Origin of the sequence: Thermalbibacter longus (genome assembly GCF_023806485.1) — a bacterium.
Lineage (GTDB): Bacteria > Chloroflexota > Chloroflexia > Thermomicrobiales > Thermomicrobiaceae > Thermalbibacter > Thermalbibacter longus.
The window spans coordinates 57,672-173,014 of sequence record NZ_JAMSLR010000002.1 but is presented as its reverse complement, the minus strand read 5'-3'; the positions used below and the strand labels follow the sequence as shown (position 1 = coordinate 173,014).

General features: G+C 68.0%; 99 protein-coding genes, 2 tRNA genes, 1 other RNA gene and 2 pseudogenes (2 of these 104 cut by a window edge). 37 read left to right on the top strand and 67 right to left on the bottom strand.

The window, feature by feature from the left end; translation table 11 throughout:
• The 5 genes from NET02_RS03890 to NET02_RS03870 all read right to left on the bottom strand — a co-directional run.
• A protein-coding gene (locus NET02_RS03890) for an ABC transporter ATP-binding protein (protein ID WP_284056061.1) crosses the window boundary here: on the bottom strand, positions 1-944 show its 5' portion. It extends 133 nt beyond the left edge of the window; only the first 944 of its 1,077 coding nucleotides appear in the window; it begins with the start codon at positions 942-944; its stop codon lies off the left edge, out of view.
• Positions 941-1,981: an ABC transporter ATP-binding protein gene (locus NET02_RS03885; protein WP_284056060.1), complete on the bottom strand. Its 1,041-nt coding sequence runs from the start codon at positions 1,979-1,981 to the stop codon at positions 941-943. Before NET02_RS03885 ends, NET02_RS03890 begins: the two co-directional genes overlap by 4 nt.
• Positions 1,978-2,859, bottom strand: a complete 882-nt coding sequence (locus NET02_RS03880) for an ABC transporter permease (RefSeq protein ID WP_284056263.1) — start codon at positions 2,857-2,859, stop codon at positions 1,978-1,980. The genes NET02_RS03885 and NET02_RS03880 overlap by 4 nt, the downstream gene beginning before the upstream one ends.
• An 18-nt stretch (positions 2,860-2,877) precedes the next feature.
• Positions 2,878-3,882: an ABC transporter permease gene (locus NET02_RS03875; protein ID WP_284056059.1), complete on the bottom strand. Its 1,005-nt coding sequence runs from the start codon at positions 3,880-3,882 to the stop codon at positions 2,878-2,880.
• 91 nt (positions 3,883-3,973) lie between these two features.
• The gene (locus NET02_RS03870; RefSeq protein ID WP_284056058.1) at positions 3,974-5,890 is read right to left on the bottom strand and encodes an ABC transporter substrate-binding protein; all 1,917 of its coding nucleotides are present in this window, start codon (positions 5,888-5,890) and stop codon (positions 3,974-3,976) included.
• A gap of 347 nt (positions 5,891-6,237) precedes the next feature.
• Here NET02_RS03870 and NET02_RS03865 point away from each other — a divergent pair, with 347 nt between their 5' ends.
• A complete protein-coding gene (locus NET02_RS03865; RefSeq protein ID WP_284056057.1) occupies positions 6,238-6,927 on the top strand; it encodes an iron-sulfur cluster assembly protein in 690 nt (229 codons plus the stop codon).
• An 18-nt stretch (positions 6,928-6,945) separates the two neighbouring features.
• On the top strand, positions 6,946-7,944 hold the full coding sequence (locus tag NET02_RS03860) for an amidohydrolase family protein (protein WP_284056056.1): 999 nt from the start codon (positions 6,946-6,948) through the stop codon (positions 7,942-7,944).
• A gap of 35 nt (positions 7,945-7,979) precedes the next feature.
• Here the strand turns inward: NET02_RS03860 and NET02_RS03855 are convergent, their stop codons facing one another.
• Genes NET02_RS03855 through NET02_RS03845 form a run of 3 tightly spaced genes read right to left on the bottom strand, consistent with a single transcriptional unit; the run spans position 7,980 to position 10,226 of the window.
• A complete protein-coding gene (locus NET02_RS03855; RefSeq protein ID WP_284056055.1) occupies positions 7,980-8,363 on the bottom strand; it encodes a hypothetical protein in 384 nt (127 codons plus the stop codon).
• Positions 8,329-9,576 (bottom strand): bifunctional phosphopantothenoylcysteine decarboxylase/phosphopantothenate--cysteine ligase CoaBC, encoded by a 1,248-nt coding sequence (gene coaBC, locus NET02_RS03850; protein WP_284056054.1) that lies wholly within the window; start codon positions 9,574-9,576, stop codon positions 8,329-8,331. The genes NET02_RS03855 and coaBC overlap by 35 nt, the downstream gene beginning before the upstream one ends.
• 5 nt (positions 9,577-9,581) lie before the next feature.
• Entirely contained in the window at positions 9,582-10,226 is a 645-nt protein-coding gene (locus tag NET02_RS03845; RefSeq protein ID WP_284056053.1) for a DUF2085 domain-containing protein, read from the bottom strand.
• Between the two features lie 181 nt (positions 10,227-10,407).
• Here NET02_RS03845 and NET02_RS03840 point away from each other — a divergent pair.
• Positions 10,408-10,481: transfer RNA gene (locus tag NET02_RS03840), tRNA-Glu, on the top strand.
• A gap of 243 nt (positions 10,482-10,724) precedes the next feature.
• Here NET02_RS03840 and NET02_RS03835 read toward each other — a convergent pair.
• Complete coding sequence (locus NET02_RS03835) at positions 10,725-11,315, bottom strand: DUF305 domain-containing protein (protein WP_284056052.1); 591 nt, start codon at positions 11,313-11,315, stop codon at positions 10,725-10,727.
• 61 nt (positions 11,316-11,376) lie between these two features.
• Positions 11,377-11,778, bottom strand: a complete 402-nt coding sequence (locus NET02_RS03830; protein WP_284056051.1) for a hypothetical protein — start codon at positions 11,776-11,778, stop codon at positions 11,377-11,379.
• Between the two features lie 186 nt (positions 11,779-11,964).
• On the opposite strand from NET02_RS03830, the gene NET02_RS03825 reads away from it, so the two are divergent.
• From NET02_RS03825 to NET02_RS03815, 3 genes are read left to right on the top strand one after another with little or no spacing between them, the layout of a single operon-like run.
• Complete coding sequence (locus NET02_RS03825; protein WP_284056050.1) at positions 11,965-12,957, top strand: sugar phosphate nucleotidyltransferase; 993 nt, start codon at positions 11,965-11,967, stop codon at positions 12,955-12,957.
• A 7-nt stretch (positions 12,958-12,964) separates the two neighbouring features.
• Positions 12,965-13,918, top strand: a complete 954-nt coding sequence (prmA, locus tag NET02_RS03820) for a 50S ribosomal protein L11 methyltransferase (protein WP_284056049.1) — start codon at positions 12,965-12,967, stop codon at positions 13,916-13,918.
• On the top strand, positions 13,915-14,724 hold the full coding sequence (locus tag NET02_RS03815) for a 16S rRNA (uracil(1498)-N(3))-methyltransferase (RefSeq protein WP_284056048.1): 810 nt from the start codon (positions 13,915-13,917) through the stop codon (positions 14,722-14,724). The genes prmA and NET02_RS03815 overlap by 4 nt, the downstream gene beginning before the upstream one ends.
• On the opposite strand, the gene NET02_RS03810 is transcribed toward NET02_RS03815, so the two are convergent.
• The 11 genes from NET02_RS03810 to NET02_RS03760 all read right to left on the bottom strand — a co-directional run bounded on the left by NET02_RS03810 (position 14,702) and on the right by NET02_RS03760 (position 29,651).
• Positions 14,702-16,432 (bottom strand): ABC-ATPase domain-containing protein, encoded by a 1,731-nt coding sequence (locus NET02_RS03810; RefSeq protein ID WP_284056047.1) that lies wholly within the window; start codon positions 16,430-16,432, stop codon positions 14,702-14,704. The two genes, NET02_RS03815 and NET02_RS03810, sit on opposite strands and share 23 nt — an antisense overlap.
• A 153-nt stretch (positions 16,433-16,585) precedes the next feature.
• Positions 16,586-17,455 carry a carbohydrate ABC transporter permease gene (locus NET02_RS03805; protein WP_284056046.1) on the bottom strand — a complete coding sequence of 290 codons (870 nt, stop codon included), beginning with the start codon at positions 17,453-17,455 and terminating at the stop codon, positions 16,586-16,588.
• The gene (locus NET02_RS03800; protein WP_347710998.1) at positions 17,452-18,330 is read right to left on the bottom strand and encodes a carbohydrate ABC transporter permease; all 879 of its coding nucleotides are present in this window, start codon (positions 18,328-18,330) and stop codon (positions 17,452-17,454) included. Before NET02_RS03800 ends, NET02_RS03805 begins: the two co-directional genes overlap by 4 nt.
• Positions 18,331-18,524: 194 nt before the next feature.
• Entirely contained in the window at positions 18,525-20,027 is a 1,503-nt protein-coding gene (locus NET02_RS03795) for an ABC transporter substrate-binding protein (RefSeq protein WP_284056044.1), read from the bottom strand.
• 345 nt (positions 20,028-20,372) lie between these two features.
• A complete protein-coding gene (locus NET02_RS03790; RefSeq protein WP_284056043.1) occupies positions 20,373-21,971 on the bottom strand; it encodes an alpha-amylase family glycosyl hydrolase in 1,599 nt (532 codons plus the stop codon).
• Between the two features lie 137 nt (positions 21,972-22,108).
• Positions 22,109-22,363: a hypothetical protein gene (locus NET02_RS03785; RefSeq protein WP_284056042.1), complete on the bottom strand. Its 255-nt coding sequence runs from the start codon at positions 22,361-22,363 to the stop codon at positions 22,109-22,111.
• Positions 22,364-22,424: 61 nt separating this feature from the next.
• On the bottom strand, positions 22,425-23,651 hold the full coding sequence (gene larC, locus NET02_RS03780; protein ID WP_284056041.1) for a nickel pincer cofactor biosynthesis protein LarC: 1,227 nt from the start codon (positions 23,649-23,651) through the stop codon (positions 22,425-22,427).
• A 249-nt stretch (positions 23,652-23,900) separates the two neighbouring features.
• Positions 23,901-25,043: a dual-specificity RNA methyltransferase RlmN gene (gene rlmN, locus NET02_RS03775; protein WP_284056040.1), complete on the bottom strand. Its 1,143-nt coding sequence runs from the start codon at positions 25,041-25,043 to the stop codon at positions 23,901-23,903.
• Positions 25,044-25,098: 55 nt separating this feature from the next.
• On the bottom strand, positions 25,099-26,307 hold the full coding sequence (locus NET02_RS03770) for a PrsW family intramembrane metalloprotease (protein ID WP_284056039.1): 1,209 nt from the start codon (positions 26,305-26,307) through the stop codon (positions 25,099-25,101).
• Positions 26,308-26,378: 71 nt separating this feature from the next.
• The gene (locus NET02_RS03765) at positions 26,379-28,913 is read right to left on the bottom strand and encodes a heavy metal translocating P-type ATPase (protein WP_284056038.1); all 2,535 of its coding nucleotides are present in this window, start codon (positions 28,911-28,913) and stop codon (positions 26,379-26,381) included.
• Positions 28,914-29,171: 258 nt separating this feature from the next.
• Entirely contained in the window at positions 29,172-29,651 is a 480-nt protein-coding gene (locus NET02_RS03760) for a heavy metal-responsive transcriptional regulator (RefSeq protein ID WP_284056037.1), read from the bottom strand.
• Between the two features lie 119 nt (positions 29,652-29,770).
• Between NET02_RS03760 and NET02_RS03755 the strand changes: the two genes are divergently transcribed.
• Positions 29,771-30,268: an OsmC family protein gene (locus tag NET02_RS03755; protein WP_284056036.1), complete on the top strand. Its 498-nt coding sequence runs from the start codon at positions 29,771-29,773 to the stop codon at positions 30,266-30,268.
• Between the two features lie 7 nt (positions 30,269-30,275).
• On the opposite strand, the gene NET02_RS03750 is transcribed toward NET02_RS03755, so the two are convergent.
• Entirely contained in the window at positions 30,276-30,956 is a 681-nt protein-coding gene (locus NET02_RS03750) for an RraA family protein (protein WP_284056035.1), read from the bottom strand.
• 413 nt (positions 30,957-31,369) lie between these two features.
• Between NET02_RS03750 and NET02_RS03745 the strand changes: the two genes are divergently transcribed.
• From NET02_RS03745 to hisD, 6 genes are all read left to right on the top strand, one after another.
• Complete coding sequence (locus tag NET02_RS03745) at positions 31,370-33,010, top strand: amidase (protein ID WP_284056034.1); 1,641 nt, start codon at positions 31,370-31,372, stop codon at positions 33,008-33,010.
• A 284-nt stretch (positions 33,011-33,294) separates the two neighbouring features.
• The gene (gene pheS / locus NET02_RS03740) at positions 33,295-34,338 is read left to right on the top strand and encodes a phenylalanine--tRNA ligase subunit alpha (protein ID WP_347710997.1); all 1,044 of its coding nucleotides are present in this window, start codon (positions 33,295-33,297) and stop codon (positions 34,336-34,338) included.
• A 79-nt stretch (positions 34,339-34,417) separates the two neighbouring features.
• A complete protein-coding gene (gene pheT / locus NET02_RS03735; RefSeq protein ID WP_284056032.1) occupies positions 34,418-36,871 on the top strand; it encodes a phenylalanine--tRNA ligase subunit beta in 2,454 nt (817 codons plus the stop codon).
• Positions 36,868-38,340 (top strand): histidine--tRNA ligase, encoded by a 1,473-nt coding sequence (locus tag NET02_RS03730; RefSeq protein ID WP_284056031.1) that lies wholly within the window; start codon positions 36,868-36,870, stop codon positions 38,338-38,340. The genes pheT and NET02_RS03730 overlap by 4 nt, the downstream gene beginning before the upstream one ends.
• Positions 38,333-39,352 (top strand): ATP phosphoribosyltransferase, encoded by a 1,020-nt coding sequence (gene hisG, locus NET02_RS03725; protein ID WP_284056030.1) that lies wholly within the window; start codon positions 38,333-38,335, stop codon positions 39,350-39,352. The genes NET02_RS03730 and hisG overlap by 8 nt, the downstream gene beginning before the upstream one ends.
• Positions 39,349-40,704 carry a histidinol dehydrogenase gene (gene hisD, locus NET02_RS03720; RefSeq protein WP_284056029.1) on the top strand — a complete coding sequence of 452 codons (1,356 nt, stop codon included), beginning with the start codon at positions 39,349-39,351 and terminating at the stop codon, positions 40,702-40,704. Before hisG ends, hisD begins: the two co-directional genes overlap by 4 nt.
• 6 nt (positions 40,705-40,710) lie before the next feature.
• On the opposite strand, the gene NET02_RS03715 is transcribed toward hisD, so the two are convergent.
• The 4 genes from NET02_RS03715 to NET02_RS03700 all read right to left on the bottom strand — a co-directional run bounded on the left by NET02_RS03715 (position 40,711) and on the right by NET02_RS03700 (position 45,154).
• A complete protein-coding gene (locus NET02_RS03715) occupies positions 40,711-42,555 on the bottom strand; it encodes a LysM peptidoglycan-binding domain-containing protein (protein WP_284056028.1) in 1,845 nt (614 codons plus the stop codon).
• Between the two features lie 253 nt (positions 42,556-42,808).
• Positions 42,809-43,393 carry a Holliday junction branch migration protein RuvA gene (gene ruvA / locus NET02_RS03710; protein ID WP_284056027.1) on the bottom strand — a complete coding sequence of 195 codons (585 nt, stop codon included), beginning with the start codon at positions 43,391-43,393 and terminating at the stop codon, positions 42,809-42,811.
• Positions 43,390-44,247, bottom strand: a complete 858-nt coding sequence (locus NET02_RS03705) for an amidohydrolase family protein (protein WP_284056026.1) — start codon at positions 44,245-44,247, stop codon at positions 43,390-43,392. The genes ruvA and NET02_RS03705 overlap by 4 nt, the downstream gene beginning before the upstream one ends.
• A gap of 4 nt (positions 44,248-44,251) precedes the next feature.
• Entirely contained in the window at positions 44,252-45,154 is a 903-nt protein-coding gene (locus NET02_RS03700; RefSeq protein WP_284056025.1) for a PP2C family protein-serine/threonine phosphatase, read from the bottom strand.
• Between the two features lie 150 nt (positions 45,155-45,304).
• On the opposite strand from NET02_RS03700, the gene NET02_RS03695 reads away from it, so the two are divergent.
• Both NET02_RS03695 and NET02_RS03690 read left to right on the top strand, forming a co-directional pair.
• On the top strand, positions 45,305-46,048 hold the full coding sequence (locus NET02_RS03695; protein WP_284056024.1) for an LppX_LprAFG lipoprotein: 744 nt from the start codon (positions 45,305-45,307) through the stop codon (positions 46,046-46,048).
• A gap of 18 nt (positions 46,049-46,066) precedes the next feature.
• Entirely contained in the window at positions 46,067-47,632 is a 1,566-nt protein-coding gene (locus NET02_RS03690; protein ID WP_284056023.1) for an MFS transporter, read from the top strand.
• Positions 47,633-47,648: 16 nt separating this feature from the next.
• On the opposite strand, the gene rpe is transcribed toward NET02_RS03690, so the two are convergent.
• Complete coding sequence (rpe, locus tag NET02_RS03685; RefSeq protein WP_284056022.1) at positions 47,649-48,332, bottom strand: ribulose-phosphate 3-epimerase; 684 nt, start codon at positions 48,330-48,332, stop codon at positions 47,649-47,651.
• 230 nt (positions 48,333-48,562) lie between these two features.
• On the opposite strand from rpe, the gene NET02_RS03680 reads away from it, so the two are divergent.
• Positions 48,563-49,642: a molybdopterin-binding domain-containing protein gene (locus tag NET02_RS03680; protein ID WP_284056021.1), complete on the top strand. Its 1,080-nt coding sequence runs from the start codon at positions 48,563-48,565 to the stop codon at positions 49,640-49,642.
• Between the two features lie 93 nt (positions 49,643-49,735).
• Entirely contained in the window at positions 49,736-50,917 is a 1,182-nt protein-coding gene (locus tag NET02_RS03675; protein WP_284056020.1) for a universal stress protein, read from the top strand.
• Between the two features lie 20 nt (positions 50,918-50,937).
• Here NET02_RS03675 and NET02_RS03670 read toward each other — a convergent pair whose 3' ends face one another.
• A complete protein-coding gene (locus NET02_RS03670) occupies positions 50,938-52,674 on the bottom strand; it encodes an ArnT family glycosyltransferase (RefSeq protein WP_284056019.1) in 1,737 nt (578 codons plus the stop codon).
• A 240-nt stretch (positions 52,675-52,914) separates the two neighbouring features.
• On the opposite strand from NET02_RS03670, the gene NET02_RS03665 reads away from it, so the two are divergent.
• The 5 genes from NET02_RS03665 to NET02_RS03645 all read left to right on the top strand — a co-directional run bounded on the left by NET02_RS03665 (position 52,915) and on the right by NET02_RS03645 (position 59,234).
• On the top strand, positions 52,915-54,051 hold the full coding sequence (locus tag NET02_RS03665; protein ID WP_284056018.1) for an FHA domain-containing protein: 1,137 nt from the start codon (positions 52,915-52,917) through the stop codon (positions 54,049-54,051).
• Positions 54,048-54,494 (top strand): FHA domain-containing protein, encoded by a 447-nt coding sequence (locus NET02_RS03660; protein WP_284056017.1) that lies wholly within the window; start codon positions 54,048-54,050, stop codon positions 54,492-54,494. Before NET02_RS03665 ends, NET02_RS03660 begins: the two co-directional genes overlap by 4 nt.
• Before the next feature lie 80 nt (positions 54,495-54,574).
• On the top strand, positions 54,575-56,524 hold the full coding sequence (locus NET02_RS03655; protein ID WP_284056016.1) for a VanW family protein: 1,950 nt from the start codon (positions 54,575-54,577) through the stop codon (positions 56,522-56,524).
• A 36-nt stretch (positions 56,525-56,560) separates the two neighbouring features.
• Entirely contained in the window at positions 56,561-58,300 is a 1,740-nt protein-coding gene (locus NET02_RS03650; protein WP_284056015.1) for a cellulase family glycosylhydrolase, read from the top strand.
• A gap of 100 nt (positions 58,301-58,400) precedes the next feature.
• A complete protein-coding gene (locus tag NET02_RS03645; RefSeq protein WP_284056014.1) occupies positions 58,401-59,234 on the top strand; it encodes a glycosyltransferase family 2 protein in 834 nt (277 codons plus the stop codon).
• Positions 59,235-59,270: 36 nt separating this feature from the next.
• Here the strand turns inward: NET02_RS03645 and NET02_RS03640 are convergent, their stop codons facing one another.
• Together NET02_RS03640 and larE are read right to left on the bottom strand one after the other, a co-directional pair.
• The gene (locus NET02_RS03640) at positions 59,271-59,618 is read right to left on the bottom strand and encodes a DUF167 domain-containing protein (protein ID WP_284056013.1); all 348 of its coding nucleotides are present in this window, start codon (positions 59,616-59,618) and stop codon (positions 59,271-59,273) included.
• A 45-nt stretch (positions 59,619-59,663) separates the two neighbouring features.
• The gene (larE, locus tag NET02_RS03635; RefSeq protein ID WP_284056012.1) at positions 59,664-60,509 is read right to left on the bottom strand and encodes an ATP-dependent sacrificial sulfur transferase LarE; all 846 of its coding nucleotides are present in this window, start codon (positions 60,507-60,509) and stop codon (positions 59,664-59,666) included.
• 196 nt (positions 60,510-60,705) lie between these two features.
• On the opposite strand from larE, the gene NET02_RS03630 reads away from it, so the two are divergent.
• On the top strand, positions 60,706-61,764 hold the full coding sequence (locus tag NET02_RS03630) for a lysylphosphatidylglycerol synthase transmembrane domain-containing protein (RefSeq protein WP_284056011.1): 1,059 nt from the start codon (positions 60,706-60,708) through the stop codon (positions 61,762-61,764).
• Positions 61,765-61,879: 115 nt separating this feature from the next.
• Here NET02_RS03630 and pnp read toward each other — a convergent pair whose 3' ends face one another.
• From pnp to NET02_RS03580, 10 genes and pseudogenes are all read right to left on the bottom strand, one after another.
• Positions 61,880-64,246: a polyribonucleotide nucleotidyltransferase gene (gene pnp, locus NET02_RS03625; RefSeq protein ID WP_284056010.1), complete on the bottom strand. Its 2,367-nt coding sequence runs from the start codon at positions 64,244-64,246 to the stop codon at positions 61,880-61,882.
• 262 nt (positions 64,247-64,508) lie between these two features.
• Positions 64,509-64,778, bottom strand: coding sequence for a 30S ribosomal protein S15 (gene rpsO / locus NET02_RS03620; protein ID WP_284056009.1), 270 nt, complete (start codon positions 64,776-64,778; stop codon positions 64,509-64,511).
• Positions 64,779-65,034: 256 nt separating this feature from the next.
• Positions 65,035-66,051 (bottom strand): annotated as a pseudogene (gene ilvC, locus NET02_RS03615) (ketol-acid reductoisomerase); the annotation flags it as partial.
• A 61-nt stretch (positions 66,052-66,112) separates the two neighbouring features.
• The gene (gene ilvN / locus NET02_RS03610; RefSeq protein ID WP_430981068.1) at positions 66,113-66,646 is read right to left on the bottom strand and encodes an acetolactate synthase small subunit; all 534 of its coding nucleotides are present in this window, start codon (positions 66,644-66,646) and stop codon (positions 66,113-66,115) included.
• Complete coding sequence (gene ilvB / locus NET02_RS03605) at positions 66,633-68,372, bottom strand: biosynthetic-type acetolactate synthase large subunit (protein WP_284056006.1); 1,740 nt, start codon at positions 68,370-68,372, stop codon at positions 66,633-66,635. The genes ilvN and ilvB overlap by 14 nt, the downstream gene beginning before the upstream one ends.
• Before the next feature lie 443 nt (positions 68,373-68,815).
• On the bottom strand, positions 68,816-69,316 hold the full coding sequence (locus NET02_RS03600; protein WP_284056005.1) for a hypothetical protein: 501 nt from the start codon (positions 69,314-69,316) through the stop codon (positions 68,816-68,818).
• Between the two features lie 274 nt (positions 69,317-69,590).
• Positions 69,591-70,931 carry an amidohydrolase family protein gene (locus NET02_RS03595; protein ID WP_284056004.1) on the bottom strand — a complete coding sequence of 447 codons (1,341 nt, stop codon included), beginning with the start codon at positions 70,929-70,931 and terminating at the stop codon, positions 69,591-69,593.
• Entirely contained in the window at positions 70,928-72,208 is a 1,281-nt protein-coding gene (gene hutI, locus NET02_RS03590; RefSeq protein WP_284056003.1) for an imidazolonepropionase, read from the bottom strand. Before hutI ends, NET02_RS03595 begins: the two co-directional genes overlap by 4 nt.
• Positions 72,209-72,211: 3 nt before the next feature.
• Positions 72,212-73,912 carry a urocanate hydratase gene (gene hutU / locus NET02_RS03585; protein WP_284056002.1) on the bottom strand — a complete coding sequence of 567 codons (1,701 nt, stop codon included), beginning with the start codon at positions 73,910-73,912 and terminating at the stop codon, positions 72,212-72,214.
• Entirely contained in the window at positions 73,909-74,091 is a 183-nt protein-coding gene (locus NET02_RS03580; RefSeq protein WP_284056001.1) for a hypothetical protein, read from the bottom strand. Before NET02_RS03580 ends, hutU begins: the two co-directional genes overlap by 4 nt.
• 309 nt (positions 74,092-74,400) lie before the next feature.
• On the opposite strand from NET02_RS03580, the gene alaXM reads away from it, so the two are divergent.
• The 3 genes from alaXM (at position 74,401) to NET02_RS03565 (ending at position 77,068) form a co-directional block, all read left to right on the top strand.
• On the top strand, positions 74,401-75,153 hold the full coding sequence (alaXM, locus tag NET02_RS03575) for an alanyl-tRNA editing protein AlaXM (protein WP_284056000.1): 753 nt from the start codon (positions 74,401-74,403) through the stop codon (positions 75,151-75,153).
• Positions 75,150-76,349 (top strand): aminotransferase-like domain-containing protein, encoded by a 1,200-nt coding sequence (locus tag NET02_RS03570; protein ID WP_284055999.1) that lies wholly within the window; start codon positions 75,150-75,152, stop codon positions 76,347-76,349. Before alaXM ends, NET02_RS03570 begins: the two co-directional genes overlap by 4 nt.
• Before the next feature lie 251 nt (positions 76,350-76,600).
• The gene (locus tag NET02_RS03565) at positions 76,601-77,068 is read left to right on the top strand and encodes an EVE domain-containing protein (protein ID WP_284055998.1); all 468 of its coding nucleotides are present in this window, start codon (positions 76,601-76,603) and stop codon (positions 77,066-77,068) included.
• Between the two features lie 307 nt (positions 77,069-77,375).
• Here the strand turns inward: NET02_RS03565 and NET02_RS03560 are convergent, their stop codons facing one another.
• A complete protein-coding gene (locus tag NET02_RS03560; protein WP_284055997.1) occupies positions 77,376-77,831 on the bottom strand; it encodes a MarR family winged helix-turn-helix transcriptional regulator in 456 nt (151 codons plus the stop codon).
• A gap of 84 nt (positions 77,832-77,915) precedes the next feature.
• On the opposite strand from NET02_RS03560, the gene NET02_RS03555 reads away from it, so the two are divergent.
• Positions 77,916-78,296, top strand: coding sequence for a hypothetical protein (locus tag NET02_RS03555; protein WP_284055996.1), 381 nt, complete (start codon positions 77,916-77,918; stop codon positions 78,294-78,296).
• Between the two features lie 85 nt (positions 78,297-78,381).
• Positions 78,382-78,600, top strand: coding sequence for a P-loop NTPase family protein (locus tag NET02_RS03550; RefSeq protein ID WP_284055995.1), 219 nt, complete (start codon positions 78,382-78,384; stop codon positions 78,598-78,600).
• 56 nt (positions 78,601-78,656) lie between these two features.
• Here NET02_RS03550 and ssrA read toward each other — a convergent pair.
• Together ssrA and NET02_RS03540 are read right to left on the bottom strand one after the other, a co-directional pair.
• Positions 78,657-79,012: a transfer-messenger RNA gene (gene ssrA / locus NET02_RS03545) on the bottom strand.
• 74 nt (positions 79,013-79,086) lie between these two features.
• The gene (locus NET02_RS03540; RefSeq protein ID WP_284055994.1) at positions 79,087-79,434 is read right to left on the bottom strand and encodes a histidine triad nucleotide-binding protein; all 348 of its coding nucleotides are present in this window, start codon (positions 79,432-79,434) and stop codon (positions 79,087-79,089) included.
• 42 nt (positions 79,435-79,476) lie between these two features.
• Between NET02_RS03540 and mutM the strand changes: the two genes are divergently transcribed.
• Positions 79,477-80,364, top strand: coding sequence for a bifunctional DNA-formamidopyrimidine glycosylase/DNA-(apurinic or apyrimidinic site) lyase (mutM, locus tag NET02_RS03535; RefSeq protein ID WP_284055993.1), 888 nt, complete (start codon positions 79,477-79,479; stop codon positions 80,362-80,364).
• On the opposite strand, the gene NET02_RS03530 is transcribed toward mutM, so the two are convergent.
• A complete protein-coding gene (locus NET02_RS03530) occupies positions 80,292-81,551 on the bottom strand; it encodes a threonine synthase (protein WP_284055992.1) in 1,260 nt (419 codons plus the stop codon). The two genes, mutM and NET02_RS03530, sit on opposite strands and share 73 nt — an antisense overlap.
• A gap of 227 nt (positions 81,552-81,778) precedes the next feature.
• Between NET02_RS03530 and NET02_RS03525 the strand changes: the two genes are divergently transcribed.
• Entirely contained in the window at positions 81,779-82,855 is a 1,077-nt protein-coding gene (locus NET02_RS03525) for a M23 family metallopeptidase (RefSeq protein ID WP_284055991.1), read from the top strand.
• A gap of 38 nt (positions 82,856-82,893) precedes the next feature.
• Here NET02_RS03525 and NET02_RS03520 read toward each other — a convergent pair.
• From NET02_RS03520 to NET02_RS03505, 4 genes and pseudogenes are all read right to left on the bottom strand, one after another.
• Positions 82,894-82,966, bottom strand: a tRNA-Gly gene (locus NET02_RS03520).
• A gap of 112 nt (positions 82,967-83,078) precedes the next feature.
• Positions 83,079-84,464, bottom strand: coding sequence for a multidrug effflux MFS transporter (locus tag NET02_RS03515; RefSeq protein WP_284055990.1), 1,386 nt, complete (start codon positions 84,462-84,464; stop codon positions 83,079-83,081).
• A 434-nt stretch (positions 84,465-84,898) separates the two neighbouring features.
• Positions 84,899-85,156: pseudogene (locus NET02_RS03510) on the bottom strand (transketolase C-terminal domain-containing protein); the annotation flags it as partial.
• 121 nt (positions 85,157-85,277) lie between these two features.
• Positions 85,278-85,556, bottom strand: coding sequence for a hypothetical protein (locus NET02_RS03505; protein WP_284055989.1), 279 nt, complete (start codon positions 85,554-85,556; stop codon positions 85,278-85,280).
• A gap of 625 nt (positions 85,557-86,181) precedes the next feature.
• Between NET02_RS03505 and NET02_RS03500 the strand changes: the two genes are divergently transcribed.
• Entirely contained in the window at positions 86,182-87,351 is a 1,170-nt protein-coding gene (locus tag NET02_RS03500; protein WP_284055988.1) for an NAD(P)/FAD-dependent oxidoreductase, read from the top strand.
• Positions 87,352-87,357: 6 nt separating this feature from the next.
• On the opposite strand, the gene NET02_RS03495 is transcribed toward NET02_RS03500, so the two are convergent.
• Entirely contained in the window at positions 87,358-88,143 is a 786-nt protein-coding gene (locus tag NET02_RS03495; RefSeq protein ID WP_284055987.1) for an HpcH/HpaI aldolase family protein, read from the bottom strand.
• A 206-nt stretch (positions 88,144-88,349) separates the two neighbouring features.
• Positions 88,350-89,786, bottom strand: coding sequence for a cryptochrome/photolyase family protein (locus tag NET02_RS03490; protein ID WP_284055986.1), 1,437 nt, complete (start codon positions 89,784-89,786; stop codon positions 88,350-88,352).
• 164 nt (positions 89,787-89,950) lie between these two features.
• Here NET02_RS03490 and NET02_RS03485 point away from each other — a divergent pair, with 164 nt between their 5' ends.
• Positions 89,951-90,496 carry a cob(I)yrinic acid a,c-diamide adenosyltransferase gene (locus NET02_RS03485; RefSeq protein WP_284055985.1) on the top strand — a complete coding sequence of 182 codons (546 nt, stop codon included), beginning with the start codon at positions 89,951-89,953 and terminating at the stop codon, positions 90,494-90,496.
• 10 nt (positions 90,497-90,506) lie between these two features.
• Here NET02_RS03485 and NET02_RS03480 read toward each other — a convergent pair whose 3' ends face one another.
• The 3 genes from NET02_RS03480 to dcd all read right to left on the bottom strand — a co-directional run bounded on the left by NET02_RS03480 (position 90,507) and on the right by dcd (position 95,059).
• Positions 90,507-91,181 (bottom strand): type II toxin-antitoxin system HicB family antitoxin, encoded by a 675-nt coding sequence (locus tag NET02_RS03480; protein WP_284055984.1) that lies wholly within the window; start codon positions 91,179-91,181, stop codon positions 90,507-90,509.
• A gap of 160 nt (positions 91,182-91,341) precedes the next feature.
• Positions 91,342-94,167, bottom strand: a complete 2,826-nt coding sequence (locus NET02_RS03475; RefSeq protein WP_284055983.1) for an ATP-binding protein — start codon at positions 94,165-94,167, stop codon at positions 91,342-91,344.
• Between the two features lie 301 nt (positions 94,168-94,468).
• On the bottom strand, positions 94,469-95,059 hold the full coding sequence (dcd, locus tag NET02_RS03470) for a dCTP deaminase (RefSeq protein ID WP_284055982.1): 591 nt from the start codon (positions 95,057-95,059) through the stop codon (positions 94,469-94,471).
• 237 nt (positions 95,060-95,296) lie between these two features.
• On the opposite strand from dcd, the gene NET02_RS03465 reads away from it, so the two are divergent.
• Positions 95,297-97,000 (top strand): LCP family protein, encoded by a 1,704-nt coding sequence (locus NET02_RS03465; protein WP_284055981.1) that lies wholly within the window; start codon positions 95,297-95,299, stop codon positions 96,998-97,000.
• 67 nt (positions 97,001-97,067) lie between these two features.
• Positions 97,068-98,198 (top strand): WD40/YVTN/BNR-like repeat-containing protein, encoded by a 1,131-nt coding sequence (locus NET02_RS03460; protein WP_284055980.1) that lies wholly within the window; start codon positions 97,068-97,070, stop codon positions 98,196-98,198.
• A gap of 50 nt (positions 98,199-98,248) precedes the next feature.
• Here NET02_RS03460 and argS read toward each other — a convergent pair whose 3' ends face one another.
• The 14 genes from argS to NET02_RS03390 all read right to left on the bottom strand — a co-directional run bounded on the left by argS (position 98,249) and on the right by NET02_RS03390 (position 113,285).
• Complete coding sequence (gene argS, locus NET02_RS03455) at positions 98,249-100,408, bottom strand: arginine--tRNA ligase (RefSeq protein WP_284055979.1); 2,160 nt, start codon at positions 100,406-100,408, stop codon at positions 98,249-98,251.
• The gene (locus NET02_RS03450) at positions 100,395-101,207 is read right to left on the bottom strand and encodes a sugar phosphate nucleotidyltransferase (protein ID WP_284055978.1); all 813 of its coding nucleotides are present in this window, start codon (positions 101,205-101,207) and stop codon (positions 100,395-100,397) included. Before NET02_RS03450 ends, argS begins: the two co-directional genes overlap by 14 nt.
• 237 nt (positions 101,208-101,444) lie before the next feature.
• Positions 101,445-101,750, bottom strand: coding sequence for a hypothetical protein (locus NET02_RS03445; RefSeq protein WP_284055977.1), 306 nt, complete (start codon positions 101,748-101,750; stop codon positions 101,445-101,447).
• Positions 101,747-102,388, bottom strand: coding sequence for a hypothetical protein (locus tag NET02_RS03440; protein ID WP_284055976.1), 642 nt, complete (start codon positions 102,386-102,388; stop codon positions 101,747-101,749). Before NET02_RS03440 ends, NET02_RS03445 begins: the two co-directional genes overlap by 4 nt.
• A 132-nt stretch (positions 102,389-102,520) precedes the next feature.
• Positions 102,521-103,417 carry a glycosyltransferase gene (locus tag NET02_RS03435; RefSeq protein ID WP_284055975.1) on the bottom strand — a complete coding sequence of 299 codons (897 nt, stop codon included), beginning with the start codon at positions 103,415-103,417 and terminating at the stop codon, positions 102,521-102,523.
• A gap of 74 nt (positions 103,418-103,491) precedes the next feature.
• The gene (locus NET02_RS03430; protein WP_284055974.1) at positions 103,492-104,604 is read right to left on the bottom strand and encodes a hypothetical protein; all 1,113 of its coding nucleotides are present in this window, start codon (positions 104,602-104,604) and stop codon (positions 103,492-103,494) included.
• Positions 104,598-105,494, bottom strand: a complete 897-nt coding sequence (locus NET02_RS03425) for a glycosyltransferase (RefSeq protein WP_284055973.1) — start codon at positions 105,492-105,494, stop codon at positions 104,598-104,600. Before NET02_RS03425 ends, NET02_RS03430 begins: the two co-directional genes overlap by 7 nt.
• Positions 105,491-106,540, bottom strand: coding sequence for a hypothetical protein (locus NET02_RS03420; RefSeq protein ID WP_284055972.1), 1,050 nt, complete (start codon positions 106,538-106,540; stop codon positions 105,491-105,493). Before NET02_RS03420 ends, NET02_RS03425 begins: the two co-directional genes overlap by 4 nt.
• Positions 106,521-107,882, bottom strand: coding sequence for a hypothetical protein (locus NET02_RS03415; protein ID WP_284055971.1), 1,362 nt, complete (start codon positions 107,880-107,882; stop codon positions 106,521-106,523). Before NET02_RS03415 ends, NET02_RS03420 begins: the two co-directional genes overlap by 20 nt.
• Complete coding sequence (locus NET02_RS03410) at positions 107,879-109,741, bottom strand: glycosyltransferase family 39 protein (RefSeq protein WP_284055970.1); 1,863 nt, start codon at positions 109,739-109,741, stop codon at positions 107,879-107,881. Before NET02_RS03410 ends, NET02_RS03415 begins: the two co-directional genes overlap by 4 nt.
• A 242-nt stretch (positions 109,742-109,983) precedes the next feature.
• Positions 109,984-110,847 (bottom strand): glycosyltransferase family 2 protein, encoded by an 864-nt coding sequence (locus NET02_RS03405; protein ID WP_284055969.1) that lies wholly within the window; start codon positions 110,845-110,847, stop codon positions 109,984-109,986.
• Between the two features lie 256 nt (positions 110,848-111,103).
• Positions 111,104-111,760, bottom strand: coding sequence for an APC family permease (locus NET02_RS03400; protein ID WP_284055968.1), 657 nt, complete (start codon positions 111,758-111,760; stop codon positions 111,104-111,106).
• Between the two features lie 98 nt (positions 111,761-111,858).
• Positions 111,859-112,677 carry an anti-sigma factor family protein gene (locus NET02_RS03395; RefSeq protein ID WP_284055967.1) on the bottom strand — a complete coding sequence of 273 codons (819 nt, stop codon included), beginning with the start codon at positions 112,675-112,677 and terminating at the stop codon, positions 111,859-111,861.
• Positions 112,678-112,682: 5 nt separating this feature from the next.
• A complete protein-coding gene (locus NET02_RS03390; protein ID WP_284055966.1) occupies positions 112,683-113,285 on the bottom strand; it encodes an RNA polymerase sigma factor in 603 nt (200 codons plus the stop codon).
• Between the two features lie 198 nt (positions 113,286-113,483).
• On the opposite strand from NET02_RS03390, the gene NET02_RS03385 reads away from it, so the two are divergent.
• The 3 genes in view from NET02_RS03385 to NET02_RS03375 are tightly spaced (at most 27 nt apart) and all read left to right on the top strand, a layout consistent with a single transcriptional unit that may run on beyond the window.
• Entirely contained in the window at positions 113,484-114,299 is an 816-nt protein-coding gene (locus NET02_RS03385; RefSeq protein WP_284055965.1) for a hypothetical protein, read from the top strand.
• A gap of 27 nt (positions 114,300-114,326) precedes the next feature.
• Entirely contained in the window at positions 114,327-114,980 is a 654-nt protein-coding gene (locus NET02_RS03380) for a hypothetical protein (RefSeq protein ID WP_284055964.1), read from the top strand.
• A 24-nt stretch (positions 114,981-115,004) separates the two neighbouring features.
• Positions 115,005-115,343: the 5' end (the start) of a hypothetical protein gene (locus NET02_RS03375; RefSeq protein ID WP_284055963.1), read on the top strand. The gene runs 495 nt beyond the window's last position; 339 of the gene's 834 nt are visible here — the first part of the coding sequence; the start codon lies at positions 115,005-115,007; the stop codon falls past the right edge of the window.

Here is a 115,343-nt window from a genome sequence, read left to right as displayed (position 1 = left end):
GTCACGCGATACCGCTCGGTCTGATATAGCGGCGGGTGCCGCTCCAGGCACATCTCCATCGCGTACGGGCACCGGTTCGCAAACGTGCAGCCGGTGCTCGCATCGGCCAGGCGACCGATCTCGGACGGCTCCTGCTCCTCGCTCCAGGCGCGATCGGGGTCGGGCAACGGGATCGAGCCGATCAGCAGGCGCGTATACGGGTGCTGTGGCTCCTGCACCACCGGCTCGGCGTGGCCGGCCTCTGCCACCGAGCCGCGGTACAGCACGATGATATTGTCGCTGATCTGGTAGGCGGTGATCAGGTCGTGCGTGATGTAGATCAGCGAGACGCCGAAGTCTCGCGTCAACGCGCGCAGGCTGTCGAGGATCGTCGCCCGCAACGAGGCGTCCACCATCGAGACCGGCTCGTCGGCGATGATCAGCCGGGGCCGCACCAGGAGTGCCCGCGCCACCATGACGCGCTGGCGCTGGCCGCCGCTGAGCTGGTGCGGGTAGCGGCCTAGCGTCTCCTCGGGGCGCAGGCCGACTGCCTGCAGCGCCTCCACGATGCGCTGCTGGGCCTCCCGCTCCGACTTCACCAGGCCGAACTTCTTCAGCGGCGTGTGCAGCACGTGGTCGATCCGGTAGAAGGGGTTGTAGACCTCGTACGGGTCCTGGAAGATGGCCTGCACATCTCGCCGGAACGCGCGCCACTCGCGGCGCGAGAGCGTGCGGAGGTCTTTGCCCTGATAGAGGATGGCCCCAGCGGTCGGCATCGTCATGCCCAGCAGCAGCCGGGCCAGCGTCGTCTTGCCACTGCCGCTCTCACCGACGATAGCAGTGATCGAGGGCGGCTCGGGCTCGATCCTGAGCGAGAAGTCTTCGAGCGCCACCGTGCGATCGCGCCGGAACAGTCCCCCGCCGTAGACCTTGGTCACTTTGCGGGCTTCGAGCAGCGTGGTCATGCCTGCTCCTCGTCCCTCTCGTAGAGATGGCATGCGACCAGCCGGTTCGGGCGCTTCAGCTCCAGCAGCGGCACCGCGACCCGGCAGCGGTCCATCACGAACGGGCAGCGGGGGTGGAACGGGCAGCCCGGTGGCGGGCTCAGGAGCGACGGCGGCAGCCCGGGGATACCCTGGAGCTGGCCCTTCCTGGCCAGCGACGGCAGGCTAGCGATCAGGAGCTGGGTGTACGGGTGCAGCGGGTCCTTGAAGATGTCGCGAACCGGCGACACCTCGACCACCTTGCCGGCGTACATCACGCCCAGCCGGTCGACGAACTGGGCCATCAGGCCCATGTCGTGGCCGATCAGGATGACCGCGGCGCCGAGCTCGCGCTGGATGCGCCGCAGGGTCTGCATGATCTGGCGCTGCACGACGACGTCGAGCGCGCTGGTCGGCTCGTCGGCGATGATCACCTTCGGTCGCATGCTGATAGCGATCGCGATCACCGCGCGCTGCTTCATCCCCCCGCTGAGCTCGTGGGGATACATCCGGGCGACCTCCGGACGGAGCCCCACCCAGCGCAGCAGATCGCGGATCCGGTCCTCTGCCTCCCGGCAGTTGACGGGCTCGCCATGGTCTCTCCAGGCATCGATGATCTGGTCACGGATGCGCATCACCGGGTTCAGCGAGTTCATCGCTCCCTGGGTGATCAGCGCGATCTCGGCCAGCCGCAACCGCCGCATCTCTTCCTCGGACAGCGACAGGATGTCTTTGCCGTCGAGCAGTGCCTGCCCGCCCTCGATCCGCCCGGGCGGCTTGATGAGCTGCAGCAGTGAGAGGGCGATGGTCGACTTGCCCGAGCCGGACTCGCCGACCAGGCCGAACGCCTCACCCCGTCTCAGCGTGAAGGAGACCCCGTTCACCGCGCGGACCGGTCCTCGCGGCGTGTAGTACGAGACACGGAGGTCACGGACACCGAGGACGATCTCGGCACCCTCCCACGGCCGCGCAGCGGGTTCCGGGCGCGTCTGGCCCATGCGAAGGCTCGTATCGCTCACGCTGCTCTCCTCAAGCGCGGGTTCGCGACCTGATCGAGCCCGGCCGAGATCAGGAACAGGCCGACGAAGATGATCACGATCATGACGATCGGTGGCGCCCACCACCACCATAGGTTCCGCAACACCGAGGTGTAGTACAGGCTCCAGTAGATCGTCATCCCGAGCGTCGGCTCGTTCTGTGGCCCCAGTCCCAGCGCCTCCAGTCCGATCGAGGCCAGGATAGCCGCCGAGACGGCGCTGACGAAGCTCGCCGCCAGATACGGCAGCAGGTTGGGCATGAGTTCCCGCACGATGATCTCCGGGCCACTCATGCCCGACAGCTTGGCGAGCTGGACATACCCCCGCTCGCGCATGCTGAGCACCTGCGAGCGGATGGTCCGCGTCGGGTACATCCAGGCCAGCGCCGAGACGACCAGTGCCTGGGTCATGACGCTGACGGCTCCCTTGAAGGTAGTCGCGATCACGACCAGGATCAGCAGCCCTGGGACGGTGAGAAAGACGTCGGCCGCACCGCGGAAGAGATGATCCAGCGCTCCACCATAGTAGCCAGCCACGAAGCCGAAGACCATGCCCACCCCGAGCCCGATCGCACCGGCGATCAGGCCGATCTGGAGCGTGAGCGGCGTGCCGTAGATGATGATGGCCAGGATCTGCCGGCCGACCGTGTCGGTACCGAGGAGGTATTCGCGCGACGGCCGCTGATCGGGCGGCGCCGACCCGACCTGAACCCCTTCCCGGGGCACGAAGAGCGGCCCGATCAGGCTGATCAAGAGCACGAGCAGGAGCAGGAGCAGGCCTGCGGTAAGCATCGGATACGTCCGCAGCCCTCTCAGCACCTGTCCCATCCGGTCCTGCGTTCGCTCCAGGCGAGCAGGCATCGCGATCACTGCAGCCCCCTAGCTTCGCTGGTAGGTGATACGCGGATCGAGCACCGGCAAGAGCAGGTCGAGGATCAAGGTCGCCAGGCCGATCGCGACGATCACCATGAACGTGACGCCGTAGATGATCGGGTAGTCGAAGGTGCGGATGGCCTGGTAGAGGAGGTTGCCGACGCCCGGGTACCCGAACACGATCTCGACCAGCACAGCGCCCGATACCACGTGGCCGAGCGCCAGCGCCAGGGCCGTGGTCTGGGGCAGGATCGCGTTCCGCAGCGCGTAGCGCAGGAAGATGCGCCGGGGTCGCAGCCCTTTCGCCTCGGCAAAGGTCACGTAGTCTTCGCCCTGCGTCGTGATCATCATGCCACGCATGCTGAGCGCCCAGAACCCGATGCCGGACAGGATGATCGAGAGCGCAGGCAAGATCGAATGGTAGGCTGCGTCCTGGATGAAGGACCAGCTCCAGGAGGGCTCGCTCCCCACCTTGTAGCCACCGCCGAGCGGGAAGAGGCGCCAGGTAAAGGCCAGAAAGTATACGAGGATCAGCCCGAGCAGGTAGTACGGGATGGCCGAGAGCGTCAAGAGCGGAGGCGCGAGGGCATGAATGAACCGGGGAGCCCGTGGCCAGGCGACCAGCGCCCCGAACAGGCTACCGATAGCGAAGGCCATCAGCGTGGCAATGGTGACCAGCACCAGCGTCCAGGGAAGGGCATCGAGAATCATGCCAGAGACGCTGTTCGGGAAGCGTGTGATCGAGACGCCGAAGTCGAAGCGAGCCATGTCCCAGAGATAGAAGAGGTATTGCTGCCAGAGCGGCTTATCCAGGCCGAACTTCGCCTGGTAGCTCTTGATTACCTCCTCGACCGTGCCAGTGCCGGTCCCGCCGACAGCGGCCATCTGGAGCAACCGCTCTCGCACCGGATCGGCACCGGAGAGCCGGGGAATGAAGAAGTTGACTGTCGCCGCCACCCAGACGATGAGCAGGAAGACGGCGAGCCGCCGCAGCAGATACCCTAGCGGCATCGAGCGCTCAACCCCTCTCGCGTCTCATTTCCTAGCGAGGGGGATCCACATGGTTCCCCCTCGCTCATCTCTCGCTCTCCTCAGCCGCCCCCTACTTGGCGGGCTTGAGCCGGAGGATCGTCTTGAGGAACTCCTGCTGCCACGAGTGCGGGAACCCGTAGGGGTCCTCCTGCGTGGGCCAGCCGGTCCAGTACTCCGTGCTCATCGGGTAGCGGATGATGAGCTGCGCCACGAACACGTCCGGCATCTCGCGGAACCAGATATCCATGGCCTGCACGAACAGCTCGAGCGTCTTCGGGTCCTCCGGCTGGAGCGTGTCCATCTGGGCCACGATCTGATCGTACTCCTCGTTGCGCCAGCGGGACGTGGCCCACCAGATGGGGGCAGGTTGACCGGTTGGCCGGTAGTACTGCGAGGTATAGATCGAGAGCATAAAGTACGGGTCCATGCCCTTCACACCTGCCGGGCCCTTGCAACCGAAGCCGAGCGCTTGCTCGCCGGTCTGCACCTGGGTACCGAGACCGGGCGAGGGGTCGAACTGCGCCTTGAAGCCGGCGTCGTTGAGCTGCTGGGTCAGCGGCGGGCCATAGGCCTTGAGCCAGTCCGGGACGTAGATCGTCATGTCCAGCACTTGGCCGTCCTTGGCCCAGAACCCATCCGCGTTCTTCTGGTAGCCCAGTTCGGTCATAAGCTGCTCGACCTTGTCCGGGTGCGCCTTGGTATCGAGGCCGTACTTCTGATAAAGCGGCTGCAGCGCCTCCTCGAACGGCTTGAACCAGTCGTAGGGCGTGAACTGGTGCAGCGCGGTCACGCCGGCACCGGCCTCGGCCAGCGACACGAGCTTCTCGCGGTCGAGCGCGTAGTTGACCGCCCAGCGCAGCTTGGGATTGTTCCACGGTTCGACATCGCAGTTGAAGTTGAGGTCGATCGGGCACCAGTCGAGGTAGCCATAGGGTGGATTTTGCCCGCTGAAGGTGATGATCTTCGGGTTCTGCGCGATGGCACTCTGGATCGTGGGTACCGAGAGGATCTTCGACATGTCGATCTCGCCGGTGATGAGCATCTGGGCGGATTGCGACTCATCCCGGATCGGGATATAGATCACCCGCTCAACTTGAGGCAACTGCTTGAAGCCGGTCTTGGCCGCCCACCAGTCGTCCCGGCGGTCGAAGATCTTCTGCTCCGGCGAGGTGGAGACCAGCTTGAAGGGACCGGTCGCGATTGGCCAGCCCTTCTGGGGATCGTAGAAGCTGAAGGTGGTAATATCCTGGCCCTCCCAGATGTGCTTGGGCAGGATCTGCTCGGCCACGCCGTGGTTGCTGGTCAGTGTCGTCGCCCACCAGCGCGGGTTCGCCTTATTGAGCACGAACCGGACGGTCAGCTCGTCCTCAGCGATGGCCTCCTCGAGGAAGGAGATTTCGGCGGTGTTGATCAACTCGTCTTGGTGGTCGCGCAGCAGATTGAATGTAAAGGCGACGTCCTCGGCCGTGAACGGGGTGCCATCGCTCCACTCGATTCCCTGGCGGAGTTTGAGCAGGATCTCAGTGAAATCGTCGTTATACTCCCAGGATTCCGCCAGCCAGTTCTCGTACTCGCCGGTCAGCACGTTGAACATGATCAGCGGCTCGTTCATGGTCTGCAGTGGCCCGGCGTGCCAGCCGTTCTGCGAGCCGGTCACGTAGAGGTTGAAGTTGGCGTAGTCGGGGTTCTGACCAGCATCACCTCCCTGCATGACGATCAGCGTCCGCTCGCGTGGCACCTGCCGCACCTGCCCGGGAGCCGGCGTGACAGCCCCAGCGGGCGAAGGGGTCATTCCTGGCGCTGGGGTCTGAGCCGCCGGCGCGGTCGGTGCAGCTTCCTCGGCCCGGCGGCAGGCAGCGAGCAGGGTCGAGATGAAGGACGCGCTCAGCCCGAGGGCACTGGCCCGCTTGAGCACGTCACGACGTGACAGCCGCCCGCTCAGCGCATCCGCGAGCAACCGAGCCTCGAGACCCTGGTCTCGTCTCATGGCATCCCTCCTCCTCACGGAGCCCCACTACGCCTGGAGAGGGCGAGAGCTTACGCGCCACGCCGGAGGAAAGGCGAGCCTGAGCCCCGCGTGCTGGTTTTCACCAAGCCATTTGTGGGTTCATTGTAACAGGGCTGATGAAGGCCGGTCAAGCGCCCACTTGTACAAGCCACAAGCATATTTCACCAGATGCAATACAAAGGACGTCAAGGCAGGCACGGCCCCGTGCGGTCGCCTCGTCGATACCCACTCCCCGGCTGTTGACGGCGAAGCATGAGCTCGAGTATGATCTTGCTAGCTAATCCCCTACAGGCTTGCCGGTGAGGCGGTGGCTCGTGAGGTGAGCCATGGCGGCCGAGCACGTCACCGCGATCTGGCGTGAGATCGCCGAGACTGTCCGCGACCCCGCAGTCAACCGGACAATCGGCGAGCTCGGTATCATCCGCACCGTCGAGCTTAACGACAGGCAGCTTCGGGTACGACTCCGCCCCTGCACGCCGGAGTGCTGGCCACTGGCCATGGCCGGGATCGTCCGCAGCATTCGCCGCTACGCCGAGGCGCGGGGCTGGGGTGCCGAGGTCCAGGTCGAGCCCGCTATGCTCATTTCCCCAGAGAGCATGGATGCCGTCATCCAGGAGGTAGAGCAGCACCCGGAGCGCCTGCGCGAGTTCTGGGAGCGCAGCTACACTGTCAGCTTGGTCCACCTGATCGCCGCGCTACAACTGGCCGGGGTCGACGAGTCCCGCCTGGTGAGCCTCACCGTTGCCGAGGTCGAGCAGCTCATCTCCGAGCCCGGCCGGGGAGCGCTGGAAGCCTGGCGAACCTGGCGGCGACACCTGGGGCTGCCCGACGATGGGCTGTTCCTGCTCACCGCCGATGGCCGCCCGATCACCGATCTGGCCGCCTGGGCCAGGCGGGCGCGGCTGGCCCAGGTGACCCAGCGTACGTATGCAGCGATCTGCCGTGACACCTCGGATGCCTTCCACGGATCGGAGCGAGATAGACCATCCGGTACCGAGCGGGCAACGGAAACCTGAGCAGAGAGGAGGGCAGCGATGCGGCGGGGCTATATCGTTATCGACAATCACATTCATTACTGGGATGCGAGCCCGGAGAACTGCAACGAGTACGGGCATCGCTGGATCAAGTGCTTCCATGCGTACCACAAGGCGATGACCCCATCAGACGAGTACCTCTGGGATCTCGACCTCTTCCGCAAGGCGCCGGAGGACTGGTGGATGCGGACGCTCTTCGACGAGAGCGGAGTCGACGTCGGCATTCTCCAGCCCACCCACCTGATGGACTTCTTCCACCGGGGCTTCAACACCGTCGAGCAGAACGCCGAGGTCTGGCGGAAGGCACCTGATCGGCTCATCCTCAACGGCCGGGTCGATCCGCATGACGGCGACGCGGCGATCGAGGAGTTGCACCGCCAGAAGGAGCAGTACGGCATCCAGGGGCTCAAGCTCTACACCGCCGAGTGGCACCAGGGCTCACCGCAGGGCTGGCGCGCCGATAGCCCCGAGGCGATGCGCCTCTACGAGGAGTGCGAGAAGCTCGGGATCAAGAACCTGCACTTCCACAAAGGGCCGGGGATCGATCCACTGACGCTCGACGGGTTCGACGTCGGGGACATCGACGGCGCGGCCGTCGCATTCCCGCGCCTCAACTTCATCGTCGACCACGTCGGGCTGCCCAATCTCGATAAGTTCTGCTGGATCGCGGTGAAGCAGCCGAACGTCTACGCCGGCCTCTCGGTGGCGGTCGCGTTCGGCGGCAAGCGCAAGCGCTACTTCGCTGAGACGCTGGCGAACCTGCTCTACTGGCTGGGCGAAGACCGGATCATGTTCGGCTCCGACTTCTACATCTGGCACCCGAAGTGGGAGATCGACGTGATCATCGACTTCCAGATGCCGGAGGACCTCGCCCAGGAATACGGTGTCACCGTGACCGAGACGACCAAGCGCAAGATCCTGGCCGAGAACTCGGCCCGGCTCTACGGCATCGACCTGGAGCCCATCCGCCAGCGGGCTGCCGAGACGCTCGCGGCTTGACCATCCGGCAACAGGGGCAAGCTCAGCGCCTGGGGCTAGCTGCTGCCTGGTCTCTCACGCCGCCACCCGATCGGGCGGCGGAACCAGCGTGCCTCTTCCTGCCAACCGGCCAGCACGCCCAGCGCCATCGCGGCCACGATGCCGCTCAGCAGGAGCGCCAGCGGCTCCGCGAGCGTGAGCTCACCGAGCAGTCGCGCGCGCAGCGGGGGCAGCCACGACAGCCAGAGCACAGCCGGCTCAGTCGCGCGGCGAACCAGGGAAGCCCAGTCGAGCCGATCGCCGGCCGGAACCAGAAGCAAGACCCCGCGCGCAAGCAGCACGGTCCAGTACAGGGCGATCGCGTTGATGACCAGCATCGTGAGGAACGGGCTGAGCGGCCGGCGTCTAGCTCGCCGGCGGCGTGGCCGTGGCGGCTCCATCGGATACCTCCGACGTCGCCCGGCGCGCGCGGACGAGCCTCGCCACCCGGTCGACGATGATCTCCGCCAGCACCGTCTTGGGTAACCGCGGCAACGCTTCCGGCTCGCGCTCAGCGGTCAGGAGATACGCTTGCGATTCCTCGCGCCCCATCGTCTCGCGCGCGTCGTTCGCGACCAGGAGGTCGAGACGCTTGGCTTCCAGCTTGGCCCGCCCATGCTCGAGCAACCGCTCGGTCTCGGCCGCGAAGCCGACTTTGACCAGCCCGGGGCGCTGCACGCTAGCCAGGATATCGATCGTTCGCTCCAGGGGCAGGCTGAGCTGCTCCTCCGTCTTCTTGATCTTCTCGGGCGCTACCCGGCTAGGGCGGTAGTCGGCCACCGCGGCACACATGATCAGCGCATCGGCAGTCTCAACGGCTGCCTGGACAGCCTCCGCCATCTCGGCGGCCGTCTGCACATGGACCACCTCGACCTCGAAGGGCAGCTGCCGCTCGGTCGGGCCGGTGATGAGCGTGACCTGGGCCCCGGCATCGCGAGCGGCCTCGGCCAGCGCGTAGCCCATGCGGCCACTCGAGTGATTGCTGATGAAGCGGATCGGGTCGATCGGCTCGCGGGTGGGGCCCGCAGTGACCACGACGCGGGCACCAGCCAGCGGGCCGTGTCGCCCCAGCATGGCCCGGATGACCGCCAGCAGGCGCTCCGGCTCCACCAGCCGCCCCTCGCCGACCATCCCCGAGGCCAGCGGGCCGGACTCAGGGCCTACGATTACTGCGCCGCGCTCGCGCAGCGTGCGCAGGTTCGCCTGGGTCGCCGGGTGGTGATACATGTGGTGATCCATCGCCGGGGCGACGATCAGCGGCGCCGGGCAGGCCAGCGCCGTCACCGTAAGGGCGTCATCGGCCAGCCCGTACGCCAGCTTGGCGATGACGTTGGCAGTTGCCGGCGCGACCACGATCAGGTCGGCCTCGGCCCCCAGCGTGACGTGCCCGGCCGAGCGGGCATCCCAGGCTTCGAAGACCGTCGTGTGCACCGGACGGCGGGTCAGGGCCTGGAAGGTGAGCGGCGTGACGAATTGTAGCGCCGCCTCGGTGAGAATGACGTCCACCAGCGCGCCGCCCTGGGTGAGCGCGCGCGCCAGCTCGATGCACTTATAGGCAGCGATGCCCCCGGAGACTCCCAGGACGATGCGGCGGTCGCGCAGCACTCTGATCATCGGCCTCACTGCTGGGAGACGAGCGGCCGGGCGCGGCCCTCGCGCGCGAGCCGGTCGAACCGCTCCTCGAGGACAGCTCGGATCTCGGCGAAGCCCTGCTCTAGCCGCGGGAAGACGACCCAGACCACCGCGAGGGCGAACAGAGAGCCGGTGACGACGCGCAGCTCCCAGGTGCTCTCGCGCAGGCCGAAGAGCTGGGTGAAGCCATCGATCGCCATCGGCAGGGCGAGGAGCGCCGCCCAACGCAGGCGCAGCGGGCTGACACACCGGCGGACGAGGCCATAGAGCAGCCCGAGGGCGAGCACCCCGCCGTAGATCGCCAGGTCGCGCTGGCAGTAGGCCATCTGGTAGCCGAAGAGGAAGAAGCTGCGCTCCGGCATCTGGTGGCACACGAGGCTGAAGACGCGGTAGATCACGCCAGCCAGCGCCTGGTGGCCGGTCGCCATCAGGAGCGGGGCGAGGAGCGGCAGGATCACCATGGCTGCCCCGGCAGCGTTGGCGATCCAGAGCCAGCGCCGGGCGACCCGGTAGATGAAGCGGTCGACCGCCAGGATCAGGCGTGCCTCGCGGGTGAGCGGGGCCGGGGCAGCGCCGGAACGGAGCTCAGGCGCCGCAGGCACATCGAAGGCTGGCGTCACCGGTCGATCCACGGGTGTACTCTCCTGGAGTCGCGCGGCATGATTCCCGTCGTGCTCAATAGTACCGTACCTGTGCATGCTGCACGAGGTCAGGCAAGAGACAAGGGAACTGGTGTCGGCAGCATTTGACGGCGAGGGCCCGGAACGCGTAGACTTGGAGGGATTTCGCGCGCACCGCGCGGTGCGCGCGCTTGCCCCCATCGTCTAGAGGCCTAGGACACCACCCTTTCAAGGTGGAGATCGCGGGTTCGAATCCCGCTGGGGGCACTTCCTCCTCTCTACCCTCGAGCTGATCGACGAGTAACCGATGGCTGTCACCGATCTCCGTGGTCACTGCCGAGGAGCGGTCGATGGTTCACGCGCTTGCCGCGGGGAAGAGCCTCTCGCCAGAGCAGCCTTCGCGGCTGTCTCCAGCGAGAGGCCACGCTATGCCCCGAATCGGCAGGCGACGCAACTCGCCCGCGCGGGCTCGACCTCGCCTGCCCTATGCGAGATCTTCCCGGCTGCGCCTCACTGCCCGTACCAGTCGGCGAGCCAGGCGCGCATCTGCTCGATCTCCCGTTGCTGGGTCGCGATGATGTCGTCGGCCAGCTCCCGCAGCTCGGGGCGCTTGGTGCTCGAGCGGATCTGCTCGGCCATGCGGACGGCGCCCTCGTGGTGCCGGATCATCGCCTCCAGGAAGGCCCGGTCGAACGGCTCGGCGCGACGCAGCTCTTCCAAGTCCACATCCATCCCCATCTCCTCATCGGACATGCCGTGGCCCGCATGCCCGCCGGGAGTCGCCTCCGCGCCGAACCACTCGCGCTGCCAGGCGCGCATCTGCTCGATCTCAGCCTGCTGGGCCGCGATGATCTCCTCGGAGAGCTGGCGTACCTCGGGATGCTCAGCCCGGTCGAGGGCGATCTCCGCCATATCGATCGCTCCCTGATGGTGCTCGATCATCGCGGCCAGGAACTGCTCGTCGCTCAGCGCCGCGCTGGCCGGCGTCGGCTCGCCGGGCGAGGGAGCACCCGCCGGCGTCGGACTCGTGCCTGCTTCGCCGCAGGCGACCAGGAGAACGGCCAGCGCGCCAAGCGCCGGCATCAACCAGGCTCGCTTCATCGCTCGTTACCTCCTTCGAGCTGCCATCTCGGCGACGTCGTCAGTCAGGCTCGGAGGAGGCTCATAGCAGAAAGCGCTGGAGCACGACTCGCGGCGGTCGCTCGGGGAGAGCCCTCCAGGGCGAGCACCGGATCGCCGGCTCGGCAGCGAGGGCTGCATCGGCAAGGGCGACCGGGCCCGCGAGACCGAGGGGAATTACCGGCGACATGATGAGATCCGGCGCCGGGCAACGTTCGGATTTCTCAGCCAACGAGGCCACATGGTACGTCGCTGGCGTGCGGTGGTGGTGAAGCGCCGCCGGGCCAGATTCCATGCTGGCTGGCACCGCGGCCGCTACCATCGTCTCCGCCCCAGGATGACCGGTGTGGTACAGGGCGGCGTGCAGGAGAATCGAGACGACGAGAGTGGCCAGGAGTGACCCGGCGATACTGGAGACTCGAGCCAGGGCGCTTCTCCTTGTCATGGTCTGAAGTGTACTCGCCTGGGCAACGTGGTGCCGCCTGACGACACCGGAGCTCGGCGTGCATACTGTTGACCGGACTGCTCTTCGCTCTCGCTCGGGGGCCGCCTCCTCGCTCGCTGGGAGGTGCCCGCGGGAGTAGGCAGGAACCAGGCCAGAGCCTGAGAACGAGAGACTGAAGGAGGACACATGCACGTCATCATTCCGGTCGCCGGGCTCGGCACCCGGCTGCGTCCTCACACCTGGAGCAAGCCCAAGCCGCTGGTCACCGTCGCCGGTAAACCCATTCTCGGCCATGTGCTCGACCGGCTGATCCGGCTGCCTCTCGAGACCGTCGTCTTCGTCACCGGCTATCTCGGCGAGCAGATCGAAGAGTATGTCCGCTCGCACTACCGCTTCGACGCGCGCTTCGTCGAGCAGCCGGAGCCGCTCGGCCAGTCCCACGCGGTGATCCAGGCGAAGGGGTTGATGACCGGCCCGGCACTGATCGTGTTCCCCGACCTGATCTTCGAAGCCGATCTCGATGCGGTGGTCTCCCTCGACGCCGACGGCGCGATCTTCGTCAAGGAGGTCGAAGATCCACGTCGCTTCGGCGTCGTCGTCACTCGTGACGGCCAGATCACGCAGCTCGTCGAGAAGCCAGCGACTCCGGTCTCGAACCTGGCCGTCGTCGGGCTGTACTATTTCCGCGAGATCACCGATCTCTTCGAGGCCATCGAGTACCAGATGGAGCACGACCTGCGCAAGGGCGGCGAGTTCTACCTGGCTGACGCGATCCAGCACATGATCGATACCGGCAGTCGGCTCGTCTCGCTGCCCGTCTCCGTCTGGGAAGACTGCGGCACGGTCGAGGCACTGCTTCAGACGAACCGCTACCTGCTCGAGCGCCAGCCAGAGGCTCCGCCCTCGTGCTCCACCGCCGTCATCGTGCCGCCAGTGGTCATCGACCCGAGCGCGCGCGTCGAGCACGCGGTCATCGGCCCTTACGTCAGCATCGGGAGCGGCGCCTGCGTCTCCCACTCGATCGTCGCCGACTCGATCATCGACGAGGGCGCGACGATCGCCAGCGCGATCCTGACGCGCTCGATCGTCGGGCGGCGTGCCCGGGTGCAGGGCGATCCCCTGCGCGTGAACGTAGGGGACTCCTCGGAAATCGTCTTCTCGCGGGCCGATGGAGCGTGAGCTAGCCATGAACCGGCGTGACCCTCCCGCAGCGGCGCGAGGCGGCCACTGGCTCGAGGTGAGCGTGGAGGCCGACGCCGAGTCGGTCGACGCGGTGGCGGAGCTGTTGAGCCGCTACGGCTACGGCCAGGGCGTGGCGATCGAGTACCCGGTACGACAGGGGCTGGACGGTGAGGACGCTGAGATCGACCTTACTGGGCCGCTCCTGGTCAGCACCTACCTGCCGGCCGACGAGGCGGGCCAGGCCATCCTGTCCCGTCTTCGCGAGGGGCTGTGGCACCTCGGCCAGCTCGGCGCGGTCGGAGAGCTGAGGGTGCGCGAGCTGGCGGAGCAGGATTGGGCTGAGGCCTGGAAGCAGCACTTCCCGGTGACTCGGATCGGCCGGCGGCTCGTGATCCGCCCGAGCTGGCTCGAGTACCAGGCAGCGCACGACGACATCGTGATCCACCTCGACCCCGGCATGGCCTTCGGCACCGGGCTGCACCCGACCACCCGCCACTGCCTGGAGTGGCTGGAGGAGCTGCCGGTCGCTGGCGCCCGCGTCCTCGACGCCGGAGCCGGCTCGGGCATCCTCTCCATCGCCGCCGTCCACCTGGGAGCGGCGATCGTCGACGCCGTCGAGCTCGACCCGGTCGCGGTCGAGGTGCTACGGCAGAACGTGGCGCATAACCAGGTCGCTGATCGTGTCCGTGTCATCCCCGGAGACGTGCAGGCGGCGATCCCCCTCGGAGTGGAATATGACCTGGTGCTCGCCAACATCATCTCCCGGGTGCTGATCGAGGCGGGCGAGCGGCTGGTCGAAGCCGCCCGGCCAGGCGGTCTGCTCGTCCTCAGCGGGATCATCGAGCCGTACGAGGCGGCAGTGCGTGAGCGCTACGAGGAGCTCGGGGCCAGGCTGGCCGGCCGCCGCGTCGACGGTGATTGGGTGACCCTACTCTACGAGAAGCTGGAACGCCGATGAGCCGGCATGGACACCGCTTCTATGTCGCGGAGCTACCACCGCCCGGAGCCGCGCTGGCACTGCCGCGGGAGACGGCGCGCCAGGTCGCCCGGGTGCTCCGGCTGCGCCCCGGCGACGCCGTCACGCTGTTCACGGGAGATGGCTTCGACGTCCCCGCGACGATCGAGAGCATGCAGGGCGAATCGATCACCGTCAGGCTCGGGCAACCGGTGCCGGGCCGGCCGCTGCCCTGCCCGCCGATCGCGCTCGCGCAGTCGCTCCTCAAGCACGACCACTTCGAGCTGGTGATACAGAAGGCGACCGAACTCGGCGTGCAGTGGATCGTGCCGCTGCTTGCCCAGCGCTGCGTGGTGGCCGTGAAGCCCGAGGCGGTGAGCGGGCGCCTCGACCGCTGGCGGCGGATCGCGATCGAGGCTGCCGAGCAGTGCGGGCGAGCGAGCCTCCCGGCGATCGAGCCGCCGCGGAGGTTGGACGAGATCGAGGCGACGATCGGCTCGTACCGGGCGATCCTGCTGTGGGAGGGGGCGGAAGCACAGCCGCTGGCCGCGCTGGAGCTAGAGCCGGAGACGCCGGTGCTGCTGCTCGTTGGGCCGGAGGGTGGCTGGACGCCGGGTGAGGTCGAGCGGCTCAGGGCCGCTGGCGCGGAGCTGGCCTCGCTGGGGCCGCTGGTCCTGCGCAGCGAGACGGCGGCACTGGCGGCGATCGCCCAGGCGCAGGCGCTGGCCACCCGGCACGGCCCTGTCGCCGTGCCGCCGGCGGAGGAACCGCGGCCAGCCAGACCAGTCAGTTCCGGCGAGCGCCGGTAGCGACCTGGCGCACTGAGAGCGTCCGCAGCCGGTTGAGCGCCGCCGCCAGCTCGTAGCGCCGCGGCCGGGCGTAGTCCCCCGGATGCCCCCGGTGCGGCGAGAGCACGTCCAGCCCGTGCTGGTCGAGCACCGCGTCGAGCGCGTCGAGCACCTCGCGCAGCGTCCGCCGGCCATCGATCAGCCCCTGCTCGAGCGCATAGACGAGCGCATCCCCGATCGCCCGCGTCTGGCTCGGGTCGACGATCTGCTCCACGTGGCGCAGGTCGATCGACTCGTAGCCGAAGCCGACCTCGTCCGTCCCCCGCGCCCGCACCCGCGTGCGGTCGCGCCGGCGGGGGTCGATGCTCTCCGGAATCGGAACGCGGGCCACTACCCCCGGCCAGGGATCCGGTGGCCCGAAGCCTCCCTCTCCGTAGCGCGCCGCGAGCTCGTGCGCGCGCCCCGTCACGTGCTCCGGCACGTAGGCGTGCATCCAGATCACGGTGTCGGCCACACTCAGGTAGTCGCCGGCCCCGCCCATCACCAGGATCGTCGAGACGCCGGCCTCGCGGTGCAACTGGCGTACCCGGTCGATCAAGGGGACGATCGGCTCGGCCTCTGCCGGCACTAACTCACGCATCAGGTGGTCGCGGATCATAAAGTTGGTGGCGCAGGTGTCCTCGTCCATCAGCAGCAGCCGGCAGCCGACCTCCAGCGCCTCGAGGATGTTGGCTGCCTGTGAGGTCGACCCGCTCGCGTTGTCGCTGGTGAAGTCGGCCGTCGACTGTCCCAGCGGCAGGTTACGGATGAAGGAGCGGAGATCGACGCCCACCACTCGCCGGCCGTCCTCGGCTCGGATCTTCACCGCGTCGGCGCGCGTGACCACCCGCTCGCGGCCGTCGCCCGGGATGTGGTTGTAGACACCGCGCGCGAGCGCCTCCAGCAGCGTCGACTTGCCGTGGAAGCCACCGCCGACGATCAGCGTGACGCCTTCGGGGATCCCCATCCCTCGCACCCGTCCGCTGTGGGGCGTCTCCAACTCGACCGTGAGATCAGGCGGCGGCTGGAAGCGGATCACGCGGCCGGTCAGCGGCTCCTGGCTGACGCCGCTACGGCGCGGCAGCACGCCCCCCTCGCCGACGAAGGCGACCAGCCCGTGCTCCGGCAGCGCGGCGCGCAGTGCCTCGGCATCCTCGACGGTGGCGATAAAACGCTCGGCCTGCTCCAGGTCGGGCGGCCGCAGCCAGAGGGTGGCCCGAGCCACGGCTGGCACGGTCTCCACCAGGAGCTCGATCGCCTCGTCGCCGAGGATCGTGCGCCCGGCAGCCGGCAGCCCGACGGAGAGGCGAAGCTCGACCCGGTCAGGGAACACTCGACAGGCGGTACGTTCCAGCACTTCCTGCCCGCCAGCGTCGATCAGGATGAGGCCAGACTTGCCCGTGCCCCGCCGTCGCTGCCCCAGCGACGCGATGGCCCGCCGGGCACGGCGCGCCAGGAAGTCCTCCAGAGCGACCCGGCGGATACGGCCGGCGCACTCCGGCAGGACCAGATGTCGCCGCTCGACGATCAGCCGGACGCGCGAGGGCGAGGCGAAGGGATCGCCCTGAACATGATCGATCGCGAGCGCCACCTCGCCGTCCTGGTAGACACCACGGATCTCTTCGTAGGCCTTGTAGCCACGGCGGTCGATCCGCTGGAGGATCGACCGCAACACGCGAATGTCCCGCATGCCTCCTCCGCCCCATGTCGCTCTCGCTCTGCCTAGTATAGGCGGCGGGCGGGTCGTGGGCGATCGGTCGCGAACTTGCATGCAGGAGCACCGCGCGGCTGCTCGAGCGGCCGCGCGCAGCAACCGCGATCCGAACTGCGGAGCGCGAGCGCGTTACCCCTTCACCGCGCCGGCGGTCAGCCCAGCGATGATGCGCCGCTGGAAGATCAAGGTCAGCACGATCAGCGGCAGCGTCACGATCACCGTCGCGGCCATCATCTGGCCCCAGGGGATCTCGAAGCCTCCGCCGGTTTGCGGCGAGAAATAGAAGATAGCGAGCGTGATCGTCCGCTTATCCGGCGTCTGGGTGAAGGAGAGCGCATAGAGAAACTCGTTCCAGGCGGCGATGAAGGCCAGCAGTCCCGTCGTCACCAGCCCCGGCGCCGAGAGCGGTAGCATGATGCGCCAGAAGGTCTGGAAGGGGCTGGCTCCGTCCACGTAGGCGGCCTCCTCCAGGTCCCGCGGGAGCTGCCGGAAGAACGTCATCAGCACCCAGACGGTGAAGGGCAGCGTGAAGATGAGGTAGCTGTAGACCAGTGCTCCTAGCTTGTTGTACAGGCCGAACTGCGTGATCAGCGTGTAGAGCCCTCCGAGCACCGAGATCGATGGGAACATGGTCATCGAGAGGATGATGTAGCGCACCGGCGTGCTGCCGCGGAAGCGGAAGCGGCCCAGGGCATACGCACCCATCGCCCCGACCGCCAGCGAGAGCAGGGTCACCGTGCCGGCCACGATCGCGGAATTCAAGAGCGCCCGGCGGAATTGGCCGGTCGCCAGGACCTGCCGGAAGTTCTCCAGGGATGGATTCTCCGGCCAGTACACGACCGGCGTCGCGAACTGCACGGCATCGGGCACAATGGCCGAGCGGATAGCCCAGTAGAAGGGGAAGACGAGATAGATCGCGATGACAGCAAGGACCACGTAGAACAGGACACGCGAGAGGCGCCGTCGCGTGTCTTTCCGCTGCGCGCTGCCCAGCTTCATGTCTGCACCTCCACCTTCAGGGTGGTGACATAGGCGACCACGAAGATCGCGATGACGAGGAAGATCGCCACGCTGATAGCCGAGCCGTAGCCCACGTCGCTGAACGCGACGATGTAGTTCTGGGCGTACACGGCCATGGTCTGCATATCCGGGCGAGCGCCGAAGAGCACATAGAAGACGTCGAAGACACGGAGCGCGTCGAGCGTGCGGAAGATCAACGCCACCACGATGGCCGGCCGGAGCAGCGGCAAGGTGATCGTGAAGAACTGTCGGATTCTATTCGCGCCATCTACCGTCGCCGCCTCGTAGAGCTCGTCCGGGATGACCTGAAGCCCTGCCAGGAGCAGGAGCGCTACGAACGGCGTCGTCTTCCAGATATCGATCGAGGCTACTGCGATCAGCGAGGTATCGGGCCGGGCCAACCAGGCGATGTTCTGCTCGATCAGGCCGACCCGTTTCAGCAGGTCGTTGATGACACCGAAGATATCGTTGTACATCCACTTCCACATCTGGGCCGAGAGGACCGTCGGGATAGCCCAGGGCACCAGCATGGCGGCGCGCATCGGGCCGCGACCCGGAAACCGCGAATTCACGACGAGCGCGATCAGGAGCCCGAGCAGAAATTCGAGTGCGACCGTGATAACCGTGAATTGGACGGTGACTTTGACCGCCGTCCACCACAGGGAGTCACTAAGCAAGAAGCGATAGTTTTCGAGACCGACCCACTGTTCCGGCTCCAGCGCTCCGAGTCGCTTGTCGGTAAAGCTGAAGTACAGCGTCTGGGCGAGGGGGATCATGGCGACGGCGATCACGACGAGGAGTGCGGGTAACAGGAAGAGCCAGGCGAGCCAGGCCTGCCGCTCGGCAAGCGTCATCGTCCGCCAGCGGCGCAGCGGAAGCGCAGCTCGCCTCGGCTCAGCGATCGCGGGTCGACTCATCGCGACCTCCTTCCGTGGACTCGAGACGCATCAGGAGTTGCGGCTGCGGGTAAGGAGCGCGCGTGCTCCCCACCCGCTCATGCCCGCTCGGTGTTCTCAGGCTCGTATGAGCCCGGCGATGTCCACCCCCTCTAGCCGACGATCCGCTGCAAGCGCTGGGCCACTCCGGGCAACACCTGCGCCGCGTCCTGCCCGGTGAGGATCTGGTTTACGCCCTGGAAGACGATGGTCGAGACCTCGTTGTACCGCTCGCCCGTCTCCCGTGAGGGCCGGGTGACCCGTTCGACAGCCTCCATCGGCTCCAGGAACGGCATAGCCTGAAGAACTTCGGGTCTCGACGCCACATCCGGGATCGTCGGGACGAAACTCCCGAGCACCGCTCGCCAGGTCTGCACCTCGGGGCTCGTCATGTAGCGCACGAACTCGATTGCAGCCTCCGGCGCGCGCGAGTACATCGAGACGGCGAGCTGCCATCCACCGACTGTGCCGACGTGGGGATTCCCAGGTTGAGCCGGCAGCGGCGCGACGCCGACCATGTCTCGCACCGGGGAATCCTCGCCGGTCGCCAATGAGTAGACATACGGCCAGTTGCGCAGGAAGGCGGCGTTGCCGCCCTGGAACACCTGGCGCGAGTCCTCTTCCTGGTACGTGGTGACGCCCTGCGGAGCGATGGTACCGACCCAGCCACGCACCTTGTTGAGCATCTCCACAGCCTGCGGGTTGTTGATCGTGACCTGGCCATTTTCGATGAAGCGGCCGCCGCCGCTCGATGCCAGCCATTCCAGCGCGTTACAGGTCAACCCCTCGTAGGCGTTGCCCTGGAAGACGAAGCCGGCAAAGTTCGGGTTGGCTCCTCGCTCCCCCTCTAGGATCGTCTGGGCCATCTCTTCCAGCTCGTCCCAGGTCTCCGGAGGATTGCTGAAGCCGTACTTCTCCAGCAGATCGGTCCGGTAGTAGAGCATCCCGAAGTCGCCGAACCAGGGCATACCCACGAGCTTGCCGTCGACGGTGTTGTTCTCGATGATCGTCTCGTAATGCGCCTTCGCCTCCTCGCCCAGCGCCTGGCTCAGGTCAACCAGGTGCGGTGCAAAAGCGCCGGGCCAGATGACATCGATCATCATCACGTCGACGTCCGGCGACTGGGCGGAGAAGAACCGCTGGTAGGCCGCGTAGTTCTCGGTGGCGCTCTCGGGTTTGGGCACCACGTTGATGGTTATCCCCGTCGCCTCGCTGAAGGCGCCGGCCAGAGCCTGATCCATCTCCGCGCCGATGCCAACGGAGTCACCATAGTATGTCAACGTGGCTCCACTGTACTGGCTCGCCTGGTCGGCGTTGAACACCTCAGGCGGGTTGTCCATGGAGTAGGTCGTCTCAGGCGTCGTGATGACGGTGGGAGTCCCGGCCGGGGTTTCCGCGGCGGTCGGAGTCTCAGCCGCAGCTTCAGTGGGGGTTGCCGTCGGCTGTACTGCCGGAGCCTGCGTCGGCGTCGCCTCTTCGCCCGCGCAGGCAGCTAGTAGGGCCGAAAGAGCGGGCACCGAAAGGCCGAGCGCCGCGGCTCGCCGGAGCACTTGCCGGCGAGAGAATCGCACGGCAAGTAGATCCGGGGCCAGCCGATCAGGTCGCATATCGCGCATTGCTCTGCTCCTCACGTTCGTACGGACAGATCTCCGAGTCCAGTACCCCTCCAACACCCTCACAGCACCGCTGTACCGGCTGAGTGGACTGGTCTCGTGTCCGGATCAGCACCTCCCTTCTCCCCGTGTGTAGAGGAAATACGTTGAGGCAACAGTCAGGGTCACAGGGTACTCGGGCTACGATTCACTGCTCTTCACCGGCTATCCTGAGCGCGCTCCGTGTCCAACCGAGCACGCCGCCTGGCGACGCGCGCCCTCCAACAAACCGTGTTCTCTTCGTGATCGTCCTGATTTCATCGCCTGGACGGTAACACGCGGAGGTGCAACTGTCAAGTCTCGGCATGCTCATCCCGTAAGGCCGATGATCACTCCCTCGTCCGGGCGCAGCAGGAGATCTCGATCGACCATCTCACCCTCGCGATCCAGATAGGTCGAGAGGACGACCGAGCCGCGCAGATCGATCTGGCCACAGGCGTAGCGGCGAACCCAGTGGCCGAAATTCAGCACGATCAGGAAGCGCCGCTCGCCGTCCTCGCGAAGGTAGGCGATTAGCTCGCCCTCAGCCGGCAGCGACCGGTAGCTGCCGATCGACAGCGCCGGCTCAGCGCGGCGGAGCGCGAGTAGCCGGCGGTGCAGCGTCAGGATCGATCGGGGATCGTCGCGCTGGGCCTCGACATTGCAGGTGGGATAGTCAGGAGACAGCGGGAGCCAGGGCTGGCCAAGGGTAAAGCCGGCGTTGGGCACGCTGTCCCACTGCATCGGCGTGCGCTCGGGGTCCCGGCCGAAGCCACGCCCCGCGGTCCTCTCGACGGGGTCCTGAATCGCCTCCGGCGGGATCTCGACGTTGACCATGCCGATCTCGTCGCCGTAGTAGATCGTCGGCGTGCCACGGAGCGTCAGGAGCAGCATGGTCGCGACGCGCGCCTGCGCCCTCCCCACGCGGCTGGCGATCCGCGGGCGATCATGATTGCCGAGGACCCAGTTGGGCCAGGCGCCACTAGGCAGCAAGGCCTCGTAGACATCGATCGTAGCCTGGATGCGCCGGGCATCCCAGGGCAGCAGCAGGAGCTGGAAGTTGTACGGCAGGTGAAGTTCAGGTTCGGAGAGGCCATAGTACGTGACCAGCCGTTCGACCGGGAGATAGATCTCTCCGATCAGCACGCGCTCGTCGTATTCGTCGGCCAGCCGTCGCATCATCGCCAGCACGGGATGGATCTCAGGACGGTCGGTGGTGAAGACGGGAAGCAGCCGGTGGTAGGGTGAATCTGTGGGCTTATAGTCGGGATTAGGCGGGTTATCCCGGAACTGGCCGTCCTTGATCAGGTGCCAGATGGCGTCCAGCCGGAATCCATCGACTCCGCGGTCGAACCAGAAGCGCATCGCATCGAGCATGGCGCGCTGGACGTCGGGATTACGCCAGTTGAGATCCGGCTGCTCTTTGAGGAATGCATGGAAGTAGTACTGGCCCGTCTCCGCGTCCCACTCCCAGGCGCTGCCCCCGAAGGCACTCAGCCAGTTATTCGGCGGTCCGCCGCCTGGCGCCGCATCGCGCCAGATGTACCAGTCGCGCTTCGGGCTCTGGCGCGACGAGCGTGACTCGAGGAACCAGGGATGCTGGTCGGAGGTGTGGTTGGCGACGAAGTCGAGGAGCACGCGGATGCCGCGCGCGTGGGCCTCACGCACGAGCCGGTCGAAGTCTTCCATCGTCCCGAAGACCGGGTCGATCCCGACATAATCCGAGACGTCGTAGCCGAAGTCGGCCATGGGCGAGGGGAAGATAGGAGAGAGCCAGATCGCGTCGACCCCGAGCCACTCAAGGTAATCGAGCCGGCTGAGGATGCCCGGCAAGTCGCCGATACCGTCATCATTGCCGTCCATGAAGGAGCGGGGATAAATCTGGTAGATCACCCCGCGCTGCCACCAGAGGTATTGCTCAGCACTCATCGGGACCTACTCACCTATCGGCCTCGCCAGCCAGACATTCCTAACACCAGGCCCGCTGGCGTCGTTTCGCCAGCGGGCCCATTCTCTACTCGTCCGTGAGCTCTCAGCGAGCCCGCGTGCTGCTTGTGCTCGCGGGCCTAATGGCTGGCCTCTCGCGCGCTGCGCACCCGGTTCACGACCAGGACCGTGGCCGTGGCCGCGAGGAAGACCAGCGGGATGTCGATCAGCAAGAACCCCCAGCTCAACGCGAGCTCCCCGCTGATGGCGCTTGCCGCAAAGCCGAAGAGCACGCTCAAAACGACTAGCGCGAGCACACGCACGCGGGGCTGAGCGATCCGGAAGGTGAGCAAGCCCAGCAGCACACCCGCTGCGATCGGGAAAAGCTCGTTCACTGCCTCCTCCCTTCAACTGGCTACAAACCCGGCAGTACCATCGCACGGGCGGACTCTCCTGTCAAGACGGCGTTGGTCGGTCGATTCCGGCCTCGACCTTGCGGCCGATCCAGGCCTCAGCGATGCGCGCCGCCTCGTTGTAGACGAGGCGGATCGGCATGCCGGTCCGCTCGTGGATGGCCAGGCAGTCGCGGTACTCCGGCACGGCATCGATCACCCGGCCACGCCAGAGCTTGAGCTTGATCCGCACATCTCCCCAGCGGGTCGCAATCTGCTCGGTGCGCCGCCCGGCCTTGACCCGATCGATCGGCAGCGCCCGCACGCCGAAGGTGGTCGAGTGCTCGATGAAGATACGCTCCAGCTCGGCCCGGTCGGTCGTCCGGCAGATGGCGCTCACCTTCGTCCCCGGGCGGCCGCGCTTCATGGTGATCGGCTCCAGCCAGGCATCGAGCGCGCCGGCCTCGAAGAGTCGATCCACCAGCGGCTCGAAGAACTCCGGGTTCATGTCGTCGATATTGGTCTCGAGCAGCAGCTCCTCCGGCCCCTCGTCGAACGGGCCGGCCGCTGCGCCGGCCGCCTCGCCGACCCACAGCCGGAGCGCGTTGGGCCAGGGGAGCTCGCGAGTCCCGAACCCGTAGCCGACCGCCTCCACGCGCATCGGCGGCTGCTCGAAGCGGGCCAGCGTGGCCAAGACCGCAGCCCCGGTCGGCGTCACCAGCTCGGCCTCCACCTCGAGCGGCCGCGTGGGAGCACGTGCTCCCGCCAGCAACGCGGCGGTCGCCGGAGCCGGGATCGGCAGCAGGCCGTGCTGGGTCTGGACGAAGCCGCGGCCGAGCGGCAGCGGCCCCGAATACAGCGCCTCGATGCCCAGCAACTCCAGGCCGAGCGCGATCCCGACAATGTCTACGATCGAGTCGACCGCACCCAGTTCATGGAAATGCACCTCGGCCGGTGGCACCCCGTGCACCTGCGCTTCGGCCTCGGCCAGCGCCTGGAAGACTGCCAGGGCCTGCCCGCGGGCGCGCTCGGGGAGCACGGCTCGCTCCAGCAGCGAGCGGATCTCTTGCCAGGCGCGGGCCGGCTGAGCTTCGGTGACGCTGACCGTTACGCGCGTACCGGTCAGCCCGTGCTGCTGGGCGCGATCCGCGGAGATCTCGTAGCCGCTGAGCTCCAACCCGGCGGCCAGCAGCTCGCGGAGCCGGTCGAGCGACAGGCCGGCGTCGACCAACGCGCCGAGCAGCATATCGCCGCTCGCTCCGGAGAAGGGATCGACGTAGCCGATACGCACGCCGTGCCTCCTCGTCGACGGTCCTTTACCACAGGTCGATCCGCGCCAGCAGAGCCCGAGCCTGCCCGCGGCCCTGGACATCCCGACACGCGCGGCGAACCCGAAACGCGCCGGAGCCCGGCAGCCTCTCGGTCAGGGACATGAACAGCCCCGGCAGAGCGCCCCGTTGCATCGCGAGGGCGACCGGCTGGTCGCTCTACGGACGGGCAGCCTCACCGTCCCCCAGCCCCCGCACCGCACGCGGATACCCTACTCGGCTTCACCCGGAGGGCCTGCGTCGAACGCCTGCCGCTCTTGGTCGGCGCGGAGCTGGCCACAGGCGGCCGCGATCTCGACGCCGCGGGAGTAGCGCACGGTGGTCGAGATCCCGTGCCGGCGCAGGATCTCGGCGAAGCGCTCGATCCGCTCGGGGGAAGGCCGCTCGAACGAGGGCTCGGCCGGCGTGGGGTTGAGCGGGATCAGGTTCACGTGGCAGAGCAGGCCGCGCAGCAGCCGTGCCAGCTCCTCGGCCGTCTCATCCTGATCATTGACCCCCTTGATCAGCGTGTATTCGAAGGACAACCTCCGGCCGGTCCTGGCGACGTAGCGCCGGCAGGCGGCCAGCAGCTCAGCGACCGGGTAGCGGCGATTGAGCGGGACTAGCCGCGAGCGCAGCTCGTCGTTCGGCGCGTGGAGCGAGACCGCCAGCTTGACCTGGTACGGCTCCTCGGCTAGCCGGTCGATGAACGGCACGAGGCCGGAGGTGGAGAGCGTGATCCGCCGCGCGCCGAAGTTCATCCCGGCGGGCTCGTGGAGGATGGCCACCATCTTCCTGGTCGCGTCGTAGTTCTGGAACGGCTCGCCCATGCCCATCACGACCACGTTCGTCAGCGGCCGTCCACGCTCGCGTGCCCAGCGGGCGGCGAACACGACCTGGCTGACCATTTCGCCGGCGCTCAGGTTGCGGATCAACCCGGTCATGCCAGTAGCGCAGAAGGCACAGCCGACCGCACAGCCGATCTGGCAGGAGACGCAGACGGTCGTGCGGTCAGGGTAGAACATCAGGACGGTCTCGACGTGCTGCCCGTCGAAGGTGCGGAACAGGAACTTCTGCGTCTCGCCGTCGTCCGTGCTGACCTCGCGCACCAGGGTCAGGGTGGTCAGCGGCAGCGTCTGGGCCAGCTCGGCGCGCAGCGGCTTGGGCAGCACGGTCATAGCCTGGTAATCGAGCGCGAGTTGCTGATACGCCCAGTGGAAGAGCTGCCGCGCCCGGTAGCGCGGCTGGCCGCGCTCGACTAGCCACCCCTCGAGCTCGGCCAGCGTGAAGTCGTGCAGGGTCGAGGGGCGCCGGCTGCGCGGCAGCGCTGGCCGTGCGCGCAGAAGATGGGTTGTAGATCGTGTCGCCGCCGCCATCGGTAGGCTCACCTATCTAGACTGCATCGGAGCAGAAGTGTACCACCAGGGTTGCTCAGGCCGGATGCCGGCCTGCCGCCGCGTCGTGCTGCCCGAGCCGGGCCCGGAGCGCGGCGATGCGCTCGCGGTAGTGCCCTTCGCTGTACGCCTGCAGGAAGCGCGGGAGGCGTTCCCCTCTGCTGAGGTGCCACTGGCGAAACGCCAGGTCGACCAGAAGTTCGTCGAGCTGGCGCTGGAGCAGCCACGCCCGCAGCCCGCCGCGTCTCAGCGCCCGCCACAGACGGCGTCGCCGTGCCCAGGGACGGGCCAGTATTTCGAGATCTTCGGGCAATGCCGTGCCCTGCTCCACCTCATCGGCGAGCTGCTGGCGGATAATGCGGGCCGCCCGCCGCCCGCCGACCACCGAGAGGACGATCAGGGTGAGCAGTCCGGGTACCGTCAGCGCGAGCGGCAAGCCGAGCACGAGTCCCAGTGTGAGGAGCGGGTTCTCCTGAGCCAGGTTCGTGATCTGCAGCAGCGTCGAGGCGCCATTCCACAGCGCATGGAGCAGGATAGCGATGGCGAAGCCGGCAATCGGCCACAGCAGGCGGCGCTTACCGACGGCGGCCTGGCGGTAGAGCCCCAGCCCGATGCCAGTCGCGCTGGTGAACAGGGAGTGCGCCAACCCACCCAGCACGCTGCGCAGGAAGAACAGCACGCCGACACCGACCAGCCCGCCTTCCAGATATGCGCCTGAGAAGTAGAGGACGTTTTCGACCATGGCGAAGCCGAGCCCGACCAGCGCCCCGTAGACGATCCCGTCGACAATGTCATCGAACTCGTGGCGCGCCAGCAGGAACAGCAGGGCCAGCGCGCTGCCCTTCGCAGTCTCCTCGACGATCGGCGCCACAACGGATGCGCCGAGGAGATCCGCGACGCCGCCTCCCAGCACTGCCGCCAGGGCGGCTCCGGTGAGTACCTCGATGAGCGCTGAGACGAGGACGGCGACGAACGCACCCCAGAAGAAGGCGGCACCCAGGAGCACCGCCGGCTCCGGCTCGCGCGGGTCCAGAGCGAGGATCAGGGCAGCATAGGCCGGGACCAGCAGAACAGCAGCGAGGCCAGCCACCACCAGGGCGACCAGCGGGATGGCGAGCAGGAGAAAGCCGGCGACGACGACGGCGCTCAGCAGGATGATCCAACCGGCACACCCTAGGAGCAGCCAGCGCAGGCTGCGATCCAGCACGCTCAGCCGCGGGGCAGCGGCCCCTGCTCCCTCCGCCATCGTCTGCGCTCCGATCCCCACCCCGTGGATACCGGGATCGCCGCCAAGCGTACCCGCAGACCCATCGCCGCTCAATACCGCTCGCCAACCGGCTCGAGCACTTCGACGCTGGCTACCTCCTGGCCGAGCCGCTCCAGCTCAGCGCGCAGTTCCTCCTTACGCGCTCGCCCTCGCTCGACGATGACCACCACGCGCCGCTCGGGAATCTCCCCTTCGACCTCGAGCACGCCGGTACAGCGACGGAGCTTCCTCTGGATTCTCCGGTAGCACCCTTCACAGTGGATCGTCGGGACCGTGAACACGTAGGCCATGCGCGGTGGCGGAGCGGGCTGAGTCGAAGGCCTGGGCCGGGGCAGAAGCCGGCCGGCGAAGGAGTGTCCCAGCACCAGGCTGACGCTAACTGCCATCGCCCCCATCGCCCAGACCGGCGTGACGAGCCCAGTCACGGCGACCGCGATGCCCGCTCCATTGAAGACCAGAGCCAGCGCGACGTTCGCGGCCGTCAGCCGATAGCTCCGGCGGGCCAGCTCATAGGCGTCGACGAGCGCCGAGAGGCGGTCGCCGATGAGCACGATGTCGGCCGCTTCGATGGCGATGTCGGTCCCAGCGCCGATCGCGATGCCGACGTCGGCCTGCATGAGCGCGGGGGCATCGTTGATGCCGTCGCCGACCATCGCGACGCGCACACCCCCGTGCTGGAGCTCGCGGATGGCTGCCGCCTTGTCCGCAGGCAGCATCTCGGCCCTCACCACCTCGATCCCAGCGGCGGCCGCCACCGCGTTCACCACGCGACGATGATCCCCCGACAGCAGGATCGGCTCGATCCCTCGCCGCCGGAACGCCTCGATCGTCGCGCGAGCATCAGCCTTCACCCGGTCCGCGAGCCCGAGCACACCGGCAGCCTGGCCATCGATCGCCACCAGGACGGCAGTCTGGCCCTCGCGCTGGACGCGCTCGACCAGGGGATGCAAGGGAGTGAGGTCGATCCCCTGCTCTGCCAGGAAGCGCGATGTACCGACGAGGACGTCATGCCCTTCGACCCTTGCCCGGACTCCTCGCCCGGGTTCGGCTACGAACCCTTCAGGCTCGCTGAGCCGGATGCCCTGCTGGCGGGCAGCGCTCACGATCGCTCGAGCCAGCGGGTGTTCGGACGGGTGCTCCGCGCTCGCGGCCAGCTTCAGGAGATCGCTCGGCGTGCCGGCCAGGGCGTGGCAACCGGCGAGCGCAGGCTTCCCCTCCGTGAGCGTACCGGTCTTGTCGAAGGCAATGGCGCGCACGTTGCGGAACACCTGGAATGCCTCCCCTGAGCGCATCAGGATGCCGCGCGCCGCCGCCTCGCCCGAGGCGCGGATGAGCGCGAGCGGTGTCGCCATGCCCAGCGCGCAGGGGTACCCCATGATCAGCGCGCCGAGCGCGGCGAAGCTCGCCCGGAGGAGGTCGACGTCGCCGGAGACCAGCCAGCTCCCGGCCGCCCAGAGGAGCAAGCCGAGCACGCTCGCGCCGAACACGGTGGGCACGTAGACCAGGAGCACCTGATCGACGAGCCGCAAGATCCCTGGCTTCATCGCCCGCGCCTCGGCGACCTGCCGGGCCACGCTCTGGAGGAACGTGTCGGGCCCGACGCGCGTCACCTGAACGACCAGTGCCCCAGTCAGGTTGAGCGCGCCGCCGATGACCTCGCTGCCGGGCAGCTTGTCCACCGGCACCGACTCGCCCGTCACCAGGCTCTCATCGACCGACGAGGCTCCCTCCACGACGCGGCCGTCGACCGGGATCCGCTCGCCGGGGCGGATCCGCACGAGATCGCCGACGGCCAGCCGGTCGACCGGCACGGTGACCTCGCTGCCGTCCGCCGCGACCCGACGGGCGACCGGTGGAACGAGCGCGAGCAGCCGGCGTACCGACTGGGACGCCCGCAGATGGACGAGGACCGATGTATACCCGCCGATCAGGTGGAACGCCAGGACGAACACCGTCGCGCCGAAGAACTCGCCCGCCGGGAGAGCCGGCAGCGCCAGCCCGACGAGCCCGCCGCCGAGCCCGGCGAGCGCCGAGGCCGACGCGAGCACGTCCTGGTTGAGGATACCGCGGCGGACCGACTGCCACCCGTTGCGGGCCACGATGAACCGTGCCGGCCCGCCGACCGCATACAGCGCGAGAGCCGCCATGATGAGCATGCGAGTCCGGCTCGGCCCGAAGAGCGCGCTCGCCAGCATCAGCGCCGACGCTGCCGCGAGAAGGATCGCCGCCTGCAGCGCCTTGCGCCGCGCGATCGCAAGCTCCCGCTCCTCTTCGAGTAGCGCCAGCCTCTCATCAGGCGCCCGGACTGAGAAGCCGATCGCCTCGAGCGCGGCTTCGATGGTCGCCGGGGCGACTCGCTCCGGGTCGTACTCCACGAGCACCTCCTCGTGGGCGATGCTCGCATGGACCGAGCGCACGCCGTCGAGTCGCCCGACCGCCCGCTCGATCGAGGCGGTGCACAGCGAGCAGTGCATCCCACCGACCTTGAGGTGGAGCTTCTTCGTGCGCCGGCCGTTCGCCAGCAGCGCTGCGTCCGCTGCCGACGCCTGCGAATCGACCGGCTGGGGCGAGAATCCCGCGTTCATGGCCCGTATCTCCGTGGATCAAACCCACTCGAGCAAAGAGCAGCCTGCTCGGTCGAGCGAGGAACCGGTGCCTGAATCCGACTCGCTCGCTCTCCCTCACCTGGCCAGCCTACACCTTCCAGTGCACTGGAAGGTCAAGTCCCTTGAGCTCGTGGGGTACGCGGGATCAGCCGCGGGCGCGGCCCGGCCGTCGCGCCGGAGTGGGCGCCCCTCGCTTCGATGAGCCGCTGGTCATCCTGGTGTTCGAACGTGGTCGCGTCAGCGCTGGGGGCGAGGGGCGACCGGCGCACGGGCCGTCGTCACGTGGAGTTCCGGCCTCGCGTCTTCGATCGCCGGACAGACGCCGTCACCGGCCTCCGACTGTGGCGTCCGCGCCGCGCGCTCGACCAGCGCCGCCAGCTCGGAGCGCAGCCGCTGCAGCTCGCGGATCTGGCGGTCGATCTCGGCGAGCCGCTGCTCAGCCAGCTCGCGGACTCGGCAGCAAGGCCGGCTCCCCGCGCTGTGGAGCGCCAGGATATCGCGAATGGCGTCGAGCGGCAGGCCGAGGGACTGCGCCCGCCGGATGAAGCGCAGCCGCTCGAGGTCGCGCGCTCCGTAGACACGGTAGCCGTTCGGCAACCGCGCTGGCTCAGGCAGCAGGCCGATGGCCTCGTAGAACCGGATGGTCCTGGAGTTGACGCCGGCTCGCCTGGCTAGCTCGCCGATCCGAAGATGGGTCGTCTCGCGTCGTTTACTCATCGTGAGCCCGCCTCGCGCTGTGATGTGAACCTGGCGTGGCGCCCGGCATTCGATCCACGGCATGATTGTTCCACTGGGAGGTGCACGCGTCACGGCAGATCATGACCGGAGGGAGTCGGATGGATCTCCGCTCGATCCAGCGGCCGCTCAAAGAGCGGTATCGTAGCGACCCGGAGGCAGCCAGGATCACGCTGCGGGCGACCGGCAGCCAAGTCGATACCCCGCTGAGCTGCTCGGTCGACATCGGCCGCGCGATCTACCAGGCCGAAGCCCACGCCGGGGTGGGCGGCTCGGGGACGGCCGCGTGCTCGGGAGACCTGCTGCTCGGGGCGCTGGCAGCCTGCGCACAGCTCACCTGCCAGATGGTCGCCACCGCCATGGGCATCCCCTTCGAGCGCATCGAGGTGACCGTCGAGGGCGATCTCGACCTGCGCGGCACGCTCGGCATTGCCCAGGACGTGCCGGTCGGCTTCCAGGCGATCCGGGTCCGCTTCGATGTCGAGGCACCCCAGGCCACTCCCGAGCAGCTCGAGGCGCTGCGCGAGAAGACCGAGCAGTACTGCGTGGTCATGCAGACGCTGCTGAATCCGCCGCCGGTGGAGACCCGCTGGAGCTGAGCGGGGCTCACCCGTACAGCTCGCTCAGCTTCTCGATGCTGAAGTCGGGCGACTGGCAGACCTCGATGATGCGTCGCTCGCGCGCCTCGACCTCCTTGGCCGCTCGGAAGAGGTCCGGCGCGATCTCGAGCGGGATCTGGATCACGCCGTGCTTGTCGCCGTGCAGGAGGTCGCCGGGATGGACCGTCAGCCCGCCGACCTCCACCGGCGTGCCGATCTCGACCACGTGGACGTAGGCGTGCGAGACGTGCACCTGGGAGGCGAACAGGTGGAAGCCGAGCTGCTCCACCTCGTCCAGGTCGCGCACGCCGCCGTTGGTCACCGTGCCGACACAGCCGAGCGCGCGGTGGATGTTGGCGTTCACCTCACCCCAGAAGGAGCCGACCGGCGGGTCGTCGAGGTCTTGAATCACGACGACGCGTGGTTCCGGGATCGAGAGGATGTACTCCCACATCCGGCGACGCGGGATGGCCGCCCCAGGGGCCGGCGGCTCGGCTGCCCGGATCTTGGCCGTCACAGCATAGCCCACCATCACGCCCAGGCCGGGCAGCATGCAGCGCACGCTGGCGTCCATGAACCCCTGGTTCCGCGGCCGGAGGTTGAACGTCTCGATCGCGTTCGCGACGGTTGGTGTGTTGAGCGTCTGGAGCGCCCGGAGCACCGCCGGGCTGAGCGGTCCCTGCGCCACCCTGTCCCCCTCTCGATTTTGCCGTCACGCCAGCCACCGCGCGAGCGGCCGGTCGTCCCTGCACCCTAAACGCGCCGTCTGTCTCGCGCATCGATTTCGGCGAGGCCGGCAAGAAACCCAACATCCCAAGGCCTCGCTGCTCAACCGGCCAGGAACCATTTCCTGGCCTGAGCTGCTGACGGGTAGAATGCGGGTTGAGCTCTTGGCGATCACCTGGTTCGCTCGCATGGCCGCGCCGTCCTCGTCGAGCCAGGCACAAGCGGGCTCGTGGCCCATCCTACCAGGCTGCATGCGTCTCGGAGAAGGGTCGAGCGGTCTTGTCGGCGGTCGCGGTCTTATCGCTGGTCTGGAGAGGTCGAGGATAGACAGGGAAGCGCGTGGCGAGCGGTCTTCTTCCGGGAAGGGGGTGAGCTATGACCGCACCTGAGGACGTTGCCGGGTTGCTGGACCGAATGCGCGTCAACCTGCGCCAGGCCGGTATCCAGGTCGCTGACGAGACGCTGGAGCTGGTGGCCCAGCGCGGGTTCCTCTCGACACCCCTGGCATTCCAGCAGATCGTCGAGGAGGCCCCGGCGGATATTACTCCGGACTATCTGGATCTGGCAGGCCAGAGCCTCGGCGACGCAGCCCAGCCAGCACGCACGACCGGGGAGCAACCCGTCGCACCCCCGGCGACTGCGGCAGCCCGCGAGCCTGGCTATCCGACCCTCGCGGAGCTGGCGGCCCGGCTCCGCCGGCGCGAGGTCTCCTCGGTCGAGCTGACCGAGCAGGCACTGGCCCGGATCCAGGAGCGCGACCCGGTCCTGAACGCCTTCCAGCTCGTGCTGGCCGAGGAGGCGCTGGCTGCCGCCCGGCAGGCCGACCGCGAACTCGGGGCAGGCCAGGATCGCGGGCCGCTCCACGGCATCCCGATCGCGGTCAAGGATCTCCTGGCCGTGGCCGGCACGGCCACGACCGCCGGCTCGAAGATCCTTGCCGGTTGGCGGACCGACTTCGACGCGGCGGCCGTCGAGCGGCTGCGCGCAGCCGGCGCGGTGATCGTGGGCAAGACGCGCCTCTCGGAGTTCGCCTACTCCGGGGCCTCGAACAACGCCCACTACGGCCCCACGCGCAACCCGTGGAACCTCGACCACGATACCGGCGGGTCGAGCAGTGGTTCGGCCGCGGCGGTCGCGGACGGGATGGCGGTCGCGGCGCTCGGTTCCGACACCGGCGGCTCGATCCGGATCCCGGCCGCGTTCTGCGGGCTGGTCGGGCTCAAGCCGACCTTCGGCCGGGTCAGCCTGCACGGGGCGATCCCCCTCGCCTGGTCGCTCGACCACCTGGGACCGATGACACGGAGCGTCGCCGACGCCGCGATGCTCTTCCAGATCCTGGCCGGGCCCGACCCGCGGGACGGCCGGACACGATCGGTTCCCGTACCCGATGTCGAGGCCGCCTTGCGCGGAGGCGTCGAGGGGCTACGCGTCGGCGTGCTGCGCGACGACGGCAGCGGTGAACCGCTGGGCACGCCGGAGGCGCTGGATGCCTGGCGGGCCGGGCTAGCGGCCCTGGAGCGGGCAGGCGTGACCCTCGTCGAGCTGGATCTCCCCGAGCTGAGCCGGCTGCGGGTGCTCAACACAGCCCTCATCGCTCAAGAGGCGGTCGCCTTCCACCTGCCCTGGCTGCGCGAGCGGCTGGAGGACTATGGCGAGTTCATGCGCCTGCGCATCCTCTCGTCCTTCGCCTACGGGCCAGCCGATTTCGTCCGCGCCCAGCAGCTCCGCCACGAGCTCCGCCGGCGCTGCGAGCAGGTCTTCGACCAGGTCGACCTGCTGAGCACGCCGACCGCGCCGTACGGCGCCCCGGAACTCGGCGATCCGGCCCGCAACTCCTGGTTCACCGCTCCCTTCAACGCGCTCGGCTGGCCAGCGGTCACGGTACCAGTCGGGCTGACGGGCAGGCGACTACCGCTGGGTCTGCAGCTCGCCGGGCGTCCCTGGGACGAGGCAACCGTCCTGCGGGCAGCCGCAGCGGTCGAGGCGGCAGGACTCTGGCCGGGTGGGATCCCCTGAGGGGGGGCCGAGTCCGCCCGCGCCTTGACAGCGCCAGAAGCCGTCGCTTATGCTGGTGTCGCTATGGGCGCGAGGCGTGGCCAGTACCAGTGCACCGTGTGCATCAGCCACCACGTTCACTTTAGCCCGCCGGCGTTGCCGGTGGGGCACGCGGTGCTGGCCCGGTAAGCGTGTAGCCCTCAACCGGCGACGTCGGCGAGCAGAGGTGTATGCCTCTGCTCGTTTGTTTGCTCGATAAGCTCCCCTGGAGCGAGGAGACACAGCAGGGCAGGGAGGTGACGGTCTTGAGCGGTGAGGTCGAGCGGATCAGGCAGCAGGCGCTGGCCGAGCTCCAGCAGGCTAGCTCAACAACAGCGCTGGCCGAGTGGCACGGTCGTTACCTGGGACGGCGAGGCGAACTGACCCAGCTCATGCGCCGGATCAGCCAGGTTCCGCCGGAGGAGCGGCCGGCCTACGGGCAGGCGGTCAACGCCCTCAAAGAGGAGCTCACAGCCCGGTTCGAGCAGCGCGAAGCGGAGGTCAAGCGAAGCGAGCTCAGCCAGCGGCTCGCAGCCGAAGCGGTCGATGTCACCCTGCCCGGCCGCCCGGCGGACGTAGCCGGGCTACACCCGGTCACCCAGATGATCCGCGAGGTGACGACCATCTTCAACCACCTCGGCTTCCAGACGGTCGAGGGGCCGGAGGTCGAGTACGGCTACTACGCCTTCGACGCGCTCAACATCCCGCAGGACCACCCGGCGCGCGATGTCTGGGATACGATCTTCATCGTCTCCGATCAGAAGGAGATCGTGCTGCGGCCGCACACGTCGCCCATGCAGATCCGTACGATGGAGCGACGCCAGCCACCGGTACGCGTCGTCGTGCCCGGCCGCTGCTACCGCTTCGAGGCGGTCGACGCGACCCACGAGTGGCACTTCCACCAGATCGAGGGCCTGGCCGTCGACGAGCACATCACGATGGCCGACCTCAAGGGGACGCTGGCCGAGTTCGCGCGCCAGCTCTTCGGCCAGGAGCGCAAGGTGCGCTTCCGCTGTGACTACTTCCCGTTCGTCGAGCCGGGGGTCGACTTCGCGATCGACTGCATGTTCTGCCGCGGCGAGGGCTGCCGGGTCTGCAAGGGGACGGGGTGGATCGAGATCTTGGGCGCCGGCATGGTTCACCCGCAGGTGCTGCGCAACGTGGGCTACGATCCGGAGCGCTACACCGGCTGGGCCTTCGGCATGGGCGTCGAGCGACTGGTGATGCTGAAGTACGGGGTGCCCGACATCCGGCTGTTCTACCAGGGCGACCTCCGCTTCCTGGCCCAGTTCAACCGGGCACTCGCCTGAGGGTCGCCGGAGCACGGGGTAGCTTGCAGGACACCCGGACAGGACTCTTAGCAGTTCGCGAGAGGATGGCACGCGCACGATGAAGGTACCGGTCAGGTGGCTCAAGGAGCTGGTTCCCACCGACCTGAGCGCCCGCGAGATCGCCGAGCGGCTGACCCTGGCGGGCCTGGAGGTCGAGGCGATTACCGAGATCGGCTCGACCTGGGACAACATCTACGTCGGGATTGTCGAGCGCGTCGATCCGCACCCGAACGCCGACCGGCTGGTGCTGGCGACCGTAGACGCCGGAGCGCACCGGTTGACGGTCGTGACCGGCGCGCCCAACATCGCGCCGGGCCAGAAGGTGGCGCTGGCGCTCCCAGGAGCCACGCTCTACGACGGCCACAGCGAGGAGCCGAAGTTGATCACCCTCAAGCCCAGCACGATCCGCGGCGTGCGCTCCGAGGGCATGGTCTGCTCGGAGAAGGAGCTGGGGCTCTCCGACGAGCACGAGGGGATCATGGTTCTTCACGCCGACGCGCCGGTCGGGGTACCGCTGCGGGAATACCTCGGCGATCAGGTGCTGGAGCTGGAAATCACGCCCAACCTGGTGCACGCCTTCTCGGTCGTCGGGGTGGCGCGCGAGCTGGGCGCGCTCGTCGGGCAGCGCGTGCGCTATCCGGAGCGCGCGCCGCTGCCGGTCAGCGGGCCAGAGGGATTGGTGACGATCGAGGCACCGGATCTCTGCTACCGGTTCGTCGGCGTGGTGATCGAGGATGTGACTGTCGGCCCCTCGCCCTGGTGGATGCAGCAGCGGCTGCAGGCCGCCGGCATGCGCCCGATCAACAACGTGGTGGACATCACGAACTACGTGATGCTGGAGTGGGGCCAGCCGCAACACGCTTTCGACCGCGATCGGCTGCGCGAGGGGCGTATCGTCGTCCGCCGGGCGCGGCCGGGCGAGACGCTGGAGACCCTCGACGGGGTACTCCGCGAGCTCGACCCCGACACGCTGGTGATCGCCGACGCCGAGCGGGCAGTCGGCATCGCCGGAGTGATGGGCGGCCTGGAGAGCGAGATCACCGAGCAGACGCGGACAGTGCTGCTCGAGACCGCCAACTTCGAGATGCGCAGCATCCGCCGCACGGCACGGGCGCAGCGGCTGCGTACCGAAGCCTCGGCCCGCTTCGAGCGCGGCCTGGATCCCAACCTGGCCTGGGAGGGAGCCACCCGCGCCGTCGCGCTCTTCCAGCAGCTCATCCCCGGCTGTCGCGTGACCGCGGTCGTCGATCTCTACCCGAACCCGCGCCTGCCGCGCCAACTCTGCATGCCGCGGAGCGAGATCCCGCGGCTGCTCGGCGTCGACTTCCCCGACGAGGTCGTGCTCGACGTCCTCGACCGGCTCGAGTTCCAGCCGGAGCTACGCCAGGAAGACGGCCGAGCGGTCATCGTCGTGCAGGTGCCGACCTACCGGAGCGACGTCACCATCGCGGCCGATCTGGTGGAGGAGGTCGCCCGTGTCATCGGCTACCACGAGCTGCCGGAAGCGCTGCCGCTCGGGCGCACGGTGCCGGTGGAGATCTCGCCAGAGCTCCGGCTCGTCCGGGCGGTTCAGGACACGCTGGCAGCTACCGGCCTGACCGAAGTGATCACCTACCCGATGGTGGACGAGGCCGCGCTGCGCGCGCTGCTGCCCGGCGCCGCCACCTTTCCGGATCGCTACGGCTTCTACCCGCGCCCGGAGCACGAGCTGGTGCGCGCGGTCAACCCGATCCGGCCCGAGTGGGCTATCATGCGCCCGTCGCTGCTGCCGTCGCTGCTCCGCAGCGCGGGGGAGAACCTGAAGTTCAACCGCGCGGTGGCCATCTTCGAGACCGGCAAGGTCTACCTGCCGCGCGGCCTGGACGAGCTGCCCGACGAGCGGCGCACGCTCGGCTGCCTGCTGGCCGGAGCCCGCCACCTGCGCGACCTCTACCAGGAAGAGCGGCCAGTCGACTACTTCGACCTCAAGGGCGTGCTCGAGGCGTCGCTGCCACGGATCGGCGTGCCTGAAGCCCGCTTCCGCCCACTCACGCATCCCAGCCTGCACCCCGGCCGGGCTGCCGAGATACTGGTCAAGGGACAGCCGGTCGGCATCCTCGGTGAGGTACACCCCGAGGTGGTCGAGGCGTTCGAGATCGATCCGGACACCCGCGTCGTCTTCGCCGAGATCGACCTGCAGCGGCTCCTGGAGATCGGCCTAGAGCCGCCGCGACTGCGGCCCGTCTCGCGCTACCAGCCGGTAGACCAGGACTTCGCGGTCGTGGTGGACGAAGCGACGCCGGCCGTCGAGGTCTCCGACGCGATCGTGGCCGGCGCCGGCCCCCTGGCCGTGTCCGTCCGGCTGTTCGACATCTACCGCGGGCCGGCTATCCCAGCGGGCAAGAAGAGCCTGGCCTTCCGCGTGACCTTCTCCGCACCCGACCGCCCGCTCTCCGACGAGGAGCTGGCACGCCTGCGCGAGCGGATCGAAGGGCACCTGCGGCGACGGGTGAAGGGAGAGCTCCGCCGGTGACCGACACGGGCGCGCTCCCCTCCCAGCGCGAAGCGACCACGCCGGTCGAGCGGCTGCGCGGCATGCAGGATGCCGGCCCGGAGGCGTACCGTAGCCGGCGCACCGTGCTCGAGCGACTGCTCGACGTGCTCGGACGTCACGGGTACCAGCTCATCGAGACGCCGGTGCTGGAGCCGACCGAGCTGTTCCTGCGCAAGTCCGGCGCCGAGCGCATCGCGCAGATGTACGCCGTTACCTACCGGAACCGCGAGATCGCGCTGCGCCCCGAGCACACCGCCTCGGTGCTGCGTTATTACGTCGAGTCGCTGCAGACCGAGCCGCTGCCGCTACGGTTAGCCTACGCCGGGCCGGTCTTCCGCTACGAGCGGCCGCAGGCCGGGCGAAGCCGGCAGTTCACCGAGGTCGGCTGCGAGCTGCTCGGCGCTCCCGGGCCGGCCGGCGACGCCGAGGTGATCCACCTGGCCGCCGAGGTGCTGGACGCGGTCGGGATCCGGCCGCGCATCGTGGTCGGCCACGTCGGCATCGTGCTCGACTTCCTGAGCCGCCTCCCGCTCCGCCAGCGAGTGCGCGACTGGCTGCTCTGGAGCATGGAACGCCTGCGCAAGGGCCAGCCGGTGGATCTGGAGCCGGAACTGGCCGGACTGACGGGCAGCGGACGGCTGGCCGAGCTCTACCAGGAACTCGGATCCTCCCTGCGCGGCGTCTCCGGCGAGCAGCTCGAGCGCTGGGTGCTAGCGATCCTCCAGGAGACCGGCGTGCAGATGGCCGGCGGCTCGCGCACGCCCGAGGAGATCGTCAGCGGTGTGCTGGCCAAGTTGAACCGCTCGCACGACGTCGACGTCGTCCGGCGGTCGTTCGCCTTCGTGCGCGACCTGGCCGCCATCCACGGCCCGCCGGACGAGGCGATCCCAGCGCTGCGAGCGCTCATCGAGCGGCACGAGCTGGATCCGTCGCCGATCGCGCAACTGGAGACTGTGCTCGACCTGCTAGTCGCCTACGGCATCGAGCGCGACCGGATCGAGCTGAGTCCAGGGATGGCGCGCGGGCTGCACTACTACACCGGCGTCCTCTTCGAGGTCTACGCCGCCGATCAGCCCTCGCTCCAGCTCTGCGGCGGCGGCCGCTACGACGACCTGGCGCAGGTGCTCGGGGCACGCGCGCCACTGCCAGCCTGTGGATTCTCCTGCGGGCTGGAGCGGATCGCCGAGGCAGCCACGTTGCCGCCACCGGCAGCGCCCGAGGTCACGCTGGTCGCTCCGGCCGTGCCGGAGGCGCTGGCGCGGGCAGCCGAGGTCGCCGAGGCGCTGCGTACTGCCGGGCAGGTCGTCGAGCTCGACGTCCGCGGCCGCTCCGCTAGCGCCAACCGTCGCTATGCCCGCCGCCGGGGGATTCACCGGCTCGTGCTGGTTCACGCGGACGGTGAGGTACAGACTGAGATGCTCTCCGGCAAGGGAAACGACCGTGAGTGAGCCGCTGCGTCTCGCGATCTCGTCAAAGGGCTCCTACGAGGAGGAAACCCTCCGCTTTCTGGAATCCGCCGGCCTCGGCATCTGGCGACCCAACCCGCGCCAGTACGTCGGCAGGGTCAGCGGGCTCCCAGGCGTCGAGGTGCTGTTCCAGCGCACGGCCGACATCATCCACAAAGTCGCCGATGGCAGCGCCGACCTCGGTATCACCGGCTACGACCTGGTAGCCGAGCATGCCGGCGACGACCCGAACGTGATCGTCGTGATCGACGACCTGGGATTCCGGCGCTGCGAGCTGGTGCTGGCCGTGCCCGAAGGATGGCTCGACATCACCACCATGGCCGACCTGGCCGATCTCTCTATCGACTTCAAACGCTCTGGCCGCTCGCTGCGCGTAGCCACCAAGTTCCCGAACCTGACGCGCGATTTCCTCTACCGCCACGGGGTGAACTACTTCACCCTGGTCGACTCGCACGGCGCGCTCGAGGTGGCGCCGGCACTCGGCCACGCCGACATCATCAGCGACCTGACCGAGACCGGGGTGACGCTGCGCGAGAACCGCCTGCGCGTCCTCGAGGGCGGGGTGATCCTGCGTGCCCAGGCCTGCCTGATCGCGTCGCGCCGGGGGCTGCGCGCCGCGCCCACCAAGCTGGAGCGCGCCCGGGCCATCGTCGAGCTCATCGAGGCCCGGCTGCGCACCCGGCGCTACCGCGTCGTCACCGCCAACGTCCGGGGAGCGAGCGAGGAAGACGTCGCCCGCCACGTGACGGCGCAGGGAGCCACCGCCGGCGAGCGGGGGCCGACCATCGCCCGGGTCTACCCGAAGGCGGGCGACTCCAGTGGGGGGTGGTACGAGGTCACGATCATCGTGCCCAGCGACCTGCTCCTGGCGGCGGTCGATCACCTGCGCCGCGCCGGCAGCAGCGGGATCACCGTCTCCTCGCCGGACTACGTGTTCGATAGCTGCTCAGAGGCGTTCGAGCGCCTGTGTGCTGCGCTGCGGGAGGAAGCATGAGCCAGGGATTGCCCGTCCGCGTCTTCGAGGATCTCGAGCAGGCGCGGAACTTCTTGCTGCGCAGCCGGCGGCTCGAGCAGGTAGAGCTGCCACCGGCGGTGCGGCAGAAGGTGCGCGAGGTCTTCGGCGCAGACCTGACGGCCATGGAGGTGGTCCAGCGGATCGTCGACGACGTCCGGAGACACGGCGACGCCGCGCTGCACCGCTACAGCCGAGCAATCGATGGCCTCGAGCTCGCTGGCTTCGCCGTCACGGAGGAGGAGTTCGCTCGCGCGAGGGCCCAGGTTCCGGAGGAGATTCGCCAGGCGCTGGCGCTGGCCCGCGACCGGATCGAGGCGTTCCACCAGCGCCAAATCCGACAGTCATGGCTCCACTTCGAGCCGGCGGGCGGCTTCGGGCAGCTCGTGCGACCGCTCGAGCGGGTCGGCGTCTACGCCCCAGCCGGGCGGGCGCCATACCCGTCGTCTCTCCTGATGTCGGCCGTCCCGGCGCGAGTAGCCGGTGTCGAGGAGATCGTCGCCTGCGCCCCACCCTCACCGGACGGCAGCGTCTCGCCGGTGATCCTGGTCGCCGCCGAGCTGGCAGGGATCGACCGGGTGTTCAAAGTCGGCGGGGCCCAGGCGATCGCGGCCATGGCCTACGGCACCGAGAGCATCCCGCGGGTAGACAAGATCGTCGGGCCAGGCAACATCTTCGTGGTGCTGGCCAAGCGCCTGGTCTACGGTGACGTGGACATCGACCAGTTGCCCGGCCCCACCGAAACGCTCCTGATCGCCGACGCCAGCGCCGACCCCGCGCTCTGCGCGGCCGACATGCTGGCGCAGGCCGAGCACGACCCGCTAGCCAGCGCCGTGCTGCTCACCACGGACGCCGGGCTGGCCCGGGAGGTCGTCGCGCAGCTCGAGCGCCAGCTCACCCGCCTGGAGCGCGCGAGCATCGCGGCGGAGTCGCTGGCGACCAACGGCGCTGTCGCCGTCGTGCCCGACCTCGAGACCGCCTTCGAGCTGGCCAACGCCTACGCGCCCGAGCATCTCTGCCTGTTGATCGAGGAGCCCTGGGCTTACCTCGACCGCGTGCGGCACGCCGGCGGCGTCTTCGTCGGCGAGAGCTCACCCGAAGTCATCGGCGACTACACGGCCGGCCCCAGCCACGTGATGCCGACGGGACAGACAGCCCGCTTCTCCTCGCCCATCAACGTGGACACGTTCGTGAAGGTCATCAGCGTGGTGGCCGTCAACCCGCAGGGGCTAGAGGCCCTCGGGCCGCCGGCCGCGACGCTCGCCCGCGCCGAGGGACTCACCGCGCACGCGGCCGCCATCGAGCAGCGACTGGAGCGACGCCGGCCGGCGTAGGCCCGCCTAGCGCAAGTACAGTGCGGGGTCCTGGTACACGCCGTTCTTCACGATCATGAAGTGGACGTGTGGCCCGGTGGAGTAGCCGGTGCTGCCCATCGGCCCGATGTACTGCCCCTGGTTCACCCACTGCCCCACCTGCACCGGCGGCGGCTCCGCCATGTGCCCGTACCAGGTCACGTAGCCGTTGCCGTGGTCGATCGCCACCGCGTAGCCCAGGCCATAGGTGTTCCAGCCGGAGAAGATCACGGTGCCGCTGTCGGCCGCCACGATCTCGGTGTACATCCGGTTGGCGATGTCCCACCCGTTGTGACCGCGGTGGAAATACTGGGTGATCACCCCCTTGGCCGGCCAGATGAACGAGCCGGTCGGCGCCTGCTGCGCCGGCTGCTCGGGGGTCTTCGCCGGCTCGGGCTCCGGCGTTGCCGTCGGAGATGGCTCCGGGGCCGGGGCGGCTTCGGTGGCCTCGGGCGCAGGGGTCTCGGCCGGTGTCGCTTCGGGAGCCGGGGTATCGGCGGGAGTCGCCTCCGGCGTCGCCTGCTCCGGTGTCGTGGAAGGTTGCGCCTCCTCGGACGCCTGCTGGGTTTCGCCCTCCTGCTGCTCCGCTGCCGGCTCTGGCGTCGTCGTGGCCTCAGGCGTAGCCTCTGGGGTCGTCTCTACGGCCAGAGGCACTGCCGTGGCCTCGTTGGAAGCCGCCTGGTCACCGCTCGCTGTCTCCTGGGCCTGGGAATCCGTGGTCGCTTGGGCAGCTCCCGTGTCCGCTGTCTCAGTGACCTCCGGCTCCGGCGGCGCGGCGGGAAGCGGCTCGGCCCCCGGGATAACCAGCTCCTGCCCGACCAGGATCAGATCCGGGTTGTCGATAGCGTTCGGCGCGTAGCCGTAGATATCCGCCGGGTCGACACCGTAGCGCTCGGCCAGCCCGCGGATCGTGTCGCCTTCCTCCACACGGACGAGGACACCATCGGTCGGGAGGATCGTGAGCTGCTGGCCGGGATAGATCAGATCGGGGTCGGGGATCGTGTTGGCCCAGAGGATCGTCTTCGTCTGGAGCCCGAAGCGCGCGGCGATGCTGCGGATCGTGTCCCCTTCCCGCACGGTGTAGGTGATGACGCTACCTCGCTGGCGCATCGACGCCCCCGGCACCATCAGCAGCTTGCCGGGGGAGAGGTCGGTATCGCTGTGCACGCCGTTGGGGCCGAAGCCGGTGATCGCCTCGACCGTCGTGCCGTAGTAGCCAGCGATGCTCGCCAGCGTATCGCCCGGCTGGACGACGTGGAGCACGCCGTCGGCCGGCGGGATGTCGAGCACGACTCCGGCCGGGAATCGTGCCGCCGGCTCCTGGATGCTGTTGGCCCAGAGCAGGGTCTCCACTGACCGCCCGGTGGCGGCCGCGACGTCCGCCAGCGTCTCCCCCTCGCGGGTGACGTAGTGCGCAAGTGTCAGGCTGGGTGTGGCGGTACCCGGCGCGGGGGTACCTGCAGCCGGCGCGGCGCCGTCGACTGCGGCCTGGCGGCTTCCCTGGGGCAGCGCAGCCGAGAGCCCCGGATGCCAGAGGCTGCTGGCAGCGATCACCGCCACGATGACCGCGAGCAAGACCGGATGGGTGAGCTGCTGCCCTGCCCTGAGGCCCCAGAGCCGCCTCCGTTGCTGGGCATTCATGACCGGTTGGTGTCGCGCGCGGTGGTCGGGAGACGCCGGGCGCCAAACCGGCTCCGGATCGCGCCGGCTGCCAGCCGCGGAGCTCGTTTCGCTGAGCAATTCTGGCCACCAGTCGCAGTGCGATGTCGGTGAGGAGAGCGTGTCGTCGTGCGGGATAGACGAATCAGGTCGCTGCGCACCGCAGCGTCTCATCATCCCTTCCCTTCCCGTCCCCGATGGCCGCCGGTCACCCCCTGAGACAACGACCGCCGGTTCCCGGGGTGAACCCCGCCCGTAGGATAGCCGGGAGAGACTAGACGAGTCAATAGTGAAAAGATGATCTCGTGGACTACAGAATCATTGTTCAGTAAAGAACAAAGCGTACGTGCGCGCGGGAGCGGCCGCGCAGCGCCAAAACGCCGCCCGGCACGCCCCCAGCAAGCGAGGCCACCACTGCCGGGCGAGCCTAGCCGGTTCGAGCCAGCAGGCGAAGCGCGGCCAGCACTCGCTCTTCGAGCGTCGGCGCCTCGGCCGGGCTCACGCGGGAAGCCGCCTCACGCGCTTCCGTTGCCGAATAGCCCAGCGCCATCAACGCCTCGACCACCTCGCGATCCGGGGCCATCTCTGCTCGCTCACCGGAGGGCGCCAGCGCCGGCAGCTTGCCGCGCAGCTCCAGCACGATGCGGCTGGCCGTCTTGCGCCCGATACCCGGCGCCCGGCTGAGACGGTCAACGTCCTCCGCCGCGATGATCTGGCTCAACTCGTCGGGGCGCGCGATCGAGAGCAGCGCCAGCGCGGCCCGCGGGCCCACCCCGCTCACCCCGATCAGCAACTCGAAGAGCTCGAGCTCGGCGGCCGAAGCAAAACCATAGAGAGCCAGCTCGTCCTCCCGCACCCGCAGGTGCGTCACCAGCTCCACCTCCTCGCCCGGCTGGCCGAGGTCAGCCAGCGTGGTCTGCGACGTGTAGAGACGCAGGATGAAGCCATGCAGATCGACGAGCACCGCGCCCGGCTGCTTGGCCACCAGCCGGCCCCGTACCCCCCGGATCACGATGCCTCCCTCCGGACTGGCAGATCGAACACGCGCGCGGCGTTCTCTCCCAGCACGAAGGCCAGCTCCTGTTGGGTCAACCCCGCCCGCCGCACCCGCTCGAGGAACGGTCTCTGCCGCAGCACCGGATAGTCGGTCGCCATCAGCACCCGGTGTACCCCAGCGATATCGATCACCGTCCGGAAAACCTCGAACCGGTAGAGGTAGGTGCTGGCGGCCGAGTCGTAGACCACGTTCCGGGCCGCCCTGGCTACCTCCGGCATCAGCTCGTAGAAGGGCAGGCCACCGCCCCAGTGAGCCGCCACCACCACCTGGTCGGGGAACGCCTCCAGGAAGCGGATAAACCGCTGGGGCCAGGCCGAACCTTTCCCCGGATACAGGTGCCCCAGCGGCTCGCTCACATGGACGAGCAGCGGCTTGGCGTAGGACTGGCACACCTCTACCAGCGGCGCCAGCACCCGCGGCTCGGCGAAGTCGAATCCCTGGGCATCGGCGTTCAGCTCACCGATCCCGGACGCCCCCTCGCGGAAACAGCGCTCCGCCTCCGCCGGCGCGCTCGGGTCACCCGGCACGACGATGCCGAGCCAGGCGACACGCCCGGCGTATTGCCGGCAGGCGGCAGCCAGGTAGTCGTTGTGCTCGCGACACAGCCCAGGATCGGCCCAGGGGAAGCCGCAGGCTACAGAGAGGTCGATCGCCGCCCCGTCCATCGACGCGAGGAGCTCTTCGGCCGTGACGAGAAGCGCGCGAGGGCTCGCATACAGCTCGCCGAACCAGCGGTCGCGACGGCGGTACTCCTCAGGTTGCCGGACGATCTCCGGCGGGAAGATGTGGGTGTGGGCATCGATGATCACCGAGTTACCCGCCGTAGCCGAGGGCAAGGATCACTGCCACGATGGCGATGAAGACCAGCAGGCCGAGCAGCACCAGCGCCACCATCAGCCGGTTCGTCCCGCCGGCCTCGACCGGCACCGGTTCCTCCTCGACGACCGGCTTGACCCAGGCGACGACGGCGGTGGCATTGTCGTTCGTCTGGTGCGCGATCGCCAGCTCGACCAGCCGGCGGGCAGCCTCATCCGGCGGATGCGCCAGCACCGTCGAGGCGATCTCGTCCACGCTCACGAAGTCGTGGACGCCGTCCGTCGTCAGCACCAGGCGGTCGTCACTCAGGAGCCGGAGCTCGAAGATATCCACGTCGACCCGGTGCCGATGCCCGAGCGCGCGGGTGATCACGTTACGGTACTGGCTCTCGCGTGCCTCCTCCTCGGACATCATCCCGGCCGCCACCTGCTCGGCCACCAGCGAGTGGTCGCGCGTGATCTGCGTCGCCCGCTTGGCCCGGATCAAGTAGGCGCGGCTATCGCCGACGTTCGCTACCGTCAGGTCGTGTTCGCGGATGACGGCGGCGACCAGCGTGGTGCCCATCAGGTGCTCTTCGCCGAGCGGCTGCCACTCGCTGAAGATCCGCTCGTTGGCCTGGCGGATCGCCGCACGCAGGCGTTGCGGGATCTCGGTCGGCTCCAGCGGGCTACCGTAGAAGACGTCACGGAGCGTCTCGATCGCGAGCTGAGCCGCAACCTCGCCACGCTGGTATCCCCCCATGCCGTCAGCGACCGCCAGCAGTACGCCGTGACTGCGTGCCAGCTCGCCCTCCGGCTCCGTCAGGAGGACAGCATCCTCGTTTTGCTCGCGGACCGGCCCTGGGTCGGTCGCAGCCCCGACGACCAGCACCGTCTCTCGCGCACGCTGCCGAACCGACAACCCCAGATCCTCCAGCAACCCCCCACCATCGCTAGCGACTAGTATGGAGCGTGACCCGCACGGCGACAACCGAGACCGCCGATGCTCGCCTGGATCGCGTGGTCGTATAATGCCGGTACTGGTTGCTGGCACGAGCAAGGATCGAACTCGATGCGCGCTCACGAGACAGCTCCCGGAACACGCCGCCCCCGCGGGCTGATATCGCGCCGGCGACTGGCCGCGGTCGGGCTCGTGCTGCTTCTCCTGCTCGCGCCAGCCTGCTCACGCAATGAGGTGGAAACGACGGTCGACCCGGCTGACCTCGTGAGCGCTGCGGCCGACCGGCTCGACCAGGTCAAGACGTTTCACTTCCTGCTGACTCACGAGAGCGGTGGAACCCCAATCCTGCAGACCATGCTCCTTACCCAGGCCGAGGGGGACGTAGCGCGGCCGGGGCAGATGAAGGCCCAGCTCGACGTGGAGGCGGTCGGCGCCGCCTTGCAGCTCCAGTTCATCGGCATCGGAGACGAAGCCTGGCTCAGTAACCCCTTCAACCCCGCCGAATGGCAGCCGCTTCCCGATATCGCCGCCGACGATGTCCTCAACGTCGAGGCGTTGCCAGAGGTGTTGCGGAAGATCAGAGACGCGCGCCTGCTCGGCGAGGAGCGCATCGACGGGGTAACCACCTACCACATCCAGGGGAAGCTGCACTCTGCCGACCTCGAAGCCGTCGTCCCGAGCGGCGCCGAGCCAGGGCTGGAAGTGACGGTGGACCTCTGGATCGGCAAGGACGACTCGCTCGTGCGCCGCGTCGTCGTCAGCGGGGCACTCACGTTCAATGAGGCAACCACCATGAAGCGCACGCTCGAGCTCTCCGGCTTCGACCAGCCGGTCGCGATTACGCCGCCCCAGTAACCCGCGGCGAGCGCAAGGATGACCCGCAAATCGCCCCCGCCAGGAACCGGAGACCAGCCGCACGGCGAGCGTCATCCCCTTACGGTGGGTATGGCCAGGAGCCCGATCGCGGCGCTGACACAGTCGCCAGGCCTGCTGGTGGCCGCGCTCGCTCTCGGTGTCTTCTTCGCCGGCCTCGATCAGACGTTGGTGGTAACTATCCTGCCCGACATGATGCCTGATCTCGGCATCACGGTCGACAACTTCGGCCGGGCGGCCTGGATCGTGAACGGCTATCTGCTCGGCTACACCGTGGCCATGCCGCTGATGGGCCGGGTAGCCGATGCGTTCGGCCACCTGCGCATCTACGCGGTCAGCACGCTCGTGTTCCTGGCCGGCTCCGCGATGGTGGCGCTCGCCCCGAACCTGGAGCTGCTCGCCGCCGCCCGCGCCGTGCAGGCGATCGGCGGGGGCGCGATCGTCCCCATCTCGATGGCGATCGCCGGCTCGCGCCTGCCGCTCGGCCGCCGCGCGCTGGCGATCGGGCTCATCGCCGCGCTCGACGACGCCAGCAGCCTGCTCGGCCCGCTCTACGCGGCTGCGCTCGTCGAGCCGCTCGGCTGGCGCGGCCTTTTCTGGCTGAACATCCCGCTGCAGATCCCCTGGCTCCTGGCCGTCGCGCTGCTGGTCCGGCGCACTCCGGCCCTGGGCCAGCACCGGGTCGACTGGCTCGGCGGGCTGCTGCTGGCTGCTGGGCTCGCCTGCCTGACCATCGGGCTCACCCATGAGACAGATGGCGCCGGCTCGGTTTGGATCACTGCGCTTTGGGTCGCTCTGGCGCTCGCCAGCACGGCCGCGTTCGTCGCCCGCCAGCGACGCGCCCCTGACCCGCTCATCCCCGTGCGGGCGCTGCGGCGGCGCGTCGTCGGATCAGGGATGGCGCTCTACTTCATCGACGGCGCGGCGACCATCACGCTCATGATCTGTATCCCGCTGATGACTAACGTGCTGTGGGGCCGCGACCCGCTGCAGGGCGGCCTCAACCTGATGAAGATGATGGTCTGGATGCCGGTGGGCGGAATCCTGGGCGGTTGGTTCGCCCAGCGTCTCGGCTACCGGCCGACCGCGGCCCTGTCGTTTCTGCTCCTGGCGCTGGCCTACCTGGCGATGTACCGCTGGCCGGATTCGCCCGGGTCGGCGATGCTATGGGGTACGCTCCTGATCGCCGGTCTGGGCATCGGCCTGAACGACGCGCCGATCCTCAGCAGTGTACTCGACAACGTGCGCGCTGCCGAGCGGGCGACGACGGCCGCCCTCACCCAGATGGTTCAGACCACTGGCATGATCGCCGGCACCGCGCTGCTGGCGACACAGGGGATCGGCCGCTTCGACCAGCGGGCCGCCGAGCTGTTCCGCCAGCGCGGGCTCAGCGCCTCTCCGGAGGAGTACCAGGCGATCCTGCGAGCGACCTTCGACGAGATCTTCCTGGCAGCCGCGCTGGTGACGTTCCTGGGTGCCGGGTTAGCGCTGTTCCTGGCCCGTGGCCGCCCGCGCCAGCCCGGCTGGTCGCCAGTCGTCGTGGCGACCGGTGGCGACGAACCCTAGCCTGAAGCGCCAGCGCTCACGACCCCTGCATCGCGCGGCGTAGCGCCTGCAAGGCCTCCACCGTCGAGCCGCCGGGCGGGAAGGCAGCCGACCCGGTCACGACCACATCGGCGCCAGCTCTGATCACCGCTGCCACGTTGCTCTCCTTGACCCCGCCGTCGACCTCGATCACCGCCGGCAGGCCGAGCTCGTCGATGAGCCGGCGCAGGCGCTCGACCTTGCGTAGAGCGGCCGGGATAAGCGCCTGCCCGCCGAAACCAGGATCCACGGTCATGATGAGCACCAGGTCGACGAACGGGAGGATCTCCTCGACGGCGGTGAGCGGAGTGGCGGGATTGAGCGCGACGCCGGCCAGTGCTCCGGTCTCGTGGATCTGCCGCACCGCCCGGTGGAGATGCAGGCACGCCTCGGCGTGGATCGTCACGATCGAGGCGCCGGCCGCGACGAAATCCCCGATGTAGCGCTCCGGCTCGACGATCATCAGGTGCACGTCGAGCGGCAAGCTCGTCGCCCGGCGTGCCGCCTCGACGACCGGCAGGCCGAAGCTGATGTTGGGCACGAAGCGGCCGTCCATCACGTCGAGGTGAACGTAGTCGGCCCCGCCCAGCTCGAGCTGCCGGAACGCTTCGGCCAGGTGACCGAAGTCAGCGTTGAGGATCGAGGGCGACAGCGCCGGCCGGCGCGCTCGCAGATCCGGCATGTGGCTCGCAGCTCCTCGCACCTCGCCTGGCGACACCCCAGCGCTGGGGTGATGCTTCCCGTAGAGTGTACCGTGCACTCCGCAGATCAGGCGGCGAGAGGAAGCGTGACCCAGCGATCTCCGTTATCCTTGAAGGGTCAGCGGGCCGCTCAGCGCACATGGCTTAATGAGCGCGAGGCAGAGGTGCCCGCTTGCGAACCCGATCGCGCTGCCAGGAAGAGGTACCGGCCATGCGGCGACACATCTTCAAGATCGGCGATGACCTGTCAGCCTTCGCCGGCGCGGTCTTGTGCCGGGATGTCTCGGTGCCGTCCGACGGCAAACCGGTGACCATCCGGCGCGGGGTTCCGCTGGCCGAAGCCCTGGAACGCCTGCCCCAGGGACACGACGGGATCGAGATTGCCGTCTTGATCCCGGATGCCGGTGAGCTCGCGCAGCCGGACGCCTCGGCACGGCTGGCCGAGGGCGTGGCCGGCCCCGGCATTGCCCTGGACCCGCCGCACCAGGGGCAGGTCAACCTCCGCGCCGCCATCGCGGGGCTGCTCCGGGTCGACGGGGCGGCTGTCGCCCGCCTCAACCGGAGCGGCGTCGCTCTCGTCGCGACCGCGCTGGACGGTCGCGTCGTGGAGGAAGGCGAGACGGTCGCCATCGTCAAGGCGCCCGCCCTGTTCGTCGACGGGGCGAGGGTCGAGCGCGCGCTCGAGGCTCTTCGAGGCAAGCCTGTCGCGCGCGTCGCCCCCTTCCGCGCCCAGCGCGTCGCGATGGTGGCCGGGACGCGCATCCGGCCGGCCCAGCTCGCGGTCGCGACCCGGCACCTCTCCTCGCACCTGGAGCGCTTCGGCGCGCGGCTCGTCGCGACCCGCCACCTCGACAACGACGACCCTGTGGAGATCGCTCGCGCCTACCGCGCGCTCCTGGACGATGGAGTGGAACTCGTGCTGATCGCCGGCTCGATCATGCTCGACCCGGGAGACCCCTTCATGGTGGCGGCCCGGCGCCTTCGCGCGCGAATGGCCTGCGTCGGCGCGCCGATCGACCCGGGCACGATGTTCTGGGTCGCGTACGCCGGCGAGGTGCCGATGTTCGGCCTGGCCTCCTGCGAGCTCTACGGGCGGCTCTCGATCTTCGACCTGCTCCTGCCCTACGCGCTCGCTGGCGAGCCGATCACCCGCGACCTGCTGGCCGAGCTCGGGTACGGCGGGCTGCTCAGCGAGACCCAGCACGCGCGACGGCCACCAGGATGGTACAGCGAGGCCAGCGACGAGGCTGAGACCGCCCACCCGGAGCCGGCCCAGACCAGCGAAACCTGAACTAGGCAGGCGGAGCGATCGCTCCGGCAGCGCACGCTCCTCAGCCGGAGAGACAAGCGCAACGCGCAGGAGAATCCGGCACTGGAGGCACGCATGCGGGATTCGAGCAATTCCGAGAGCGCGCGCATCCTCGTGCCGCTCACGCTCGCCCCGATCAGCGAGTCCAAACTCCCAGTCGCCGAGGAGCAGGCCCGGGCGCTCGACGCGGAGCTGATCCTGCTCCACGTACTGCCACCGGGGACGCTCGATCCGGATACGGTCACGCCGGCCGAGGCGGCAGCCCGCGCCTTCCTCGATACGGCTGTCGCGCGGCTGCGGCGGGCGGGGCTGCGCGCCCGCCAGCTCATCCGCGACGGCCCGATCGCCGAGACGATCGTCGAGGTCGCGCGCTCACTCCCCGCGCGCCTGATCATTCTGGGCATGAACGTCCGCGCGACGTTGCCGAGTATCCTCCGTGGCAGCGTGACCGATCAGGTCATCCGCCACGCCCCCTGCCCCGTCCTCCTCGTGCGGCCCGACCCAGCAGCGGGAGTCGGCCATCCGCTGCGCTCCTTCGCCGAGGATGCCGCGCGGGCTGGCCCGCTCGCACCGCGCCGGCTGGGACTGCGCACCGTTCAGGTAGCCCGGATCGTGGGCAGCGTGAGTAAGGTGCACGAGCTGGGGCCGGATTTCCGCCCGCTCAGGCCCAGTCCGGCGGAGGAGCAGCGCTACCAGCAGATCCGCCAGGCATTCCTGCGCGGTGAGCCGTTGCCGCCGGTCGAGCTCTACAAGCTCGGGTTCGGCTACTACGTGCTCGACGGCCACCACCGCGTCGCGGCCGCGCGCGAGCTCAGCCCGGACGCCGAGATCGATGCCATCGTCACCGAGTTCCTGCCGCTCGGCGATGCAGAAGCCTGGCAAGCGTTCTCCGCCCGACAGGCCTTCGAGCAGGCCACCGGGCTGACGCGGATCGGCGCCACCCAGCCCGGAACCTACTCCCGGCTGGAGGAACTGATCGAGGCATACCGACGCGAGCAGGGATTACCTGATCTCCGCCAGGCGGCACGACGCTGGTACGGCGAGGTCTTCCTGCCGCTCCGCCGGCGCATCCGCGAGCTCCGGCTGATGCGCCGCTTTCCCGGCGAGCGCCCGGCCGACATCATCGCCAGGATCGCCGGCTGGCGCCGGCGCTGGGAGGAGCGCACCGGCGAGCGACTGCCGCTGGTCGAGGCACTCGAGCGCTTCGCAGCGGAACTCGACGCTACGACGGACACCGCGCTCGAGCGGGCACCGTAGCGCTGGCCGGACAACGCCGCTCACGGGAGAGCCCGCCGGACACAGCCGGGCAAGTCTGGCTGTGGCAGGTGCCGGTAGATCACCGCCCCAGCGTTCTCGAAGACCCGCTGGAAGCGCGGATCGTGGGCCAGCGCGTTGCGCAGCGCGACGCAGCAGTCACCGCCGCGGTTCACCGGCGGGCGCTTGGCTACATAGAGGTAGGTGAACTCGACCTCGTGCCGCCGGGACCAGGACTCGATGCAGTTTCCATCCAGGTCAGCGCACGCCTGCACCGCCTGGAAGCGAGCGATCTCTTCTGAGAAGCCGGGCAGCCACTCGTGGCCCTGCACGGTCGCTACGCTCACGCGCTCGGCCAGCACCGGGAACCACTCCGACGACCGGTCGTCGGGCCAGTTGTCCCTGCTGATGACGAGGAAGGTACTCCATTCCGGTGTATGCTCAGCGATCCAGGCCATCGCTTCGCGCTCGGCTGGGGGCAGCGTGGTCAGCACTGGGTGGCGAGCGTCGAGCTGGGCCTTGGCTGTGAACAGGAGGATGAGCGCGAAGGCGAGCGCCGCGGCCGGACTACGCAGGGGTCGGGTGCGGCGGCCGCTCACCGCCGGCAACACGACCTCGGCGATCCCGATGCCGGCCATCATTGCCAGTGGGACGCTGCCCCAGGTGAGAGCCTTCCGGGGATCGAGCGCGAAGGCGACGACGACCCAGGCAGGGAGGAACCACCAGCGTCGCCGGACGCAGACGAGCGCCCCGAGCAGCGCGATAGCTCGCAGCATCGGGAAGAACGGCTCCTCGGTCAGTTGCAGCCGTAGCAGGCCGAGATCGATACCCAGATCCGGCGCGAAGCCGAGGTCGGTCGCCGAGCGGAACGGGGAGAGCCCGTGCCGGAGCAAGACGGTGAGCCACCAGGGAGACGAGAGAGCGAGCGTGGCGCCGGCAACGATGGCCGAATCGATGACCGCCTGGCGCGACCGCCCGACGGCGAGGAAGACGAGCAGCCCGCTGAAGGCGAGGAACCAGGTCGCTTCCAGGTGTGTGAGGACGGTCAAACCGGAAAACACGGACGCCAGCACGAGGTGTCTTCGACCCTGGCGGGTGTACAGCAGGTAGAGCTGGTGGAGCGACAGCAGGGCGAACAGGAAGCCTGGGGAGCGCGTCAACCCTCCCCCGACGATCTCCCAATTGAAGCTGCGCAGCCAGAGGGCGAAGGCGGCGGTGGCGGCGACGACTGGCAACCCTGGCTTCAGCAGCGCCCGCGCCAGCCCGACGAACGCGAACATGGTCAGCAGGCTGAAGGCCAGCGGGAAGAAGCGGAGGATGTCGAGCAGGTTGAGCGGCGTGAGCGAATCGAGAAGACCAGCGAGATAGAAGGCGAGGGGCGGGTAGGCGAAGGGGATGCCGGCCTCGTTGTAGCTGGTGGTCGCGGGGAGCGCATAGCCGGCGCGCTGGAGGTCTCGCACCATGGCGTAGAACAGCCCGCCGTCGTTCAGAGGGAAGTCACTGGTGAGCACGAAGACGCTGCGCAGGTAGGCGCCGAGCGCGAGGGTACCGCCGAACGCGAGCAGGGGCGCGACTCGCTCCCACGGGATCGCTCGATCCCACCGCTCCAGGCGCGGTAGAGCTACGGTGACCTGTGCCTTCGGCCAGGCGAGCGTCTGCCTGAAAAACCCATCGAGGAAGCGCTGGCCTGGCTCAGTGCGTGGTCTGGTGAGTACTCCAGTCTCGACCCTCGGAGTGCTTCTCCGTTCGCGTTCGCGCAACGTCCGTCTCCATGCTCGCTCGCACGGGCAGGAGAACTGCCCGTGGCGGGGCTGCATGCCCCAGGTCTATTCCTTACGTCGCTGCTAGGCCACGGGCACAGCTCGCTGGCGATCGCGCGGGGTGATGCGATGGCTGCTGCCCGTGGCGCGAGCTACTGCGCTGGCGGCCTGCCGTCCGGTGCGGGTCGACGGCTGGATCTCTCGCTCTGGCCCGCCAGCGCCGACCGAGAGCCCCGGTGAGTGTACTTCACGAGGCGGGATGCCTTCGGTACCAGGAGCACGCCGTCCGGTTCCGGCACGGTGCCCAGGCTTCCCGATCACATCAACGGCACCGGCGCCGCTCCGGATTTATCGTTGACCGGGCAGCGGTTCGTTCGGCTGGCGACCGGCGCCTTTCCTGCCGTGCCGGTGGACAACGCTGGCCGGGCCCTCTGGCAGCAGTTCCCCGCTCGCTCGACGGTCGAGGAAGCTCGACACGACGCCGCGGCGCTGTCATCGCGCGGAGCGTCGCTGTCCCCGTGGCCGTTTGCCGCTGCGCGCGTCCAGTCCGTATACTTCGCTGACCGTTGGAGGCACGGTACGCAGGCACACGCGATTATGATCAGCAGCTTGCAGCGATTCGAAGACTTCGTCGAGCGCCTGATGGAGGGGTCGGTCGGGCGCATCTTCCGTACCCCGATCCAGCCGTCGGAGATCGGGCGCCGGCTCGAGCGGGCGATGGAGAGCCAGAAACTCTCGACCGTCGAGGGGCCGATCGTCCCCAACGACTACCTGGTCCGGCTCAACCCCGAGGACATGGTGCAGTTCGCCGACTTCCTCAGCCCGCTCTGCATCCAGATGGAGGAGTGGCTGCTCGACCTGGCCGAGGAGCGCGACTACGGCTTCATCGACCACGTGCGCGTCCAGATCGTCGCCGACCCCAACGTGCCCCGGCGCGCCATCCAGGTCGAGGCGTCGATCGCCCAGATCCCCGATTACGACCCCGCGGCGCAGCAGCAGTGGCAACGCACCGAGATCTACCGCGCCATCGAGGAGACGGGAAACGTCACCCCCAAGTTCCTGCGGGTGGTCGATGGCCCGCTGCCCGAGCAGCTCTTCCTGATCCGCCAGAAGGTCACCACCATCGGCCGGGCGCCGGATAACGACGTCGTCCTCGAAGTGCCGGAGGTCTCCCGGCACCACGCCCGCCTGGAGTACCATGAGGGCACGTTCGAGATCGTCGATCTGGGATCGACCAACGGCACGCTGGTGAACGGGGTCGCGGTCACCCGCACGCCCTTGAGCGACGGGGACGAGCTGACCTTCGGCACAGTTCGGCTGCAGTTCCTGCCGTACGAGACGTCCCAGATCGCAGCCAGCACCACTGCGAGGCCATGATCACCGCGCTCCCGTTCGAGTGGTTCATCTTGCTCCTGCGGCTCGTGTTCGTCTTCCTCCTCTACTTCTTCCTGCTGCTGGTGATCCGGGTCACGCTGCGGGAACTGGCTGCGGTCGCGTCGGCACAGCGGGGTGGCAGCTCTTCGATCGGCCACCTCATCGTGCAGTCACCCGGGATGAGCTCGCTACGGCCTGGCACGCGCCTGCCGCTCGAGCCGGTCAGCGTGATCGGCCGTCACCCGCAGTGCACGATCCGGCTGGACGACAGCTTCGTGTCGACCGAACACGCGCAGTTGACCTGGGATAAGGGACGTTGGTGGATCAGCGATCTGGGCAGCACCAACGGGACGCGCGTCAACGGGCAGCCGGTGACGGCTCCCACCGGCCTGCGCTATGGTGACGTCATCGAGCTGGGGGATGTCCGGCTCGTTCTCTCGCCGTAGCAGGGAACGACCGGAACGTCGGAAGGGATCGGGCTCTGGGCACAGCCGGCAAGACGCGCTCAATCCATCGTCGTGACCGGTTGGCGGCTGCGGGCATCCGCAGCTTCGGCAAGCGCGTCGCCAGTGGCTCGCGCCGGCCGGCCAGGCGTGCCCCCGGGCGCAGGCTCGCCCTGGTAGCCGTAGGGCTGGCCGCAGTCATCCTGGCGGTCGCCCTGCTGCGTGCGCCCTCCGGCAGCGACGACGTGATCCCGCGCGGGGTTACGGTCGCCGGGGCCGACCTCGGCGGGCTCACGCGCCAGCAAGCGGTACAGGTGCTCGAAACGCACCTCGCTCGGCTCGAGACGGCTCCGGTCACGCTCACCTTCGAAGGACGCACCTGGCAACCGACGCTCGCTGAGCTGGGTGGCAACATCGACCTCGAGCGGACGCTCGACCGGGCGACGGAGCGGCAGTCGCTCCTCGCCCGGCTGCGAACCGAACTGCTCGGCTCCGCCCCCGAACCGGTACCGCTCTACGTCACCCTCGACCAGCGGCAGCTCGACCAGTACCTGAGCCGGCTGGCCGGGGAGATCGATCGGCCGCCGTCGATCCCCCGGCTCGAGCTTCGCGATGGGCAGCTCCTGCTGCACGAGCCGCAGCCAGGCGTGCGTGTCGACCAGGGCAGGCTGCGCGAGGCGGTCATCCACGCGCTCCAGCGCCTGGAGCCCAGCACCGTCGAGATCCCCGTCCAGGCAGTACCAGCCGCGTACAGCGAGCAGGACGTGGAGAGGGCTGTCGCGACGTTGCGAGGCTTCCTGTCCCAGCCCTTGACGCTGACCTTCGAAGGCCGCACCTGGGAGATCGACCCGGAAACGGTCGCCACGCTGCTCCTGCTGGTCGAGCGGCCGGAAGCGCCAGCCGGGCAGCGCCTGGCGGTACGCTTCGCTGAGGAGCAGACCGCGAGCTACCTGGGAACCCTCCTCGGCGATCTCTGGCGCCCGGCGAAGGACGCCGAAGTCGCCTGGGACGGGCAGCGCGTGGTCGCGGTATCGGAGAGCCAGGACGGGCTGGAGCTGGATCTCCCGGCGATGCTCGCTGCCCTCGACGAGGCGATCGAGCGGGGAGCCAGCGAGGTGCCGGTGCAGGTGAAGCGGATCGAGCCGGCGATCTCTTCGGGTAACCTAGAGGAGCTGGGCATCCGCGAGCTGATCGGCGTCGGGGAGACGGTCTACGCCGGCTCGTCGCCGGAACGCGCCCACAACATCCGCGTGGCGGCCGAGTACCTCGACGGTACCCTGATCCCGCCCGGCGCTACCTTCTCCTTCAACGAGGCCATCGGCCCGATCACCGAGGAGCGCGGCTATCGCGAGGGCTACGTGATCCTGGCCGAGGAGACGGTTCCGGGCATCGGCGGTGGGGTGTGCCAGGTGGCAACCACGACGTTCCGCGCGGCCTTCTTCGCCGGCCTGCCCTTCGTCGAGCGGCATCCGCACCGCTACCGCGTGCTCTGGTACGAGCTGGACGGCTGGCCGGTCGGCTTCGACGCTGCAATCTTCCAGCCAGGTGCTGACCTGAAGTTCCAGAACACCACCGGGGCACATATTCTAGTCCAGACCGAGGTGACCGAGGAAAAACTGTACGTCTATCTCTACGGCACCTCGCTCGGCTACGACGTCGAGCTAGCGGGGCCGGAGATCGCCAACGAGGTGCCCCCGCCACCGGATGTGGAGGAGGTCGACCCCAGCCTGGCACCGGGTGAGCGGCGGCAGGTCGAGTGGGCAAAGGCTGGCATGGACGTTACCATTACCCGAGTGTTCAAGCGCGGGGGACAGGTGGTCCAGACTGAGCGTTTCTTCACTCGCTACCAGCCGTGGGGCAACAAGTACCTGGTGGGGCCGGCGCCGGCGGAAGAGCCGACGCCCGTCGTTGAAGAGCCAGTACCCACCCCGGGGGACCAAACGCCGGTCGATCCCGAGACCGGTGAACAGCCTGCAGGAGAAGAGACACCGGTACCGGAGGAACCAGCGGCGAGCCCGACGCCCGAGGGCTGAGCGGCGTAGGAGTCGAGGAACAGGGAAGGGGAGCACGTGAAGCGGGTACGCGTGATGATCCTGGCAGCGGTACTCATGGCCAGCTTCTTGCCGGCTACATCGGCACTGAGCGCGCCGAGCGCGCCCGAGGATCTTCTAATGCCCCGCTATTTCCCGGAGACTGGCTTCTGGGTGCAAGGCATCTTCCGGCAGTACTGGGAGACGCACGGTGGCCTCTACGTCCACGGCTATCCGATTACCGGTGTCTTCGAGCAAGATGGATACTACCGCCAGTACTTCGAGCGCTCGGTGTTCGAATACCACCCGGAAAACGCCGGCACGCCGTATGAAGTACTCCTGATGCGACTGGGAGCCTGGCGCATCGAGGGCCGGCAGGGAGAAGCGCCGTTTCAGCCGATCCCAGCGTTTCCCAGTTCGGACGACCACTGGTACTTCCCAGAGACACAGCACTCGCTGAGCTACGGGTTCAAGGCTTTCTGGATCGCGAACGGTGGCCTGCCGAACTTCGGTTACCCGCTTTCGCAGGAATTCGACGAGCGCAACCCCGATCCACCGGCCGGTGACGGCCAGGTGCACACGGTGCAGTACTTCGAGCGCGCGCGCTTCGAGTGGCACCCGGAGAACCGCGGCACCCAGTGGGAGGTGCTGCTCGGATTGCTGGGCCGCGAGTACTTGCAGCACCGCGGAGCGCCACCGGAGGCGCTCGCCCGCCAGGACCCGAACATGCCGCCGCCCGATCCGATCTCGGGACGCCACTATGGCCCGCACGTCGGCTACGGCTTCAACATCCACTGGCGCGGCGACGGCGAGGCCGACAGCTTCAACCAGAAGACGCTGGACATGGTGAAGGGCGCCGGTTTCTCCTGGGTCCGCTTCCAGATCGAGTGGTCCAACATCGAGCGTGAGCCAGGCCGCTATTCCACCGGCGGCCTGGACTTGATCATCAACCGCGCGCACGAGAACGGCGTGAAGATGATCGTCAGCATCTCCCACGCGCCGTCCTGGCTCGATCCCAACCACGGCATCCCGACCGACACCGCCCCGTTCCGCCGCCTGATGGAGCACCTGGCCGAGCGCTACCGTGGCAAGGTACAGGCCTGGGAGATCTGGAACGAGCAGAACCTCGTCTGGGTACCCGGCCAGCAGGTCGACGTCGGCCGCTACGTCGAACTGCTGAAGGCCGGCTATCAGGGGGTCAAGGCCGGCGATCCCAACGCTATCGTGCTCTTTGGTGGCCTGACGCCGACCGGCGTCATGGATCCGTCGATCGCCATCGACGACGTCGAGTATCTCCGGCGGGCCTACGCGTACAATAATGGCGAGGTCAAGCAGTACTTCGACCACCTGGCGGCTCACCCGGGGAGCAACCAGAACCCGCCCGACACCATGTGGCCGGGCAACCCAGGGCCAGGGCCAGGCTGGCAGGATCACCCCAGCTTCTACTTCCGGCGGGTGGAGCAACTCCGCCAGGTGATGGTGGAGAACGGCGACGCAGCCAAGCAGATCTGGCTCACCGAGTTCGGCTGGACGACCGCGAACCAGGCGCCAGGGTACGAATACGGGCAATACACCAGCGAGGAAGAACAAGCCCAGTATCTCGTGCGGGCGTTCGAGATCGCGAAGACCGAATGGCCCTGGATGGGCGTGATGGCGGTCTGGAACCTGAACTTCAGCGTGGTCGTGCCGCCCGCGGACGAGAAGTATCCGTGGTCCGTGCTCTACGGGGACTGGAGCCCGCGACCGGCTTACCGGGCGCTGCAAGCGATGCCGAAGTAAGCGAAGCGCATCGATCCTGGGGCGCGCCCGCACGACGGTCTGCGTCGCACGCATGCTTCACCGCTCGGCCGTCGCCGGGCGCGCCGTTCGGAGGAAGTCGATGGCGATCCCTGGAACGCTCTCGCTGGTTCTTCCAGCGCATAACGAGGTGCTGAACCTCGAGGCCGTCGTGCGTCGGGCGCTCGAGGTCCTCCCTGAACTCACCGAGAATTTCGAGATCATCGTCGTCGACGATGGCAGCCGGGATGGCACCGCCGAGCTGGCCGACCGGCTCGCCGCCGAGTCGCCGCGGGTACGTGTCGTGCACCATCCGGTCAACCGTGGGTACGGTGCCGCTCTCACGTCGGGGTTCCAGGCTGCCACGGGCGACTACATCATGTTCATGGATGCCGACCAGCAGTTCGACCCGGCTGACCTGGCCCACCTGGCACCGTTCGTGCCCCAGGCCGATATCGTCGCCGGTTACCGGATCGAGCGGCGCGACCCCTGGATCCGGTTAGTCTACGCCCGCATCTTCAACCTGTGCATGCGACTGCTCTTCGGGCTGAACGTCCGCGATATCGACTGCGCCTTCAAGATCTACCGGGCCGACCTCTTGAAGGCGATCGAGATCACGACGGCTGGGGCGCTCATCAATACCGAGTTGCTGGTCAAAGCCAGACGAGCCGGCGCCACCATCGTCGAGGTCGGCGTCCGGCACTTTCCCCGACCGACCGGAGAGTCCTCCGGCGGCAGCCCCAGGGTCATCCTGCGCGCCATGCGCGAGACGATCTGGCTCTGGTGGCACATGCTCGGCTACCGGCCGCCCGCGGTGCCGACCCGTGGCCAGCCGATCCCGGCGCGCCTCTTCCTGGTGCGCGCGCTTGCCCTGGCGGCGATCGGGATCGGCGCGCTGGCGGCCACGACTGCCTGGGTGCTCCGGCGGCGAGGTTGAGCTTCGGCCCGCTCCGGCAGGCGACTCCCCCGCCGCTCACGAGGCATTGAGATCCAGCGGCGGTGCCACGCCAGCGGCACTCGCAGCCAGGCGTGCCCGCAGCTCGCTGGGCTGCAGACCCTCGAGGAGTACCCGCTTCCGTCGCGAGCGCTCGCCGGCCACCAGCCGGACTCTTCTGGCGGGCAGGCCCAGCAACTTGCTCAGCAGGTCGACTAGCGCCCGGTTCGCGGCGCCCTCGACCGGCGGTGCCGCCAACCGCACACGGAGCGCGCCTCGCTCGACACCGGTGACCTCGCTCTTCCCGGCTCTCGGCGTCACCTGCACCCAGAGCTCGACTCCCCCCGGCGTTTCCCGGAGCTCGAGTCCCCCTGTTGCCTCGCTCATCAGTCCACTATCCCGGTGGAGCGCCCATCGAGCGGGTGTCAACGGCTACCTCGATCGGCCGGACACCGCCTGCTTGACCGGCTCTGCCAGCGTCGCATTGAGGCTGCCAGAACGGTAGCCCTCGAGATCCAGCGTCACGAAGCGGTAGCCGGCGGCACGCAGGCGCTCGACGATCTGCTCGCGCAGCTCGACCACCCGCGGCAGGTCCTCCGGCTGCATCTCCAGCCGGGCGATCTCGTCGTGGTGGCGGACCCGGAACCCGCGGAACCCCAGCTCGCGCAGCGCCCGCTCGGCCGCCGCCACCTGGCGCAGCTTCTCCACGGTGATCGGCGTTCCGTACGGGAACCGGGACGAGAGGCAGGCGTACGCCGGCTTGTCCCACGTCCGCAGCCCGAAGCGTTGCGACAGGGCACGGATCTCGGCCTTGGTCAGCCCAGCTTCCTGGAGCGGGCTCCGCACGCCTAGCTTGCGCGCCGCCCGCAGGCCCGGCCGGAAGTCGGCAAGATCGTCCGCGTTGGTGCCGTCGATCACGTGCGCGAGGCCACGGTCCCTGGCCAGCTCCAGGAGCTTGCCGTACAGCTCGTTCTTGCAGAAATAGCAGCGCTGGTGGGAGTTCATCGCGTAGCGGGGGTCGGTGAGCTCCTCGGTGCGCACCATCACGTGCTCGACCCCCAGCTCGGCCGCCAGCTCGCGCGCCTCGGCGATCTCCTCTTCGGGATAGGTATCGGAGAGGCCTGTGGCAGCGATCACCCGCTCGCCGAGCACCTCGCGCGCCGCGTAGAGCAGGAGGGTGCTGTCGACGCCGGCGCTATAGGCGACGACTGCCGATCCCAGCTCCGCCAGGATCTGCTTGAGCCGCTCGTACTTCGCCCACGTGCTCGCTTCGACCATCGGTCTCGCTCGATATCCCCGGCCAGCGGCCAGCTCACGCGCACCCCGCGCCGTCGTCGCCCGAGCAAGGATAGCACGCTCGATCCGGTTTCCACGGTCTTCAGCAGTGTCTCGCCCGCTGGCACCGGGCCCTCGCGTTCAGGTAGCATCCTGCGAGGCGCGTTGCACCCGGTGGAGGCGGAGCCACGGGGAGCGCATGGAGCAGTCCGTCATCGACCGCTACTGGCGTCATCTGCTCGCCGGACTCGCGATCGGCATCCTGGTCGTCTTCGTCCTGGCGGTCATCGCCGATGGGCGGAGGCTAGCTTCCTCCCTGGCGCGCTTCGAATGGACGCTCGTGCCGCTCATCCTCGCCCTCACTGTGTTCAACTACGCGCTGCGCTTCATCAAGTGGCAGCTCTTTCTCCGCTGGATCGGGGTCCACCAGCTCTCCCACGCCGTGAGCCTGGGGATCTTCCTCGCCGGCTTCGCGATGACCATTACTCCAGGGAAGGTGGGAGAGTTTCTGAAGTCCTACCTGCTCCGCCGGGCCACCGGCACCCCGGTTGCCACCACGGCTCCCGTCGTGCTCGCCGAGCGCCTCACCGATGGGCTGGCTATGGCGATCCTGGCGCTGCTGAGCGCGTTCGCCGGCATCCAGGCTGGCTGGGCCGGCCTGGCGCTGGTGCTCCTGCTGTTGCTCGGCGGCATCAGCCTCATCCAGCAGCGCCGGATGATGCTCGCTTTCCTGCGCTGGTGTACCCGACTCCCGCTCGTTCGCCGGCAGGCCGGAGCGGTCTACGAACTCTACAACTCGTCTTACGAGCTCTTCCGGCCGCGACGCCTGGCTGTCGTCACTGTCCTCAGCGTGGTCTCCTGGTTCGGCGAGTGCCTCGCCTTGTGGGTTATCCTCCACGGGCTCGGCCTGCCGCCCACGCGCGAGCTGCTCGCACTGTCCATCTTCAGCCTCTCCACCGCGTCGATCGCGGGGGCACTCTCGTTGCTTCCCGGAGGTCTGGGCGCGGCCGAGGCCAGCATTACCGGGATTTTGCTGCTCTTCAGTCAGCCGCGTCTCTCCCCTGCCACAGCCGCGGCCGCCACGCTGCTCATCCGCTTCGCCACGCTCTGGTTCGGCGTCGGGCTGGGGCTGATCGGGCTGCTCTGGGTGCAGCAGCGGCTCGAGCGGCTCGGCGCGGTCGAGCGCGCGGCCGGGCCGTCACCACCGGTCACGAGACAGCCGGCCACCGGCCAGCACGAAGGGCGTCGAGAGCGGTAAGCCTGAGGTACTGGCCGCGACCTGGCCGCTTTGCCCGATACCGGCAGAGAGTGCGGCAAAACGATACCCCGGCGCTGCCGGGGTACGACGCTGGCCATTGCTGGGAGAGCGCGGCTCAGGACTCGTCGTCGAGCAGATCCTTCAACCGATCGCCGATCCGGTACCCACCTGGCCGCCCTGGGCGCGGTGGCCCTCCGGGCCGGGGACGCCGGTCAGGGCCCCGATCTCTGGCTCCTGGCCGTCCGGACGGGGGGCCGCCGCGGCGATCCGGCCCGCGCGGCTCGCGATCACCGCCGTGGGGACGCGGTGGATGAGCGCCGGGGCCAGAGGGCACGCCGGTTGCTTCGCGCTCCTGCTCCGCAGCCTCGCGCTCCAGCAGCGCCTTGCGCGACAGGTTGATCTTCCCGTCGGGCCGGATCCCGGTCACCATCACGTTGATCTCCTGCCCGACCTTGAGCACATCCTCGACCGACCGCACCCGGCCAGGCGCGATCTCGGAGATATGCAGGAAACCGTCCTTGCCCGGCAGGATCTCGACAAAGGCGCCGGATGGGATGATCGTGACGACCCGCCCATAGAAGATCTCGCCCACCTCCGGCACGCGGGTGAGCTTCTCGATCTCCCGGACGGCCCGGCGAGCGCTGTCCTCCTCTGCCGCGCTGATGAAGACGGTGCCGTCCTCCTCGATCTCGATCTTGGAGCCGGTCGACTCCTGGATGCCACGGATGATCCGGCCACCGGGGCCGATGACCTCACCGATCTGCTCCGGCCTGATCTTGATGCGGATGACGCGCGGCGCGTACGGCGACATCTCCGGCCGCGGCGCCGGCAGCACCTCGATCATCTTGTCGAGGATAAAGAGCCGGCCATGACGCGCCTGCTCCAGGGCGGCGCGCAAGATCTCGGGGGTGATGCCCATCACCTTGATATCCATCTGCACGGCTGTCACCCCGTCCCGCGTGCCGGCCACCTTGAAGTCCATATCCCCGAGCGCGTCTTCGATCCCCTGGATATCGCTGAGGATCGTGAAGCGGCCAGTCTCCAGATCGGTTATCAGCCCCATCGCTACCCCGGCGACCGGCTTGCGAATCGGCACGCCCGCGTCCATGAGCGCCAGCGTGCTGCCGCAGACACTGGCCATCGAGGTCGAGCCGTTCGAGCTCAACACCTCGGACACGAGCCGCATGGTGTACGGGAACTCCTCCTCGCTCGGGATCACCGCCAGCAGCGCGCGCTCGGCCAGCGCGCCGTGACCGATATCGCGGCGGCTCGGCCCGCGCAGCCGCCGCACCTCTCCGACACTGAAGGGCGGGAAGTTGTAGTGATGCATGTATCGCTTGGATTCCTCGATCCCGAGCGTATCGAGAAGCTGCTCCTCTTCCTTGGTTCCGAGCGTGCAGACCGTAAGCACCTGGGTCTGGCCCCGGGTGAAGAGCGCCGACCCATGCGGCCGCGGCAACACGCCGACCTGAATCCAGATCTCCCGGATCTCATCCGGACGACGCCCATCGGGCCGTTCGCCGCGCTCGAGAATCGTCTCGCGGACCAGACTCTTCACCAGCGAGTCGAACAGCTCGCCCACCTCCTTCGCGGTCGGGGCGGGCTGCTCTGGGGATGGAACCAGCTCGGCCGGCACGAAGTGCGCGATGGTCTCCTGGCGCAGCGCCGCCGTCGCCTCCAGGCGAGCAGTCTTGTCCGGGTTGAATACGGCGGCCGCGAGCCGATCGCCGAGATAGGCTTTGATTCGGTCCTTCAGCTCGGTGTTCTCGGCAGGAGGGACGAACTCGCGCTTGGGCTTACCGGCCACGGCCTGAAGCTCGCGCTGGAGCTCGACGATCCGCTGGATCTCCCGGTGAGCCAGGAGAATAGCCTCGACGAGTCGCTCCTCCGGGATCTCGTCCGCCTGCCCCTCGACCATCACCACGGCGTCCGCAGTGCCAGCCACGACCAGATCCAGCCGGCTCTCGAGGAGCTGCCGGCTCGTCGGATTGATGACTAGCTCGCCGTCGATCTCCCCCACGCGCACCGCGCCGACCGGCCCGTACCAGGGGATATCGGAAATGGTCAGTGCCGCCGAGGCGCCGATGATCGAGAGGATGTCCGGCTCGTTCTCCTGATCGGCCGAGAGCACGGTCGAGATGACCTGGACCTCGTTCCGGTAGCCCTTGGGAAAGAGCGGCCGGATCGGGCGGTCAGTCAAGCGCGCGGCCAGGATGGCTGCCTCCGAGGGCCGCCCCTCGCGCCTGAAGAAGCCGCCTGGGATCTTGCCGGCAGCGTACATCTTCTCCTCGTAGTCGACCGTCAGTGGGAAGAAATCGAGACCCTCAGCGGGCTCCTTGGCCCCCACGACGGTCGAGAGCACGACCGTTTCCCCGTACCGAACCGCGACCGCGCCGTCAGCCTGCTCGGCGACGCGCCCGGTCTCCAGCGTGAGAATGCGGCCGTTGATCTCGATCGATTTCTGATGGATGACAGGTGGCATACCCCAACTCCTATACCTCGAAGCACTCTCGACTCTCTGCCAGGACTGCTCTGTCGCTCACGGAGATCGTATGGCATGGGCTCGGCTGCGCTCCCCGGCGCGCACGGGCCATCGGCGCGACTCGCCCGGGCTAGTGACCCATAACGAAAGAGCCCAGGGGTATCCCCCTGGGCCGGAGAGTCGCGTCTGTACAGGACGGCGCATCCTGAAGCCAGCGAGCGTGCAATGGTCGTGAGCTCGATCGGCCTCAGAGGACACGTCGCTACCGGCGGAGTCCGAGACGGGCGATAAGCGTGCGGTAGCGCTCGACATCAGTCTCCCGCAGATACCTGAGCAGCCGCCGACGGCGACCCACGAGCTTGAGCAACCCGCGACGCGAGTGATGATCGTGCGGGTGCTCGCGCAGATGCTCGACCAGGGTATTGATCCGCTCGGTCAGCAGGGCGATCTGGACCTCGGATGACCCGGTGTCGGAATCATGCGTGCGATACTGCTGGATGATCTCTTCTTTCTGGGCCTTATAGAGTGCCATGCCCTGCTTGCTCCCTCGCGTCCCAGGATACGCTCCGAACCCTTCCCCTCCGACCGAAGGGGAAGCTCACGCAACAGGTCGCAGTATAGCAAAAATCCGGGGCCGCGCCTAGCTCCGCGCAGACCAATCTGGAGGCACGAGCGACCGCTGATCGGTCGCTCACCCGGTACCGATCATCCCAGGGATCAGAGGCCATCCCTAGGCCGGGTTCTCCGCGCTCGCTTGCCGGCGGCGCGCCTGTGGGTCGAGCCGCCCCCTAGGACGGGATCTGACGTGCCTTTAGCCAGGGCATCATGGCTCGCAGCCGTTCACCGACCTCCTCGATCGGGTGCTGCTGCGCCTCCTGGCGCATCCGAGAGAAGTTCGGCCGTCCCGCGTCGTTCTCGGCCATCCACTGCTGAGCGAAGCGGCCGGTCTGAATATCCTGGAGGATCTGGTGCATGGTCTCGCGCACCCGATCGTCAATGATCTTCGGCCCGCTGACGTAATCACCGTACTCGGCCGTGTCGCTGACCGAGTAGCGCATGAATTTCAGCCCGCCCTCGTAGATCAGGTCGACGATCAGCTTCAGCTCGTTGAGCACCTCGAAGTAGGCCAGTTCCGGCTGGTAGCCCGCCTCGACCAGCGTCTCGAAGCCGGCCTGGATCAGGTGGCTCACGCCACCGCAGAGCACCGCCTGCTCACCGAACAGGTCGGTTTCGGTCTCCTCCTTGAACGTCGTCTCCAGCACGCCGGCCTTGGTGCAGCCCAGTCCTTTGGCGTAGGCCAGAGCGAGCTGCTTGGCCTGGCCGCTCGCGTCCTGATGGACGGCGATGAGCGCTGGCACGCCGATTCCCTGCCGGTAGAGGTCTCGCAGGACATGACCAGGGCTCTTGGGCGCGATCATGGTGACGTCGATCTCGGCCGGCGGGACGATCCGGCCGTAGTGGATGTTGAAACCGTGGGCGAACATCAGCACTTTGCCGGGCTTCAGCTCCGGCGCCACGTACTCCTCGTAGACGCCCTTCTGCACGTGGTCGGGCATGAGCATCGAGATCACGTCGCCGCGCCGGGCCGCCTCTGCCACCGAGAGCACCTCGAAGCCGTCAGCGGCAGCCCGCTCGCGGCTCCGGCTCGTCTCCGGCAGCCCGACGACGACGTTGATCCCGCTGTCGCGCAGGTTCTGGGCATGCGCATGCCCCTGGCTCCCGTAGCCGAGTACCGCGACCGTCTTCCCCTGCAGATACGAGAGATCCGCATCCTGGTCGTAGTAGATCGTAGCCATCGTCCTTCTCGACCTCCCCTGTACCTGATCGACACCGGCGAGCGCCGCGAGGCTCCCAGCAACGTCCGGCCTAGGCTACAACCTCGGGCTGGCCGATGGCAACAGCTCGGCCGCCGCGTGCCATCGCTACGACGCCGGTGCGAGCCAGCTCCTTGATCCCGTAGGGGCGGATCAACGTGATGAGCGACTCGATCTTCTCCGGGGGGCCGGTGACCTCGATGACCATCGAGTCCGGCGCCGCATCGACGATGCGTGCCCGGTAGACATCCGAGACGAGCCGCATGATATCCGAGCGCGTTCGCTCGGTCGCGTTCACCTTGATCAGCGCGAGCTCCCGCTGGATCAGGTTCTCGTCGGTGACATCAGTAATCTTGATGACCTCGAGCACCTTGTAGAGCTGCTTGACCAGTTGCTCGATCTTCCGGTCATCGCCCTTGGCCACGAGCGTGATCCGGGACAGGCCCGGGTTCTCCGTGTGGCCGACCGCGATGCTGTCGATGTTGAACCCCCGCTGGCGGAAGAGGCTCACGATCCGGTTCATCACCCCCGGCTTGTCCTCCACCAGCACGACCAGCGTGTGGCTGCGCACCCTACCACTCCCCATCCTGGACATCGTACTCATCGATCATTTCCCGGAAAGAGCCTCCAGACGGGATCATCGGGTAGACGTTCTCTTCCTGGTTGACCACGAACTCGATCAGCGCCGGCCCCCGGAACGAGCGGGCCCACTGGATGGCGTCCTCCACCTCGGCCGGTCGGGTCACGCGCCGGGCTGGCATCCGGTATGCCTGGCCGAGCAGCACGTAGTCAGGGCTACTGATCGGCGTCTCGGAGTAGTTGCGGTTGTGGAAGAGCTGTTGCCACTGTCGCACCATGCCGAGGTAGCCGTTGTTGATGATCGCGACCTTGACGTTGCAGTTCTCGTCGACGATCGTCGCGAACTCGTAGAGCGTCATCTGCACTCCACCGTCCCCGACCACCGCCCAGACTTCCGCCTCCGGCCGCCCGAGCGAGGCGCCCATCGCCGCTGGCACGCCGAAGCCCATGGTGCCCAGCCCGCCGGAGCTGATCCACTGGTTCGGGATGTCGCACTTATAGAGCTGGGCCGCCCACATCTGATGCTGCCCGACGTCTGTCGTGACGATCGCCTTGCCTTCGGTCAGCTTGTGCAGCCGGTCGATCACGTACTGCGGCTGGAGCACGCCGTTGGGGCCAGATGGAGCAGTGCGGATCGGCCGGTACCAGCTCCGGATCGTCTCGATCCACTCGTCGTGGCGCAGGGGTTCCATCTCCTCAAGCAGCAGCTTGAGCGCCTCTCGCGCGTCTCCGACCACCGGCACCTCGGTCTTCAGCACCTTGCCGATCTCGGCCGGATCGATGTCGATGTGGACGATCCTGGCGTTGGGAGCGAACTCGCTCGGTCGCCCGGTGACCCGGTCATCGAACCGCATGCCGATGCCGATGATCACGTCAGCTTCGTGGATAGCCCGGTTCGCATGGGCGAAGCCGTGCATCCCCACCAGCCCCAGGCAGAGGGGGTGCGAGGCGGGAAAGCCGCCGATCCCGAGCAGTGTCAGCCCGACTGGGATCTGCGCGCGCTCGGCGAACCTGACCAGCTCATCGGTCGCGCCGGAGATCAGGATGCCGTGGCCGGCCAGGATGAGCGGCCGCTGGGCCTGCCGGATCAGCTCGGCAGCCCGGCGGATCTGCCGCCGGTGCGGGACGATGGTCGGGCGATAGCCTGGCAGGTTGAGCGGCTGGGGTGGGGCGAGGTAGCCCTTCGCGAGCTGGACATCCTTGGGGATATCGATGAGCACCGGCCCCGGACGCCCTGACTTGGCCAGGTAGAAGGCCTTCTGGATCGCCGGGCCGATCTCGTCCACGCTGCGGATCACCATGTTGTACTTGGTGATCGGGATGGTGATCCCGGTGATATCGGTCTCCTGGAACGCGTCCATCCCGATCACGGCCTGCGGCACCTGGCCGGTAATCGCCACCAGCGGCACCGAGTCCATCATCGCCGTGGCGATCCCGGTCACCAGATTCGTGGCTCCGGGGCCGGAAGTCGCCAGGCAGACGCCCACCTTCCCAGTGGCCCGCGCGTAGCCGTCGGCCGCGTGCGCCGCGCCTTGCTCATGGCGGACGAGTACGTGGTGGATCGGAAACTCCGGCAGCACGTCGTACAGCGGGATGACCGCCCCGCCGGGATAGCCGAAGATCAGATCCACGCCCTCGCGCACGAGCGCCTGGCAGATCAACCGGGCACCCAATTGCGGTTCCGTCTGCGGCTGATCGGTTGCTGCGCGTCGCGCTTCGGTCTCGACCGCCATTCCATCACCCTCCTTGCCCCAACCTCACCGGGCACCCCGGCGTTACCGCTGATCGCTCGATCGTCACAACGATTGAGCCTCCCGGTCTCGGGAGGCTCACGAGTCTGGCTATCGGTATCGTGCTACTCGTGTCTCGCTCAGCCTCCCAGACCGCTGGCGCGGAGAATAATAAGGATGCCTACGATAAGGAGAATAAGCGAGCGTACGAGGAGGGAACGGTCAGCGGGCGCCTGGACAGGCAGGCTGGCCAGGAGCGTCCGGTTCGCCCTGCTCTGTCGACCTGCTGCCCTCACGCCACGACCCTCCGCCCACACATCACGGTGTTGCATCCTAGCCTATCAGCATCTCGCACCGCTGTCAAGGATCTTTCGCTTATTCCCGCTTTTGGTGGAGGATGCCTGCGCTCGCGTCTCTCCTCTCGAGGATCCGAACGCAGCGCCGGCTCAATCGTCCAGCCGATCGAAGATGATGCGCCCTGATCCTGCCACCTTTCTGATCATGTACCGGTCGAGCACGAACCACTCATACGTGCTCGGAGCGAGCTGTGCGGCTGCGGCGTGGCGCGGGAGCAGGGCGGTACGTTGCGCCTCCTCGCGCGACCGCCACACGCAGAACGAGAGGCAGTTCCGCTGGGCATCGAGGTCGCCGGCGAAGTAACACAGCAGTCCTCCGGTCATGAGCGCCTCGGCGTACGCCTGGTCGTCGAACTCGGTGAGTGCCTGCTCGTTCGCGTCCGGCCGCCGTACCGACCGGAACACGACCAGGTACCACTCCCCCGCATCGAGATCAGCGAGCGCCTCTTCCCAGTTGAACCCCTCCTCGATCGGCGCTGTCTGGTAGGACGGGGTGATCGGTCGCAAGCGAAGGAACGCCCGGCGCTCGCGCTCGCTCGTCTCCAGCTCGCTCTCCGGAATGCTCGTGAGGTCGAAGGGGCGAAGAACCATACGCATCTCCTCCTATTCCCTTGCAATTCCCGACGTGATAGGTCTCGATCGTCCCCGCAATGCCTTCCCCGAGCGTGGCTCGCGAGAGCAAGGGCGGCCCTCGCTCGAGCCCAACGCAAACCAACGCCATTCTGCTCCGGCAGTAGCCCGGGGCACCGCGATGGTAGAGAACACACGCAGCGCACCAGGACGGCGTGCCGGCAGCGTTAGGCCGCCGTATCGGCCAGGTGACGGCAGGATAGCGCAGAACGGCATCCGGTACCACAGTTCGTCTTCAGACTGTCGACTCTGCCCGATAGAGCTCCGCCATCCAGCTTTCGGTCAGCCGCCGAGCGCGCTCGACGATCGCGGCTTCGGCAACTCGCACCAGGTGCCCTTCGCGCACCACGGGTTCCCCGCGCACGTAGACGTCGGTAACCGCGCCGTGGTGCAAGGAATACACGAGGTTGTACGCGATACGGTGCCGCGGCTGCATCGAGAGGTCGTCGAGCCGGATCAAGCAGAAGTCCGCGAGCATTCCCGGCGCGATCCGCCCGAGCGGCAGACCGGTAACGTGCTCTCCGTTCGTGGTCGCCATGTGCAGCACCTCGGCCGCTCCCAGCGCATCGCCGCTCCCGGCCAGCCCTTTCTGCAGGGTTGCCGCCAGCCGCATCTCGTCGAACACGCTTAACCGGCTGTTGGCCGAGCCACTATCGCAGCCGAGGGTGACGGTCACGCCGTGCTGCAGGTACACGCGGAGCGGCGCAATGCCATCGCCCAGGAAGAGGTTCGACCCAGGACAGTGGATCAACCCGCCTCCAGCGCGGCCGAGCGCGGCGATTTCCTGCTCTTCCAACCAGACCCCGTGGACGATACGGATGCGCTCGTCCAGCGCGCCAAGCTGCTCGATCCACTCGAGCGGGCCACACCCGTAGCGCCGTCGGATCTGTTCTCCTTCATACGGAGCTTCTGCCACATGGATGTGCCACGGGGTGTCGAGCTCGGCGGCCAGCCGCGCGCCTGCCTGGATCATCTCGCCCGATGCTCCGTGCGGGCTGTGCGGAGCCGGGATGACCCGCACCAGCGAGTGCCCCTGGAAGCGTGAGGCGAGCGCGCGGCCATTCGCGACGGCCTGCTCCGGAGTCTCCCGGTACGCTGCAGGGGCGACGTCCCAGTCCATCATCGACCGGGCGAGCACCAGCCGGATCCCCAAATCCTCCGCTGCCTGGGCCAGCGCGATGGCACGCTCGTTGTCGCCGTGATGCAGGTAGAAGAAGTCGCAGACTGTCGTCGTCCCGTACCGCAACATCTCGCCGAAAGCGAACAGCCCCGCGGTGTAGACGTCCTCCGGGCCGAGGCGGGGCGTAAACCGATAGAGGACGTCTCGCCAGGCAGCGAACGGTCGGTCGTCTCCCAGGCCGCGCAGCAGCGACTGGAACGAGTGGCTGTGCGCGTTGACCAGCCCAGGCATGAGCAGTCGCTGCGGCGCCTCGAGGACGACACAACCCGGGAGAGCCGCGCGGAGCTGCTCGAGCGGGCCAACTTGCTCGATCCACCCGTCTCGGTACGCGACCGCCCAGCCGAAGCGGACTGTCGTCCCATCCAGAAGCGCTTCAGGCGCCAGGACGCGCATCATCGGACAATTCGTCCTTCCCTGACGACGATTTTCCCACCAGCGATGACCGTATCCACGAGCGTCGCACCGAAATAGTAGGGAATGTACCGGTAGCTGGGCACATCCAGGATTACCAGATCTGCTCGCTTCCCCGGCTCCATGCTCCCGACCTGCGCACCAGCTCCGATCGCGTAGGCCGCGTTGATCGTCGCAGCCACCAGCGCTTCCGCTGGGGTGAGTCCAAGCTGAACGCAGGCCAGCCCGATGATGACCGGCACCGACCAGATCGGGCTCGAGCCAGGGTTGAAGTCGGTTCCGAGCGCGACCGGGATCCCGAGCTCGATCATCCGTCGTGCCGGCGGGAGGCGCTTTTCCCGCAGCATGAACGCGGCGCCGGGGAGCAGGACAGCAATGGTTCCAGAAGCACGGAGCGCCGCCAGATCCTCCTCCTCGACATGCTCGAGGTGATCCGCGGTGAGCGCTCCTACCTCGGCAGCGAGACGGGCGCCACCGGTTCGGTGTCGTTGCTCCGCATGGATCTTCGGGATCAGGCCGTACTGGCGACCGGTGAGCAGGATCCGCCGCGCGTGGTCGAGTGAGAAGACGCCGGCCTCGCAGAACACGTCACAGAACCTGGCGATCCCCATCGCCGCTGCCTCGGGGATCGTGCTCCGGCAGACGATGTCGACGTAGCGGTCAGGATCGTCGCGGTACTCTAGAGGCACGGCATGGGCGGCGAGCAGCGTGCCGACGACTGCCTGCGGGCGAGTAGCGGCCAGGCGCGCGATCACGCGCAGCAGCTTGAGCTCGTCCGCTGTCGTGTTTCCGTACCCGGTCTTGATCTCGACCGTCGTGGTGCCAGCGACGAGCATGCGATCGAGAGCGGCGCCCGCGCGGTCGACCAGCTCTTCCTCGTCGGCCGCGCTCGTTAACCGCATGGTATGGAGGATGCCGCAGCCCCGGGTCAACAGGTCGAGGTAATCGACCCCGGACAGGAGCGCCTCGAACTCGCGTACCCGGTCTCCGGCAAAGATCGCATGGGTATGCGGATCGACGAAGCCGGGGAGCACCGCGCGGCCCCGTGCATCGAGCACGAGGGCATCAGGCGCCCGATCGACCTGGCGGAGCACGGTAGTCGTCGGCCCGGCCATGATGATGCTGCCGGCCGCGTCGACCGCCACGGCACCGTCGTCGATCACCTGCACGTTTCCCTGGAGCGCGCCGGCTCGGGGGCCGGACGGGCCTGCCAGGGTGACCAGTTCCGCCGCGTGGACGACGAGCAGAGACGCCGCCGGCATCCCCTACTCCTCAGGTTCGGGAGCGACGGTCGGGGGCGAGGGCAGGCGCACTCCCCAGCGCTGCGCTGCCCGCAGCGCCCGGCTGTACCCGGCATCAGCGTGTCGCACGATACCCAGCCCGGGATCCGTGCGGAGGACTCGCGCGAGCTTGCGCTCCGCTCGCTCGCTGCCATCGGCGACAACCACCATGCCGGCGTGGATCGAGTACCCGATACCGACACCGCCACCGTGGTGCACGCTGACCCAGCTCGCGCCGGCAGCGGTGTTGACGAGCGCGTTGAGGATCGGCCAGTCGGCGATCGCATCCGACCCGTCGCGCATCCCCTCCGTCTCGCGGTAGGGAGACGCCACCGAGCCCGCGTCCAGGTGGTCGCGCCCGATCACGATCGGCCCCTTCAGCACACCCTTGCGCACCAACTCGTTGAAGAGCAAGCCGGCCTTGTCTCGCTCACCGTAGCCGAGCCAGCAGATCCGGGCCGGCAGCCCCTGGAAGGGCACGTGCTCCTGAGCCATCTCGAGCCATCGGCGCAGGCTGGTGTTCTCCGGGAAGAGCTCGGCGACCGCTTCATCCGTGCGGTAGATATCGTCAGGGTCGCCGGAGAGCGCCACCCAGCGGAACGGGCCCTTGCCCTCGCAGAACAGCGGGCGGATATAGGCCGGGACGAAGCCCGGGTAGCTGAACGCCTCCTCGTGCGGGACGCCGCCGAGCTCGGCTTGCGCCCGCAGGTTGTTGCCGTAGTCGAAGACGATCGCGCCGCGACGCTGCCACTCGACCATCGACCGCACGTGCCTGGCCATGCTCTGCCGTGCCCGCTCGCGGTAGCTCGCGGGATCCCGGCGGGCGAGCTCCCGAGCCTGCTCGGGGCTGAGCCCCTGAGCCACGTAGTCGCAGGGCTCGTGTGCCGGAGTCTGATCGGTGACGATATCTGGCCTGAAGCCAGGCCGCTCGAGCAGCGCCTCGTGCACATCGACAGCGTTGCCGATCAGCGCGATGCTGAGCGGTCGCCCGGCGCGGCGGGCGTCTTCGGCCCAGCGCAGGGCCTCGTCGAGATCGGCGGTCAGCCGATCGACATAGCGGATCGCCAGGCGGCGCTCGGCGCGCGCCCGGTCGACCTCGACGCAGAGCGCGACGCCCTCGTTCATCGTCACTGCCAGGGGTTGCGCCCCGCCCATGCCGCCGAGTCCGGCGGTCAGTACCAGGCGATGGCGCAGCGTCCCGCCGAAGTGTCGCCGGGCGATGGCAGCGAAAGTCTCGTACGTCCCCTGCAAGATTCCCTGGGTACCGATGTAGATCCACGAACCGGCCGTCATCTGCCCGTACATGGTGAGGCCAAGCGCTGCCAGGCGGTCGAACTCCGCCGCAGTGGCCCAGGCCGGCACCAGCAACGCGTTGGCGATCAGCACGCGCGGGGCATCCGGGTGCGTCTGGAAGACGGCGACCGGTTTGCCGCTCTGCACCAGCAAGGTCTCGTCGTCTCCGAGCTGCTTGAGCTCGCGCACGATCGCGTCGAAAGCGTCCCAGGAGCGGGCGGCCCGTCCACTCCCTCCGTAGACGATCAGCTCGTCCGGTCGCTCCGCGACCTCAGGATCGAGATTGTTCATGAGCATGCGCAGAGCTGCTTCCTGCTCCCAGCCACGGCAGCTCAGCTCCGCGCCGCGCGGAGCCCGGACGACGCGGGGGCCCGCATGATCGTGATCACTCATCGATCCCCTCCGTTTCTCGTGCGAACTGGTCTGCTTCCGCTGCGCTGTCGCCGCAGTGCGCCTCGAGCACCGCTCGCGCGCGCAAACAGCTCGGCGAGCGGGTAGTTCCAGATGTCGACCGGCAAGACACGATCCAGCTCCGCCAGCAGCGCGGCGACCCCCTCGCCGACGCGCGTCACGCCACGCTCCCGGAAAGCCTAGCCAGCACGCGAGGGACAAGCTCGGTCACCCCCGGACGTGTGTCCGGCTCGGTTCTCGACTAACCGCCTCCGGTCTCCTGTGACCTCCTCATCCTAATCCTATGTCACCATGCTAGCGCGCGCATGCTTGCTCTTAAAGGGTCACCGCTCGAACACGTGCAGATTGCCAGCCTAGGCTCTCGCCCGTGGCTGATCGGGTGGCCGAGTGGGCGCATCGCCGAGGTCGGCGCGCTCGGATTTGACCCGCCCTAGAGCAGCCCTTATCATCAGCAGCGGGGAGGCGAGCGGATGACTGAGCTCCTGTACCTCGAGGACAGCTACCTCCGCGAGTTCGATGCCCGGGTCGTTCTCGTCACCCCGGACAACGGGGTGGTGCTCGACCGCACCGCCTTCTATCCCGGCGGTGGCGGCCAGCCGCACGATACCGGCGAGCTCCAGGTCGGCGACCGCTCCTGGCGCGTCGTCTCGCTCCGCCGAGGAACCGACTACGGGCAGGTCGTGCACCTCCTCGAGGGTGGCCCACCTCCGGCCGCTGGCACGGTCGTCCACGGCGTGCTCGACTGGGAGCGCCGCTACCGGCTCATGCGCACCCATACCGCGCTGCACGTGCTCTGCGGGGTCGTCTTCCGCGAGTACGGCGCGCTGGTGACCGGCGGCAACATGGACGTGGACAAGGCGCGCATGGACTTCGAGCTCGAAGACCTCAACCCGGAGCGCGTCGCCCGCATCGAGGCGCTGGTAAACGAGGCCATCGCCCAGGGGCTCGAGGTGCGCTGGCGCACCCTGCCGCGCGCTGAGGCGGAGCAGATCCCCGACCTGATCCGTACCAAGGTCAACCTCTTGCCGCCCAACATCACCGAAGTGCGCGTGGTCGAGATCGTCGGACTGGATCTCCAGGCCGATGGAGGCACCCACGTGCGCAACACGCGAGAGGTCGGCGGCATCAAGGTGATCGGCACTCGCTCCAAGGGGCGGATCAACAAGCGGCTCGAGATCGCGCTGGTCGACCCCAGCGAGCGAGCGCAGGGGGGACTCGCGTGAGCCTCCCCTGGGATCGCCTGCTGGCCGAGCGAGCAGCCCGGATTCGCCCCTCGCTGCTGGTCGACTTCGACCGCCTGCCCTCGAGCGCTGACCTCGTCCTCTTCTCCGGCGGCGCGCCGCCGCTCGAGTGCCTGCCAGCCGAGCGGATCGCCGGGGCGCTGGCCGAGGCCTGGCGCGCCGAGCCGGAGGCGCTCTGGTACGGCGAGTCCCAGGGCCACGAGCCGCTACGGGTCGCCATCGCCGAGCGCATGCGCCAGCGAGGCGCCGCGGTCGAGCCCGAGGAGATCATCATCACCAACGGTTCCCAGCAGGGGATCGACCTGATCGCCCGGCTGCTGCTCGAACCGGGCGACCGCGTGGTCGTGGAGGCGCCGACCTACTTCGGTGCCCTGCAGGTCTTCGAGCCGTTCGCTGTCGAGATCTGCACGGTGCCGCTGGACGACCGGGGCATGCTCGTCGAGGCGCTAGAGCGCGTCCTGGCCGCTCGACCTCGCCCGAAGCTGATCTACACCGTCCCCACCTTCCAGAATCCGGCCGGCGTCACGCTCGACCTGGAGCGGCGCCAGGCGCTGGTGGCGCTCGCTGAGCGGTACGGTGTGCCGATCGTCGAGGATGACCCGTACGGCGAGCTGTGGTTCGACCGGCCGCCCCCGCCACCACTGCGCGCCCTGCACCCGGACGTGCTCTACCTGGGTACCTTCTCCAAGACTCTGGCACCCGGACTGCGCATCGGCTGGCTCGTCGCGCCGCGCCGGCTCATGAAGCTGCTGGTGGACACCAAAGAGGGGATCGACATCCAGGCCGACCGCCTGCTGCAGCGCGCCCTCGCTCGCGTGCTCGAGGGGGATTGGTTCGAGCGGCACCTGGAGGCGGCACGCGCGAACTACCGAGAGCGCTGCACGCTCCTGCTGCGTTGTCTCGAGCGGGAACTGGCCGGTCTGGCGACCTGGAACGCGCCGGGGGGCGGGTTCTTCGTCTGGGTCACGCTGCCGGACGCCGTCGATACCGACGCGCTGCTGGTCGAGTGCGCGCGGCACGGCGCTGCCTACATCCCGGGCTCGGCCTTCTATCCTGATGGCGCGCCCCGGCCGAGCTTCCGGCTGGGCTTCACGACGCTCTCGACCGCGAGACTGGAGGAGGGGATGGCCCGGCTGGGACTCGCCATCCGGGCCGCTGTCCAGCCCTCCCTCGCCTGACCCTGGTGAACGATCCTGTCCGCCGCAGGGTCGACCGCCGGTAGCATTTTCGCCTCGCCGCGATGGGATCGACCGCGAGAGCACTTGCCCGCTGACGACAGGGCGGGCGTGGACGTGCGCCAGCGCCTGGCGGCTGCGTGCCACTGATCGCTGCGTACGTATGCGCGTGTTCGCTGGACAACGGGCACCTGTCTGGGGCATACTCCCTGTCAGGAGACAGACGCCCGGAGACCGCGAAAGGAGCTGCGCGCATGGCGGAGCGGGGATACTGGATCGTCGTCGGCTCGCCGGAGAACTTCGAGGCTACTCGGCAGCACGGCTTCACCGTGCAAGGGTTCAAGAGCCGGCACCGCAAGAAGGCCGAGCAGATGAAACCTGGCGACAAGCTGGTCTACTACCTGACCGGCGAGAAAGCCTTCGCCGCGATCGCGACCGTCACCTCCACCTCCTTCGAAGACCACACGCCGATCTGGCGCAGCAAAGACCCGAAGAAGCAGGCGGAGGACTACCCCTGGCGGGTGAAGATCGAGCCGGAGATCGTCCTGCCCGAGGGCGAACACGTGCCGGCCGAGCCGGTCGCGCGCCAGATGCAGTACACGCGCAAGTGGCCGGCAGAGCACTGGACCCTCGCCTTCCAAGGGAATCTGCACCGGATCGACGAGGGCGACTTCGAGCTGATCCGCAAGGCGCTCCTCGAAGCCCACGCGTCAGTCGCTTAGCTAGAAGCGTACCAGCTCCTCCGACCCCAACCGCAGAGCGAGTCGGGCAACCGACGACTGATAGTCTGGCTGCCCGGCGCTCGTCGGGATGCTCGGTCGACGTCTCGCGGGGGAGCCTCCTCGCTGGCTTTGCGGCGCCGACACGCGCGGGCACGGTCAGCGCTGCGTGCCGCTCGGCGCGACACCTGTGCGGGTGACCAGCGGGACACCCGAACCTACCCCCCCCCCCGGCGTCCCTGCTGGCCAGCGGTGAGACGTCTCAGCGCTCGAGCCGGCGACCGTCACACCCACGCTCCGCTCGTCCTCTTCACTCCCGCTCGCGATGGGACTCCCACTCCTCCCCAGCCTGCACGGCGCGCGTGATCCGCTCGAGCGCCTGGATCAACGCCGGGCCGATGGTCTGGAGCTCCTGCCAGTGAAACGCTGCGAGACCCTCCAGCACCCGCCTGCCCTCAGGGGTGAGCCGGACATAGACCTGGCGCCGGTCGCGCTCCCCCCGCTCGCGCCAGACGAGGCCCCGGCGCTCCAGGCGATCGACCAGCTCGACCGCGCTGTGGTGCTGGATCTGGAGCCGCTCCGCCAGCTCGCCGACCGTCGGCTCCCGATCCGGCGGCAACCCCCGCAGCGCCAGGAGCAACTGGTGCTGCTGCGGCTCGAGACCGACGGAGCGCGCTGCCTCCTCGCTCCGGCGCAAGAACTGCCGGAGCCGGTACCGGAACTCGGCAAGCGCCTGGTAGTGCTCGTCGCGCAGGATTTGCCCCATTCCGCCTCCCGGCACATTATATCGGATCACGATATACTTGACCGAGGCCGGCTGGCCGTTGTGCGGACACTGCTGGAGGTGGTCATGAGCGAAACGTCGCCGCCGGGGATCCGCCCGCTGCGCATCGTGGAGGGCATCGTACTCTGCGGCATCGTCAGCCTGCTCGCGCTCTTGCCGCCGGGACTCCACTTCGTCACCGGGCCACTCAGCCCGATCATCGGGGGATTCGCAGCCGGAGCAGGTCTCCGCCTGCGAGCGACGGAGGCGTTGATCCTCGGTCTCGTCCTCGGGCTCCTCATCGGGCTACCGGCGCCGATCCTGCTGGTCGAGCTCGGCATTCTCCCCCACCTGGCGACGGCTGCGCTCGTCTTCTTCTCCCTGCTCGCTGCAGTCTACATCGGCGTGTTCAGCATGGCCGGCGCGTACCTCGGCGCACAGAGCGGGCGACGACGCCCGACGGCCTAGCTGGCCGGGTACACCGGCAGCCGGCGGGCACGTGGCTGTGGTAGATTTTGGCCAGGAGTACGGCAGCGTCGAGGAGAGGAACTGGATGGGCTACTGCCCACGCTGCGGCGAGAACCCGCCCTGGGGCGCGAGAGCGACCGCGAGCGCGAGCCGCCAGCGGCGGCCGGTGCGAGTCGTGGCGGGATCGAAGATCGTCCGGCTACCACAAGGTCTCAAAGAGGGAGATCGGGTGCGCTACGGCGGGGTACTGTTCGAGGTACGCCGCAGCGGGGAGGTCATCGAGCTTCACCTCATCGGGCGATAGCTCGACCGCTAGAGAGGTCAGTGCCCCGGTCTCTCGAGAGACCGGGGCACGTTGTCCGGTGGAGATGGGGGGAGTCGAACCCCCGTCCAGAGCGTTCGGCCAAGGATCTACTACAGGCTTAGTCGGTGTTTTGGCTCTCGCCGGTGAGCCCCCACCGACAGGGTCTCGCCCGGACCAGCCGGATCAGTCTTACGCTAGCCCGCACCGGCGCTTGGGCTAGCGGCACCCTCGGCTTTGCGACGCCCGCTCTGGACCCGCCAGGGAGAGGTCCAGGCAGACGTGGCCGCGTTTACTTACGCAGCCAGAGCGAGTTCGCGCTCGCCAGTTACTTGGTTGCCCCTTTTTACGAGTCCCGGGGCGACCTCGGCCTGCAATCCTCGCACCTACGGCCCTGTCGAAACCGGTCATCCCCTCGACAGCAGCCCCTGGTGAGCGCAAATCTCAGTATACATCGCGTTCCCGCACCGCGCAAGGCGTGAAAGCCGGCTAGCCGAGCGCCAGTCGCAGCCGGTTGCCACCGAGGACGTGGAAGTGCAAGTGGTAGACGCTCTGCCCCGCGTCCGGCCCCACGTTCGTCAGCACCCGGTAGCCGGACTCGGCGATCCCGGCCTCGCGCGCCACCCGCGCGGCCACCTGCAGGCAGCGGCCGAGCAGCGCGGCATCGACCTCCTCGGCCTCGCGCAGCGAGGTAACATGCTGGTTGGGGATGACTAGGATGTGCACGCGCGCTTGGGGGTGGATGTCCCAGAAGGCGGTCACCAGGTCGTCTTGGTGGACGACGCGCGCCGGTTGCCGGCCAGACGCGATCTCGCAGAATATGCACCTGGTCGTCATACCGCTCCTTTCTTCACCCATCCCTTCGCTGAGGAGCACGCAATGCCGGAGTTGCCCGAAGTCGAAGTCGTCCGCCGCTCGCTGGAGCCGCAGCTCCGCGGCTCCAGAATCATACGCGTCCTCGCCGGCCAGCACCCAGCCGATATCCTGGCGCTGCCGCTGGGCGAGTTCGCCCGCGAAGTCGAAGGGCAGCGCATCGCCCAGCTCGGGCGGCGCGGCAAGACGCTGCTGATCGAGCTCGACTCGGGCGCGACGGTTACCGTCCACCTGGGGATGACGGGCGAGCTGTCCCTGGCCCAGCCAGGCGAGCCGCATCCCCCGCACCATCACCTCAGCCTCGTGCTCGACCAGGGGCAGGAAGTCCGCTACCGGGATATCCGCCGCTTCGGGCGCATCGGGCTCCTCCGGCCCGGCGAGCGCGACCGGCTCGAGGCGCGACTGGGACCCGAGCCGCTCTCGCCCGAGCTGACGCCCGTGCTGCTGCACGAGCGGCTCGCCCGGCACCGGCGGGCCATCAAGGCACTGCTCCTCGAGCAGTCGTTCCTCGCCGGCGTGGGCAATATCTACGCCGACGAGGCGCTGTTCCGCGCGGGCATCAATCCGCTGCGTCCCGCCAGCTCGCTCGACCTCGAGGAGACGCGAGGTCTGCTGCACGCCCTGCGAGAGGTGCTGGCAGCGGCGATCACCCGCCGGGGTACCACCATCCGCAACTACCGGGATGGCCTCGGCCAGCCAGGCGAGAACCAGACCCGGCTGCAGATCTACGGCCGGCCGCCGGGCAGCCCCTGCCCGGTCTGCGGCGCGCCGGTCGAGCGCGTGGTGGTGGCACAGCGCGGCACGACCTTCTGCCCCCGGTGTCAGCCCTTCCTGCCGGCGACTGCGGCTAGCCGATCGAGCACGCCAGGATCGTCGGGATCGAGCACCGGGTAGTCGCCCTCGACCAGCTCCAGGTGCTTGAGCCCGCTCCCGGTGAGGAACAGGACAGTCTCGTCGTCGGGCCCGAGCTCGCCGCGCTCGCGCAGGCGCCGGGCGGCGGCAACCGTCGCGCCGGCCTCCGGCGAGACGAACAGTCCTTCGAGCCGGGCCAGCAAGCGTACGCCTTCCAGCATCTCCTCGTCGCTGACTGTCAGCGCGGTGCCGCCGCTGGCGCGCACGGCATCGAGGATCAGGTAGTCGCCGATCGCGACCGGCACCCGGATCCCGGGCGCGACCGTGTGGGCGTCGCGCCAGGGATCGGCGTGGCGAACGCCAGCCTGGAAGGCCCGCACGATCGGGGCGCACCCCTCGGCCTGGACGACGATCATCCGGGGACGCTCCCGGCCGATCAGGCCTAGGCGCTCCAGCTCGTCGAACGCCTTCCACATGCCGACGATCCCGGTACCGCCACCCGTCGGGTAGACGATGGCGTCGGGCAGCCGCCAGCCGAGCTGTTCGGCCAGCTCGAGCCCCATCGTCTTCTTCCCCTCGGCGCGGTACGGCTCTTTGAGGGTGGACACATCCATCCAGCCGAAGCGCTCCGCCCCGGCCCGGACGACCCGTCCACAGTCGTTGATGAGGCCGCGGACGAGGAAGACGTGGGCCCCGTAGGCGCGGCACTCGGCGGGCATCGCCGGAGGCGTGTCCGCGGGCATGAAGACGTAGGCAGGCAAGCCAGCTCGGGCCGCGTAGGCGCTCATGGCCGCGGCCGCGTTCCCGGCCGAGGGGATGGCGACCGCCTTGGCACCGAGCTCCTTCGCGCGGGAGACAGCGGCGGCTAGCCCGCGCGCCTTGAAGCTCCCGGTCGGGTTCTGGCTCTCGTCCTTGAGCCAGAGCCGAGAGAGGCCGAGCGCCTGCCCGAGCCGTTCGCCTCGCAGCAGGGGCGTGCCCCCTTCGCCGAGCGTCAGCCGGCTGGCCGGATCCCGTACCGGCATCAGCTCGTGGTAGCGCCAGAGCGTCCAGGGGCGCGAGCGGAGCGCCTCGCGCGTCAGGGTCTGGGCCGCGCGTTCCAGGTCGTACTCGGCGAAGAGGACTTTGCCGCATGCTGGACACGTGGTGTGGATCTCGTCGGCCGGGTATGTCGCGCCGCAACTCGTGCAGCGCAAGCTCACAAGACAGCTCGCCGAGACGACCTGTTCCATACCGCTCGTACTCCCTTCGTCACCATGCCCGGCGTCCTGCCGTGCCGGCCCCCAGTGTACGGCAGCTCGCCGCGCGCGGCGCCGTCGCGGCACGATGCTGCGGATCGATCCCCAGGCCGTGACCCGAGTATGATTCCGGGCGAGACCCAATGATTGGCTGGTCGGCGCGACGCGGTGTTCGTAGACCGGCGCGCGGAGATCGCTCGCCGAACGAGAGGATCGGATCGGTGGCTGAACAGATCGAGAGCCCAGCGCAGCGCGTATGGCGACGGCTACGGGGAGCCGAGCCCCTGCTGGTGGCGGTGACGCTGGCAGCGTGGGCGGCTCGACGGATGAGCTTCGTCGACGGCTGGCGAGGGGCGCTGGACGTGCTGACCCTCGCCGCCCTCGCGGCGCTGGCGCTGATCTGGTCGATCCGCCTCGCCCAATGGGGGCGAGCGCTCGTCGAGGACCCTCGACGAGTGCTGCTCATGGCCGGCAGTCTCCTCATGACGATCCTCTCGCCCCCGGTGCTGCTGTTCAGCCTGGCGCAGCTCGGTGGCGAACTGCTGGTACGCCTGCGCTACCGTGGGCGCTTGCCCGCGCCGGGCACCTATCGCCAGAAGGTACGCTACCGGCTCCCGGTTACCGGCTGCTGGACGGTCTACAACGGCGGAGTCACGGCGGAGACATCGCACTCATGGGGACTCGCCGGCCAGCGCTATGCGTACGATCTGGTCGTCAGCGACGCGAACGGTCGGAGCTGTCGCGTCGATTCGGCCCCCAAGCCCGAGGACTGCTACGCCTGGGGACAGCCGATCGTCGCCCCGGCCGACGGCCTGGTGGTCGAGGCGCGGGACGGCCACCGCGACTGCCCGTGGGTCGGCATCGTCGATCCCTTCGCCTGGAGCCCGCTGGGCAACGTCGTGGTGATCCGCCACGCGGAGCGTGAGTACAGCCTGCTGGCGCACCTGCAGCGCGGTAGCATCTGCGTGCGGCCGGGCCAGCCGGTCCAGGCCGGGCAAATGGTCGGTCGTTGCGGGAACTCGGGTCACTCGACCGAGCCGCACCTGCATGTCCAGGTGCAGGATCATCCCCGTTTCCTTCTGGCGGCTTCGCTGCCGGTGCAGTTCGACGGCTGGTGGCGCCTCGAGAGCGAGAGCGAAGAGGCAGGCTACGTCTCCGCGGGCTATCTCCGTCGCGGTGACCGCGTCTGCGCCGGCCTGGGTGCCGAGGTGTCTGAGGGTGCCGGCATGTCCCACGGCTCGAGAAGCCTGACCGGAGGAGCTGGAAACGGCCAGGGGCAGGCCGATGCCCCCCAGTAGAAAACGACACCGCCCGGCGGTGGAGGGCGGTGTCCCGGAGCGGGAGACGGGATTCGAACCCGCGACAACCGGCTTGGGAAGCCGGCACTCTGCCAACTGAGTTACTCCCGCATCAGTTGTCCTCATAGAGTATAGCGTCAACCGCCTGGTGCTGTCCAGTGCCCTGCGACTCTCCTGCAGCCGTGGACGGTCCCGCGCCCCGGACGTATCCGGCCCACAGCGGTCAGTTACCCGGGGCACCGGCGGCGGGCAGGTCGGAGGGTTCGCTGGCACGTCGCCAGCCGGCGCGCAGCGCCACGGCCAGGGCGAGCACGTTGCCCAGAGAGAGGAGGAAGAAGCCGAGCGCCAGCCCCGCCGGCGACCCCTGCGCGAGCTGGCCGATCGCCAGTCCGAACAGGTTGGCCAGCACCGTGCTGGTGAACCCGATCACGCTGCTCGCAAACCCGGCGATGTCGCCCAGCGGCTCCAGCGCCGCGCTGTTCGCGTTGGAGAAGATCAGCGCGATGCCGAAGAACGCGGCGCTCATCAAGAGCCAGTAGCCCAGCACCCCGACCCCGAGCGCGGCAACGCCCAGCAGCGATACCGAGACCAGGCTCAACCCCACCACGGCTGGTGGCAGGACTCGCCTCAGGCCCAGCCGGGTGATCACCAGGCCGTTCGTCACCGTACCCAACACCTGAGCAAGCCCAGTCCCCGCGAACGCGAGCGCGAAGAGGGCGTTCGAGAGTCCGAAGTGCTCCTTGTAGAGCTGGGCTGAGCTGGCCAGGTAGGCATAGAGCATCCCGTAACTGCAACCCAGGATCACGGTGAACGCCAGGCTCGGCGGAGTCTGGAGCAGCCGCTGCCAGGCTCGCCGCAGGTGGCCGAGCTGGAGCGGGCGCCGTCGTTCGGGAGGCAGGCTCTCGGGCAAGCGCAGCACAAGCCAGACCGTGAGGAAGGCAGAGATCGCGGCGATCATGCCGAACGGCGCGCGCCAGCCCCAGCGGAGCAAGAGCACCCCGAGCGAGGGCGCGAAGAGCGGGGCAACGAGCAAGACCAGCATCGCGAACGAGAGCACGCGCGCCATCGCCTCGCCGCGGTAGACGTCACGCACCAGCGCCGTCCCGACGACGCGCAGCGCCGCCCCGAAAACGCCCTGGAGGAAGCGGAGCACCAGGATGAGCCCGAGCGACGGGGCGAAGACGAGCGCGAGCGCGCACAGGAAGAAGCCAGTGGCGGAGACGCTGAGCAGCGAACGCCGTCCGAAGCGGTCGCTGAGCGGGCCGAACACGATCTGCCCGGCAGCGAAGCCGAAGAAGTAGAGATTGACCACGAGCTGGGCACGGGTGTCGCTCGTCTGGAAAGCGACCGCCAGGTCGTGGAGCGCCGGCAGCATCGCGTCGATGCTGAAGGCGCTGAGCCCCATCATGAAGCCGAGCAGCGCGGTCAGTTCGGCCGGTGAGACCGGTGAGCGAGCGCCAGCGTTCTCCTGGCGCGTATCTGGCGTCGTCGCCTGCCTGCCCTTCGTCGTCACCTGCCGCGCGTTGCCTGGTCGACCGCTTCTCCTCGCGACCGGCAAGCTCGCCTGCACGCCCGCCCACCGAGCGAGGGCCACCAAGCGCACCATCATAGCAGAAGCGCACCCCTCATCGTGCAGGCGGTGCGCCTGCCAGGATGCCGAGACCGGAGTGCCGGTCACGGCGAAAGCCATCACCGCCCTAACAGCGTTCGAGCCCGATGCGGCGAGACGAGGCTGGGGCGCATGCCGAGCCGGCACAGGGGCCGGAGCATCTGGATGGCATGGCCGACGGCAAGATACTCGACCACAATCCGCGACACACCGCGAGCGCGATGCTGCTCCTAGCCAGTTCGCAGCCGCCCCATTGAGTCCGAGTGATCCGAATCTCGAGCGAGCGGGAGAACGGGCGCACCCGGCGCGCGAGCAGCCGCCAGCCACGCCAGAGTCGAAGCGCATGCGATGTCCCCGCTTACGCGATCGAGCTGCGGGGCACGCTCGCTGTCTCCTCCGGGCGTCGCCGGACTGGCTGCCACTGCACGGCCAGCTCAGGCAGCGAGCACACCCCGCACTGCCCGGGTGATCCTCTCGACGCTCGGCAGCACGTGCTCCTCGAGCGGCTTGCTGTACGGCACCGGGTAGTCTAGCGCCGTGACCAGCCTGGGCGGTACCTGGAGCGCGTGGAAGCTCGCCTCGGCGATCTCGGCCGCGATCAGCGCCGCGACCGAGGCGTGCCGTGGCGCCTGGTCTACCAGCACCACCCGGCCTGTCTTCTCGACCGAGCGGAGAATCGTCGAGATCGAAAGTCTGGAGCATGATCCGTTGCACGCCGTACGTGGCCCACTCGCGGATCTGCGTCACCAGTTCATCCGGCGTCCCGACGAACCACCAGCGGCGGCGTAGCTCGACCAGCAACTCGTCCAGCGTCTAGGGACGCAGCAGATAGAGCGGTTGATTGCCGACGAGATACTCGTGCACCTTGGCCGCCCGTTCCAGGAGCTCCTTGCGATCCCGCCCGACGATGTGGCCAACCATCAAGGTGCGGAGGATCGACGGTGGATCACTGTGAACAGCCGCGCAGTGATCCGCGAGAGCCACATTCTTTCGCAGATAGGCTTCGGGATCGACGAAGCCGGGGTTCCACTCATCGGCATGTTCAGCGACCAGGCGCAGCGTGCGCCGCTCGCCACCGATCATAATCGGCACCCACCGACTCGAAGCCGAACTGCTCGGCAATATCGACGATACGGAGCCAGCGTTCCCAGGTAACACCCTCCTGACCCTCAACCATGAGCCCGAGCCGCACGATCCCCCCTTCCCCCAAGCTGACTGGATGGGCGATCCCGATCCCCTACACAGATTCACCCACGTGCCCATGGGCACGCATGCTGCTCCAGGATCACAGCGCCGGAGTCTGACGTCACCGCCGCGACAGGCCGTCGATGCGCCGGGGCGATGAGTCGCGAGCGGCTCGTCATCCCCCGGATCACCTCCGCTCCTGCGCTCATCGAGTAAGCGGGCTCGCAGGGCTGGGGAAGCCAGGAACAGGCCTTACCTTCGCTTGGACAGCCGCAAGCCTCGGCCGACTCGTCTCGAGGTGCATGCTTGCGGTCTCCGGGTGATGACCTATTTTAGGTACGGCGTGGGCAGGCTCTCAAGCTCGCCGTTGAGCTTCCGGAACAGCAAGGCGCGGAGATAGGCGCTTGGGATGCCCTTCTGCCGGCCAGGAAGCCCGAACTGACCTCCCGCGCCAGCATGGCTGGTTCCCAGTACAATGCCAGGTGCGAAGCACGATCGCCGTGGATGAGCTTGGGGTACGGGAGGGAGCACCATGAGCCGGGCAGTGGTGATCCTGGGCGCGGGCCCGGGCGGCCTGACCGCAGCTCAGCGCCTGCGACGCTACCTGCCGCCCGAGATCGCCATCACGGTCATCGACCGGGCTGATGAGCAGCGATTGGGGATCTCGCTGCTGCTGGTCATGCGTGGCTGGCGCAACCCGGCCGACGTGAGCCTGCGGCCCGCACAGGTTCTGCGAGACGGTATCGTTTTCCTGCACGCAGAGGTGACCGGCATCGACCCGGAAGCACGGCGCGTCCATACCGATCGGGGCGATCTCCCCTACGACGCGCTGGTCGTGGCGCTCGGGGCCGAGGTGGTGCCGGAAGCGATCCCCGGGCTGGAAGCGGCGATCGCCGCCGGGGCTGCCGGGCAGTTCTACACGCTCGGTGGCGCGCTCCACCTGCGCGAGCGCCTCGCCTGCTTCGCCGGCGGCCGGATTCTGGTGGTCGTCGCTCGCCTTCCCTACAAGTGCCCGCCCGCCCCGTACGAGGGCGCGCTCCTCATCGCCGATAGAGCTCGCGAGCACGGGGTGAGCGACTCGGTTCAGGTCGCGCTCTTCACGCCGGAGCCGCAGCCGCTCGCCGTCGCCGGACCAGCCGTTGGCCAGCGACTGACCGAGCTGCTGGCCGAGCGAGGCATCACCCTGCACACCGGGCAGGAACTGGTCGCGGTCGACGCGGCACACCGCGAGGCCGTGTTCTCCTCCGGCGCGCGCGAGCCGTTCGATCTCCTGGTGGTAATCCCACCGCATCAGCCGCCGGCTGTCGTGCGGGCGGCCGGGCTGACCGGCGAGACTGGCTGGGTGCCCGTCGCGTTCCCCACGATGCGCGCGCCCGTCGATGGCGTCTGGGCAGTCGGCGACGTGACCACGCTCAGGCTGCCGAACGGCTCGCCCATGCCGAAAGCGGCGGTGTTTGCCCAGCAGCAGGCCGACGCTGCCGCGCGCGACATCGCTCGGTCGCTGGGCGCGACGGCGCCCGAGCCGGAGATCAGCGGTCGTGGCCGGTGCTGGTTCATCACCGGCGCAGGCGAGGCGGGCTACGTCGAGGGGGAATTCCTCGCCGAACCGGCTCCGGTCGTGCAGCTCTATCCGCCGGCTGCCGAGCACTTCCGAGCGATGGAGCAGGAACTGGCGGAGTGGAGCGCTCAGGCCAGCGGCTGAGCGGTATCACTCGCCGTAGCCGCGCGCGGCCTGCGCCTCCAGACCGAGCGTTCGCACACCAGCGGTGGCCCCGCCGAGCATAAAGCCGATATCGCTGCCGGCTGTCAGGAACAGGAAGCCCTGCTCCGCCCGGCGCAGCGCGTCCTCGGGGCTGTAGGACGCGAAGCCCGCGATCTTGCCGGTGTTGCGGCACGCCTCGACGACCCGCTCGATCGCCCGGGCGTGGCGGTCGTCTTCAGCCGCGCGCCGGGGATCGATCCCGAGGGAGAGGGCCAGGTCGGCCGGGCCGATCCAGCAGCCGTCGATGCCAGGTACCGAGAGGATCGCCTCCGCGTTCTCGACCGCCTGGATAGTCTCGAGCTGGACGGCGACGAACAGCTCGTCGTTGATCCGGTCGGGATAATCGCTCCCGTAGACGCGGGCCCTCCCCCAACCGTAGGAGCGGCGCCCGCGCGGGGGCAACAGGCACGCGTCGGCCACGGCCTGCGCCTCCTCGCGGGTGTTCACCAGCGGGACGACAATGCCGAGCGCGCCCTCGTCGAGCAGCCGGCCGATCAGCGTGTAGTCGTTGCGGGCGACGCGGGCCATCGGCACGGCCGTGCCGTGGGCCAGCGCCATCAGCGTCAGGAGAGTAGACTCCGGGCTGAAGGAGCCGTGCTGGGTATCGATCAGGATGAAATCGACGCCGCAACTCGACAGCGCCTCGGCCACCAGCGGCGAGCCGAGCTGGAGCGAGTAGCCGAAGGCGGGCTTCCCCTGTAGCATCTTCTGCTTGGCGGCATTCGCGCGCATGCTCACCTCCACGGTCCCTGATCCCGAACGGCGCGGCACCAGCTCACCGGCCAAGAGCGCGGTCGCCCCGCGTACCCTACCGCAGCTCGTCTCGCCGCGAAAGCCCCTCTACGCAGGGCAGCGCCCCAGAGCGTCACGCGATCGATCCGGCGAGCAACAGAAACCGGCACTGGGACGCCGGCATAGGGCGAGCGGCGCTCCGGAAGTCACCGGTCGGTGGCGGCAGACCGCGCCGCCCGGTAACGCGCGATCGCGCGCTGCCGCGCGACCGCGTGATCGACGATCGGGGACGGGTACTCTCGGCCAATTCGGCAACCACAGCGTTCCTGCACAGCTCGCGGCATCGCCCACGGGCGATGGATGAACTCGTCTGGCACGTGGCAGAGCTCAGGCACCCACTTCCGCACCCAGCGCCCGCCGGGATCGTAGCGCTCTCCCTGCTTGGTCGGGTTGAAGACTCGGAAGTAGGGGGCCGCATCCGTTCCGGTTCCGGCACTCCACTGCCAGCCACCGCTGTTCGCGGCTGGATCCCCATCGATGAGCTGCTGGAAAAACCAGCGCTCCCCGAGCCGCCAGTCGAGCAGCAGGTCCTTGACCAGGAAGGAGGCGACCAGCATCCGCGCGCGGTTGCTGATCCACCCTTCGGCAGCGAGCTGGCGCATGGCGGCGTCCACCGCCGGATAGCCGGTCTGTCCTCTGTACCACGCGGCCAGGGCGTCACCGGCGTCATCCCACTCGATCTCCCGGTATTCAGGTCGCAGACTCTCGCGCACCATGCGAGGGAAAGAGTACAAGAGGGTGATGTAGAATTCGCGCCAGACAAGCTCGTTGAGCCATGCGCGCACGCCGGCGCGGGACGCCTCGTCCGGCGCGCGCTCGAGCAACTGCGACGCCCGGCACCACGCCTCGCGGACGCTCACCATGCCGAAGCGCAGGTACGGCGACAGCCGCGAGGAGCCAGCACCGTCGAGCCGGTTCCGCTCCGAGGCATAGCGGAAGATCGGGGGATCGCTTCCGGAGACGAACGCGTCGAGCCGGGCGCGAGCCTCCGCCTCGCCAGGCGGAAAGACGTGGACGGGAAACGCGTCCAGCTCGGCGACGATCCGTTCGCTCGATACGTCCTCTACCGGCGGCAGGCGTGCCGGAGGCGGGATCACGGCATCGAGCTGCGGGGCAGGTCGCTGCCACCAGCTCCGCGCGAACGCCGTGAAGACGGTATAGGGGCGACCAGACGGAGCCCGCAGCTCGCGAGGATCCTGGAGCGTGAGCCCAGGGCAGAGCCGCAGATCGACCCGCTGGGCGACGGCGCGATCCCGGCGGAGCGCGTATGGGGAGTAGTCAGCCTCGGCGACGACCCAGCGCGCCCCGACTTCACAGGCGAGGCGTTCGAGCACCTCGACCGGGGTACCAGACCGCACGATCAGCTTCGACCCGCGAGACCGCAGATCGCGGTCGAGACAGGCCAGGGAGGCGAAGAGGAATTGGGTTCTCCGCCGGCTCTGGCTCGCCGAGGACAGCAGCGCGGGGTCGAGGACGAACACGGGGATCACCGTGCGCGCCAGGCGCATCGCCTCGGCGAGCGCCTGGTTGTCGTGTAGGCGAAGGTCGCGGCGGATCCACCAGAGGGCGATCGGCGTTTCCATTTCGGCCTCTCAGCCTTTGCCCAGTGGCACTACCGTTCATGCGGCGTGCAGACCGAGCACTAGTACACCACCTCTCCCGTACGATCGGCGCAGGAGGTATCCTGACCTCGGAGTGCCTGACGAGCCGGCGAGCGCCGACACGCGCAGTGGAAAGGAAACCGGCCATGTTCTACACGCGCAAGGGAGACCAGGGCTACACAGACCTGCTCGGTGGCCGGGTTCCGAAATACGCGCCCCGGCCGGAGACGTACGGCACGCTCGACGAGGCCACCTCCGCGATCGGCCTGGCCCGCGCGCTCGCCTCCAGCCCGCGCACCAGAGAGATCCTCGTGCGGATCCAGCGCGACCTCTATGTCATGATGGCTGAACTCGCCTTCGCCCCGGGAGTGGAGCAGCAGCGTTACCACATCACCGCCGAGCACGTGGAGCGCGTGGAGCGGGAGACCGACCAGCTCGCTGCCGAAGTACCGCTGGGGCGGCACTTCATCCTCCCGGGCGACAGCGTAGCGGGGGCCGCGCTCGACCTGGCCCGCACGGTCGTGCGCCGGGCTGAGCGGCTCGTGGCCAAGCTGTACCACGACGGCGAGGTGCACAACGACCAGCTTCTCCCGTACCTCAACCGGCTGTCGTCGCTCCTCTTCATCTTGGCTCGCTTCGAAGACCGCGAGGCCGGCGTCACCCCCACGCCGGCCAAAGAGGAGAGACACTGAGGCCAGGACCTCACTGCCCTAACGAGATCCAGGCCGCGAGCTGGAGCGCGTGCTCGCGCAGGTGGCCGGTGCGCCGGCGCAGCGCCTTGGCCAGCGTCCACTCCTCGCCGTCATGCTCGACGACCGTACCGCGCTGCTCGACCGGGATCGACCGGACGGTCGACGCGAAGGTACGGCCTGCCACGAGCACCGCCACGACCGGATCGGCCGGGAGATCGACCTCGAGGCGACCGTCTGCGCTGAGCCGCGAGGCGTACCAAACGTCCAGCTCGGCGACGTGGTGGAGCATTTCGTCCGGCGACCAGCCGGCCGGGCGCGTAGATGCTGCTCGCCAGGCCGGGAGAGCGAGGCGGTATAGCTCGACCAGCTCGGCCAGCGCGGCCTCCCCTATCTGAAGCGCTTCGTCGATGGCCTCCGGGCTCGGAGCCTGGCGGTCCGCCTTGAAACAGGGGCCACGCCCTCCCGGCAGCGCGTCGCGGAGCTCGCGGATCCCCACGTCGATCGTCCCGTAGGCCGGTGAAGGGAGACCCCGTCGATCCAGCCAGTCGAGGTGCGACGCGATGACTCTCGGGGCAGCCTCGACGAGCGCGTCGAGATCCGTCGCCTCGACTTGGCAGCCCGGCAGCTCCCGGACGAAGCCGAGGTACGAATCGCCCCAACGCTCCACCAGCATGTCGAGCCTCATACTGCAGCTAGCCTCCCAGACTCCAGCACGCGCGCGACGTCGTTACCGGGATACCCTATCCTTTTCCTCGTTGCACTCGATTACGCCGCCCCGAAACGGTGCCGAATCACCGTTGTCTTGGCGCGGGCTCCGGCACGGTGACCCCGGAATGCCCCACGGCTCAGACGTTCCCTTCACGCCCGAGCGCGTAGGCGATCGCCTGATCGGGTGTCATCGCCTTCCCTTCAACCCTAGCGGCCTGAAAGGACTCTTCTCCGAGCTGACTCCGCAGCGTGCCCTCCGTCGTCGCCAGCCGCTCGGCAAAGACCGGCATGATCATCGTGCCCGTGCGTTCCAGCAGTTCCTCGACTATGCCCAGCAGCCGTCCAGCCCGATCGAGCTGGCCCCGCGCAAGCGCGATCTCGGCCAGCATGCTGAGCGGATAGATGGCCAGCACAATGTCGTTCACCTGCCAGTAGTAGCGCCCAGCTTCGACGAGTACGTCCGCGGCTCGGGCGAGCGCGCCCTGCGCCAGTTCGGCGAACCCGATGAGCACGTAGGCGTTCGCGATCCAACGCGCCGCTCCGAGACTCTGAGCTCGAGCCAGGCTCTCCTCGAGATAGACAAGCGCCTCAGCGAACTGAGCCAGAAAAAGCGTCGCGGCGCCCAGATGCTGAAGGGTATCCAGGATGCCCATCTCGTAACCATCCGCCCGGGCGAGCCGCAGGCCCTCCTCCAGCAGCGGGATAGCCGTCATCGGGTCACCGGCATAGACCGAGAGCATGCCACTGCCCGCCAGCGCCTCGATCAGGACTCTCTGCTCGCCCTGCCGTCGTGCCCACTCGGCGACTGAGCGGGCGAGACGCATCGCCGGCCCGTATTCGCTCTGTCGAAAGGCGAGCCGCATCGTCTCCAGGCGAGCGACCGCGCAGAGGAGCGCGAGATCGGCAGACGACGACTCCTCCGGCTCGACCTTCGCGATCGCCGACTCGAGCCAGTGGCGGCCGAGGCTAGGCAAGCCACGCGCGTCCCAGAACTCGCCCAGCGCCGTCGCCAGCCGGAGAGCCAGGATCGGCTCGCGCTCGACCGCCCAATAGAGCGCCGATCGGATGTTGTCATGCTCGATCGCCAGACGCTCGAACCACGCCGCCGCGTCGGCTCCTCGCAGGTAGCGCCACGCCTTTTCGGAGAACCCGACGAAGTACCAGGCATGGCGTTGCCGTACACGCTCATCATCGCCCGCGTCACTCAGGCACCGCAGGGCGTATTCGCGGAGCGTCTCGAGCATCGCGAACCGTGGCTCGCCCGCATAGCCCGGGACGCTCGAGAGCAGGCTCTTCTCGACGAGCGACTGGATGCTATCCACGAGCGCAAGCGGGATCGCCGGTGAACCCTCCGGCTGCTGCGGCACTGGACGGTTCGAGAAGAGGCTGCGGCGCGCCCATCCTGCGAGCGCGCCAGCGGACTCGAGGACTCCGGCCGGTGGTTCTCCAGCGACAGCCGATGCGGCTTCCAGCGAGAAGCCATGCACAAACACGCCGAGCTGGCTGAAGAGAGCCTGCTCGTCTGATGCCAGCAGATCGTAGCTCCAGTCGAGCGCGGCACGCAGGGTCTGGTGTCGTGCCGGCGCATCGCGGGATCCCGAGGTGAGCAGGTCTAGCCGGCTTCCGAGGTGCGACAGTATCGCCTGCGGGGGCAGGATCTTGCTGCGGGCAGCGGCGAGCTCGATCGCCAGCGGGATACCATCCAAGCGGCGACAGATCTCGGCAACCGCCGCCGCGTTATCCGCTGTCAGACGGAAATCATGACGCACCGCCTTCGACCGCTCGACGAAGAGCCGCACGGCCGCGGACTGATCGAGCATTTCCAGCGTGGTAGCGCCCGCCCGGGCCTTCGGCTCGACAGCAGGGAGGGAAAGTGGCGGCACCGGAACGTCGTGCTCGGCAGCGAGGCGCAGCGGAGTCCGGCTGGTCACCAGCACCTTCAGCCAGCGTGAGCTGGCGAGAAGATGCCCGACCACCGGCGCTGCGCCGATGACATGTTCGAAGTTGTCGAGGATGAGCAGCATGCGCTGGGTACGCAGGGCCGCGGAGAGCGTTTCGAGCACGGCTTGGCCCGGCCCCTCGCGGATGCTCAGCGCCTGGGCAATCGCCGGGGCAACGGACGCTGGGTCACGGATGGCCGAGAGATCGACGAAGCGCACGCCATCTTCGAATGCGCGCTCGAGCTGCGCCGCCACCGCGAGCGACAGGCGAGTCTTCCCGATACCACCGGTGCCGGAGAGCGTGACGAGGCGAACGTCCTCGCGCTCGAGGAGCGCGACAACCGTCGCCAGTTCAGCCTCGCGCCCGATGATGGGACTTGCTGGAACTGGCAGGGTGGGCACGCGAGGCACCGCGGTGGTCGCCCCCCGCGTCATCGCGTCATCGCGTACCAGATCTACTGTCTCGAAGCGCTCGGTCAACAAGAGAGCCAGGTCGTTCTCGATCAGCTCGCGAAGTTCCTCCGGCGATCGGAACCGCTTGTAGGACACCGCAGATCCGGCGCGGATGCGATCCAGTAACTCGGTCAACCGGGGCTCGCGCCCGGGTGCCGGCTCCTTGATGTAGATCAATCGAGGGCGATCGCCGGCGAGGTGGTACTCGTCCTCGAGCCCCGAGATCTCCATCTCGGGCGAGATCCAGCCATAGCTCTGCCAGTAGATACCGATGAAGACATGGCTCTGTTCGAGATAGGCTCGATAGAGCTCGCGGGGCGGATGAGGTCGTGCTCCCAGCTCGAAGAGCACTGGCGCCAGGCGAAGACGGCGAATCGCCATGGCTGCCGCCTGACGCTCCGCCTGGAGCTCCTGCAGCGTCGAGCTGATGAAGATGCGGAGGCGGTAATCAGGAGTGCGAATCAGGGTAGAAAGCTTGAAGGGCGCGCCAGGTTCTGGTTCGATCTGCTGCTCCTGGAGATCGATCTCCCGCTCGTGCTCTCCCGAGCCATATTCGACAGTGTCCACCATCGCCCTCCGATCCACGCAGATGGAGCGAGTCATCGCGGCGGAGAGCGATAGCCTGGCTCGGTGAAACAGACAGTCGCTCAGCGCGCAATGCGCGCTGCCTCCGTTACCGATGACCGTTCATGGGTGCCAGGCGGATCCCCGGAACCGCTGGCGTCTGGAAGAAGTATCGCACAGGGAACTATCGTAAAGCCTGGCGGCGTATCACTTCCTGGTGAAAGCGAGGCGCCCAGCTCCAGCCACCGGTGACCCAGCGCCCGAAGGCTGGACAGGTTCGCACCTTCAGGTCGAAGACCGCCTCGCTCTACTCCCCGTCGCTCAGGAGGCTCAGTTCCTCGGCCAGCCGGCTCGGCTTGGGATCACGCTGGCCGGCGTACTTGTTGCCCCGCTTCTTGCTGTAGGGAACCAGCGCGGGCGAGCTGAGCTGCTCGAAAGTGAAGGAGCAGATGCGCATCCCGGGATAGAGCGCGACAGCCATCCGGCCGAGGTTGGACAGCTCCATCGTCGCCGTACCTGCCCAGCCGGGCTCGAAGACGGCGGCAGTGCTGTGGACGGTGATACCGAGCCGGGCGATGCTGCTCCGCCCCTCGAGCCGGCCTACCAGGTCGTCCGCGAGCTCCAGGTACTCGAGCGTCGAGGCCAGGGCGAAGTCCCCCGCCTGCATAATGAAGGCTTCGCCATCGGGCACGATGATCGTGCGCATGGCCTCGCCGATGGACTGCGGCTGGCGGGGATCGATGTACGAGAAGCGGGAGTGCTCGAAGACCATGAAGGTGTTGCCCAGCCGCAGGTCGATGGAGCAGGAGCCGAGCTGCGTCTCCAGGTCTGGCTCCGGCGTGATTTTGATGCGCCCGCTCTCGAGCGCGGCCAGGATATCGCGATCGGAGAGGATCATGAGACCTCCAAGCCGCCGTGCTCCGAGTCCCGGAAGGCGGCATGTCGACGCGCACTGACTGTACGTACGTCAGTATGCGCTCTGTTCACGAGACCGTCAAGCCTGACACATTCGCGAGGCGCAGGCCGGATTTCGGCGGACGTTCGCGCCAGCCACCTTCCCTCGCTCACGCCGGCGGCTGCTATACTCCACAACTGCCATGCCGGCACGTGCCGGAGAGGCAAGGGAAGGGGTTCTATGGAGGGCACTCCCCCGAATCCGACGCCTGAACCGGCTCCTCTGGTCAGGTTGACGGCCGGTCAGGTTCGGCAGGCACGGCAACGCCGCCAGGGCTACCCTCCAGCGAGAGCATCGCAGCCGGACTCTGCCTACGCGGCCGCTGCGGCGGGCACGCCGGCCCAGACCGGGCGCGGGAGACGCTCCAGACTGCGCGTCGCTCTCGGCCTGGTCAGCTTCGCCTTGATCGCCGGCTTGCTCGTCTATCTGATCCCGATCGTGCTGGCCGCCCGTAACGCCTACGATAAGATCTTCGTCACGCCGGCCCCGCGCCCCACTGTGGTGATCAACCCGCAGGGAACGCCGGAACTCGTGCTCCCGACCCCAGGCTCGGAGGAAGCACCCATTCAGCTCCCGGATTGGGAGAAGAAGGACCGGATCAATATCCTGCTGCTCGGCGTGGACAAGCGCGAGTCGGAGGATGTGCCTCGCTCCGACACCATGATCATCGTCATGATCGATCCCCTGACGCGCGATGTCGCGATGCTCTCGATCCCGCGAGACCTCCTGGTGACCATTCCCGGCTACGGTGACACGAAGATCAACGCGGCGTACTCGTACGGCGCGCAATCCGATGTCACCGGCCCTGGACTGGTTCGAGCGACCATCGAGTACAACTTCGGTATCCCCATCCACTACTTCGCTGAGGTCGACTTCGAGGGCTTCGTGAGAATCGTCGACACGCTCGGGGGCGTGACGGTCGACGTCCCAGCGCCGATCAAGGACGACGAGTATCCAGGCGAGCAGTTCGACTACACCCGCATCTACTTCCCGACCGGGCTCCAGCACATGGATGGGCGCACCGCGCTGCGCTACGTCCGCACCCGCCACGACGACAACGACTTCGCCCGCGGCGCCCGCCAGCAACAGGTCTTGCAAGCCCTACGCGAGCAGGGGATCCGGCTGAACCTGATCGCCAGAGCCGATAAGCTCCTGGCGGAACTCGGCGATGCGGTGCGTACCGACCTCAGCCCGACCGAGGTGCTGGCCCTAGCCAAGCTGGGCACCGAGATCGACAGCGGCAGGATCCGCACCTATAGCCTGCTCAACGCCACCTACTCCTACTGGGAACCTGGGCAGCCCTACTACCTGATCCCGGACTGGGGAGCTATTCAACAGGTCCTGAACGAGATGATGCCGCCCCGGGAGGGCCAGCCAGTTCCGCAAGTGCGCGGCAGCGCCGTCCAGGTTCCGGAGCAGGCCCCGGAGTTCGAGCCGACCGTGCCGCCCGATGAGCCGCCGCCGACCCCGGAAGTCATCCCCACACCAGCGGTCGAGGAACCCACGCCCACCGAAGAGGTCGTGCCGACCCCGACCGAACCGCTCACAACCCCGACTGCCGAGCCGACGGAGGAGTCCAGCGCGCCGTCGAGCAACCCGGCGATCCTAGTTCAGAACGGTACCTTCACCGATGGCCTGGCCGCTCAGGCCGCGGCGACCTTGCAGGCCAGCGGTTTCACCAACGTGACCTACGCCCAGGCGCCCGATGCCGGCAACTACCCGACGTCGCTCGTCATCGACTATAGTGGTAACCCTAACCTGGCCGTGCAGGTCGCCGCCGCGCTCGGCCTGCCGCCCTCGGCGGCGATCGCCGGCGACCCCGCCGCGAGCGGCGGCTACGACATCATCGTGATCCTCGGCGAGGATGTAGCTGCATCGCCCTAGCGCGTTCCCCTGTGCCGGTATCCTTACCGGCAGCTCCGTGGTCGGACGAAGGGAGAAAGGAGCACCGATGACCGGGTGGATGGTCCGGCTGCTCTGGCTAGTCGCGCTCGGTAGCGTGCTGGTCGCCTGTACTGGGCGAGGGCCACAAGCCCCCACGCCTGCTCCGACACCGCCTCCAGTGACCCCGACCGCGACGCCCTCACCAGCAGCGACGCCGACACCCGAACCGACACCGACGGTTACCCCGATACCGCCGGTGAGCGGCTACCTCGAGGTCTCTGGAGAGCGAGCATCCACCGTCGTGGTGCTCGACCCTCGCGACGACGCGCTCTACGCTACCACCGGGACGACGCTCTACCGCCAGGGCGAGCGCGGTTGGGAGAGGGTAGGGCCGCTGCCCGGGCCGGGAGTGCCAGCTTCGGCACCTTCAGCCCCCGAGACGCTGTACCTAGGCGATCACCCACCCTGCTTCCAGGGTGGCGAGCCGGTTACGCTCCATCGCAGCCAGGACGGCGGCGCAAGTTGGGAAGCGATCACCGAGGTCCAGGACGTTCGCCCGCTTCTCGTCCACCCCAGCGACCCGGACACAGTCATCGGCGATCGCTGCCAACTGGTCATCAGCTCGGACGGTGGAGAGACCTGGGCCACGTTCCCGGAGAGCGCGGGGTTGACCGTCTTCGACGTGGCGCTCGATGGGACAACGCTCTACGGCGTCTTGACCTCGGAGGGCGGCACTACCTGGCTGGTGCGGTTCGACCTCTCCGACCCACGCCAGCCCAGCGCCGGCCAGCGGCTGCTCGAGTTCTGGGGCGGCGGAGCGGTGTTCGCGGGGGACGACCTGCTCGTCGTGGCCGAGCCGCGCGGTGTCCACTTGAGCCGGGACGGTGGAGTGAGCTGGGAGTTCAGCCGGACCGGGCTGGAGGAGGTGACGATCTCCGTCGACCCGCGCACCGAGTCGATTCCGCCCGACGAGCTGGCCCGCGGCTATGGGCTGCGCGCGATTGCCGCCGACCCGGCCGATCCGCAACATCTCTGGCTGGGAACCGTCCGTGGCCTGTACGAGAGCCAGGACGGCGGCACGACGTGGCAGCCGGTCGCCGGAGTGCCGGAAGTCGAGATCAGCGACATCGCTGTCGCCCGCGGAGGCGGCCTCCTCTACTTGCGGACGCTGGACGGGATCTTCGTCCTGCCGGCCTAGGCCGGTGAGAGACGGGGAGACGAGCGCCGGGCAGCGCCGGATGAGACCCGCTACATCACGCCGGGAGCGGCGATGCCGAGCAGGCTCAGCCCGTTGGCCAGCGCCTGGCGGGTCGCTGCCACCAGCGCGATGCGCGCCGAGCGCTTCGGCTCATCGGCCTGGAGCACCGGGCAGGCGTGGTAGAAGTCGTTGAAGCGACGTGCCAGCTCGTAGACGTAGTTGGCGATGATCAGCGGCTTGTACTCCTCGGCTGCTCGCTCGACCTCGTCCGGGAGCGCCGCAAGCTGCGCGATGAGCTCGATCTCCTCCGGCACCAGGTCGGTAAAGGTATAGGGTCCAGCCGGCAGGGAGTCCACCTTCTCCAGGATCCGGCACGCCCGCGCGTGCGCGTACTGGATGTAGGGTGCCGCGTGACCGTCGAAGGAGAGCGCCTCCTCGATATCGAAGACGATCACCCGGTTGCTGTCTCGCGAGAGCATGCCGTACTTCAGGCTCCCCAGCCCGACCTGGCGCGCGACCTCGACCTTGAGGTCAGCCGGTAGGCTCGGGTTCTTCTCCTCGATGATCTCCAGCGCCCGCTCGAGCACCTGCCGGGCGATGTCCTCGTAGAGGACGACATTGCCCGACCGGCTGCTCATCGCGCCGGTCGGCAGCATCACGGTCTCATAGGCGAGGTGGTAGCACTTGGATGCCTGCTCGAAGCCCCAGAGCTCCATGATCTTGAAGATCTGCTGCAAGTACAGGCTCTGGCGGACATCGACCACCCAGATGGCCCGGTCGATACCGTATTGCTCGAACTTGCGCTTGGTGAGCGCCAGATCCTTCGTCGAGTAGAGCGTGGTGCCGTCGGAGCGCAGGATCGGCAGCGTGCGGTACGTCTCTCGCTCGAGCCCCAGCTTCTCATCGATCTTGACGACCGGCACCCCCTCGCTGACCTCGGCGATGCCGCGTTCCAGCAACTCCTGGACGATCGCTCGGCCCTCGTCCTCCATCTCGCTCTCGTAGAACCAGACATCGAACTGGACACCGAGCTCATCGTAGATGCGGTGGAACTCTTCCATGCTCCAGGCGCGCGTCTCCTCCCAGAGCGCGACGAACTCCGGGTCCTTGCGCTCCCAGCGCTGGAAGGTCTCGCGCACCTCCTTCTGCCACTCGGGGACGTGCGGCCACCAGTCGATCGTGGAAGCGAGCCGCTTCCAGCGCTCGTACCGCTCCTCGAGATCCGCCAGCGACACCTGGCTCTCGCCGTTCAGCCCCTGCTCGGCCTCCGCGCGGGCATCGGCCAGCTCATGCTCGAGCTGCTTCCCCACGATAGGCCAGAAGCGGACGATCGTCTGCTCGTCATAGAAGGCGTCCGGCTTGATCTCCCGGCCATGGGCAATCTGCCCCAGCAGGTAGGCGACATCCTCGCCCACCTTGTGCGTCCGCCAGAGCTCCTTCAGCATCCGGTCGATCGCCTGGACGAAGACCGGATCCTCCTTGGCCAGCTCGTTGAGCAGGTCGACGACGTCCTGGCGGTAATTGAGCCGGCGGTCAGCCTCGGCGTAGATCTCGCCCAGCCATCGCCCGCGCTGCTCGCGTGGTGGCTCCTCGCCTTGGTGGAAGCGCAGGTAGCACCACAGCGTCTTGATCACATGCAGGCCGATATCACCGATGTAGTTCGCTGCCAGCACGTCGTAGCCAGCGAACCGCAAAATGCGGCACAGCGCGTCGCCCAACGCGACGTTGCGCAGGTGACCGACGTGAAAGGCCTTATGGGTGTTCGGCTGAGAGAACTCCACCATCACCTTATCGGTCTTGGGCGCGCCCCTGCCGTAGTCCGGTCCCTGAGCGATGGCCGCCTGGACCACATCGTTCGAGAAGTGGTTCGTATCGTAGATGATATTGACGTAGCCGTTGACCGCCTCCACCTGGGCGAAGCTATTGCGCTGCGCCAGATGGCGAGCGACCTCATCGGCGATTCGCTGCGCGCGCTCGCGGATGCGCTCCTGGACGAGGCGCTTGGCCTCCTTCTTGGGCAAGTCGGCAGCGAGCTGTTCCAGCTCCGCGCCGAGCTGCTCGTTCGCGATCTGGTAGCTGATCGACGAAGAGGTGCCCCACACCCCGGAGAAGGGGATCGGTCGCATCTCGAGCTGGCGCCGGCCATAACCCAGCTCTTCGAGAACGTCATTGATGAGCGCGGCTGCGCGTTGCTCTTCACGCTTGAACATTCGTCGACTCCACCGTGTCGGTGTCTCTCGTCGCGTCCAGGCTCTCCTCGGCCCACCGGCGGGCTGCCTCCGGATCACGCCAGCCACACTTCTCGGCCCAGTAGCGATTGGCCCGGTGCAGGCTCTCGAAGGTGCCAGCGTCGCTCCAGAAGCCCCGCAGCTCGACCCAGCGAAGCTCGCCTGCCGCAAGGTACCGGTTGTTGACGTCGGTGATCTCGAGCTCCCCGCGCTCGGACGGGCGCAGCTCCCGGATGTAATCGAACACCCGCGCGTCGTAGATGTACAGCCCGGTGACCGCATATGGGCTCTTGGGGTGGGCCGGCTTCTCCTCGATCTGGAGGATGCGAGTCGGATCGTCAGGGTCGAATACCGGGCAGCCGAACCGCTCGGGATCCGGCACCCGGGCCAGGAAGATGAGCGCCCCGCCGGTAAAGCTCTCGACCTCTGGGCGGATATCGGCGTCAGTCGTGTTGTCGCCCAGAATCACGCAGACGTCGTCGCCGTCGGCGAACTCCTCGCAGAGCCCCAGTGCCTCAGCGATGCCACCCTCTGACGGCTGATACGTGTACTCCAGGTGACGCACGCCCAGGTGCTTGCCGTCGCGCAGCACCGGGAGAAAGTGACCGGCATGCGGTCCACCGGTGACCACGATGATCTCGTCGATGCCGGCGCGCACCAGCGTGCGGATCGGGTAGTAGATCATCGGCTGGTCGTAGACCGGCAGCAAGTGCTTGTTGGTCGCGTAGGTAAGCGGGTAGAGCCGCGTACCCAACCCGCCGGCGAGCACAACCCCTTTCATCGCCCCCATCCCTGTAGCCCGCACATGTGGGACGCGCCCGTCGGGGTGGGCCTCACCGAGCCGGCCACCACACGACGACCGGCACCGAACCGGCACGCCGCACAAGTATAGCATTCGTCCTCACCGGCTCCGGCTTGCAGAGAGCCTCACCAGAGATCCCGGCACACCTCGGCTGCCCGCGGTGAAGGGCGATGACGCCGCTCCAGCTCCAGCGCGTCGCGCGCCGGGGAGAGGCCGCTAGGAAGCCGGCGGGAGGTCGACGCCCGGTGGGAGAGCTACGCCGTCGAGGACGCGCCAGACACCGCTCTCGCGGGCGATCCGGTCGAGGTCTGGCGCAATCCGCTCCCCGGCCACCGCTGCGACCACCGGTCGCCCGGTCGCGCGTGCGAGCAGCTCGGCGCGCCGGGCCGCGCGAGTGACATCGTCGAGTTCAACGAGCCCCGAGACCTCGGCGACGAGGTACGCCTCTGCCCCGTCCTCGCGGCGTATGCCGCGTGCCAGGAGATCGGCCAGCCGCAGATCCTCGCTCTCGGCAGGCGTCAAGCGGCCGGCAGGCAGCCTCCGCTTCGTCGAGCAGCCGGTCGAGCGCATCGGGCGAGAGGAGACGAACCGCGGCGGAGCACACGGTTGAAGTAGACGTGCGCGCGTTCGCGGTAGCGCAGCTCGAGCACGATCCCTGTCAACGAGGAAGTACGATCGGTCAGCCGAGCGATCTGGTCTTCCACCCGCTCTATCCGCTCGGTCAGACGAGCGATCTGGCCTTCGACCCGCTCCATCCGCTCGGTGAGGTCATCGACCCTGGCTGTGAGTCGGTCTACACGGTCGGTGAGGTGCGCCAACCGAACAGTTAGATCGTCGACCCGGGCTGTCAACTGCTCCAGGCGCACTGCCAGGTCATCGATCCTCGCGGTTGGGCGAGCGATCTGATCCTCGACCCGTTCCATGCGCTGGGTAAGGTCGTCGACACGGGCGGTGAGCTGGGCCAACGCGTGTTCGGTGCGAAGTTGGGCTTCAGCAAGCTGATCCACGCGGGCACCGAGGACGTTTAGCCGCTCCTCGGTGCGAAGCTGCGCCTCGGTCAGCGCGCGGATCTCACCCTGCGTCGCGGCCCGAGCCTCGGCCAGGCGCGCGAGCGCTGCTTCCAGGCGATCGACCCGGGAGACGAGCGCATTCTCGACCACGACGAGACCCTCCAGCCCACAAGCATATCGCATGCGTCGGAGTCAGCCCGGGGTGGCAGGCAGGCGCGGGCGCAACTGGCGCGAGGAAGCGAGCGAAGGGCGTCCACTCGACCGAGCTCAGGTGAGCGTGGGTCAGTCGCCGAGCTCTTCGTGCTCTCCGCTCCAGCGCCGCGCCGACGGTACCTGGAGCTCACGGCTGGCTTCGCTCTCCCAGCCGCGAGCCGCCGTGCCGCTGTAGGGTCGGCTGAGGCGCAGCGCAGTGAGGTGAACGAGGTAGCGCATGCCCTCCCGCAGCGAGGCCTTGCTTCGCCCAGCATGGCGCCGGTCGAGCTGGAAGCTGACCTCGACCGTCCTGAGATGCGGGTGACGTACCAGGATCTCCAGCAGGATCTTGAAGCCCCGCGGGCGAAGGGACTGGCAGTTCACGGCGGCCGTGCGTACCAAGAAGAAGCCGCTCAGTGGGTCAGTCACCTCGCGTAGCCGACGCCAGAAGAGCAGCCGCGTGGCCGTGACCAGGGCGCGCGAAACGGCGGCTCGCAGCCTCGTGAGCCCGCCGACGTCCTCGCTGCTCGAGCGGTAGCGGCTCGCGATGGCGATATCGGCACCAGTTCGCATTGCCTCTTCGAGCAGGCAGGGGATCAACTCTGGGGGATGTTGCAGATCGGCATCGAGAACACATGCCCAGGGAGACCGCGCCACCCGCAAGCCAGCAACGACTGCGCCACCGAGCCCACCGGCCCGCTGGTGCGGCAGCCGGTGATACAGCCGGATCGGATGCCGAGCCTGCTGCTGGATCGATCGGATGACCGCTGGCGTCTCGTCGTCGCTGTCGTCGACGAAGATGATCTCGGAGCCTGCCGGCAACACGCGCTCGAGCCGCGCGAGCAGAGGTTCGATGTTGTCCGCCTCGTTCAACGTCGGGACGATGACTGAAACCGGCACGAGCTCGGGCAAGGACACTGCGGGGCAGCCGAGCTCACTCTCCGGTTCGGCAACGGAGCCAGGATTGCGGCTATCGAGCGAGCGCACTCTACCCTTCCCTTCCTGGCCGGAGATTGTACCTAACGACCGGTGCGAGCGCGCATTACGATCCGGGTGCATCCTCACGAGATCCCTTCGCGGCCGGAGGCCCTGGAGCGCAGGCGCTGGAGGGGAAGAAGGTACGCCCGGCCGGACGCCTGGACGAGCAGCAGGATCCCGCCGGTCGTCGCGACGAGGATCTGCGCCAGTGGAGGCAGAACGAAGGCCACTGGCAAGAGCAGAAGCGCCAGCGCGTAGCGCTGGCCGGCCCGGTGCCCGAGCCCGTTGATTAGGAGGTAGAACGATCCGACCGAGGCCTGGGCGAAGATGGCCCAGGCGAGCAGATCGAGGCGGAAAGCCCCCCAGGGGTCGGGAAGAAACCCTCGCAGGGACGCCAGCGCGACGAAGCCGAAGGGAGCAGCGACGAGCGGAGCCAGGCTGACCAGGGCGATGAGAACCATCGAGCGGCCAGACGCTGCCGCACGTCTGACAGCCGGCGCCAGCCCGGAACCCAGCAGATAGAAAAAGGGACGACCCAGCAAGGCCGGCACGCGGTAGGCCGCGGTAGCCGGGCCGAGCCAGTGAGAAGCCAGCCACAGATCGAGGTTGACCAGCAGCGGGATGGGAGCCAGTCTCACGGCCGTCGGAGCAGTCTCCCGCGTGCCGAAGCGATTCGGAACCGTGACGAAGAGGCCCGGCACTCCGCCGAGCGCGCCGGCGATCCCAGGGATCGCCAGGGCGAGGAACGGATCGTAGCAGACGATGGCCAGGCCAGCGTAGGTGGCCGCATAGAGCAGGGCCATCCCGAGGTAGACCGGCCAGCGTCCCCCAGCCTGCGCGGCGCCCAGCGATCCGCCGAAGAACACCAGGAAGGCGGCTGAGAACCCGATGGGCAGCAGCATGGCCGGGGTCACTCCCAACGGGAACATGCCAACCAGCGCGAGGGAGGCGGAGAGAAGAGCCGCCAGCGTCATCAAGCCGGCGAGTCCCCGTACCGAGGGCTTGCCATGGTGTAGGACGCTGACCACCTCTACGGCGTTGCCGAGCGCGGTGGTGATCAAGAAACTCCCGAGCCCGACCATAACCAGCGCATACTGGTCTGGTTCGAGATGAGCGATCATCGAGGCCTGGTAGAAATACGAGGCGAGCGCCATGACCGCCAGCGCCAGCAGCCCCCAGAAGCCGGCCTTCAGCACCGTATCCCCTCCCAAAGCCCTCGCAGGTATGCCAGCGCGACGTCTGGCCGCCGGTAAGCCAGGCTGAGCAGGACGTAGTATGGGAGGCGAACGAAAAGCTGGCCCACGAAAAAGGCGAGTCCCAGCCCCATACGGCGGCGCACGATCCACGCGTTTCTGGCCATCAGCCTGGCACTCAGCGGGTTCAGGAGCCTCCCGTCTACACCGCCTGAGGACGCCGAGCCGACATGGTGGACGAGGGGCTGGCCCAGTACTGCCAGTTTCCAGCCGGCCCTTCGCATCCTCAGCGACCACTCGACGTCTTCCATGTACAAGAAGTACCCCTCGGGTATCAGACCGACCTCTTCTAGCACCGCTCGCCGAACCATCAGCGCGCAGCCGCTCAGAAACTCGGTGGTGACGAGGGAGGGATACGTCTTGACCTTGCCGGTATAGCCTGGATGCCTGGTAACGAGCATATCCCCCCAGAGCGAACCGCCCGCGAACCATACCCGATCGACTGCCGGGTAGAACGTGATGACCGGGCTGACCGCCCCGACCTCAGGGTGCCGCACCAGCGTCTCGCGCAGTGCCCCGATCGTTCCAGGCTTCAGCAGGATATCGTTGTTACAGATGAAGAAGAACTGGAACCCGCGCGCCAGCCCCAGCCGCAGCCCCTCGTTGACTGCCTCGGCGTAGCCGGGATTATCAGGAAGATCGATCGTCTCGCATGGGTATTCATAACCGCGCGCCGGCTCGGCCTCAGGCCCGGTGCGGACGACCACGACAGGCCAGGCAGCGTCGAGCGAGCGGAGAAGCTGTCGGGTAAGGTCGAGCCGACCGTACTCGACGACGATGACGAGGACATCCGCCTGGCAGGTCTCCAATCGGTCGCGCTTGGGTTCCGTCACCGTCGCCCCCGATCCCCCTCAACGCTCCACGCCTGGACTGACGGCCCGAGACGAGCGCGCACAAGGTGGAACATCCACCGATCCGAGGAGCCGATGACTGCCTGCGCATCGATGCACGTGGGCACGACCTCTTCGAAGCCCGAGACGGCTGATCCGCTCGAGACACCGGCGCGGACGACCACGCCGGTGTCCGTCAGCCCACGGTAGAGCATCGCCACGATGTCCTGCGCCACATCGGACTCCAACCCGTTCAGCCTTACCAGCCGGCTGCCGAAGAGCACGACAGCCCCCTGGCCCAGCGGGACGACCGCATGCGAGACACGCCGCCCATCGGGCGTCTGCCAGCCCAGCGCGCGCCCGCCGAGATCGGCGATCGCTGCAGGCGATGGCCCCCATATCGCCCACCGGTAGGCCAGTCCGAGATTCTGTTCAGGAGGGAGCGGCCTCGATGCCGTCGAGTGTGGGGCCGCCTCGTCGTAGATCGAACGCCCCCAGAGAAGCTGATCCAGCGTCCGCTCGGCCTGCGCTGGGCCGCCGGTCGTCCACAGCCAGTAGCCGAGGCGATCGCCGAGCCAGATGAAGACGCCTCCTGCTTCTAGCCAGGTTCGGAGCGAAGAGACGGAGATGTCGGCCGGCCAATAGCCGAGCGGATCGACGATGACCGCCGGTTGGCCGGACTCGAGCACTTCGCGCATGCCCTCGATCGTCACCGTCTCGATCGCTGGTTCCCAGCCGATCGCAGCGGCATCGCTGGCGAGGTGGTGCAGCAGCCCGTCGAGGACTGCCCGGTTCCCGATGTACACGTTGTCGACCCGCGGGTCGGTCAGCACGTAGATCCGATCTAAGTACTCCGGGCGACAGGCCACCGAGAGGTACCAGGAGTACGCGAAGGGTCGCTCGGGCGTGTAGTAGCGGATCCCGCCGCCCTCGACGGCGAGCGCGAACTGATCCTCCGGGAGAAACCGGCCCGCCAGGAGGGTCAAGGTGCCGGCGACGAGAGACACGAGCAGTAGGAGGCTGAAGAGTCTAACGCTCTTCATGTCCATCGCGCAGCGCCTTCCACAGCGAGACGAGCAGCAAGCACAGCCAGATCGGCGATATCAGCGCCCCGAATTGCCCGATGCTGTCCGATACGCTCTGCCCCCCGAACGCGCCGGTCTGAGCCAGATAGTCGAGATGGCCAGTCATCGTGGCGTCGAACGGATACCCGCGGTGCAGGTAGAGGCTCAGCGGCTGCGAGACATAGGCCACCAGGTTACCGACCAGGCCGTCGTAGTACAGCAGCGCCGGCAGCGCCAGCACGCTGGCGAGTACCGCGTACGCCCGGGAGCCGGAGAGCAGCGCGGACGGGATGACCCACAGGATGTACTGGGGCTGCGTGACCGGCTGGAACACGACGACCGCAGTGAGCCCGCCGGTGACTGCGGGGATGAGCGCCTGCTCCCCTCGCACGAGGACGATCAGCGCAAACGCGAGTGGGAGCGCGATCAGCAAAACCTGGGAGAGCGTGGGATACCAGTCAGTCCAGAGCCGCCAGTCGGCTGCCCAGGGCGTCCGTCGGAGCGCGCCCGGATTGAGCCCGTCGGACGTCCTCGCCGCGACGCCGAGCCGGGCGTTCACCACGACCCTGAAACCGGTGCTGAGGAGCGCGAGCGCCGGAAGGAGGCCGATCAGCCCGCCCAGCCCCCATCGCACCGGCTCGAGCATCGCTCGGCGCAACTTGCCGGCGCGCAGTCCCCGGTGCACCACGGCGGCCAGGAGGATCGGGCCGGCGTACAGTGGCGTCAGCTTGAGCGCCGTGCCGAGTCCGCATGCCAACCCGGAGAGGAAGGCCGCGCCTCCCAGCACTGCGATCAGCGCGAGCAACACTGTGAGCGAGACGAAGGCATCGTACTGGCCATGTACGGAGGACACGAAGATGACGAGCGGGTTGAACAGCCACAGCGCCGCCGCTCGCGCCGACTTCCGGTAGAGCAGCCAGCCGACCGCGAGGTCAGCCAGGATGGACGGGAGCTTCACGGCGAGAAGGGTGATCGGATGGGGCACCGGAAGATCAGTGAGCCCGCTGCTGGGGAGCGTCGCCCAGCGATCCGGAGGGAACACGAGCGCCAGCGGCCGCAGCACCAGCGCCAGCACGGCTGCCCAGCCGGGCGGGTAGCTGAAGCCCAGGCGATCGTACGGGCCGTAGCCAGCCAGCAGATCCCAGCCGACCGTTACCCAGGGATAGGTATCGTTCGGCCAGGCGGTCAGCGGCGCCAGCACGAGGCGAACCAGCGCGGCGGGCAGGAACAGCGCGAGCGCGACGGGCAAGCGGCTCCGCACCCCTGTGTAGGTGCCACGTCGCACATCCCGGGCAACGTTGGCTCGCGCTCGGCTGCTGACCGTCATCGCACCTCTACCTCGAAGACTGCCGGCTGAAAACCTGGCCGCGCGTGGAACCAGGTCGAGCGCTCCTGCACGAGCGTGAAGTAGAGCCAGTAGCGTCCAGGGATAGACGGAGCTGCGAGCTCCACTGTCCACGTGGCCGCCTCACCAGGCTGGAGCGCGCGCGGGAGCTGGAACCGGGTTCCCTCGCTCGGCTGCGGCCGGGTCGACCACCCCCAGGCACCCTGCACCGGACACGGGCCACCGGCGGGCCAGGGGAAGTCCATCGTGTTCCGCACGGCCACCGTGACTGTCAAGCGCTGGCCTGGAGCGACGCGCTGGGGGACGCCCTGCACGCTCATCGGCACCGGGTATGACGAGGCCGGAGGGCAGACGATGGAGAACGCCAGGCTCGGCCCGGCCAACGCGCGGAGCGAGTTGAACTGGGTCAACCCCAGGTCGGCGTCGAGACGATGGACCACTAGGATCTCCCGGCCAGCGGGGAACGCAGCCAGCACCCAGTCTGGGTACGGCTTGTCTGGCCGGAAACAGGCAGTGGGCGTCGACCGGGGCAATACGGTGCGGGCCGCGAACTCCAGTAGCCAGCCACAGTCGCCATCCTGCACCGCGAGGCCGGAGACGGAACGCCAGCTCAACCCAGCCATCGTCGCGAGGCGCACGTCGTCGAGCTGCATGGCCGGTGCGGGGGCCGCAACGAACCAGACCGCGGCCACCAGCAGGGCGACGGCGCCCAACGGAAGCCGCGCGAGGGAGCGCTGGAGCTGCTGGAGCGGAATACCGGCGAAGGGCAGCACCGGCACCAGGCCACTGCCGATCAAGCGAGCGTTGAAGCCCCCGGTTCCACCGCTCAAGAGAGCCCCGGCCGCCAGCAGGCCGGCCAGCGAAGCGACCACGAACGGGAGCCAGCGAACCAGCGGCAGCCGTCGGCGGATCGCGAGTCCGCAGCCGACCAGGGCTAGCGCCAGGTGCAGGGTTACGTACGGCCACACCTCGGCGCCGAGAGGGCCCAGCCGCTCCAGCAGCGCCGATGGGCTGAGCGATGTCTCCCCTCCGGATTGAACCGGCGATGCCGACTGGCCCCACAGTACCCGAATGAGATGGGCCACCCCCTCGTCGTAGGGGTAGCCCCCGTACAGCGGGACCCCGAAGCGAGCCAGGTTGAGGTAGACGAGGGCTCCGATGGAGAGCGCGAGCGGGAGGGCCGAGCCGATCACCACCCAGAGCGATGGCGTGCCCCACCGAAGGCGCGTGAAGAGCCCGTAGCCAGCCAGGGCGACCGGCACGACCCAGAGCTCGTAGCGCGACAGCGCGGCCAGGCTGCAGAAGAGAAAGGCGGCTGCATAGGCCAGCGGCCGCCGGCTCGAGATGTGTCGCTGCCAGAAATACAGTCCAACCATCGTGAAGGCCCAGGCCTTCGGCTCCGACAGCCGGGACGCGCTGACGATCACCAGCACGGGCGAGAGCGCCGCGAGCACGCCGGCAATGAGCGCTCCACCGAGCCGGGTTTCCCGTGCGATGGCGATGACCATCAGTACCACGATGGCACCGCACAGCCCATTGACCACGAAGATCGGTTCCCAGGCGTTCCCCCCGAGCCACACGGCGATGCCGTCCAGCCACATCGGCGCCGGGAGCCAGACCAGATCAGGCGGGAAGAAGAAGGGCGCATTGGCCCACTGGACGGCATACATGCTGCGCGTGATGTCGTCCGCCCAGAGGATCGGCAGGCCCGAGCGCATGACCGTCCACAGCAGGGCCAGAGCATAGAGCACAACCGGGCCGGCGCCGAGCGCCAGCGCGGCGTGGAGACTGCTGGCTGGCGCGCGGGCGGCCGCGACCGCAGCCTTGGCTGACGATGACATCTTCACCAGCCCCTCAGGCAGCTCGCATCGAGATCGATCAGCCAGCACGCTCGGCCGAGCGAGGAGCTCGTTTCTGGTCAGCGCTGCTGGCGAGCGGGCATGTCGCCCTACCGCACGCCCGAATGTCGCCCCCACAGCTCGGTTGGCGCGTCGCGATCAGAGTAGGTATCGCCGCAGACATCACCCAGGCCGTCCGGTTGCAGACCATTGCCCCGCGCGAGGCCCGCGAGCGACCCGGCAGCTCACCGCACTTTCCATCCTCGGGCCTTGGTGGTTCGGGCAGGCTCCCAGTGGAGATAGTCCTTGCCCCGCAGCACGTCGAACGAGGCGAGCAAGCGAGCAATCCCCTCGATCAAGAGCAGCAGCGGCAAGTACGGAGCATGACGAGGCAGCGGTCGGGCCAGGAGCGCCTTGACCACCTTCGACCACTGCCTGGTCGAGACCTGGTACTGCTGGGCCTGCTCGAGCTGGCGGTACTGAGCCGCGAGGCGGCGACGCTGCAGGACGGCGTCGCGCAGCGTCGTCGGCACTCGCATCTGCACGAAGAAGTCCGGCCGGTACACGATCCGCAGCCCCTGTTTGACGAGCAGGGCCTCGAGCGAAGCGTCATCGACGGCCAGCAACGGCTGGCCTACGACCGGTGCCACGCGAACCGCGACCATATCGCCACCGAGCTTGGGCTTGAGCATGTTGACGCGGTCGTGCAGCTCCCAGAGGAGCGCCATCGCCCTCGCGACCATGCTCTCGTCCGCGTTGACCGGTACATTCCGGCCGCCGATGCCGCCCACCCCTGGATCTGAAAGCGCGTCGAGCGCGACCGCCGGCGCATCGAGGCAGGGAACGCCATCCCCGCCCACCAGGAGCACGACCGGCGCCTGGGCGTGCAGGATCGCGCTCGCGACCGAGTGCGCCTTGCCCAGCCGCCGCGGCTCGAGCACCAGGGAGATACCGGAGGCACGGCAGAGCTCCTGCACGCTCGCCAGCCCTTGTCCATCGTCGACCGCATAGAGCGTGGCTGTTCCCCCCGGGTGCCGCTCCAACAAGAGGGCCACGCGCTCGAGGCATCGGTGGAGCGCCGGCCCATCTCCGTAGCTAAAGATCGCCACTTCGTAAGCTCTACTGTATCCGCTCATATCCCCTACAACTCAGACCAGACCAGCCGGCAGGCAGTATAGTGGTTTCGAGGCACGAAGTCCAAGCGGTGAGCATGAGAGCAGCGTCATCCTCCCTGTTCTCGCTATGTGGTCTCAGAGTCATCGGAGTAATCTGCCAATCGCTGCTCAGCCGCACGGAGGGTCGACGAGGATTCCGTCTCCTCCTCCGAGGAAGCCCCAGGCTTTGGGTTCTCTGAAGGCGTGCCGCTCACTCGACCGGGATCTCACGGTAGGCGAGCGAGAGATCGATCCCCTGCCGGCGCCGCCACCAGCGGGCGAGCGCGTAGATGACCAGCCCCGACAGGAAAATCCCCACATTTAGGAGGAACATCCCGAAGCCGAGGATCCCCTGCTCGAGTGTGCTCGGATCTAGGCTGATCCCCGAGTACGGATCGTTCAGGCAGGCCCACTGCATGATCACGCAGGCGACGAGCGAGAGCGCGCCGACCAAGCTCATTACCGGCAGGCCGCCCAGCCGCCAGGCTACCGGAGATCCCCGGAAGACCTCCGGGCGCCGGTACGGGAGAAGTACCGCGCTGAGCGAGACCACGATGAAGGTCAATAGGAAGCCGAAGATGCCCACTAGCGTCGCGAAGTAGGGAGTAAACACGTAGATCGCAAGGGCGACGATCGACAGCCCACCCATGAGCACCAGGCTCACGACTGGCGTGTGGAAGCGCGGGCTGACGTAGGCCAGCCAGGACGGCAGGAGGCCGTCGACGGCGTAGGCCACGAGGTTCCGCGACGCGTTCAGGATCTGCCCAGGCAGCCAGGCATAGCTCCAGAAGATGAAGCCGAAGCCGATCAGGAACGCCAGGAGCAGGTTGCCACTGCCGATCGCCACGAGCTCATGGAACCGGGGCATCGGTGGAGCCATTGGCAGGGCGGGTGAAGAACAGTGTCGTAACACCCGCAATTATCGTGATAAGCTGACGCCTGGTGAGCGACAACGTTATCATCTCCCTACTCGCTCGACGCAGCATCGTGAGCGGCAATGATGTGCCGCACGATGAGGAGGGTCTCCTCTAGCGGCAGTCCTCCCTCATTGCCTTGTGGCGCATTGAGAACCAGGAGTTCGAACAGTATGCCATGCCGCTCCCACACCATCCCAGCCACATTGCCTCGCCGGGGATCCTTCAACCACAGTACCTCTGTGTCTCCAACGTACACAAGCTCGACATCCCGCCACCCTAGCGCAAGGCCCTGATCCGCAGGGCCTTGAACTACGAGAATCTCCACTCCACTCTCACTGCGATAGTGCGATTCTACTCGCCTCAGCCCTGGTGTGGCACGATCGCTCAGTCTAAGCCCGAGAGGAAGCTCAGCTGGAGGCACGAAGGCTTGTGAATCCCTGAAGAGCACGCCACTGATGCGGTCACCGGGTGGCTCCCGCCGGCCGAGAAGAGACTTTTCTACCTGCGCAACCACGCCACGCACAACACGGCCAAGCTGAAGGTTGGCGGATGAGTCAGCCGGCCAGAGCAGGATCAGGCTGAGCAGCACAGCCAGCACGACCATGAGCAGTGGACGCCGACGGCGGCGAGGCAGCGGTGGATGGGGATTACGAAGGATCTCAGCTTTGAGCTGGCTTCGCTCTATCTCATCGTTGGGCAGCGGAGTACTGACTTTGAGCAGTTGCTTGGTTTCTTCCAGCTCCGCTTGTCGTATTTGACAGACCGGACAGACCTTCACATGATGGGCAACATACGCCTCCCGCTCTCCGTCTAGGCAGCCATCGAGATAAGCGAGGAGTTCCTCTGCGGCGACATCGCATTCGCGCATGTATCCTACTCCTCTCTTGCTCCCGCACGCTCATGATAAAGTGCCTGAAATCGCTGCACAGCACGCGTAACACGCTTCCGCGCTGCCTCAGGAGAAATATTGAGCAGCCGGGCAATCTCTTCACTCGTAAAACCAGCCAAGCGATGTAACAGGAGCGCCTCGCGTAAAGTCGGCGATAACTCATCGAGGACTTGCTGCACTAGGTCTCGTGTTGGCACGGTTACCATGTCATCTGGGCGCGCAAGCCAGTGGCTGATACCACGGACGGATTCAATCAGCCACTCCAATGACAGCACCCGTCGTCGCTGCCGTCGTCGGAACTCCATTCGAGCCAGATTCAGGGCGATCCTGTACAGCCACGGACGGAAGGCCTCGTCGTCAGCCAGTTGCTCGATGCGGCTGTACGCTTTCAGGAAAGCCTCCTGGGTGAGATCAGCCGCCAGCTCGGGATCGCCGGTTAGGCGCAGGAGATAGCGACGGAGCGGCGCATAGTATTGGTCGACGAATTCATTGAACGTGTCCGCATCACGACTCCGACTCGCGGTACTCAGTCTCCGTTCGCTATGGATTGCGTCATGGTCTAGCCCGTGTCTAGGTGGTGGATTCATCCTGTGACCTGCCTCCTATGTTCTAGGATGCCGCTGCAAAGCGGGTTTGGACATTCCGCGCGCGACACCCTGTGGCTCCTCCTATCGGGAGGCTACGATGTCCGAAATGAGCTTCACGCTGCATCTAAGCGAAATAGAAAGAGAGTGCGCTACGCATCCCGCAGTAGGGCAGTAGCGTACAGCTGAACGGAGGATGCCATGCGATGGAGCTGGCGATGGCTCGGGGGCGCCCTCCTCGTCGCGGCGCTGGCCGTGCCGTTCGGGCTCGGGTACCTCGTAGCAGCGCGCAGCGAGAGCGTCTCTACGCCGACACCAGCGCCGCTGAGCGAAGCGGCGGCCAGACTGGCTGTGGCGCATCCACGCGTTGCAGCACTGCTGACAGGGAAACCATACACCGTGACGGTGGGGGCGCCGCTCAACACGCCCGGTCAAGGGCATATCGTGAACGTCACGATCGAGCTGGAGGAGCCGGGGAGCTTCACGACAGAGTGGCTTGAGCCCGTGCTGCGCCGAGAAGACGGCCGCGAGTGGTTCGTGGGACGGCCGCTCACGTACACGGCGCATGGGGTGACGCGACTGCATCTCCTCGTGGACACCCAAAGCGGCGACCTGGCGGCGATGTTCCCAGGCGGCGCACTGCTTCGTACCGATCCAGAGCGTCCTAATCACGAACCGGTGCTCGGCACGGAGCGGGAGCGGGCCATTGAGGTGGCGTGCAGCGATCCTCGGGTGGCGACGCTCCTGGACGGACACGGTTACGAGGTGCGGGAAGCGTGGTGGATTCGGGACGCCCGTGATGTGCCTGTGGGCATCGGGGTGAGCTTTGTCTTCGACCGACCGGTTGTCCTGAGAGGGAGCTGGCTCGTCCTAGTCGAGCCTCGTCCAGCACATCAGTGGCCACCGGCGGTCGTCGTGACTGAAGGAGAGGAGGTCGGCGTCAGAGAGCTGGCGGTACTGATCGATGTCAGCGTGGAGCCCTGGTCGGTGGTGGCGACGATGCCGGGGAACCGATGACGGCGAAGTTGAGCTGTGGAGGTGGATATGCTGCGCCTGATCACAGTTGCGGGAGTGATCGCCGGGCTCGTGCTGGTCGGGGTGCTAACTCCGGTCTTGGCAGGTACCACCAGTTCCTGGGCACTGATCGCGGCTCGCGAAGATCGCTTCTACAATTGGGATAACCGATCACAGACAGCGAGTGGCAACAACGTCGACTGGCCAGTAACCATGATCTTCCGAATAGGCAGTAATCATACCAAGGATTCTGTAAAGAATGCCATAGGCGGTTCGTCATTCCTCACTAGCAATATGTATTTCCGCGGGAGCGATGATGGGATCAACTATTTCTGGGACTCTGACAATGGTCGCAAGCATGGTAGCTGTGGAGACTGGTATCACCACATCCGACTGTACGCTCACCCATCGAATAAATATCTGTACAACCAAGAGTGGGGACGGTATGTTTTAGGAACCACCCATATCGACAAGAACGAGTGCACCAGCCCGGAGTATGGATGGTCGGAGACTGCTGAGGAGTGGTTTGCTGCCCTGTTGCGGGGTAAGGATTATCGCGTCGATGAGGACTGGATCAGTCTGGTGAACACGGATAACCGCGGGTATGTGACTGAGCATGGTGAGACGCGCTATTACCTGTCGAACGGGTTCGCAACGGTCGTCTACATTTCAGATGAACCATAGCCGGACCGATGAACGGAGGATGCCATGCGATGGAGTTGGCGATGGCTCGGGGGCGCCCTCCTCGTCGCGGCGCTGGCCGTGCCGTTCGGGCTGGGATACCTGGCTGGGGCGCGGACGCAGGTGCAGGAGCAAGTGCCGGCGCCTGGCCCGCAGCTCACCGCGGAGCAGGCCACGCGGGTACGCGCGGTGGCGCTGGCTCACCCGACCGTGCAGGCAGTGCTCGCCGAGCGCAGCCCGGAGGAGTACGCAATCTCGATCGGTCCGGTGACCGGGCCGACCGGTGAGCTGGTCGGCGGGTACGTCGCGGTCGACTTCGCCGAGCCGCAGACGCTACGGGGCGAGTGGCTGCTGGCGGTCGACTGG

Excerpts from the sequence above, each read along its gene's own strand:
- NET02_RS03420 (WP_284055972.1), bottom strand. The coding sequence starts at position 106,540 with ATGGACATGAAGAGCGTTAGACTCTTCAGCCTCCTACTGCTCGTGTCT.
- prmA (WP_284056049.1), top strand. The coding sequence starts at position 12,965 with ATGAACCGGCGTGACCCTCCCGCAGCGGCGCGAGGCGGCCACTGGCTC.
- coaBC (WP_284056054.1), bottom strand. The coding sequence starts at position 9,576 with ATGATCAGAGTGCTGCGCGACCGCCGCATCGTCCTGGGAGTCTCCGGG.
- NET02_RS03855 (WP_284056055.1), bottom strand. The coding sequence starts at position 8,363 with ATGGAGCCGCCACGGCCACGCCGCCGGCGAGCTAGACGCCGGCCGCTC.
- NET02_RS03790 (WP_284056043.1), bottom strand. The coding sequence starts at position 21,971 with ATGAGTGCTGAGCAATACCTCTGGTGGCAGCGCGGGGTGATCTACCAG.
- NET02_RS03565 (WP_284055998.1), top strand. The coding sequence starts at position 76,601 with ATGGCGGAGCGGGGATACTGGATCGTCGTCGGCTCGCCGGAGAACTTC.
- hutI (WP_284056003.1), bottom strand. The coding sequence starts at position 72,208 with ATGCCGGCGGCGTCTCTGCTCGTCGTCCACGCGGCGGAACTGGTCACC.
- rlmN (WP_284056040.1), bottom strand. The coding sequence starts at position 25,043 with ATGGCGGCGGCGACACGATCTACAACCCATCTTCTGCGCGCACGGCCA.
- mutM (WP_284055993.1), top strand. The coding sequence starts at position 79,477 with ATGCCGGAGTTGCCCGAAGTCGAAGTCGTCCGCCGCTCGCTGGAGCCG.
- NET02_RS03755 (WP_284056036.1), top strand. The coding sequence starts at position 29,771 with ATGGATCTCCGCTCGATCCAGCGGCCGCTCAAAGAGCGGTATCGTAGC.
- NET02_RS03560 (WP_284055997.1), bottom strand. The coding sequence starts at position 77,831 with ATGGGGCAAATCCTGCGCGACGAGCACTACCAGGCGCTTGCCGAGTTC.
- dcd (WP_284055982.1), bottom strand. The coding sequence starts at position 95,059 with ATGATCCTCTCCGATCGCGATATCCTGGCCGCGCTCGAGAGCGGGCGC.
- NET02_RS03490 (WP_284055986.1), bottom strand. The coding sequence starts at position 89,786 with ATGGAAACGCCGATCGCCCTCTGGTGGATCCGCCGCGACCTTCGCCTA.
- NET02_RS03460 (WP_284055980.1), top strand. The coding sequence starts at position 97,068 with ATGACCGGGTGGATGGTCCGGCTGCTCTGGCTAGTCGCGCTCGGTAGC.
- rpe (WP_284056022.1), bottom strand. The coding sequence starts at position 48,332 with ATGCCGGATCTGCGAGCGCGCCGGCCGGCGCTGTCGCCCTCGATCCTC.
- NET02_RS03415 (WP_284055971.1), bottom strand. The coding sequence starts at position 107,882 with ATGACGGTCAGCAGCCGAGCGCGAGCCAACGTTGCCCGGGATGTGCGA.
- hutU (WP_284056002.1), bottom strand. The coding sequence starts at position 73,912 with ATGAGTGATCACGATCATGCGGGCCCCCGCGTCGTCCGGGCTCCGCGC.
- alaXM (WP_284056000.1), top strand. The coding sequence starts at position 74,401 with ATGACTGAGCTCCTGTACCTCGAGGACAGCTACCTCCGCGAGTTCGAT.
- NET02_RS03555 (WP_284055996.1), top strand. The coding sequence starts at position 77,916 with ATGAGCGAAACGTCGCCGCCGGGGATCCGCCCGCTGCGCATCGTGGAG.
- NET02_RS03480 (WP_284055984.1), bottom strand. The coding sequence starts at position 91,181 with ATGAGGCTCGACATGCTGGTGGAGCGTTGGGGCGATTCGTACCTCGGC.
- NET02_RS03815 (WP_284056048.1), top strand. The coding sequence starts at position 13,915 with ATGAGCCGGCATGGACACCGCTTCTATGTCGCGGAGCTACCACCGCCC.
- NET02_RS03770 (WP_284056039.1), bottom strand. The coding sequence starts at position 26,307 with ATGGCGGAGGGAGCAGGGGCCGCTGCCCCGCGGCTGAGCGTGCTGGAT.
- pheT (WP_284056032.1), top strand. The coding sequence starts at position 34,418 with ATGAAGGTACCGGTCAGGTGGCTCAAGGAGCTGGTTCCCACCGACCTG.
- NET02_RS03675 (WP_284056020.1), top strand. The coding sequence starts at position 49,736 with ATGCGGGATTCGAGCAATTCCGAGAGCGCGCGCATCCTCGTGCCGCTC.
- NET02_RS03835 (WP_284056052.1), bottom strand. The coding sequence starts at position 11,315 with ATGAAGCGAGCCTGGTTGATGCCGGCGCTTGGCGCGCTGGCCGTTCTC.
- ilvN (WP_430981068.1), bottom strand. The coding sequence starts at position 66,646 with ATGGGGAGTGGTAGGGTGCGCAGCCACACGCTGGTCGTGCTGGTGGAG.
- NET02_RS03380 (WP_284055964.1), top strand. The coding sequence starts at position 114,327 with ATGCTGCGCCTGATCACAGTTGCGGGAGTGATCGCCGGGCTCGTGCTG.
- NET02_RS03645 (WP_284056014.1), top strand. The coding sequence starts at position 58,401 with ATGGCGATCCCTGGAACGCTCTCGCTGGTTCTTCCAGCGCATAACGAG.
- NET02_RS03860 (WP_284056056.1), top strand. The coding sequence starts at position 6,946 with ATGCGGCGGGGCTATATCGTTATCGACAATCACATTCATTACTGGGAT.
- NET02_RS03810 (WP_284056047.1), bottom strand. The coding sequence starts at position 16,432 with ATGCGGGACATTCGCGTGTTGCGGTCGATCCTCCAGCGGATCGACCGC.
- NET02_RS03630 (WP_284056011.1), top strand. The coding sequence starts at position 60,706 with ATGGAGCAGTCCGTCATCGACCGCTACTGGCGTCATCTGCTCGCCGGA.
- NET02_RS03495 (WP_284055987.1), bottom strand. The coding sequence starts at position 88,143 with ATGCGCGCGAATGCCGCCAAGCAGAAGATGCTACAGGGGAAGCCCGCC.
- NET02_RS03875 (WP_284056059.1), bottom strand. The coding sequence starts at position 3,882 with ATGCCGCTAGGGTATCTGCTGCGGCGGCTCGCCGTCTTCCTGCTCATC.
- NET02_RS03760 (WP_284056037.1), bottom strand. The coding sequence starts at position 29,651 with ATGAGTAAACGACGCGAGACGACCCATCTTCGGATCGGCGAGCTAGCC.
- NET02_RS03475 (WP_284055983.1), bottom strand. The coding sequence starts at position 94,167 with ATGGTGGACACTGTCGAATATGGCTCGGGAGAGCACGAGCGGGAGATC.
- NET02_RS03390 (WP_284055966.1), bottom strand. The coding sequence starts at position 113,285 with ATGAATCCACCACCTAGACACGGGCTAGACCATGACGCAATCCATAGC.
- NET02_RS03695 (WP_284056024.1), top strand. The coding sequence starts at position 45,305 with ATGCGCGCTCACGAGACAGCTCCCGGAACACGCCGCCCCCGCGGGCTG.
- NET02_RS03595 (WP_284056004.1), bottom strand. The coding sequence starts at position 70,931 with ATGATGCGCGTCCTGGCGCCTGAAGCGCTTCTGGATGGGACGACAGTC.
- NET02_RS03640 (WP_284056013.1), bottom strand. The coding sequence starts at position 59,618 with ATGAGCGAGGCAACAGGGGGACTCGAGCTCCGGGAAACGCCGGGGGGA.
- NET02_RS03400 (WP_284055968.1), bottom strand. The coding sequence starts at position 111,760 with ATGCCCCGGTTCCATGAGCTCGTGGCGATCGGCAGTGGCAACCTGCTC.
- NET02_RS03680 (WP_284056021.1), top strand. The coding sequence starts at position 48,563 with ATGCGGCGACACATCTTCAAGATCGGCGATGACCTGTCAGCCTTCGCC.
- NET02_RS03795 (WP_284056044.1), bottom strand. The coding sequence starts at position 20,027 with ATGCGCGATATGCGACCTGATCGGCTGGCCCCGGATCTACTTGCCGTG.
- hisD (WP_284056029.1), top strand. The coding sequence starts at position 39,349 with ATGAGCCAGGGATTGCCCGTCCGCGTCTTCGAGGATCTCGAGCAGGCG.
- NET02_RS03530 (WP_284055992.1), bottom strand. The coding sequence starts at position 81,551 with ATGGAACAGGTCGTCTCGGCGAGCTGTCTTGTGAGCTTGCGCTGCACG.
- NET02_RS03745 (WP_284056034.1), top strand. The coding sequence starts at position 31,370 with ATGACCGCACCTGAGGACGTTGCCGGGTTGCTGGACCGAATGCGCGTC.
- ilvB (WP_284056006.1), bottom strand. The coding sequence starts at position 68,372 with ATGGCGGTCGAGACCGAAGCGCGACGCGCAGCAACCGATCAGCCGCAG.
- larE (WP_284056012.1), bottom strand. The coding sequence starts at position 60,509 with ATGGTCGAAGCGAGCACGTGGGCGAAGTACGAGCGGCTCAAGCAGATC.
- NET02_RS03395 (WP_284055967.1), bottom strand. The coding sequence starts at position 112,677 with ATGCGCGAATGCGATGTCGCCGCAGAGGAACTCCTCGCTTATCTCGAT.
- NET02_RS03660 (WP_284056017.1), top strand. The coding sequence starts at position 54,048 with ATGATCACCGCGCTCCCGTTCGAGTGGTTCATCTTGCTCCTGCGGCTC.
- NET02_RS03540 (WP_284055994.1), bottom strand. The coding sequence starts at position 79,434 with ATGACGACCAGGTGCATATTCTGCGAGATCGCGTCTGGCCGGCAACCG.
- NET02_RS03600 (WP_284056005.1), bottom strand. The coding sequence starts at position 69,316 with ATGGTTCTTCGCCCCTTCGACCTCACGAGCATTCCGGAGAGCGAGCTG.
- NET02_RS03515 (WP_284055990.1), bottom strand. The coding sequence starts at position 84,464 with ATGATGGTGCGCTTGGTGGCCCTCGCTCGGTGGGCGGGCGTGCAGGCG.
- NET02_RS03485 (WP_284055985.1), top strand. The coding sequence starts at position 89,951 with ATGTTCTACACGCGCAAGGGAGACCAGGGCTACACAGACCTGCTCGGT.
- NET02_RS03385 (WP_284055965.1), top strand. The coding sequence starts at position 113,484 with ATGCGATGGAGCTGGCGATGGCTCGGGGGCGCCCTCCTCGTCGCGGCG.
- NET02_RS03865 (WP_284056057.1), top strand. The coding sequence starts at position 6,238 with ATGGCGGCCGAGCACGTCACCGCGATCTGGCGTGAGATCGCCGAGACT.
- NET02_RS03805 (WP_284056046.1), bottom strand. The coding sequence starts at position 17,455 with ATGAAGCTGGGCAGCGCGCAGCGGAAAGACACGCGACGGCGCCTCTCG.
- pnp (WP_284056010.1), bottom strand. The coding sequence starts at position 64,246 with ATGCCACCTGTCATCCATCAGAAATCGATCGAGATCAACGGCCGCATT.
- NET02_RS03500 (WP_284055988.1), top strand. The coding sequence starts at position 86,182 with ATGAGCCGGGCAGTGGTGATCCTGGGCGCGGGCCCGGGCGGCCTGACC.
- NET02_RS03880 (WP_284056263.1), bottom strand. The coding sequence starts at position 2,859 with ATGCCTGCTCGCCTGGAGCGAACGCAGGACCGGATGGGACAGGTGCTG.
- rpsO (WP_284056009.1), bottom strand. The coding sequence starts at position 64,778 with ATGGCACTCTATAAGGCCCAGAAAGAAGAGATCATCCAGCAGTATCGC.
- NET02_RS03410 (WP_284055970.1), bottom strand. The coding sequence starts at position 109,741 with ATGTCATCGTCAGCCAAGGCTGCGGTCGCGGCCGCCCGCGCGCCAGCC.
- NET02_RS03825 (WP_284056050.1), top strand. The coding sequence starts at position 11,965 with ATGCACGTCATCATTCCGGTCGCCGGGCTCGGCACCCGGCTGCGTCCT.
- argS (WP_284055979.1), bottom strand. The coding sequence starts at position 100,408 with ATGTTCAAGCGTGAAGAGCAACGCGCAGCCGCGCTCATCAATGACGTT.
- NET02_RS03800 (WP_347710998.1), bottom strand. The coding sequence starts at position 18,330 with ATGACGCTTGCCGAGCGGCAGGCCTGGCTCGCCTGGCTCTTCCTGTTA.
- NET02_RS03550 (WP_284055995.1), top strand. The coding sequence starts at position 78,382 with ATGGGCTACTGCCCACGCTGCGGCGAGAACCCGCCCTGGGGCGCGAGA.
- NET02_RS03450 (WP_284055978.1), bottom strand. The coding sequence starts at position 101,207 with ATGAAAGGGGTTGTGCTCGCCGGCGGGTTGGGTACGCGGCTCTACCCG.
- NET02_RS03830 (WP_284056051.1), bottom strand. The coding sequence starts at position 11,778 with ATGACAAGGAGAAGCGCCCTGGCTCGAGTCTCCAGTATCGCCGGGTCA.
- NET02_RS03715 (WP_284056028.1), bottom strand. The coding sequence starts at position 42,555 with ATGAGACGCTGCGGTGCGCAGCGACCTGATTCGTCTATCCCGCACGAC.
- NET02_RS03690 (WP_284056023.1), top strand. The coding sequence starts at position 46,067 with ATGACCCGCAAATCGCCCCCGCCAGGAACCGGAGACCAGCCGCACGGC.
- NET02_RS03870 (WP_284056058.1), bottom strand. The coding sequence starts at position 5,890 with ATGAGACGAGACCAGGGTCTCGAGGCTCGGTTGCTCGCGGATGCGCTG.
- NET02_RS03465 (WP_284055981.1), top strand. The coding sequence starts at position 95,297 with ATGGAGGGCACTCCCCCGAATCCGACGCCTGAACCGGCTCCTCTGGTC.
- NET02_RS03765 (WP_284056038.1), bottom strand. The coding sequence starts at position 28,913 with ATGAACGCGGGATTCTCGCCCCAGCCGGTCGATTCGCAGGCGTCGGCA.